Source organism: Galbibacter orientalis DSM 19592, assembly GCF_000260115.1.
In the GTDB taxonomy this organism is placed as follows: domain Bacteria; phylum Bacteroidota; class Bacteroidia; order Flavobacteriales; family Flavobacteriaceae; genus Galbibacter; species Galbibacter orientalis.
On sequence record NZ_JH651379.1, the window covers coordinates 918,214 to 1,033,556 of the forward strand.

The following is a 115,343-nucleotide window of genomic DNA, read 5'->3' on the forward strand; positions in this document are numbered from 1 at the left end:
ACCATTATTGCTCAGGATTCTAAAGGTTGTAACCCATTTGTTTATAAAAAGGAGATTGTTGCACCAAGTCCAGTTGCTGCTAAGGCCAATATTTTGGAGAAAGAGTTTTGTGCTGGAGACAAAACAGCAAGCTTTGAAATTAATATTGAAGGGGGTACGCCTCCTTATTATACCGCTTTAAATACGCAAGAAGACGATAAGTTTATAGAAAACAAAACAATGTTTGACGGTTTAGAGGGGGGAGAAACTTATGTTGTTTTTGTTAAAGACGCCAATGGATGTTCTACAAATGTTATTGTAACATTGGATAAATCGGTTGATCTTTCTCCAAGAGCAGAGATGAGTCAGAATTGTTTTGACAATAGTGCGGTTAATGAGGTTACAATTATGTTGGCTCAAGATAATTTAGAAGATGTTATTTACACTTTGGATGGAGGAGTAGATCAGTTTGAAAATAGATTCTCAAACCTTGCCCCAGGAAAACATACGGTTACTGTTTCTTACTTTGGATGTGAGAAAACTGTGGATTTCACAGTAGATCCAATAGTTCCTTTAAACCTTTCGGTAGGAGAAAGTAATATTAACGAGTTTACCATTTTACCTACTGGTGGAGCTGCTCCGTATGAGTATTTTATTGATGGGGTTTCTAATGGAAACGATTCCAAATATGTTATTAGAGAAAGTGGTGTTTATGAAGTTAAAGTTATAGATGCTAATGGGTGTGAAGTTGTTGCGCAGATTGAGATGGAATTTATAGATATAGATGTTCCAAATGTATTCACTCCAGATGGCGATAATAATAACGATACTTGGACTCCTAAAAACACGCTCTTATATCCTAAAATAGTTACCAAAATCTATGATCGCTACGGAAGGGTGGTTGCAGAACTTCGTGTTGGAGACGAATGGGATGGACGTTATAACGGTGCCTTATTACCAACAGGAGATTACTGGTATGTTATTAAGCTGAATGGTGCAGAGGACGATAGAGAGTTTGTTGGACATTTTACACTTTATAGATAAAGAAAAATTGATAAGACTCAAACAGAATTATTTTTTGTTTGAGTCTCATCATGATAAAAATTTTAAAATAAAATGAAAAAGTATCTTTTTATAATTGCAATAACGGTAGGCTTTTCTGTTAAAGCTCAGGAATTAACACTTCCTACATTTACACAATATTTAGCAGACAACGAATTTGTAATTTCCCCTACCTATGCCGGAATTGGAGATTATGTAAAAATACGAGGGAATGCCTTAACGCAATGGGTGGGTATTAATGATGCGCCAGATACCCAAACCCTTGTGGGAGATGTTCGTGTGGGCGATAAATCTGGGGTTGGTGCTTTGTTTTATAATGATAGAAATGGAAATACACAGCAAATGGGAGCGAGACTCTCTTTTGCTCACCACCTTACTTTAGACGAGTCTGAAGATCGTTTTTTGTCCTTTGGAATCTCCTATAATATTAATCAGTTTCGTTTAGATATTAATAATTTTGATGCGGATGGAGATGGTATTCCAGACAATACAGATCCTAGCATTACCGATAATCGTTCTACTACAAATCATAATTTTGATGTGGGAGTTTTATTAAGGAGTGGAGGTTTTTTTGCAAGTTTAAATGCTTCGAATATCTTAAATAAAGATTTAAATGTCTTTGCTATAAACGAACCTAATAGACTCAGAAATTATTATGTGTATTCTGGATATCGATTTAAAAAGAATATACGTTCTAATTTTGAATGGGAACCATCAGTGTTTTTTCAACTTTATGAAAGTGACGGAAGATCGAGTACCGATATCAACATGAAAGTTAGGTATTGGGACTTTGAGGATTATTATTGGGCAGGAATTAGCTACCGTTTCTTAAACGATCAATTTATGGATCCATTAAATGTTGGTCCTATGATTGGGATGAAAAAGGGAAGTTTTTACTTTGCTTATTCCTACCAAGTTATTCTCAACGAGATACAAGCGTACAGCACAGGAACCCACATGATTACCATTGGGGTAGATATTTTCCAAGGATTGGGTCCTTGCCGTTGTACAATGCGGTAGTTATGCTAGCAGGTAATAAAAGTGTTTAGTAAGGGTACTAAAACAGCTATTTCTTAGCTTTATTTAGTTCGGAGACTATACTTCTTACATTTTTAACAAGTAGTGGAAAGGCAGGTTCTGTCATTCCGTGTCCGTAACCATCCATTTCGTATAGGGTAGTATTTTTGTGTCCCGCAACTTTCATCATTCGCATTAAATAAGCATTTTCTTCATAGCGCCCTAGCATTTCCATTTCTCTATCGCCAGTAATTAATAATAATGGAGGAGCATCTGCTCGGACATGATATAAAGGAGCCAAACTATCAACTATAGGTTGTGTTCCTGGAATGCCACGTTCTTTTCTGATGGTAAAATGAGTAATTGCGTGTCCGCTAAATGGAATGAGTCCTGCAATAGCATTAGCATCTACATTAAATTTTGCCAAATACGATTTGTCTAAACCAATCATACTTGCTAAATAACCGCCTGCTGAATGTCCAGAAACAAATATGAGGGAAGGATTCCCTTTATAACCCTCAATATTTTTAAAAACCCATGCCACAGCAGCGGCTGCATCTTCAATGTATTTAGGCGATTTTACTTTTGGGTTTAAACGATAATTAACTCCAACAACCGCTATTCCTTTATTTTTTAGAGCTTCAGGTATTTCTTTAGCTCCACCTGTAAGTCCGCCACCATGAAACCAAACTACTGTTGGGTAGTTTTCTATGTTTGTAGGATAGTATAAATCTAGCACACAGCGTTCGTTAATATAGGCATCCGAAGCATTTGTAGCGGCATCATAGTATTGAATATCGCTTTTAGTGGTATAGGTTGTCTCTTGTGCTAAAAGAGAAGTAATATTCAGTAGTAAAAAAAGAGAAACAACTATTTTTTTCATTGTGGTTGATTTTTAATCCCTCATTGAGGGTTTTATTTCCCAGAGCCTGTCCTGAGTTTACCGAAGGGCTCTAAGTCTAAATGGATTAAATTATTTTCTTTTCAATACCTCGTAGCTTGCCTCGAGGTAGTTGATTTTGTATTTTAATCAATAATCTCGATGTAGAGCCCTTTGGAAAGCTTAGAATTAAGTCCATGAGGTATTGATTAGGGTTTTAAAACCTCTTCTATTTTATTAATAATATGCTGAGGTAATATAGTTCTCATAACCTCTTTATAATCTTCTGGGGCTTTATTTCCATAGATAGAGGTTGGAATAAGCGGGTACTTTTCTTTATCAGAAAGTAAGGCATATTCCTTAGGTTGTTTGTAAGGATAAAATCCAGCGTATGGGTGCGTAACGCCCCAAAGTGTAATTACTTTTACCCCATACATTGCTGCTAAGTGTCCGTTGCCACTATCCATAGAGAGCATTAAATCTAAGTGAGCAATGAGTTGTAATTCTTCTTCAAACGTAATTTTTTTGAAAGTAAAAACGGTATTTGGATAGGCTGTGCTTAACCTTTCTAATTCAGATTCATCTTTAGGCCCTCCAAATAGAATAATTTTAAAAATGTTGGTTTTTGAGAGGTACTCAATAACCTGTTCCATTAAGTCTATCGGATACATTTTTGTATCAAAAAAAGCAAAAGGGGCAATACCAACCCATTTTTTGGAGTCTCTTCCTAGTAAATCATAAATTTTGGAGGGTAAATCGGGGTTTTTAGGAACAATATCTTTTGAAAGGTCTACTTGGCAGCCTAAAGCTCTAAAAACAGCTGCATAACGCTCTATGGTAGTTTTAAGAGGTTTAAATTCTTTCCCCGCAACTAAATTCCTCTTTTCCGCTCTTCCTTTATCAATAGTTTTTGAAGAAACATTTTTCAGTTTAAAAAGAGATTTAATTACAGTGCTTCGAAGAGAGCCGTGTAAATCGGCAATTTCAGTATAATTATTTTCTTTTATTTCTGAATAAAATTTTAGTAAGCCTTTAAAACCTTTATGTTTTCCACGAATGTGAGCAGTTACCACATCCACACCTTTTACCGTTTCAAAAACAGGTTTTAAAAATGCCTTGGTAGCAACGGTAATTTTGATGTTTTTATTTTGCTGAAGCACACACCTAAGTACGGGCACAGCAATAGCGGCATCACCAATGTCCGAAAAACGGATTACTAATATATGTTTTGTAGGATTCATTTTACTCGATAATCGAGGTTTTTATGTTTCATAGCCTGCCCTGAGTTAACGAAGGACTTAGGTAAAATATTTTTCAGTTTTTCTAATCCCTCTGGTTTGCTTCCAGATAGTTTACTAGGATCTTATTTCCAATAATTGGCTACCCATTTTGCAGGGCGTACGTATCGATACCATTTCCCACGACCTCCTTTGATTGCTTTATGCGGATTTATTTCCCCATGAAAAATAATAATTTTTGCGCCTTCAGGGATTTCTGGAACTTTCCAAAATGCAAACGGAATCCTAGAAACACAATCATATTTATAACTTGGGCACCATTCGGTTGGCCAATAATTTAATAATCCTTTTTCATGAACTGCCCACGAAAGGTATTCTTGCTCATTTCGATGGTCTTTTCTTATAGTATCGAAATTTTCAACAAAATAATCGTAAACATAACCATGTTTGCCAATTTCAAACCGATAAACCGATGAGTTTCCTGTAATTCGCCATTGTTTGTTATAATCTTTAATAATCATAAAGGCGTTATCATCTTCAAAAAAACAATCGATATTATCTACAATAACTACATCTAAATCTAAAAATAAAGCGGTTCCTTGCAATCCATAAAGGTCTTCTTTTAGCGTAGTTAGCTTTTTCCACATCCGCTCAGGAAGGTTGGAGTTTATTTTAACTTCTGGAATGGGAAAACATTTAATATCTTCATCAATTCCAGTTTCATCATCTGTAAAACAAACCATGGTGAAAGGGAGCGTTAAATTGCGCTTTACCATACTGTGTAAACGGTTTACATAGGTAGCATCGTAAAGTGTACCCCACTTCATGCAAAAAATATGAATGTCTTTTTTATTACTCATCTTTAGTTTATTTCTTGTAAAGTACAGGGTTTAAGTTTTCGTCGTTGTACATTTTCATCTGTTTGTACACCTTCATATATTTTTTCCCTGTTTCTATATCATTTAAAAGCTGATCAATAGCCAATGAAAGGTCTTTTTTTTGTTCTAGGAGAATTGTTAGCTTTTCTTGACATTGTTTTTTATGATTTTCTGAAGCATCGGCACGCGTAACTTCTTCTTTCATATGATAAATTTTCAATGCCAAAATTGAAAGTCGGTCAATAGCCCAAGCAGGACTTTCCGAATTGATGGTAGCATCGGGTTGTACAGAAACGTCTTTATATTTCTGAAGAAAATAACTATCAATATATTCTACCGTATCGGTCCGATCTTGATTTGATGCATCTATTTTTCGTTTCAATACCAAGGCTTCTTTCTCATTAATATTTGGATCACGAATAATATCTTCGTAGTGCCACTGTACGGTATCAATCCAATTTTTGCGGTATAAAAGATGGGAAATATCATCTTTTGGATACGGATTTTCAAAGGGTTGATTTACCGTATCTTTTATATGATAGGTAAGAATACTCTCTTCAAAAATTTTAAAAGCAAGTTCGCTAAACATTCAATTTTTACTTTAAACCACAAATATACTTATTTAAAGACGGATGAATTTAGAGAATGTGTAAATTTGAGAGAAGAATTAAAAGAATTGTTTTGATGAAGGTCCATAATTTAAGTGAAACAAACTCTGTTGTTAATCATTTTTTAGCTGAAATAAGAAATGTTAACATTCAAAATGATAGGATGCGTTTTAGAAGAAACATTGAGCGTATTGGAGAAATTTTAGCTTATGAAATGAGTAAAAGTTTACATTTTTCTTCGGAAGAAATACAGACTCCATTGTCAGAAATTAAAGCAAACTTGATAGATGACAAGGTAGTTGTTTGTTCTATTTTGCGTGCAGGTGTTCCGTTGCACAACGGAATTTTAAATTATTTTGATTGGGTAGATTCTTCATTTATATCTGCATATCGTTATCATATTTCAGAAACAGAATTTGAAATTAATGTGGAGTACCTTGCTTCACAAAACTTAGATAATAAAGTGCTTATTCTGGCCGACCCAATGCTGGCAACTGGACAATCATTATTGGCAACTTTTGAAGCACTCATAAAGGTGGGTTTACCTAAAGAAGTGCACATAATTTCTGTTATTGCTGCACAGCCAGGAATAGATTTTTTAAAAGATAAACTTCCACAGGAAACTCAGCTTTGGATTGGCGCTATTGATGAGAAGTTAAATGATAAAGGTTATATTGTTCCAGGCCTTGGCGACGCTGGAGATTTAGCCTATGGCGAAAAGCTACAAAAATAAAATTATAAAAGGCAAGATTATAAAAGACCACAAAAAGATCTCTTTTATCCATAGTTTTTTAATATTCTCCACATTTTTTGCAATAATTATGGAGAGGGGAAAAATGGAAAATATAACTTCAGAAGTGTTTGCACTTTCCGAAATTATAGCCACTAAAATTGCTAAGATGAGCATGAGAAAAATTAAAATCCCAGGAACTCTAGTAACAAAAGACTTGCTTTGTTTCCTTAAAAAAAATGCTATAGTGCTCCAAATCCCCATTACACAAATAAATAGTAGCGGAATGATATAACGGATGTCTTCATATTTTTCTATGGTAAATTCTGGCGCAAAATAAACTAAGGAATAGAATTTTTCTAGATGATTTGTTAGGTAATAAAAAGTGAATGCCAACACAAGAACTACCGATAATGCTACAAATGGAATAAGTAAATTTCGATAATCATTTTTTTTATAAAGAAAAATTCCAGCAAAAACTAATAGAATAAATAGTAGCGACCAGCTGTAAAAAAAAGTGGCGACAAATACCCAAAGAGAGGCATCAAAAATTTTAATTTCTATATCTCTATTTGAACGAATACTAACCAATCTTCTAAAAGACATTAAAATAAACACATTGGATATAAGAAGATTTGTTTGGTTAAATATCTTTGGAAACAAACAGAATATCAGAACAAAGAAAAATAAAGTAAAAGAATTACTCTTTGTCAAAAAGTTTTTTCTGTTGATAAAATCAATTAAAAATAAAGAGGTTATTATGATGATAAGTGACTGAAACAGTTTGATTAAAACCTCTAACGTAAACGGCACTTCTAAATACAAAAAAAAGCCTCCAATAAGAAATAAGGAGATAAAAACACAAAGAATTATGTAGTTTATAGGATTAGTTCTTTCAAAAATGCTTGATATCATGTCAGGTTTTTGTATTTTTGCGCTGTAAATTTAATATATCTTTTACTGATGAGTGACTTTTTCTATGGTATTCAGGATTTATTTGAGAACGTTTTGTTCATTCCTTTAGATGCTTTACGCTTTTTAAACAGTTGGTGGTTGTCAAACATAATCAATTGTATTTTTATAACTATTGGTTTCATTGCTTTCTTTTATTGGATGAAACAAATGAAAATATATAGTGAAGAAGAAAAGGATACTTACAAGACTATTCAATAAGAATTAATAATACCTTATTTTTCGATATAAAAAAATCCTATCAAATTAAATTTGATAGGATTTTTTAGTGTTTATATGTTTGTAATTATTTTTTCTGTTGTTCAGCAGCATACTCTTTCAAGAATTTATTTAATTCTAATAAAGATAAGCCAAGTAAAACAAGTCCTAATAAAGTAATAGGAAGTAAAAACATATATCTTTTAAAGATGCTTTTAACCTCTACACCCCTTCTTGGGAAGTCTGAAATAACATTTACAATTTCAGATTTATTGGCTCTGTCTTCGTTTAATTGAACCAAGTCTTGTTTTATTAAATCAACTTGTTTAATTAAAGCAAGTTCTTTATTTTGTTCTGTATTTCCACCTTCACCTAAACTAATACTGGTTCCTTGCATAGGTTTATCAGCTTCTTTTTCCATAACTCTTTTATACAAGCCTTGTAAAGAGTCTATTTCAACAAGCTGTCTCTTTAAGATACTATCTTGCATGGTTAAGTTAAGTTCTCGAATATTCTTTTGAACCTTGAAATAATCATTTCTAGAGATAGATTGAATAATTGGCCCTTGAATTTTTTTAGCAACTCTACTATCCGTAGCTTTTACAATAACAGTATGGAAACGAGCATCAAAAGAATTAAAGTTTTCTAGATACTTCTCCATATCAATAGCTTTCTGCGTAGTGGTATCTAAGCTTCTTACAAATTCGTCAAATAATTTTACTTTTTGATTTTCATCAGAATAAGATTCTGCTTCAATCTCTTTAATACTAGCAGCCTCATGGACATCAATTTCAAAAGCCTCAGCCAATGCTACAGAGTCTTCAGCTTCTGCTAATTCATTATAAAAATTTATATTATTATAAAGCTGTTGTACACTTTGGAAGTTTGGTTCTAAAACCATAGTAGAAACGTAAACAGGCTCTTTTCTATAATCTAAATAGCCTCCAATTACTACTCCAATTACACCTGCAATTACAAATTTAATAATGTGTAGTTGGATAAAAAGCAAGAAGGCAATTATGATTCCAAAAATGCCTTTAATAATGTTTCCGATAAAATTGAAGAATTTGCGAAATCCATCTCCAATCATTTTGAAAAGTTGTCCTAAATCTATTTCCTCGGAATTGTTGTTCTGGTTAGGTTGAACATTCTCGCTCATGCTAGTTAGTTGTTTTTAAAAATTTGTTCTAAAATCTTTTTCGTTATTAAATATGTAGGCTTTACACCCGTAATTCCTAATCCACCAGATGCTAAGGTACTTCCCGTTTCTAAAGGATTATCTGAAGCGTAATAAGCGTAACGCACTTTCACATCTTCAGAAATGCTCTTTCTAATTTTAGAAGCAGATTGTATAGCTTTTTGATAATGTGCTCCTTCCATTTCTAAACCAATTACATTCCAAGTACTATCGTAAAAGAACTTTAAAATATCCTTATTCTGAAGCGAAGTTCCTAGAACACTAATCATAGTTCCTTCAAACACTTGTAAACCATTTCCTTCAAAATCTTTGGCACATAATTCGTTTTTAAAAGGATAATTATCTGCCGTTCCCTCAAAAATATGCGCGCTAGGAATCATTAAATCTCCTTTTCCTCCTTCTAAAATCCCAGCTTTCCCCATTATAGATACCGAATCTATATTTAAAAATTCTTTATCTTCTCCTTTAGCTTTATAGGGTTTTAAAAGCTCATCAATGGTTTCATAAGCTTGCTCTCCAAAAGCATAATCCATTACAAAAAGAACAGGCATCTGATCTTTTTCAATGTTGCTGTCAAAAGTAAAATTTATTTTGTCAAAATCAATCTTTGAGGTATCAAAAATTTGAACATCTATATTGGTGCCAGATGTATCGTCAATACTAATCATACCATTCTTTTCAGCAAAAGCTTTTACTTTCCCTCTTAGAAAAGAACTTTCTGGCTGACTCAACATCTCGTATACGTCATAATCGTTTTTCTGACTACTAAATTCTTTCTTTAAAACTGCCGAGGCGAATAAAGAATTCATCACACTGTGCATGTTGGCACTTATAATATGAATAGGGCGGTGTAGGATATTATTCTTTTTAAGAATTTTTTTTATGTTGTTGGCCCAAATTTCTCCGTGAATATGGTGACCTAAACGTTCTCTTAATACAGGACTGAAAGTGATGGTTCTTTTATTACCATCTATTAATTCTTCCAGAGCAATTTTTCCCATCCAATACACAATTTCTAAAAATCTTTCGGGGCTGTCTTTGATGGAGAATAATTTATGAGCTGCTAAGCATTCTTCAAAAGTTCTTCCTAAAATACTTGCTGCATGGCTAAGTGCTATTTCTCTTTCAGGCTGTGTAAGTTTATTTTTTAAAACTGCTTCTTCTAACTTCTGCCAATCTCTAATAGTTTGCCCAGATTCTTCTATAAAAACATTATCGGCAATTTTATGAGATTCAATAAATAGAAATGTAAGATGTGTTAAAATATCGTAGATGTCTGAGCGCCCTCTTGTAATCTCAATATTCATTTGGTCGTTGTCAATGCGGTAGCAATTTCTCCTCCTTTTCGGTGGAATAATTACCTTAAAACTAGAATTTTTGTATCCCTCTTCCGAAGTTAAATTTATATATCTGCATTGTTCTATCCCAATAGGAAGCCTATCAAGAATATAAACCAGCCCATTAAGTTCTACTTTTTCTTCTGCAACAGAACCGTAGATTTCTGGACGTAATTGTAATAAAGATTCTCGTAATGTTTCTCCAGACACTCCCATTGGTTTGTAAAAACCACGATTAAATAGGTGTCTCATAGCGATATACATTCGCTCTATTGCTCCTGAAGATTCTTGAGCTCTTGTTCTAGATTTTATTTTACTCATAAGATATTTTACTGAGCAAAAATACAAGTTCTTTTTGAAATTACTTATTTTTTGTGCAGATAAGCTTCATTTTATGAAGTATAATGCTTATGAAAGCGAAAATTAACTCTCTCAATTCCTTATAAAGAGTTTTTTGTTTAAAGTCTGCCTTTATTTTATTGAAAGCTTAACATCAATTAAATATGATTTTTTGAAGCAAGAAATTAAGTCATTAGAATGATAATTTTTTATCTTTTTATAAATTCTTCTAAAGCATCAGCAATTTTTCTGTCGTTGGCAAGACGTTGTATTTTATTTTGGCCCCCAAGTTTTCCTTTAGATTTCATAAAATTGGTAAAAGCGCCAGAATCAAGACTTGTAATTTTTAATTGCTGAAGTACTTTTCCTTGAATTAAATCAAAATAATAGCTGTTTTGCTGTTGTAGTGTTTCGTCTATTTTTTTTGCAAAACCCTCCATATCGGATGGTTTTTCTTCAAATTCAATAAACCATTCATGGTAAGGTAATTCGTTGTTTTCTGGATTAATCTGTGGTGCAACCGTAAACTCATTTATAGAAGCTCCAAATGCTTGAATAGCTTCTCGCATGGACTGTTCTACTTCTTTTGCAATAACATGTTCCCCAAAGGCAGATATAAAATGTTTTATTCTCCCAGAAACAATAACTCTGTATGGTTTTAATGAAGTAAATTGTATGGTATCTCCAACATTATAACTCCATAAACCAGCGTTTGTAGAAATTATCATAACATAATTTACATGGAGTTCAACCTCTTTAATGGTTAGTCTTTTTGCAGCTTCCGAATTAAAGTCGTCTGCTTTTATAAACTCGTAGAAAATCCCAGAATTTAGTAATAATAGCATTCCTTTTTCACGCTGAGAATCTTGATAAGCAAAAAAACCTTCACTAGCAGGGAAAAGTTCAATGCTGTCTACTTTTCTTCCTATTAAAGCTTCAAACTTTGCTCTATAAGGCTCAAAATTTACACCACCATAAATAAAGAGATTGAAGTTTTTAAATACATCTCCTACTTTTTTTGAGGTTTTCTGCTGAATTCTCTCAAAGTACATTTGCACCCACGAAGGAATTCCACTAATTACCGTCATATTTTCTGGGAGCGTCTCTTCTACAATAGCATCTACTTTGGTTTCCCAATCTTCAATTTTATTTGTTTCCCAGCTAGGGAGTCTATTTTTCTGAAGATACCCAGGTACGTAATGTGCTACAATTCCAGATAATCGACCGAGTTTAATTCCGTTTTTCTCGTCTAATACGGGACTTCCTTGTAAGAAAATCATTTTACCATCTACAAAATCAGCGTTTCCTGTTTCATAAATGTAATTTAGAATAGCATTTCTTGCTGCTTCAATATGATGCGGCATGGAATCTTTAGTAATAGGAATGTATTTAGCTCCAGAGGTGGTTCCAGATGTTTTTGCAAAATAAGCAGGCTTTTCTGGCCATAAAATGTTTTCCTCGCCTTTTACAACACGCTCAATATAGGGTTTTAATTCTTCGTAATCTCTAACAGGAACTCGCTTAGCAAAATCAGAAAAGGATTCAATTTTCTCAAAATTATGATCTTTACCAAATTGTGTGTTTTTTGCTCCTTCAATTAACGCTTTGAAAACTTTTTGTTGTGTTTCCACAGGAGAATTAATCCACTTTTGGTTTTTATAGTGTATATATTTGGCAAATATTTTGGCAGCAAATGCTTTTAGTGACATATAGTTTTATTCAAAATCGATATAATCGGTTGGGTTAACAGGGTACCCTTCGCTCCATAATTCAAAATGTAGATGAGGTCCAGTGGTAAGTTCTCCTGTATTTCCTATAATAGCAATAACTTCACCAGCTTTAACTTGATCGCCTTGACTTACACTTAAAGACGAATTGTGTTTATAAACCGAAATTAAACCAGAACCATGTTCTATTATACATACATAACCCGTTTCTGCGGTCCATTCTGCAAAAATTACCATTCCATCTGCAACCGATTTTATGGGGGTGTTTTTTGGAGCTAGAATATCTATTGCGTAATGTTTTTCTTTGGCATTGTATTGTTGAGATAGCGTCCCGTTTACTGGAGGAAATAGCACATAATCTGAAGTAGCAGAAGCCGATTCAAATAAATTGTATTTATCTTCATTAGCAACACGTTCTCTTAGGAGCGAATCTTGTTTGTTTGGTAATAGGCTTATTTGAGACGTATCTCTTCTAACTTCCTCTAATAAAGAGTCTTTATGAATTTCTTGAGTGTTAATCTCTCCTTTTAATACTTTTTGAATTTTATCGTAATATAATTCGTTTGCTCTAAGTTGTGCGGTTAAAGAATCTGCTTTATACGTAAGATCCATAGCCGTTCTTTTTAAGGAAGTAGAAGAATAACCTGGGATGTATTCTCGTAAAGGAGTAAAAGCAATTAAAATTGTTGTAAAAGCAATGATGAAAACAGAAAATAGTGTCCCCAATACAAAAACATTTAACCTGTTTAATTTAAATGAAAGCTTTTCTTCAAAAGTATCTTCATTTAAAATAACAAGTCTATACTTGTGGAGCAGTTTTTTTTTAATCTGCTTTCTTTTCTTTCTCTTTTTATTCATCATCACCAGCAAATATAAATATTAGGATGTTACAATGCTTTCTGTTTACAGATATTTGTTTTTTTTTAACGTGAAAAACCTCTTTACTATAAGTCGCAAAGTGGTAAAAGTGACGATTTTAAGAAAAAATATGATTTATTGTATACATTTCTTATTACATTTGTTTTCTAAAATTTATTAAAATGATATCATTAAACATTTTTCTAGGGATGATTGGCCCATGGCAAATAGCAATAGTAGTTATTTTAGTACTGTTATTGTTTGGAGGTAAGAAAATACCTGAATTAATGCGTGGACTAGGAAGCGGTATCAAAGAGTTTAAAGATGCCTCAAAAGAAGACGAAGAGCCTACAGTTGATCAGAAAAAAGAGAATATCTAATATTCTTTTTAAAATAAGATTAATCAAAAAGCCCATTTGTGTCAATACAAATGGGCTTTTTGATGTTATAAAGTTATCTTTTATTCTGATTTTATTGCAAGATCCTTTTTAGGACTTGTAAATTTTAGTGTTTTTAATACAGCTTCCAGTTCAAACATATAATCTCTTTTATTGGTTGAAGGAGCAAAAGTAAAACCTTCTAAAACTAATAAGCGATTATTAGGTTTGTCTGTAACAATGTAATTTATAAAAGGTCCTGCCATAGCAAAGTTCTTAACTTCCCACATTCCTTTGGTTTCAATTGCTTTTCTTCCAGCAATTTCAGCATCAAACACATAAGGGGCATACGCTTTTTCAGTAATCATATACATACCTTCTCTTCTCCCTGGAATATATTTCTCTCCTATAGAATCTCTCATTTTAATAATGGCGTCTACACGGGTAGAATCGTCTGGAATACTATTTAAAGGCATTTCATATACCAAAATATTCATGGTTCCTTTACGGATTTGACGTTCTATCCAAAAGAAATTTCCTTCTTGCTTTGCTATTTTATAAATGGAAGGCATGGTTAAAGAAACTCCTAATTCTTCTGAAAGCGCAGTTTCTCTGTTCAAGGAACGGGTAAATCGTTCCTGACTTTCAAGAATATCATTCTTTTTAAAAGCATTTATAATTTGGGGAGCAGTTTCTGCTATTTTCTGAATGATTTCATCCTCTGTTGGAGCTTTAATAATCCCTACTTTTTGTGGCTTTGCATATAAATCTGTTCTTAGTCCAGCTACTTCCGCAGTATCTTTTTTTACTACTAAAACATTACGACTATTTCTAGTTGCTCCTGAAAAAACTTCAAATGGTATTTGATGTATAGTGAATAGAGGTTCTACCACAGGGAGTCCTAAAACTTCATCTGCATAATATTTCCGAATAGAATCGCCAACGCGACCATTCCACATATCGTTATCAATTACTATTGACAATGTATTGATGGCGCCAACAGAATTTGGAAGAAATTTTTCTTTTTTATCTTCTTTACATGAAAGAATCAATAAAAAGACCATAATTCCCATTAAAATTTTTTTCATCATTTTAGGTTTTAGTGTAATTAAACTTAATGAACACAACTTAACTTTTTAGTTTAAACACAAAGAGTTAAGATGAGTTCAATGTAAATACATCCTAATCTAGTGGATTAACATTTACAAAGAACCAGTTTTGTTCCTGGTTTTAATTTACTCCCACTAATATCGTTCCATTCTTGAATATTTTTAATAGAAATTCCAGGAAATTTATTTGCAATGCTCCAAAGTGAATCGCCACTTCGAACAATATATTCCTTGGAAGCACTTGTTTTACTGGTTTTATTGCTAGTTGTAGCGATGGGTTTTTTAGGGTAAATAATTAGGCGTTGCCCAATACGAATATTGTTATTTCTTAATCCATTCCATCTTTTTAATTCGCTTACACGTACCCCATACTTTTCAGCAATTTTACCCAAAACGTCACCACTTTTTACACGATACCTAATTTGATCGCTTGTTTCTACCAATTCTGGAAGGGGTTTTTCTCGTAATTTAAGCTCTTTATCCACACGTGCATATATAGAATCTTCATTTGCTACAAATCTTCCAATAGCTTCTCTAGGGAGTCTTAAACTATAATTTTTATCATCTATAAGTGGAATAATATCGAGTTTATAGGATGGATTAAAGAATTGAACTTGCTCTCGGTCTATTTGTAGATACTCCGATATTTGATCAAATGTAATAAGTCTTTTTACTCTTATCGTATCTGTTTCAAAATAAGCAGCTCTCGTTTTATAATCTTCAAAACCATGTTCTTTAGCATATTCCATAATATACATAGTTGCTAAAAATGCTGGTACATATCCTGCAGTTTCTCTAGGTAGATACGTACGCAGATTCCAATAATTAGTAGAGCCCCCGCTTCTTCTAATTGCTTTATTTACATTTCCTGGACCTGAGTTATAGGCGGCCAATGCTAAATCCCAGTCGCCAAACATTTCATAAAGCTTACCCAAATATTTACAAGCGGCATCTGTAGAGCGCATGGGGTCGCTACGTTCGTCAACATAACTGCTTACTTCTAACCCATATGCCTTCCCTGTTGGGTACATAAATTGCCAAATTCCTGTTGCGCCAACCCTAGATTTTGCTTTCGGATTTAAAGCAGACTCAATAACTGCTAAATATTTCATTTCTAGCGGGATATCATGGTTGTCTAAAGACTGCTCAAATAGCGGAAAATAAAACTGACTCCTAGCCATTACTCTTGTTAGAAAACCTCGTTTATTCTTTAAAAACATTTTAATAACGCTTTCTAAAGACGGGTTGTACTCAACATTAAAAGGAGTTTTTTGGTTTAATTTAGCCAAACGAACTTTTAAGGTATCTGTAGGGAGGTCAATATAATCAACGGGTTCAAATTCTAAATTGGTAATATCTGTGTAGATAGTATCATACAAACCAGCATTTAGAAATTCATTCATCCAAATACTATCTATTTTTTTTGCCTCCGGATGGTCTGCATACCCATAGGGAATTATTTTTTCTTCAGCAATAACATATCGCTTTCCGTCTATTAGCACTGAATCTGTATCCTTAAGAATTTCTTGGTCAACAAGATTTAGGGAATCGCTAGAAATTTCTATTCCTTGTATATTCTTATGGAGATTACTTAAAGGTTGTTGGGCGAAGGCGGGGGAGCCAAAAGCGCTGAATAACAGTGCGGTAATAACTTGCTTCATCAATCAATATGGGTTTTCATTTAAACGAACAATTTGTAAAAATCGTATTTTTTTCATTTATAAACATATCAAATTTGTTAAAAAAATAAAGCCCTTCAATTTTGAAGAGCTTTAAGTATAATTTTTTAAAAGAAATACTAATCTAGTATCGCAGCAATACCAGGAAGTGTTTTTCCTTCTAAGCTTTCAAGCATTGCACCACCACCAGTAGAAACGTAGCTTACTTTATCTTCAAAACCAAATTGTTTAACAGCCGCAACAGAATCTCCACCTCCTACAAGAGAGAAAGCGCCATTTTTAGTAGCCTCTTCTATAGAACTTCCGATAGCGATAGTTCCTTTTGAGAAAGTTTCCATTTCAAAAACTCCAACAGGACCATTCCATAAAATGGTTTTAGATTGAAGGATTACTTTCTTAAAATTCTCTAATGTTTCTGGACCAGCATCTAAACCTTGCCACCCGTCTGGAATTTCATTTACTGGAGAGAATTTTGTTTCTGCATCGTTACTAAAATCATCAGCAGCAATTACATCTACAGGTAAATGTACTTGCACTCCTTTTGCTTCTGCTTCTTTTAATATATTAAGCGCTAGCTCTTGTTTGTCGTCTTCACAAATAGAATCGCCAATTTTTCCTCCTTGTGCTTTTACAAACGTATATGTCATTCCACCACCAATAATTAAGTGGTCTACTTTATCCAAAATATTTTCAATGATAGTAATTTTAGAGGATACTTTAGAGCCTCCAAGAATAGCTGTTACAGGCTTTTCTCCAGTTTCCATTACTTTGGTAATAGATTCTATTTCTTTAGCCATTAAATATCCAAAACATTTGTTTTCTCCAAAGTACTTGGCAACTACTGTTGTAGAAGCGTGGGCACGGTGTGCTGTACCAAAAGCATCGTTTACATAAATATCTCCAAGCTTAGAAAGTCCTTCTGCAAAAGTATCGTCTCCCTTTTCTTCTTCTTCATGAAAACGTAAGTTTTCTAGTAATAAAACTTCTCCTGGTTGTAAGGCAGCTACAGCTTCTTCTGCAACTCTACCTACACATTTGTCGATAAATTTGACTTGAACTCCAATGATTTCAGAAGCTTTATTAGCGAGATGTTTTAAAGACATATCATCTCTAACTTCTCCTTTTGGTCTTCCTAGGTGACTCATTAAAACTGCACTTCCTCCGTCTTCTAAAATCTTAATTATTGTTGGTTTTGCTGCTTCGATACGGTTTGTATCTGTAATATTAAACTCAGCATCCAAAGGCACATTAAAATCTACACGGATTAAAGCTTTTTTATTTTCAAAATTAAAGTCGTCTATCGTTTTCATCTTACTTAATGGGTTTATTAAAGCGCTAATTTAATTATTTATAGTTACCTAAGAAAACACAATAAGTTATATAAAGTTAAATCGATATTAAATTCGTTAGAATGTTGTTTCTTAAAAACCTTGAATTATTCTTTTAATGCTTCATTGAGGGGTTAATTCCCTTACATTTTATGTCGAAAAAGATTAAATTATTTTCTTTTGATTAGTTTGTGGTCTTTGTCTACCCAACTGCGTTTGGACGGTTGCCGAGGTAGTAGCTTAGCTTGTATAACAACTACCTTGAATTGAGTTTACTATGTATTAAAAAGAAAATTTAAAAAATATTTGGACAGGAATCGTGTAGCAAATCAGGAAAAGGTTTAGGAAATTCAAATCTCAATGATCTAGCAAACTAATTTATAGGATCACTTGTGGAAATAAAACAGAAAAGTTACTTTCACACCATAAAGAAAAAAGTATGCTTTTCAGCGAAGTTTTAGGGCAACCTCACATTAAAAAACATTTAACGCATAGTGCCGATAACAATAGAATTTCTCATGCACAATTGTTTGTTGGGCCAGAAGGAAGTGGTGTTTTGCCAATGGCTATTGCTTATGCACAATATGTTTTGTGTGGAAATTCTGACGCAGAAAATACTACAGGGAATGCTTCTTGTAATTTAAAATTTAATAATCTTACGCATCCCGATTTACATTTTGCTTTTCCTGTTGCAACCACCGATAAGGTGAAGAAAAACCCTGTTAGCAATCATTTTTTAACAGAATGGCGAACTTTTATAAAAGAACAGCCTTATGGAAACCTTTTCGATTGGTACCAAGTTTTAGAAGTTGAAAACAAACAAGGGCAAATAGGGGTAGATGAAGCTCAAGAAATTGTAAAATCATTATCGTTAAAAGCCTATGAAGGGGGTTATAAAGTAATGATTATTTGGATGGCTGATAAAATGAATACCGCTGCTTCCAACAAGTTACTCAAGCTTATTGAAGAACCGCCTAACAAAACTTTTTTTATTTTAATAGCGGAAGATGAAGAGCAGATTATACAAACTATTCGCTCCCGTTGTCAGATTTTAAACTTTCCTCCGCTGGCAGAAAATGTAATTACCGAAGCCTTGCAAGCTAAAGGAATTGATGCTAATACAGCGCTTAAAATTGCACACCAAGCCAATGGAAATTACAATAAGGCAATAGACTTAGTAAATCGAGATTCCGAGGATTTAGTGTTCGAAAAATGGTTTGTAAGTTGGGTACGTTCTGCATTTAAAGCCCGAGGAAACAAAGCTGTAATTCACGATTTGCTTTCTTGGAGTGAAGAAGTAGCTAAAACAGGGCGTGAAACCCAAAAGAAATTTCTTCTTTTTTGTATGGATGTTTTCCGTCAGGCAATGTTGATAAATTACCAAGCTAAAGAACTTGCTTTTATGGACTTTTCTGTGGAAAATTTTCAGTTAGAAAAGTTTGCTCCTTTTGTACATGGAAATAACATCCTTGAAATTACTCAAGAACTCGAAGATGCAATTTACCATATTGAACGTAATGGAAATTCTAAAATTATTTTAACCGATTTATCCATTAAATTAACCCGCTTATTACATGTTAAATAGGTTCTTATGAAGGTTTAACATGTTTTAAATCAGTTTTATAATATCAATTTTCAAGTGTTTTTATATTCCGCAGTCATGTCGACCAGCGGGAGACATCACATTCCCGAGAATACCCTTGATTTAAATAGCAGGATGCGATTTCTCCTTTCTGTCGAAATGACTAGATTAATTCATTTCTTTTAAATCCTGAAGTCATGTCGACCAGCGGGAGACATCTCATTCCCGAGAATACCTTTGAGTTAAAAAGTAGGGATATGATTTCTCCTTTCATTCGAAATGACTAGATTAATTCATTTCTTTTAAATCCTGAAGTCATGTCAACCAGCGGGAGACATCACATTCCCGAGAATACCCTTGATTTAAATAGCAGGATGCGATTTCTCCTTTCTGTCGAAATGACTAGATTAATTCATTTCTTTTAAATCCTGAAGTCATGTTAACCAGCGGGAGACATCACATTCCCAGAAATACCTTTGAATTAAAAAGTAGGGGTGTGATTTCTCCTTTCTGTCGAAATGACTAGATTAATTCATTTCTTTTAAATCCTGAAGTCATGTTAACCAGCGGGAGACATCACATTCCTAGAAATACCTTTTGATTTAAAAAGTAGGGGTGTGATTTCTCCTTTCCGTCGAAATAACTAGATTAATTCATTTCTTTTAAATCCTGAAGTCATGTCGACCAGCGGGAGACATCACATTCCCGAGAATACCTTTGATTTAAATAGCAGGATGCGATTTCTCCTTTCCGTCGAAATGACTAGATTAATTCATTTCTTTTATATCCTGAAGTCATGTCGACCAGCGGGAGACATCACATTCCCAGAAATACCTTTGATTTAAAAAGTAGGGGTGCGATTTCTCCTTTCTGTCGAAATGACTAGATTAATTCATTTCTTTTAAATCCTGAAGTCATGTCGACCAGCGGGAGACATCACATTCCCGAGAATACCTTTGATTTAAATAGCAGGATGCGATTTCTCCTTTCCGTCGAAATGACTAGATTAATTCATTTCTTTTATATCCTGAAGTCATGTCGACCAGCGGGAGACATCTCATTCCCGAGAATACCTTTGATTTAAATAACAGGATGCGATTTCTCCTTTCCGTCGAAATGACTAAACTACAGGTTTATAACTTTAACTTTAGAGTTTCTGAGTTAACTGTAAATAGGTTTTCTTAAAGTTTCCCGAAACAACTCATTCCAATTGGAGATCCATCTGGTATTTTAGGAGATTTTGGAATATTAAACTTCTCTGGATTCTTATAGAATTGAGTAATTCTATAGGCTATTTCAGCCTTATTTGCATCGTTGTTATTGGTGTACTTTTCTTTTATAGTTTTTAGTGTATGGTTGGCTATAGCGTTTACCTGTGGTAGTACATCTTCACTTTTAGCTAGTTTCATAATATGCCAAACAACTCTATAGTTTACAGTGTTTTGAACTTCATTTAAGTAACTATCTTTTTCCGTTTTATATACGGTTTCTTTCAGTAATTCATCTAAAACATCTTGTAATGAAAGCTGATTTTTATCTAATGCTTTTTGCTGAATTAATCGAGAAGCTTTTTCTTCATTCAGTAATAAATTAAGGGTCATTTCAGCTGCGGTTTCGGCTGCAGAAAGGGCGTCAAAACCAATATTGAATTTACCTTTTAAAGATTCTCTTGATGCGCTGTACCCAAAAGCTCTTGGTGGAAATAGATTTAATTTCTCTTGTGGAACGGCAATAACTGTTGCATCTACAGTTTTTAATACTGCATTGAGCGCTGCTTCTTGTTTGTTTTTACTTACCAAAGAAACTACTTCTTGATTGCTTCCTTTTACAGCATAAGAATAATTAAGTCCGCCAATTTGTTTTACAGCCGCTTCTGTTTGATAACGATGGAAAAGATAAATAGGTACAAAAACATCTTCTAGAACAGTATAAGGTTCATCACTTTTAATATTATCTACAGAAAACTGCTTTATAGCAACCTCTCTAACTTTGAGCATTTGTTCTAGCTCTTCGGTAGCGTCTGCTCCATTGTCCCAAAGGTGCGCATAAGGATGAGCACCACCATTTGGACGTGCATCTTGATCTGTTATATAGCGATACCCGTTTTGTGTAGCTTCTTCTAAAATTGTTTTTAAGGCTTTTTCTTCATCTACGCCTTCTTTAAAATCGGAGTACGAATAAGCAACTGTTATTTTATCCCATTCCCCAATTCCTACAGCATAAGCATTTGATAAATCGATTTGCTTATTTTTTAAAGTAACTTTTGGGTGAGGGTAATCCATTACCGAAGCGTTGTTATTGGTGCTTGCCGCAAAATTGTGAGCAAAACCTAAGGTGTGACCTATCTCATGAGCCGATAATTGACGGATTCTTGCTAGGGCCATTTCAAGCATGGGTTTATAATTTTCGTTGGTTTCGGCAAATGGTTGATTCATTAAAGCTTGTGCAATTAAAAAATCCTGACGGATGCGTAAACTACCTAAGCTAACATGACCTTTTAAAATTTCTCCCGTTCTAGGATCTACAATACTGCTTCCGTAGCTCCAACCTCTAGTGGCACGGTGGACCCATTGGATTACATTGTATCTAACGTCCATTGGATCGGCATCGTCGGGTAATATTTTTAGTTGAAAAGCATTTCTATATCCTATAGCTTCAAAAGCTTGATTCCACCATTTTCCACCTTCTAATAAGGCGGAGCGAACTGGTTCTGGAGTGCCGTTATCTAAATAATAAATAATAGGCTCTTTTGCTTCGCTAATTGTAGCATTGGGATCTTTTTTTTCTAGACGATGCCTCACAATATATTGTTTAAGGGTAGATTCTTGAACAGGTGTTGCATAATCGTAGTATGAGAATGGAAAAGAACCGCTTCTGGGGTCGAATGCTCTCTTTTTATATTGGTTGTCTGGTAATTCTATAAATGAATGATGTTCTGAAACCGTTACCAATGACGCATTAGGAGTAACAGAGCGAATGTAAGATCCTTTGGGTTCTCCTTTAAAGGTAAGCGTTACATCAAACTCCACATTTTTTGGAAATGCTTTGGTGCGTTCCAAGTTGAAAGCGCTTTTTGAAGTATCTAGTTTATAATCTCCTTGATTGCTACTTTTTAGTCTTTTGTCCACTCCATGCGTATCTTGCATTAAAAAATCGGTTGCATCGATAATGTAAGTGCCGCCTTTTTCATTTTCAATTTTAAAGCCAAATAATACAGATTTTGCAAAAGCTTGTTCAACCGATTTCTTTTCAAGTTCATTATCGGTAATGGCTCTGTATTTTGTGTTTGGTTGGATTAATAATAATTTGTTTCCTGCCTTTTTAAAATAGACTACTTGTTCGTTTCCTAATTGTCCTCTATCAAGACCAATATCGTTACTTCCAACACCATTGCTTAAAGAGTATACATATAGAAATTCTTTTTCTAAATTGGTTACCTCTAAGTAAATTTTATCATTGTCTTTATCGTAATAAAAATCAAAAAGTCCAGTATATTTTTCGTAGTCATTATCAGAATTATAGTTGTCTTGAGATTGAACTGTAATTACAGATAAAAAGACAAAAAGGAACAGGTAGTTTTTCATAGGATGATTAAGTTGAAAAGATAAATTTAAGTAAAAATGATTTCTTTTGGTACGATTTAAAGACAACAAAATTTTAATTCCATTATTCTAATTTTTTAAGCATACTTTTTCTTTTATTTAGAATCAAAAACAAAATAACTGCTAAGATTATGGAAATTGGAATTGTTGTAATTGGAGCTATGTTTCTTGCAGTATCATTAATAACTTTTGTCATTACTTTTTGTTGATCTTTGGTTACTTCATCTCTTTCAAAAAAACCATTTTCATTCAAGTCATATTTTTTTAATTCGCTTTCAAGATAATTTTCATATACATAAACAATCGTATTTATACATACATAAATAATAAATGCACTATAAAATATGTTGCTGATTGTCTTCGTGTTAAACATGTCTTAAACTTATTCTGCTTAAAAAGAATATCCTGTAAATTACGATTTTAATCGTAATCAAATACTTTTCAAGTAATTTAATTAGTATGAAAAAAAAGCTATTTCTTTCTCTTTTTAGTCTCTTATGCTTACATAAAATCGTTGCTCAAAATAATTTAGAAGAAGAGACTAAAGTGCAACAATTATGTCTTGTTTGGGGTTTTTTAAAATATCATCATCCAGAAATATCAAAAGGGAAAGTAGATGTTGACGAACTATTCTTGAAACTTTATAATCAACTGAATTTAGTTGATAAGCAGGAAGAAGTTAACACAATTTTTTTGAATATAATTAATTCCTACGGAGACATATCAAATAATACTAATAATAACTCCTCAGAAAGAGATCGTCTAAATTTTTTTGAAAACGAAGATTATAATTGGATTGAAAATTTAAACTTCAATAAAGAACTTACAAACAAACTTTTGCTTATAAAGAATAACTATTCGAATCCAAAAGGATATTATGCTTCACAATCCAAACTTAGTAAAATATTAAACTTTGATAATGAAAAGATAATTGAAGATTTTGATTTTAATAGTACACCTCATCGACTTTTATCCTTAGCTAGGTTTTGGAATATTATAAATTATTATAATGTAAATAAGTTTCTTTTTGATGATGACTGGAATAATGTTTTAAATAAATTTATTAAACCTTTTATGGACGCCAAATCCAAACTTGATTACGATATCCTAAAAGCTAAACTAGTTTCCAATATAGACGATTCTCATGCTTTTTATTTTCCTCAAGGTTTGTATGACAGTCTATTTAATTATAAACCTCCGTTTGGAACTAGAATTATTAACGACACTTTACTTATTTCAAATCTTTATAATAAAGATTTAAGTAGTAAAGATTCATTGAGAGGTGGTGATATTATTACGCATATTGACGGAAAGCCCATTAATGAATACATGGAAAATAAATTTGGATCATTTTTTTCAGCTTCAAATAAGGACAGTTGGAACAGGATACATCAATATTATGCTCTTTATAATAGTACCGATGAGGTGAATGTAACTTATTATTCTCCAATGGAAAATAAACATTTAAAAAAAACGATTCATCTCTATGAATCATATGATCTTGATAAACAAGTGAAAAGATCCTTAGACAAAGGCAATGAAATTAATACTAGCAAAGAAGTTGGCGAAACAAGTTTGTATATAAACCTTGAAGCAATCACCAATAAAGAGTTAAAAAAAATATCTAAAACTTTCGACAAATACAATGGGCTTATCTTTGATTTACGTAACTATCCAAAATCAATTGCGGGTTCAGATATAGCAAAATATATATATCCAGAAAGAAAAGAGTTTATTAAAGTACTGTTTCCTACTAATATTCCGTCGATAGGAGATTATAATGCAGATGCACCATTAAAATTAATTGCTGATCCATTTAAAGCTGGTAAAAAAAACAATAATTATTACAAAGGAAAAGTAATTTTACTGGTTATCAACTCAACCATTAGTAAAGCAGAATATATTGGTATGGCAATTCAAAGTGCTCCTAATAGCGTAACAATAGGAGAAACTACGGCTGGAGCAGTTATGAACATCATTACCATTCCGCTTCCTGACGGAGACAATGTAAATTTTACAGGCATGACTGCATATTATCCAAACGGAGAGGTGGTTCAACGAAAAGGGCTTAAAATAGATCATATTGTTCACCAATCTGCCCTTCATCCAGATCAAGATTTACAATTAGAGAAAGCGCTTGAAATTATTAATAAATCAAAATAAACAAAAACTTTAAAAGATGAATGCATTATTAAAATTACTCCTCCTTCTAATAATTACTTTAATTGCAACCTTTGTGCAAGCTCAAAATAATATACAATTACAACAAATGGCTAATGCGGATCAAGAAGAAAGAATGACAACCATTAGTGCTGAAGATTGGAAAGTTTTAATTGAACGAGATAGTCTTAGGAGAGTTAAAGTCTATGGGTTTTTAAAAGATAATAAGGTTAATACTGCCCAAGATTACTTTAATGCTGGTATTATCTTTCAGCACGGAAATGATACTATTGCATCTAAAATGGCTGTTACTTGTTTTGATAAAGCAATTAATATGGATCCTTCGCTTAATAGATGGTGGTATGCGGCTGCTGTAGATAGAGATTTAATGAGGAGGGGAGAACCTCAAATATATGGGACACAAAATATACAAATTAGGGATGAGAATGGAAACCTAATAATGACGCAATATCAAATTGACACTACAAAAATAACAGATAAAGAGCGCCAGTATTATTATGTGCCAACATTAGTTCAACAAAAAGAAAATCTTAAACGCCAGAACTTAAAACAAATAAGTTCTTTTTATAGCGAAACCAATTCTATAGATAAAACCGTATCATTGATTAAAACTGAGTTTAAAAAAGGAAATCATGCAACTTACAATGTTTCTGAAAATACGTTGAATATGTTTGGGTATAACTTAATGAACTCTGAAAAAACAGAAGAAGCGCTTAAAATCTTTAAAATTAATACAGAACTCTATCCTGAGGCTGCTAACACTTACGATAGTTTAGGAGAGTGCCTATTAAAACTCGGAAAAACCAATGAAGGAATTAAAGTTTATAAAAAAGCACTGGAATTAAATCCAGATAATGAAAATGCAAAAACAATTATAGAAACGCATTCTTAAGATTAGCTTTCTAGTTAACTATTAGCTGTTGAATTATCCCTTTTTTGATTCCTTTATGGCATGATCACAAGCTCTAGCTGTTAAAGCCATATAAGTTAGCGATGGATTTTGAGTAGCAGTTGAGGTCATACAAGCGCCATCTGTTACATATACGTTTTTACAAGCATGTAATTGGTTCCATTTATTTAATAAAGATGTTTTTGGATCGTTCCCCATACGTACACCTCCCATTTCGTGAATATCTAACCCTGGAGCTTTGTTAGGGATGTCGTGTGCTTTTATATTTGTAAAACCAGCAGCTTCAAACATCTCTGTAAACTGTTCTACATAATCGGCAATCATTTTTTCATCATTATCATCGTAATCTAAATTGATGCGTAACTGCGGAATTCCGTATTGGTCTGTTTTTTCCGTATCTAAACTAAGGGTACTTTCTTCTTTAGGGATAGTTTCTCCCATCATATGCGAGCCTACTCTCCAATTTCCATATTCAGGATTTACTAAACCTTGTTTTAAATCGGCTCCCAAGCCATCGGCATGTTGAATAATTTGTCTGTTAGCACCAAAACCTGCTGCATAACCCCTTAGGAAATCGGTTTCTTGCTTATGAATATTTCTAAATCTCGGAATATAACCACTTGTAGGGCGTCTTCCTTCGGTAGTAAGATCTAAATTTCCATCGTATTCGGCACTTATACTTACTCTATAATTATGGAAAGCGATGTATTTTCCTAAAAGTCCATTGTCGTTTCCTAGACCATTTGGAAAACGATTCGATTTAGAATTCAGTAAAATCATATTCGAATTAAAAGCACTGGCATTTACAAAGATGATAGGTGCAAAATATTCGGTTGTTTCTTTGGTATTGGCATCTATAACTAATACTCCCGTAGCTTTTTCTTGTTTATCATCATAAACTATGGAGTGAACCACGGCATTGTGTTGCATGGTTAAATTTCCAGTTTTTTGAGCCCAAGGAAGGGTGCTCGAATTGCTACTGAAATAACCCCCAAACGGACAACCACGGCGACATAAATCGCGCGTTTGACACATAGCTCTTCCTTGTTTCATAAAGATGTCCTTGTTTTCGGTAATATGAGCACAACGCCCATAAATTACATGGCGCTGGTTATTGTATTTTTCAGCAACTACTTTTTTAAAGTATTCTTCTGTGGGATTTAATCCCATCGATTTTAAAAATTCTCCATCTGGTAAAGTGTCTAAACCATCATATTCACCAGAAATTCCAACAAATTTTTCTACATAACTGTACCAAGGAGCAATATCTTTATAACGAATAGGCCAATCTACCGCAAAGCCATCACGAGCAGGTCCTTCAAAATCGAAATCGCTTAAACGCTGTGTTTGTCGAGCCCAAAGCAACGATTTTCCTCCTGTTTGATACCCTCTAATCCAATCAAAAGGCTTTTCTTGTATATAAGGTTGCTCTTTATCTTTTGTAAAAAAGTGCTGAGAATCTTCCTTGAAATTATAACATCTTGCAGCAATAGGATTTTCTTTTTGCGTATCAAAAGTGGTATTATTTGCATGTTTTAATTCCCATGGCATCATATTGGTGGTAGGGTAGTCTTTTATATGAGTTACATCTCTTCCACGTTCCAAAACCAATGTTTTTAATCCTTTTTCGGCAAATTCTTTAGCAGCCCAACCGCCACTCATTCCAGAGCCAATAACAATGGCATCATAAGTATTCTTTTTTGTACTGTCAATATTAAAATTAGGCATTGATATTTATTTTATCAGTTGGGTTAATCGTTTTAGTTTTATAAGAAAAAGCACCAGGAATTAATTTGTATGGCATCAAATTCGTCATGTAATATTCGCTGTTTTTATAGCCCCAAACAGCAGTTTGTTTAGTAGTGTGGAGAAAAGTAGAAACATCAGTATTAAAACTTTCACTCTGCATCATTGCTAGAAGTGTTGTTAGTTTTTCTTCTGAATTTAAGTCGGAAAAATCCTCGTCAAAATTTTCTTTTACGGTTGACTTGAAAAGTCTAAGTCCTGCCAAAAAAGTATCTTGTTTTTCTTTATCAGCACAATCGTCGAGCATTACCCAAACAAAATTTTGAATTTTTAGAGAAACACCACCTGGAGTTTCGGTTTCAGGAAGCATGGTATCAATAATTTCTTCTAAAAGAATTTCCTCTTCTTCCGTTATTTTAAGCTTATGAAGAACAATTGGAGTTCTTTCATCTAAAAAATTACAGGAAGGCATTAGCACTAAACCTGTAGTTATAAGTCCTAAGCTTTTAATAGCATTCCGTCTTTTCATTTATTTTGCTTTAGGTAGTTTATTTATGATGAATTAGCAGTAAATATAAATATTATGTCTTATATAACTAAATAGTGTGTATTTTTTTTAATAAAATGAAAAAAATAATGCTAAATTTTTGAAGCGGCAGGAGGGTGTTGGAAGCAATATTAGTAAAATAAAAAAATCCATCTGTATTAGATGGATTTTTTGTTGAGGCATCGAGCGGATTCGAACCGCTGTACAAGGTTTTGCAGACCTCTGCCTAGCCACTCGGCCACGATGCCTTTTTACGGATGGCAAATGTAGTAAAAATATTGTTCTTTAACCAAAAGTATTTTTAAAATTGAAAATACCTTTTTTTATTCTTTTTTGATATTAGCGTGTAAGTGTCATTTCAATAGTTACTTGCTCTACATTTCCGCCAATAGGAGGATTTATTTTTGAAACTTCAACGGTAGCTTCTTCTGCAATCTCAATTTCATTAAGAATTCTATCTAAAATACGCTTTCCCACATGCTCTAATAACTTTGAACGAATAGCCATTTCTTCTTTTACAATTCTATTTATCTGTACATAATCTACCGTATCCTTAAGATGGTCGCTGGCTGCAGATGGCTGCAAGTTTGCTTTTACGGCAACATCTACACGGTAATCGCTTCCTATTTTCCCTTCTTCAACCAAGCATCCGTGGTAGGCATATACTTGTATGTTGGTAACTTTTATAATTCCCACAATATTTGTTTTTATGCAAAAGTAAAAAAGTTGAAAGTAAAAAGTTATGCTGTTACAAAGAAAAAAACTACCAACTGAGCACTTTCCTTTATATTGAAAAATTTAAAGATTGAAGGATTGAAAAAGTCAGGAGTCCGAAGCCCGAAGTAAAAAGTTACGTTGTTACAAAGAAAAAAACTTCCTAAATCCTACTGAATACAAGATTCCCAACTCCCGACTCCCGACTTCGGTCTTCTGACTTTTTTTCATTTCCAAATCTTCAAATCCTCAAATTGAGGTATTTACATCTTTGCCCCTTTGCCACATTGAACCAAAAAGTTATAAAGTTATCGAGTTATGTTGTTACGATGTTACAATGAAAAAACTGCATACTGTAACTGTCAACTGAACACTCCCGTCTTCATTTCATTTCCTCATTTCCAAATTAGTAAATTTATAACTTTGTCCCTTTGCCACTTTGAGTTAAAAAGTTAATAAGTTATCGAGTTATATTGTTGTGATATTTCAGAAAAACTTTTTTTGCCTAAAGCCTAAAGCCTAAAGCCTAAAGCCTAAAGCCTAAAGCCTAAAGCCTAAAGCCTAAAGCCTAAAGCCTAAAGCCTAAAGCCTAAAGCCTAAAGCCTAAAGCCTAAAGCCTAAAGCCTATCCACCATCCCAGGACTTCTAGTTTCAGAACCTTCGGTTTTGGTTAAGGCATCTCCTAATTCATTTCGCTTTTTATTGGCTAACTCAATTATTGTTTTAACAATTTCAGGGTGTTTTTCAATTACATTATTTTGCTCTACGGAATCTATGGCAAGATTATAAAGTTCCATTTTTTTAAGGTCGATATGTTTGTATTCGCCTGGTAAACCATCTTTTCCCTGTGGTTGTCCTTCCATAGTTCTGTATTTATGTGGAAAATATAGTTTCCAATCTTTATAACGCACGGCATGCAATTCGTTTACTCTGTAATAATAGTAGAACGCTTCATGTGGAGTTGTAGTTGTTTTTTCTGTAAGAATATCCCACACGTTTTTTCCGTCTATTTTTTTCTTCGGAAGCGTGCTGTTTGTAAGCGCTGCAATTGTTGGAAAAATATCAATACCCATTACAGGCGTTGTTATGGTTTTGTTCTGCGGAAGTTTTCCAGGGAAACGCGCTATAAATGGAACCCGTTGTCCGCCTTCCCACGAGGTTCCTTTTCCTTCTCTAAAAGGTTTTGCCGAACCAGAATGATTTCCGTACGACAACCAAGGGCCATTATCAGAAGTAAAAATAACAAGCGTATTTTCGTCTATTCCTTCTGCTTTTAGTGTTTTTAGAATCTCCCCAACACTCCAGTCGATTTCCATTATAACATCTCCATACAAACCTCTTTCCGATTTTCCTTTAAATTTATCAGAAACAAAAAGTGGAACATGAGGTTGTGGATGCGCAACATATAAAAAGAAAGGGTTGTTTTTGTTTTTCTGAATAAAAGAAACAGCATGTTCTGTAATTTGCGTGGTTAGTAGGGATTGGTCGTTGAGTGTATCTATTACCTTTTCATTTTGATATAAAGGAAGCGGATCGAAATTAAAGATAGGTCCTTGTTGAGGATGATGCGGCCACATATCATTAGAATATGGAATACCAAAATACTCGTCAAACCCCTGTTTTGTAGGCATAAATTCTGGGGCATCTCCCAAATGCCATTTTCCAAAAATAGCAGTGTTATAGCCTTGTTCTTTAAGCATGTCTGCTATGGTAATTTCCTCAGGATTTAATCCAATTTTTGCATCCGGCATGAGTGCATTATGAATACCAATTCTATTGGGGTAACAACCTGTTAAATAACTAGCTCTAGAGGCTGAACATACGGGCTGCGTAGCAGAAAAATCGATTAACTTAATCCCTTCTTTAGCCATTTGGTCGAGATGGGGTGTTTTAATAGCTGGAGCACCAAAACAACCTACATCTTCAAACCCTTGATCGTCGGTAAGAATAAAAACAACATTAGGTTTTTTATGCTTTTCCACAGCAGAATTTTCAACAGATTCCGATTCTGTTTTCTTACATGAAACAAATACTGTAGCGACAGCTAATATGGAAAGGAAGCGGCTTGAGAGGGAAAGAAATTTCATAGTAAAATGGTTTTGGAATGGTATTTAAAACAAACATAGCTTAAAAACGCGAGGTTTAAAAGCTATGTTTACTTGTTGTATATAAAATATTCCGAAACAATTTACTCGGTAGTCGAGATTTGAATCTCTCATTGAGAGTTTTATTTTCCAAAGCCTGTGCTGAGTTTACCGAAGGGTTCTAAGTCGTAATGAATTAAATTTGTTTCCTTTGAATACCTTGTAGGCTTGCCTCGAGGTAGTTGATTGCCTTGAGGAGTTTACTTATACATCATCAAAATCAATCGAAATAGAATCAGAAGTTGGGTGTGCCTGGCAGGTTAATATTAATCCTTCTGCAATTTCTCCATCGGTTAGAATTTGGTTTTTTACCATTTCTACTTTTCCTTCGGTTAATCTAGCCACACAACTACTACAAACGCCACCTTGACAAGAGTATGGAGCGTCAAGATCTTCGGCTAAAACAGCATCTAAAACACGCTGCTTTCTATCCATTACAATTTCTGTCTCCTCGTCATCAATTAGTACTTTCACCTTTGTTTTTCCATCTCCAATAGAGTCTGGAACTTCAGAATGGTCGTCCGAAGTGGTGAAATGTTCTACATGAATTTTATTTTCTTCTATGCCATTTTCTTTTAATGTTTCCGAAGTACTTTCAATCATGGCTTCAGGGCCACAAATATAGAAAGCATCAAAAGGAGTCTCTTTGTGCTTATTTTTCAGAATATAATTAATGGTAGAACGTTCAATACGCCCAAATAAAGAACCTTCTTCTTCTGTCTGACTGTAAACAAATTGCGCGCTAAATCTATTTGGGAACTCCTTTAATAATTCCATTAAATCTTGATGGAACATCGTTTCTGAAAGCGATTTATTACCGTAAACGAGCATTAAATTTTTGTCGGTATTATGCAAAATATCTTTTGCGATACTCATAATAGGTGTAATCCCACTACCGGCTACAAAAGCAGCTACATTTTTTCCTTCGTAATCTGTAGCTTCAAAGGTAAAACGCCCTTCTGGCGGATGAACTTCTAATACATCCCCAACTTTAATGGTTTGTGCATATTTAGAAAAAGTTCCGTTAGGCATTTCTTTAATTCCAACAGAAATGTTTTTTTCGTCTTTTCCAGAGCATATGGAATAAGAACGACGCAACTCTTTCCCGTTGAATTCTTTCTTTATAGTGATGTATTGACCAGGAATAAATTTATAAAGGTTTATAAGGTCTTCTGGTATTTCAAAAGTTATTACTACAGCTTTTGATGTGATATTATTTATTGCTATTACTTTAAGCGAATGAAAATGAGTCATCAATAAAATTTTTGGCAAAAATAGGCATTGCATTCACTTTAAAAAATGTGATTAAGAAAAATTTATACATAATATTCTTATGTATAAAATTATTTACTATATATTTGAGGGAAGATTAATGTTAAAATGGGTAATTCAAAATTATATAAGGGCAGTTTAAATACTATTATTCTAAAATTGTTAGAAAAGAATGATAAAATGTATGGTTATGAAATTACGCAAAGAGTAAAAGAGCTAACTAAAGGGGAGTTGGAAATTACGGAAGGTGCGCTATATCCTGCATTGCATAAGTTGGAGTCGGAAGGATTGCTAGATGTTGAAGTAGTAAAAGTGGATAATAGAATGCGTAAATATTATAAGCTAACACAAAAGGGTACTACAGAAACTGCAAATAGATTGGCAGAGTTAGAAGCATTTATAAGAAATATGGAGCATTTGGTAAACCCTAAATGGAGTATTGATTAATAAGATTGTTGAAATGAAATTAACACAGGAACAAATACAGGAAATTGAGTATGCTTTAAACAAAAGAGGCATAGACTATATTGATTTAAAGTATGAGTTACTCGATCATATCGCTACTGATATTGAACAATTAATGACTGAAGATAAAACAATTTCTTTTGAAGAAGCTTTTAATCAAGCTTTTTATAAGTGGAAGGATGCTTTAAGAAATAGCTCAAGCTTATTATTAGGATTAGCGTATTCACGACCTAAAATTGTAGTTCAAGCATGTGTTAATATTTTAAAAAGGGGATCGTTTATGTTGACTCTTTATGGCGGAGCAATTACATTAGTACTTTACTTACTTATAAAGCTAGGTTTGTTACATTTTTCTGAATTTTTTTTTAATGTCGTAGGGATACTACAATTTATAATCGGTGGAGGATTACTACTACTTTTCTTTCATATAAAATCTTCATCTTATAAAACTAGTTACAGTTTTATTTATAATATAAATGTAGCCCCATTTTCGATTTACTATTTTATATTTAATTATAATATTACAATGATTGGATATCCATTTGAAGGAGGTTTTTTAAGTTTGATAAGTCTTTTTGTACAAGTGGAAATGCTACTTTATCCTTTGTTTGCATACAGGGTGTTTAAAAACCATTTTAAATTACGAGAAAGAAAAGTATTTGTATCATGAGTTTAACTTCTGAACAAATACAATTTATAGATAATTACCTTAAAAATGAAGGGATTGAATACCTTGATATAAGGGTTGAAATGATAGATCATGTTGCTTCTGGAGTGGAAATAGAAATGAAAGAACATGGAACATTATTTTACGAAGCCTTTAAAAAATATATGTTGCTTCATAAAAAAGGATTACTTAATAGTAACCGAAAGTTTTTAAGGAGTGTTGATATAAGGTTACTCAAGAATTTTTTTTCAAACGCATGGAGCCTTCAATGTATATTGGTTTTTATAATGGGCTATATAGGTATGAACTTTTTAATTTCTAATTTATATTCATTTAAAGCTATAAATATGATCTCGACAACTATTTCAATAGGGGGAGCTCTTTTATATTCCATATTAGTATTTAAAAGAAAGAAATGGTTTAACTTCTCTGCTATTCAGCGGCTTGGATTGTTCTTTGTGTTGATAAGTCAATTAGGGACAAGTTTTGGAAAATATTTATTTACATTGAATTCTTTGCAAGAACTTAGCGGGAATAAGTTTTACATGCTATCGGTTTCAAATGCATTATTATTTACAGCATATTATTTAATGCTTGTAACTGGGATTCAATATAAGAAGGCTTATAAAAAACAATTTATAGCACTTTAGACAATGAAAATCAGTTCTGAACAAATACAAAACCTCTATAAATTCACACAAAAACATTATGTGGAGTATTTTGATTTGCAAACAGAATTGGTGGATCATTTAGCCAATGGAATAGAAACTCAATGGCAGCATAACCCTCATATTTCTTTTGAAGATGCCTTGGAAAAAGAGTTTAAAAAGTTTGGTGTTTTTGGATTTATGGAGGTGGTTGAAGAGCGACAAAAAGCCTTAGGGAAGAAATATTTAGGAATTATTAAAAAAGAATTTTTGTCATATTTTTCATGGCCTGAGTTTATTAAGTTCGCTACACTTTGGTCAGTTTTGTTTGCAGGACTGTATTGGGTTGGAAACAAAGAAATGCTTGTTGTAAGTCTGCTTATTATAATTTTTGTTGTGATGTTGTATATGCTTTTTAAACTCAACCATACAATAAAACAGCGTAGAAGAAACAGTAACAAAAAATGGATGCTAGAGCAACATATTTTTAATTTAGGAGGCGTTGTAAGAGGGATGTTTATCCCACTTGAATTGGGAGCTCAACTTCGATTATTCGAGCTTTTTTCATGGTCTGTTTTAACAATAACTTTTGTGAGCTTAGCAATTACGATTTATGTGTTTTTACTGTATATTATGATATATAAAATTCCTAAAAAAGCACGTGTTTACTTAACTGAAACCTATCCGGAATACAATTATTCCTAATAATTGTAACAAAAACATGCTAAACAACACTTATTAATTAAATAACAACCACCTAGCTATATGATTAAACATTTTTTCGCTCTCCAATGGAAAGCCTTTTTTAGATCGGCTTCCTTTTCTTCTAATTTGGTAATGAAAATTTTTATGGGCTTTATGGCACTTTATATGATTGCTACTTTTTCAATCATGGGCGGAGCCTCTTATTATTTTATTGAAGAAGAATTCAATTTAAATGCCTTTGAAGTTATAAACAGGTTATTTATTTATTATTTGGTAATGGATTTGCTCTTTAGGTATATGCTGCAAAAAATGCCAGTGGTAAATATTAAACCGTTGTTGTATTTACCGTTTAAAAAGGGAAAAATAGTGCAATTCAGTTTATGGAAAACGGTATTTTCCTTCTTTAATCTCATTCACGCTTTCTTTTTTATTCCTTTTTCAGTAGTGTTAATTATAAAAGGATATCCGCCTTTACAAGTGTTGGCTTGGCTTATGGGGATTTATGCGTTATTGTATTGTAATAATTTTATAAATATATTTTTAAATGGTGTAAATACGTTTTTATTTGTTGTATTTGGAGCTATTATAATATTAGGAGGACTTCAATATTATGGAATATTTGACATAACTCTTTATACAGGGCCTATTTTTGAATTAATGTATGGGATTCCATATGTAGCGTTCATTCCTGTTTTGTTGTTGGTTGGTTTGTACTATATAGCTTTTAATTATTTTAAAAAGAATTTATATCTCGATGCTGGTTTAGCTAGCAAACATCAAGAGGCAAAAGAAGAAAACTTAGATTGGTTAAATCGTTTTGGGAGTATTTCTGTGTTTCTTAAAAACGATATCAAACTAATAAAAAGAAACAAGCGCTCCAAAACAGCAGTTTTTATGAGTTTTCTGTTTGTTTTTTACGGACTCTTATTTTTTACAAATGCTATAGAAGCTTATCAAGGAGCTCCTTGGCGAATATTTGCTTCTATATTTGTTACAGGTGGGTTTTTATTTAGTTTTGGGCAGTTTGTACCAAGCTGGGACAGTTCTTACTATCCGCTTATGATGAGTCAGAATATACGTTACCGAGATTATCTCGACTCCAAGTGGTGGCTTATGGTAATGGCAACTATTCTTACTACAATTGTAGCATCTTTCTATTTATATTTCGGTTGGGAAATTTATTTAGCTATTATAACGGGTGCTATTTACAATATTGGTGTAAATGCGCACATGGTTTTATGGGGTGGTGCGTACGTAAAAACGCCTATAGATTTAACAAGTAATAAAAAAGCCTTTGGAGATTCTCAAGCGTTTAATGCTAAAACTCTTTTACTTACCATACCAAAAATGATTCTTCCTGTATTGTTATATGCACTTGGGCATTATACGGTTGGACCATTTCTAGGATATTTACTAGTTGTTCTTGCCGGAATTTTAGGATTTGCCTTTAAAGAAAAGGTATTTAATAAAATTGAAAAAGTTTATAAAACAGAGAAGTACAAAACATTAGTTGCTTACAAACAAAAAAACTAAGATTATGATTACTATAGAAAACCTTTCAAAAACATATAACGGAAATACAGTTTTATCCATAGACGAACTTCAAATTCCTAGCGGACAAATATTTGGGTTGGTAGGAAATAATGGAGCTGGAAAAACTACACTTTTTAGCTTGCTACTAGATTTAATACAGCCAACTACCGGATTTGTATTGAATAATGAAATTAAAGTAAATGAGAGTGAAGATTGGAAGCCTTTAACCTCCGCTTTTATAGATGAAACTTTTTTAATTGGCTATTTAACTCCTGAAGAATATTTTTATTTTATTGGGGAGCTACGCGGACAGAATAAAGAGGATATTGATAAATTTTTAGTGGATTTTGAAGATTTTTTCCATGGGGAAATTCTAGGCGGGAAAAAATATCTGCGAGATTTATCCAAAGGAAATCAGAAGAAAGCAGGGATTGTAGCCGCTTTTATTGGAAGCCCAAAAGTGATTATTTTAGATGAGCCTTTTGCAAATCTCGATCCAACTACTCAAATAAGATTGAAGAAATTGATTACAAAATTTAAAGACGATGCCGATGTTACTGTTTTAGTTTCTAGTCACGATTTACTTCATGTAACAGAAGTTTGCGAGCGTATTGTAGTTTTGGACAAAGGAAAAACAGTGAAAGATATTCAGAAATCCGAAGCAACGCTAAAAGAACTCGAAAGTTTTTTTGCTGAAGAGATTTTGAATGAATCTACTTCAGTAGAAATAAATTAATGATAAGCGTTTTTAATGCAAAGGTTTATTATTGCAATTTTTTTGATGCTATTTTCTCACGCTCAATATGCTCAAAACATAGTGAGCGGAAAAGTTATTGATGCAGCCACAAAGGAGGCTATTCCTTATGTACACATTGGGATTGCAAATAAAAATTATGGAACTATCTCTACCGACGATGGAAACTTTCAGTTAAAACTTCCAGAAAATGTAGATTTAAAAAACATATCGATTTCATTTTCCTGTATTGGCTATAAGTTAGTGTCTGTAGCTGCTTCAGCAATTAAAAAAGAAAATACCGTTTTGCTTCATCGTGATATTTTAGCATTAGATGAGGTAGTGATAACTAAAAAGCAGCGAAAAATAAAATCGAAAAAAATAGGTGCGTATCGTAAGTCGATTTTTAATCTTGGGGAAGCTAATACCAATAATTATGGAGTAGGTAAGGAATATGGAATTGCTATTCCCTATCCTAAACATGACTATCGAGTTAAGAGCATTAATTTTCAGTTAAGTGAAAACACAATTGATAGTGTTTTATACCGTTTGAATATTTATAAAATTTCTTCAGATGGAATGCCAAAGAACTCCATTTTGAAAAAGCAACTGTTTGTAAAGAGTTACTTCGGGGAAAAACTTATCATGCTTGATGTTACTTCAGAGGCTATTCAGATTGAAGAAACTATAGTAATTACAATAGAGCCAGTGCGTTTATGGTATGAAGAAGATGATGATAATTTACTTTTCTACAAGCATGCTAAAGGATATTCTGAAGCAACATACCATAGAAAGTCTAGTTTATCTCCGTGGTTGAAGGATGAAATCCCTGTTCTATCCATATTTTTGGATGCAACTTATGAGAAATAAAAAATTCTTTTTAATTCATTTTTTATCATTGTTACCCGATAAAAGTCAATTCTAACAACTTTTTTATCTACTTCTAATTTTACAGTATTTTAATATGTAGTCTCTGTGCAGTTTTCTTGTAGACAAGCGGTCTTGTATTTTATTTGGATGGTAGATTGAAACTATAGAAAACGTAGCTGTTTACGTTTAATAGCTATCTTTATACGTAGGCAAACGTATGCGCATACGTTTGTTGCCCAAATTTATACGTTTCAAACGTATTTCTATACGTTACTTACGTATAGTTTTACGTACCAAGACGTATTCGTTTACGTCTGAGACCTAAAATTATACGTTGCCATACGTAAAAACATGAGTAAATTATCCCAATGGAAGCCTTTGGGCAAACTCAGGACAGGTTTTGGCGCATTCAAATCTCAAGTATCAAGTAAAACACCGCTAATTATAGGTTGACGTACCTATGCAATAAGAAGAAATAACTATAATTATTGTTGCCGATAAAAGTGAATTCTAACAACTATTTTTATCTACTTTTAATCCTTCTTAGAGGGTCTAATTCCCCAAAGCCTGTCCAGAGTTCGAAGGACTCTGCGTCGAAATGAGTTGAATTTGTTTTCTTTGAATATCTCACAGGCTTTCCCCGAGGAAATTAATTTTTTTAGTAGTTAAGATTTAGTCTCTATGTTGTTTTCTTGTAGACAAGCGATCTTGTATTTTTATTCGAATCTTAATGATTTTTTACAGTAATATTCCATAGAAAATGGCATGAACAAAAAAATAATGTATTTTTACCTCATATCAGCAATAAATAGGCTTTGAATAAATACCTAAAAATACTTACTTTTTTGCTTCTTTTGGTACTTGTCTCTGTGGCGTGTTCTACCAAAAAGGATGCTTTTTTGAATAAAAATTGGCATGCTTTAAACACAAAGTATAATGTGTTGTTTAATGGAAAAGAAGCACTTGCAGTAGGTCAACAGGAACTTATAGATAATTATGTAGATAATTATTGGGAGTTACTTCCTGTGGAGCGAATGGAAATTCGTGATGAAATAATTATCGATACAGCCCAACTCAATCCTAATTTTAGAAGAGCCGAAGAAAAAGCTACCAAGGCTGTACAAAAGCATGGAATGAATATAGGTGGACAAGAGCGAAATCCGCAAATCGATGAAGCGTATTTATTGCTTGGAAAAGCACGTTATTACGATCAACGTTTTGTTCCTGCTTTAGAAGCTTTTAATTACATCCTTCGGAAATATACAGCTAGCGATATTATCCACCAAGCGGCAATATGGAGAGAAAAAACCAATATCCGAATGGAAAATGAAGAGGTTGCTATTACAAACCTCAAAAAAGTATTGCAATTAGATATTACCGAACAAGAATATGCCGACGCTTCTGCAATGTTGGCGCAAGCATACATTAATCTAAAACAAAAAGATAGCGCTATTTACCGATTGAAATTGGCTTCTAATGTCACCAAAAATAACGAAGAGAAAGGACGCTACAATTACATTATTGGGCAACTTTATAACGAAAAGGGAGAGTTAGATAGTGCTAATATAGCTTTTGATAAGGTAATTGATTTAAAGAGGAAATCGCCACGCATTTATATGATGAATGCCTATGTGGAGAAAATTAAAAACCTTTATCTGCAAGGGGAAGAGGATTCTACCTTATTAGCAGCATTGGATAAAATTGAAAGAAACCGTGAAAATCGACCTTATTTAGGGAAATTATACCGATTGAATGCTGTTTATTATTTAAAAAATCAACAATTTGATTTAGCGCAGTTTTATTTAAATGAATCCATAAAAAATACTGAAAACGATCCGAATTTATTAGCATTGGACTACGAGGATTTGGCAACCATGTATTTTGATAATGCGTATTATAAAGAAGCAGGAGCTTATTACGATAGTACACTTACAAATTTAAATGAAAACTCTAAAAAGTTTAGAATTTTTACTCGCAAAAGAGAAAACTTAGAAAGTGTAATTAAGTATGAGGATATAGCACATAGAAATGATAGTATTCTTACTGTTCTGGCTATGCCAGAAGCAGAAAAAACAGCTTTTTATCAAAGACATATAGATTCTATAAAAGAGGTGGATGCAATGGAGCGAGAGCGAGCAAAAATTGCAGAGTTACAGAATAATAATTATGGAACTTTAGGAGGTTTAAAAGGTAATAAAAGTGATAAAGCATCCGATTTTTATTTCTATAATCCTACAAGTGTTCAATATGGGGTGCAGGAGTTCAGAAAAATATGGGGTAATAGAACCTTAGAAGATAATTGGAGGTTAGGAAATAAAACAACTACAATGCAAGGTGAAACCGCAGTTGCAGAGGTTGTTAATCCAGAAGATGTGCCGTATTATTCTTTAGATTTTTATTTTGATCAGCTTCCAACAACACCAAGAGAAATAGACAGTATTAAGCAAGAGTATAATTTTGCTAATTATCAATTAGGTTTAATTTATAAGGAGAAGTTTCAAGAGTATGAATTGGCAGCCAATAAATTAGAAAAACTCCTAGATAATAACCCAGAAGAGCGATTAATACTCCCAGCAAAGTATAATTTGTATAAAATATATGAACTCTTGGAGTCGCCATTGGCAGCAGAATATAAAGCAGATATTATAGCAAATCATTCCGATTCTCGATATGCTGAAATATTGAAAAATCCAGCAGCTGTATTAGCCGACGACGGTTCGAGTCCAAATGCTGTATATGCATCGCTTTACAAAGATTTTGAAAATCAGCAGTATGATAAAGTAATTACGGAAGCCGATGATAATATTTCAAAATATAATGGAGAAGAGGTGATGTTGAAGTTTGAAATGTTGAAAGCTTCCGCAAATGCAAGACTATATGGATATAATTCCTATAAAGAATCTTTAAGCAATATTGCTTTAAATTATCCTAATTCTGAAGAAGGAGCAGAGGCTCAAAATATTTTAGAAAAAACGCTTCCTTTGGTAGCAGACTCAACGTTTAATATGGATCCAATTTCTTCTAATCAATGGAAGGTTATTTATCCGTTTAAAAGAAATAATAAAGCAGGGGTTAAAGAATTGACCGATAAAATAGATGCTTCGTTAAAGGACTTAAAATATACGCACGTAAAATATTCAGAAGATATTTATAATCCAGGCACAATATTTTTAGTAGTTCATGGTTTTGATACAAAGTTGCATGCTGAGGGGTATGCAGAGCTATTAAAGATTAACAAAGATTATTTGGTTGATAATGAGAAATTTGTAATTTCGTCTGCAAATTATAAAAAAGTTCAAATCCATAAGAATCTGGATACTTATTTAGCTGAAAATAAAATTGATAACTTAAATAACCCAAATCTAAATAATTAATAAAATGTTTGCAGAATCCAAAAAAAACAGAGTAGAGCCTTTAGCAGGACAGACCAATAGAATTGTTGAAAACACAATAATTAAAGGAGATTTAATTTCTGAAGCAGATATCCGTATTGATGGAGAATTGGAAGGAAGCATTACTGCAAAAGGAAAAGTTGTTATTGGAAGGGCTGGAAAGGTAAGCGGTAAAATACAATGTATGAATGCCGATATCGAAGGAAAGTTTGACGGAGACCTTAAGGTAGAAAATGTATTGAGCTTAAAAGGAACTGCGGTAATAGAAGGAGATGTAGTAGTAGGGAAATTAGCGGTGGAGCCTGGAGCAACTTTTAATGCAGCATGTTCAATGAAAGGAGCTTCGTTAAAAACTGTAAACGATAATGGACAAAAACAACCAAAAGCAGACGAAAAATCAGCTTAGTTCTTGGGTAAAATTTACTAATATTGGCTTACAAATGGCCATTATTATTGCTGCGGGTACTTTTTTTGGCGTTTGGCTGGATAAGAAATTTCCTAACGAATATTCCGCATATACCATAGTATTTTCTTTATTGGCTGTTTTTGCTTCACTTTATAATGTATATCGTCAAGTAAAAGCACTAGATGAAAAAGAAAGTTCGTCTAAAAAGTGAGATTTTAGTAATGGATTTTTTAAAAAAAATCCAAACTCTAAATGTCATCCTGAACTTGTTGAAGGATGGACTTCGATAGGTTTTCTAACAATTGAAATGTTAAAAAGTAATGTTGTCTAGCGTAATCATATAATATATTTATTCATTTGAAACATAAATTAATCCCTTATATAAGCGTATTACTATCGCTTAGCATACTACTAGCTTTGGCTCAGTATCTCATACAAGCTTATGTTTTTCCCGATGTTGAGTTCTTTTATTCCCTTTGGAGTATTTATGTGTTTAATTTTGTAATGGCACTTATAGTTTATGTGGGTATTTTAGCTGCACATAATATATTGCCAGAAAAAACAGGATTTACATATCTTGCAATGAGTGGTTTGAAGATGCTTGCGGCAATAGTTTTTTTAGTTCCCCTCTTTCAAGCTTCGATGGAAAATCCTATTCCTACAGTATTCAGTTTTTTTATTCCCTATTTTGTCTATTTATTTTTAGAGGTATTTTTTGTTATAAAACTCTTGAAATGAGCCTTTTTTGATAAAAAATATTCTTTTTCGCTCGTAACGAAAAAAAAATAGTTGTTAACTTCTTAATGTGAATAAAAAATGTACCTTTGCACCAAATTTTTGAGGAGCATATATTTTATCAATAAGAGGTATGATGATAGCACAGAAATCTGTCGAGAGATTTTTTCTTTTAGTATTATTTGTAATTAGTTTAGGGCTGAATGCTCAAGAACACGAAGACGCTCATAGTGAGGAAGCTACAGAGGAAGCTTTTAATCCAACAGAGTTAATTAATCATCACGTATCGGATTCTCATGAATTCCATATAGCAGATTGGAACGGGCACGCAATTTCTATGCCACTTCCAGTTATTTTATGGACAGAGAATGGTTTGGTTACTTTTATGTCTTCAGAATTTCACCACGACGAAACAGGTGAGGTTATCGTAGAGAAAAATGGTCAGAAGTTTGCGCGTGTGCATGATGAAATTTACTACGCAGATGGAGGTTTGAATTTTGACGAAGCGCATCATGTTACTAACAGTCGCCCTCTTAATTTTTCGATTACTAAAAATGTATTCACTTTAATGATTACAGCATTATTAATGTTGTTAATCTTTATTCCAGTAGCAAATTCATATAAAAAGAATCAAAAAGCACCAAAAGGGATTGCTGGTTTTATGGAACCATTAATTGTTTTTGTTAGAGATGATATTGCGAGACCTAATATTGGAGAGAAAAAATACAAAAAGTACATGCCGTACTTATTAACAGTGTTTTTCTTAATCTGGATTGGAAACCTTTTTGGATTAATTCCTTTCTTTCCTTTTCAAGGAACACTTACTAATGATATTTTATTTACTGGAGTTTTAGCAACTTTTACGTTTTTACTTACAATATTTAGTGGAAACAAAGCATATTGGGGACATATTTTTGCTACGCCAGGTGTGCCAAAATGGTTGTTGCCAATTATGATTCCTGTAGAAGTTTTAGGAATGTTTACAAAACCTTTTGCGTTAATGATTCGTTTGTTTGCAAACATTACCGCAGGGCATATTATTATATTAAGTTTAATGTCGCTGATTTTTATTTTTGAATCAGCAGCTGTTTCACCAATATCTATCGGATTCTCATTGTTTATGTATGGATTGGAATTATTGGTAGCAGCATTACAAGCGTATGTGTTCACGTTACTATCTGCTTTATTTATTGGGCAAGCAGTAGAAGATCACCATTAATATTGAGTTTTATTTATTAACTATTATAAATTTTTAATTATGATTTTAGCTGGAATAGGAGCTGGATTAGCTGCCATCGGTGCAGGATTAGGTATCGGTAAAATTGGTGGATCTGCAATGGATGCAATTGCACGTCAGCCAGAAGCGGCTTCAAAAATTCAAACTGCTATGATTATTGCTGCAGCACTTATTGAGGGTGTAGCACTTTTCGCGGTGGTTGTTGCGTTAATCGCAAAATAATTTTTGAAAAAATTAAATAACGCTCTAACGGTTGGTTAGAGCGTTATTTACTCACTTTGTGAGTTTTATGCTCTAAATGTTTGATTTAGAAATGATAAAGTGTCATTTTTACAGTCGTTTTGAGGAGCAGTTAAATCATCTATCTCGTGGCAAGCCCAAGAGGTGTTGAAATAAAAAAACTAGAAAACGTTATTTAATATTTTTTATAATGAATATTACACATCCTGAAAGTCTAATTTTTTGGTCTATAATAGTTTTTATAATTCTATTTGTACTATTACGTAAATATGCTTGGAAACCTATTTTAGGAGCAGTTACTAGTAGAGAAGAGTCTATTAATAAGGCATTAGCTTCTGCTGAAGATGCGCGTAAAGAATTACAAAATCTTCAAGCAGATAACGAGAAGTTGCTTCAAGAAGCACGTGCAGAAAGAGATACTATGATTAAGGAAGCTCGTGAAATTAAAGATAAAATGATTTCAGAAGCAAAAGAAGAGGCACAAGCACAAGCAGATAAAGTAATTAAGCAAGCGCAGCAAACTATAGAAAGTGAGAAGCAAGCCGCTGTTGCAGAATTAAAGAATCAAGTAGCTTCTTTATCAGTAGAAATTGCAGAAAAAGTAGTAAAGTCAGAACTTTCATCTAAAGACAAGCAATTAAAGCTTGTGGATGATATGTTGAATGAAGTTACCTTAAACTAATTTGTAAGTAGGAACACCATGAAAGGTACCAGAGCAGGAGAAAGATACGCAAAGGCTGTTTTAGACTTAGCGCAAGAGCAAAAAGTTCTTGACGTAGTTAGTGCAGACATGAAAGATATCTTTAATACTATAAACGGCAGTGACGAGTTGAAAGACTTGCTTCAGAGTCCAGTTATTAAATTATCGGATAAGAGAGCGGTACTTAAAGAAATTTTTTCTGGAGTGCATGCAGTATCAACTGGTTTAATAGATATGCTTGTTGATAACAATCGTGTTGGACTCTTAAAAATAATTGCTGAAAAATATATTATTCTTCACGATAAATTAAGAGGAGAAGAGCTTGCAATAGTAACAACAGCAGTTCCTTTGTCTGAAGAATTAGAGAAAAAAGTATTGGCAAAAGTAAAAGAGCTTACTGGAAACAATGCAACCATTGAAAATAAAATTGACGAAAGCATTATAGGCGGATTTATATTACGTGTAGGAGATCTACAGTATAACGCAAGTATTGCCAATCAATTAAATAATCTCAAAAGAGATTTACATAACAACACATACGTTTCTTAAATAATAAAATAAAAGGTAGGATGTTTTAATTTTAAAGCATCTAAAATCTAAACACTAAATAAGATGGCTGAAGTTAAAGCGGCTGAGGTATCAGCAATATTAAAAAAGCAACTATCAGGATTTGAAGCGAAAGCTTCATTAGACGAAGTGGGAACTGTACTTCAAATAGGAGATGGTATTGCCCGAGTTTACGGATTGTCGAATGCACAATACGGAGAGTTAGTTCAATTTGAATCTGGCTTAGAAGGGATCGTACTTAACTTAGAAGAAGACAATGTTGGTGTTGTACTTTTAGGTCATTCCAAACAAATTAGAGAAGGGGACACTGTAAAACGTACACAGCGTATCGCATCTATTAAAGTAGGTGAAGAAATGGTAGGTCGTGTAGTTGATACATTAGGAAACCCTATTGATGGTAAAGGTCCAATTGGTGGAGATCTTTATGAGATGCCTTTAGAGCGTAAAGCTCCTGGAGTTATCTTCCGTCAACCAGTAACAGAACCATTACAAACAGGTATTAAATCTATCGATGCGATGATTCCTGTAGGTAGAGGGCAACGTGAGTTAGTTATTGGCGACCGTCAAACTGGTAAAACAACAGTTTGTATTGATACCATTATAAACCAGAAAGAATTTTACGATGCTGGAGAACCAGTATTTTGTATATATGTTGCTATCGGACAAAAAGCATCTACAGTAGCTGGAATTGCTAAGACTTTAGAAGATAAAGGTGCTTTAGCTTATACAGTAATTGTTGCTGCAAATGCATCAGATCCTGCTCCAATGCAGGTTTATGCTCCATTTGCCGGTGCTGCAATCGGAGAGTATTTTAGAGATACTGGTCGCCCTGCTTTGATTATTTATGATGATTTATCAAAACAAGCAGTTGCGTATCGTGAGGTATCTTTATTACTTCGTCGTCCACCAGGACGTGAAGCATATCCTGGAGACGTTTTCTTCTTACACTCTAGATTATTAGAGCGTGCTGCAAAGGTTATTGCTGATGACAATATTGCAAAAGAAATGAACGACCTTCCAGAATCATTAAAACCAATTGTAAAAGGTGGCGGTTCTTTAACAGCATTACCAATTATTGAAACACAAGCGGGAGACGTTTCGGCATATATCCCAACAAACGTAATTTCGATTACAGATGGTCAGATTTTCTTAGAATCAGATTTATTTAACTCAGGAGTTCGTCCAGCAATTAACGTAGGTATTTCTGTATCTCGTGTTGGAGGTAACGCACAGATTAAATCGATGAAGAAAGTTGCAGGTACATTAAAACTAGATCAGGCTCAGTTCCGCGAATTAGAAGCGTTTGCTAAGTTTGGTTCAGACCTAGATGCTGCAACAATGAATGTTATTAGTAAAGGTAAAAGAAACGTAGAGATTCTTAAGCAAGCACAAAACGATCCTTATACAGTTGAAGATCAGATTGCAATTATCTATGCAGGTTCTAAAAATCTTTTAAAAGACGTTCCTGTAGAGAAAGTTAAAGAGTTTGAAAGAGATTTTCTTGAGTTCTTAAATGCTAAGCATAGAGGTACATTGGATACATTGAAAGCAGGGAAACTTACCGACGAAGTAACCGATACACTTTCTGAAGTAGCAAAAGAAGTTTCAGCAAAATATAAAGGGTAAAAGCCCCACTCGGTCTCCTCTAAGGGGAGAAGATTAGGTTACATATTAATTTTTAAAATAGAACAAGTCCTCTCCCTTGGAGAGGATTTAGGAGAGGCTAAAATGGCAAATTTAAAAGAGATACGTAGTAGAATTACATCGGTTGGTTCAACCATGCAGATTACTAGTGCCATGAAAATGGTATCGGCTGCAAAGTTGAAAAAAGCGCAAGATGCTATCACAGCAATGCGTCCATATTCCGATAAACTTACCGAGCTTTTACAAAGCCTTAGTGCAACGCTAGATGGTGATGCAGGAAGTGTTTTTGCAGAACAAAGAGACGTAAAAAGTGTGCTTGTTGTTGCAATAACTTCCAATAGAGGTTTGTGTGGAGCCTTTAATACCAATGTTATAAAAGCTTCTAATAAACTTGCAGAGAGTACTTATGCAGGCAAAAAAGTAAGTTTTGTAACTATAGGTAAGAAAGGAAACGATATTCTTAAAAAGAACCATTACGTTACTCATAATAATAATGAAGTGTACGACGATCTTACTTTTGATAATGTCTCTGATATTGCTGAAAGATTAATGACACTTTATAAAGAAGGAGCGTATGATAAGATTGTTTTAGTTTACAATCATTTCAAAAATGCAGCTACACAGATTGTTAAGACAGAAGATTTCTTGCCAATAAAACCTATTGAAAGCGAAGAAGTAAGTTCTTCAGCCGATTATATTTTTGAGCCTTCAAAAGAGGAAATTATTGAGACATTAATTCCGAAGTCATTAAAAACACAATTGTATAAAGCTATTCGCGATTCTTTTGCTTCTGAGCACGGAGCACGTATGACGGCAATGCACAAAGCAACCGACAACGCAGCCGATTTAAAAGCAGAATTAACGCTTACATATAATAAAGCACGTCAAGCAGCCATCACCAACGAAATTTTAGAAATTGTTGGTGGAGCGGAAGCGTTGAACAATTAGGCGTAGCGATAGCGGAGTCAAATTTTCAAACTTGCCGAGGCGTTGAACAATTAGGCGTAGCGATAGCGGAGTCAAATTTTCAAAAAGATTGTAAGCGTTGAACAATTAGGCGTAGCGATAGCAAAGCCAAATTTTCAAACTTGCCGAGGCGTTGAACAATTAGCGACCAACGGGAGCAAATAGAACCCAATCGGAAGCGTTGAACAATTAGGCGTAGCGATAGCGGAGTCAAATTTTCAAAAAGATTGTAAGCATTGAACAATTAGCGAGCGCTTTAAATACAGAAAATATATCTTAAGAGGCTCTCTAAAAAGTAATTTGTAGTTGTCAAAGGAGCTTGTCGTTTTTAAAACTGAGCTTGTCGAAGTTTAAACAACTAACACTCAAAATAATCCTTCAACAAGTTCAGGATGACATTTAGAGTTTGGATACTTTTTAGAGAGCCTCTTTTTGTTTATAAAAATGATTTTCTTTGGTTAATCTTGTGTTTTTGATTGTTTTTCCTCGTTTTTAACCCAAATTCTGTTAAACCTTTGTGAACTTCTGAAGTTTATTCCTTGTTTATTTTTGAGTTCTCTATAATTATTTAATCTTGCCGCTTAGTATAATAAAAAAGAAATCACATGTTAACAGTAAAAAGATTAAAAATAGCACTCATATTCGTAGCCATTTTAGGAAGTGTAAATATGTTTGCGCAAGCACAACCTTCTGTAACTCCAGCAAAAGCAGAGAATGTTTCTGATGCAGAACTTCAACAATTTGCAGATGCTTACATGGCAATGCAAAAGGAGAATCAGCAAGCACAACAAGTAATGGCAAAAACTATAGAAGAGGAAGGTTTAGAGTTAGATCGTTTTAATGAAATACATAAGGCATCTATGGATCCTAATACGGAAATAGAAGCTTCAGAAGAAGAAATAGCAATGCATAAGGCAGCTATTGCTAAATTAGAAAAATTACAGCCTGAGTTTGAGGCTAAAATGAAAACTATTATAGAAGATAGCGGCTTGTCTTTAGACCGTTATCAAGCTTTAGGAGCAGCTATACAGGCGGATCAAGCTTTACAGCAAAAGCTTCAGGGAATTATGATGAAAAACGTTCAGGGATAACCTGCATCAAAATACAACTTTAAGCAACCCCAAAGATTTTAAGCTCTTTGGGGTTTTTTTATACCCAATTTAGATTTTTATCAATCTGGCATCAATTTTGAAATCGTATATTTATATCGAACTGATTTAAAAAGTTCTTAAATAAAATTAATTAGTATGATGCGGTTATTAAATATAATCTTAGGAACAGTTATTATTATGGGGTTTTCGCAATGTGGAAGTTCACAAAAGCTAGTAGATAATCCTCCTTTTGTTTTAGGGGAAGTAAAAAGTGAGCCTTGGACTGCAGGAGCTAATAAAGAAGCTAATGGAGTTAACGTATATCTTCCAGTAGAAAATGAGAATGGGGCTGAATTAGATAGCTTATATTACCAAAACAAGGTTGTAAAGTTGGAAAGAATTAAAAAAGACAATTATTTAGTCTACATAGCACGCTATTCTTTTAATAAACAGCCTCAGGATATAATTATGCATGCCGACCCAAAAAAGGAGTTCGGAAATAAGCCGCCTCAAGTAAAAGCAATTATGCCTTTTGAATTGGAAGAAGGGGAAGCTATTGTGAGTTATACCGTTAATGGAAAAGTAAACTATTATAAAATTTCTGAGATTGAGCAGTCAACTTCCATACATTATAGAGAAGTTCCGCCATTAAAAAACTAATCCCTTGTTTTGTTGAGTCTTTATAAATCGATACTTTTAGCACTTTAATATAATTCGTTATTGGGAGCTTTAAAAAAATTATTTAAGCATACTTTTATTTACGGTCTAGCTACGGTTTTACCAAGGTTGTTGAGCTTTATTCTAACACCTATTTATACCGATAAACTTGCAACGGAAGATTATGGAATCTATGCTTCGTTATACGTTTATTTAATATTAGGAAATGTATTGCTTTCCTATGGAATGGAGACAGCCTTTTTTAGGTTTATGAATAAAAGTGAACGAAAGTCTGAAGTGCAATCTACTGCGCTTACGTCTATTTTTATTTCTTCTGGTCTATTTCTTATTATTTCATACCTATTAAAAGATACTATTGCATCCTTTTTAGAGTTCAAGCCTGAATTTATTTTATACGGTATTCTCATTCTCTTTTTTGATGCGCTTTGCGTTATTCCTTTTGCTTGGCTTAGAAACCAAGAAATGCCATTAAAATATTCATTTATAAAAATAGCAACCGTAGTAATTAACTTAGGCTTAAATTTATTTTTCTTTTTAGGCTTACCATGGTTAATTTCTAGAAATGAAGCCTCTAATTTAAACTTCTTTGTCTTTGAAAATAAGGTTCATTATATTTTTATTTCTAATCTAATAGCTAGTTTTTTTGGGTTGATATTTATCCTTCCTCTATATTTTAGAATTAGGTTACGACTCGATTTTTACCTTTGGAAACGAATGTTTCGCTATGCACTTCCTGTGCTTATATCCGGAATTGCATTTTCTGTAAATGAAGGGTTTGATAGATTAATGTTAAAATATATACTTCCTGAAAATATTGCTGAAGAAACTGTTGGGATTTATGCAGCATGTTATAAACTGGGTGCGTTTATGACCTTGTTTGTAACTGCTTTTAAATTGGGAGTTGAGCCATTTTTTTTCAGTAATGCCAATAAAAAGAATGCTAAGGAAATCTATGCAGATACCACGCTGTATTTTACAATATTTGGTTCGTTTATCTTTTTGTTTGTAGTTGTATATGCTGATATTTTTAAACGATTATTAATTCATAATGAAGCTTATTGGGAAGCACTTTGGGTAGTACCTTTTATTTTGCTGGCAAACTTATGCCTAGGAATTTATCATAACCTTTCCGTTTGGTATAAAATTACCGACCGGACTATTTTTGGAGCGTATATTTCTGTATTTGGAGCATTTATAACACTTATTATTAATTTTATATTAATTCCTGTTATAACTTACAAAGGCTCTGCTATTGCTACTTTGATAGCCTACGGAAGCATGATGCTTTTATCTTATTATTTCGGACAAAAAAACCATCCAATTCCTTATAATCTAAAGAAAATTGGAAGCTACCTAGGAGTGTCCATTCTTTTTGTATTTCTATCTTTTTATGTATTCGATAGAAATCTAATTATAGGAACACTCTTACTTTTAGTATTTTTGACCTTGATATATAGATTGGAGAATAAAGAACTTAAGAAAATGATGAAATCAATTTCGATTAAAAAGACTAAATAATGACAGTAAAAATTGTAAATAAATCAACACATCAATTACCAAATTACGAAACTATAACCTCTGCGGGGATGGATATTCGTGCAAATATAGATGCTCCAATAGTGTTAAAACCCTTAGAACGTACCATAGTTAAAACGGGTTTGTTTATTGAGCTTCCAATAGGTTCCGAAGCGCAAGTACGCCCAAGAAGTGGCTTGGCTGCAAAAAAAGGAATTACCGTATTAAATGCTCCTGGAACTATAGATGCAGACTATAGAGGAGAAATTGGCGTTATCCTAATAAATCTTTCTAATGAGGATTTTACAGTAGAAAATGGAGAGCGTATTGCACAATTAGTTATTGCAAAACACGAACATATTAGTTGGGAAGAAGTAGAAATTCTTTCAGAAACAAAACGTGGCGAAGGCGGTTTTGGAAGTACTGGGGTGAAATAATTTTTGACTTCCTAGATTAGTAAAGTTTAATTTAAAATAAATACCCCGAGTTGTCGGGCATAACATATGAAAATAATTGTTCCAATGGCTGGACGAGGATCCAGACTTAGACCACATACATTAACAATTCCAAAACCATTAATTCCAATTGCTGGAAAACCTATTGTTCAGCGTTTGGTAGAAGATATTGCAAAAGTACTGGATCAGGAAATTGAAGAAATTGCTTTTATTATTAAAGACGATTTTGGAGCTGAGATAGAAGCTAAATTAAACGAAATTGCAGCAAGTTTAAATGCTAAAGGAACTATTTATTATCAAGATAAGCCTTTAGGAACTGGTCATGCTATTATGTGTGCCCAAGAATCGCTTTCCGGCCCTTGTGTAATTGCCTATGCTGATACACTTTTTAAAGCCGATTTCAATTTAGATAAAACGGCAGATAGTGTTATTTGGGTAAAACAAGTAGATAGACCAGAAGCATTTGGTGTAGTTGAGTTGAATGAAGAAAAGAATATTTCTGGATTGGTAGAGAAACCCCAAGAGTTTGTGTCGGATTTGGCTGTTATCGGAATTTATTATTTTAAACATGGGGAAGCACTTAAGGCTGAATTACAAAAAGTGTTGGATGCTAATATTATTCACGGTGGAGAATACCAAATTAACGACGGTATCAAAGCTATGATGGCGCAAGGAAAGAAGTTTGTTCCAGGAAAAGTGGATGAATGGATGGACTGCGGAAATAAAAATGTTACTGTGGAAACCAACGGAAGAATGCTTCAGTTTTTGCAAGCAGATAAAGAAGATTTGGTATCTTCTTCAGTAAAAAATGAAAATTCTACCATTATTGAGCCATGCTATATTGGAGAAAATGTAGTACTTAAAAATGCAACTGTTGGGCCAAATGTTTCATTAGGTAATGATACTGTTGTAGAAAATTCAACAATAAAAAATAGCTTAATTCAGACGCAGGCTGTAATTAAAAACGCTAATTTAGAGAATGCTATGATTGGAAATTTTGCAAAATTTGATGGAAAGTTTACCGATGTAAGTATTGGAGATTATTCGGTATTAGAGTAAGTTGAAAGTTAGAAAGTTAAAAAGTTCAAAGTTGTACTTGATAGTCCAGATTTAAATGCTTTAAGGCTTGCGCTAAGGTAGTTTACTTTCTTAACTCGTAGAATTATGATAAGAAAAGGGTGTATTAAAACAATAATGCTAGTGGTTTTTACAACCACCATGTTTGTTAACGCCCAAGAAACGAATGCAGATATTTCTCATCAGGCAAATGAGGATGCTTTCCAAGAGTTTTTTTACGAATCTCTTAAGCAAAAGGGAATTGAAAATTACGACAAAGCAATTACCGCATTGTTGGAATGTAAATTGCTGGAGCCAGAAAATGAGGTTATAGATTATGAGTTGGGCTTAAATTATATGTATCAACATAAATATGTAGAAGCACAACCGTACTTTGAAAAGGCAATTTCAAAAGATGCTGCAAATAAATGGTATTTGGACGCATTGTTGGATTGTTATAAAAACCAGCAAAATATTGAAAAAGCAATTGAAGTTGCATCAACATTGGCAGAACAGAATTCTAACTATAAAATAGTTTTGGTTGATTTATATATTGAAAACAAAGATTACGAAAAAGCAATGGGGCTTTTAGATCAAATGGAAGCTCAAGGAATAAGTAGATCTGAGGTTGTTCAACGAAAATCTAAAGTTGTAATGTTGAATAATATAAATGCTTTAGCAGATAATTATACAGCAGCAGAATCGAAATCTGTTTCTATAAATAACCCAATTGAAGATTATAAAAAGCAAATATTAAAACAAAAGCAGCGTACCGACTATAATGAAATGCTTATTGTGAGTAGTGAAGCTTTAGATAATTATCCAACCCAACCAGAATTCTATTATTTAAAAGGGGTAGCTCTAAATAAGCTTCAGAAATTTGAAATGGCAAAAAATGTTTTAGAAGAAGGCTTAGGGTATTTGCTTGACAATAAACAGCTTGAAAACAATATTTATAATGAATTGGTGTTTGCTTATAATGGATTAAATAATGTAGAGAAAGCCAAAGAATATCAGCAAAAAATAAATTCCAATAATTAATAAGTAAAAGATTTAAATGAATATAATAAGAAAGACTTCTGTAACTATTTTTGCAACAATCTTACTTTTTACTACTTCTTGTGGTTCTAAAAATGTACTTGGAATTGGAGAGTTGAAAAGCAACCTTTCAGCAAAAAACATTATTGGGAATCATTATAAAAATGAATTGGATTTTGAAACGCTTACAGGAAGAATTAAAATTGATTATTCCGATGGGGAGAATTCTCAAGGGACTACTGTAAGTATTAGAATGAAGAAAGATGAGGCTATTTGGATGAGCGCTACACTTTCTGTGGTTAAAGTTTTAATTACGCCAACACGAGTTTCATTTTATAATAAACTTGACAATACTTATTTTGATGGTGATTTTTCTTACTTAAATAAGCTTTTGGGAACCGAATTAAATTTTGAGATGGTACAAAACTTATTATTGGGACAAGCAGTTTTCGACTTAAATAAAGAGCCTTATTATGCCTCTTCGGTTGCAAATAAATATCAGTTAAAGCCAGAAAAGCAATCAGAATTATTTAAAACCCTATTTTTGTTGGAGCCTACGTATTTTAAAATGTCATTACAGCAAATATCACAACCATCAAAAAATCGTTTATTGAGCATAGATTATAAAAATTACCAAACGGTAGATGGTAAAATTTTACCAAATGAGATTGAAATAAATGCGGTAGATAAGGAGCATAAAAATAGAATTGAAATTGAATACAATAGTGTTGAATTTAACCGAGATGTTTCTTTTCCTTACAGTATTCCAAGCGGATTTAAACAAGTAGAAATTAAATAATATGAGTCAGCGGAATTTTTTATTTTCAGCCGTTTTAATTGCTTTTATGTCGTTTGGCTCCCTCTATTCTCAAAGTGATGAGCAAAAGGAATTAGAAGCACGTAAATCGCGTTTACAAGAAGAGATTCAACAATTCAATACCTTGCTTTCTCAAAAACGTCAAGAAAAAACAAGTGTTTTGGAAGATGTGGAAGATTTAGATCATAAAATAAAAATCCGTAAAGAGCTTATAAAAGTCACCAATCAGCAAGCAAGTCTTATTAGTCGCCAGATAAATAATAACATTAATAAAATCTCTAAACTTCGAGACGATTTAAAAGAATTAAAAAGCGATTATGCTGAAATGATTCGCAAATCTTATAAAAACAAATCGCAGCAAAGTAGATTGATGTTTTTATTGTCTTCTGAAGATTTTTTTCAGGCTTATAAACGACTTCAGTATATGAAACAGTATACGAATTACCGAAAGGAACAAGCCGATGAAATTCAGTCTAAAACTAAAGAACTACAAGATTTAAATAATGGTTTGGTGGTGCAGCGCGAAGAAAAAGAAACTTTAATTGCTGAAAATAAAAAAGAGCAAACCACTTTAGAAAGAGAATTAAATTCGCAAAAAGGACTTATTGCAAGTATTAAGGAGAAAGAAAGTGAGTATGCTTCTCAAATCCGCAAAAAACAAAGTCAAGCCGATGAAATTGATAGGCAAATAGATAATTTAATTAGAGAGGCAATTGCCAAAGCTAATGCTGCAAATAAGGAAACTACTAAGGAAACCAGAGAAAGCGCTACAAAATCTTCCAATTTTGCTTTAACTGCCGAAGCCAAATTGGTGGATACAGATTTTAAGGCCAATAAAGGAAAACTGCCTTGGCCGGTTGAAAAGGGGGTTTTAAAAATGCGTTATGGAAAACAACCGCATCCTATTGTAAAATCTGTTACTATACAAAGTAATGGGGTTAGAATTGCAACGGAAGCAGGTTCTAAAGCACGTGCAATTTACCGAGGAAAAGTATTAGCAGTACAAGCAATAAAAGGAGGAAATAAGGCGGTTTTAATTCAGCATGGTAATTATATTTCTGTATATAACAATCTTGGAAAGGTATATGTAAAAGAAGGAGATAATGTAGTTACCAAACAAGAAATAGGAGAAGTTTTTACTAGCCCAAGTAATAATGAAACAGTATTGAAATTTATGATTTATGATAACAATCACACCGATAATCCAGCAAATTGGATTTATAGAATGTAGAACGTGTGATTTAGTTTTAATGTGTAAACAATATAAAAAATGCTTTGATGAATTTTATCAAAGCATTTTTTAGTATAAGAAGTTATTCTGTAAACAGTGCTTTAAGCTCTGTTGCTTCATTAGGTTTCATTTTTCCTGCAAGCACTAAACTCAATTGTTTTCTTCTTAGAGCAGCTTCAAAACGTTCTTTTTCTAGTTTTGATTCTGGAGAAATAGGAGGAACGGTAACTGGCTTTCCTGTATCGTCTACCGCTACAAAAGTATAAATAGCTTCATTTGCTTTGCTTTTATGTCCGTTTTCTCGGTCTTCAATCCAAACATCAATATATATTTCCATAGAGCTATTAAAAGCTCTTGATACAGATGCTTCTACAGTTACAACACTTCCAAGTGGAATAGCGCGATTAAAAGCTACGTGGTTTACAGAGGCAGTAACAGTAACCCTACGCGAATGCCTTCTTGCAGAAATACTTGCCGCTCTGTCCATTCTAGCTAATAATTCACCACCAAATAAATTATTTAACGGGTTTGTTTCACTAGGTAAAACAAGGTCGGTCATTACGGTTCTAGATTCACTAGGTGTTTTTGCTTGCATTGTTTAAATTTTATGCAAAGATATCAGCAAATACCACAATATGAAAATTGTTTTAATAAAGTTCTTCTGTACTTATTATGGATAAAATACCTTGTCTAAAAAGTTTATAATTTTATGGATAGGCTCAATGGCATCCTTTTCAAAAGAATTTCCTAAAAACTCATTACTTCCAGAATCTAAATAAGCGTGATTTCTACCTTCGTAAACCCAATATTCTACTGATTGTCCGTTTTCTTCCAATTTAGCTACATATGCTTTAATAGATTCAGGGGTGGTAGTTTGATCTTTAGAGCCTACATGGCAAAATTGAGGAGGAAGCTTTCGGTCGTTTTTCTTGGGTATGGTGTATATTGGAGAGCAAATTTTGTAATAATTAGGATTGTCTTTTACGTTAATATCTTTTCCAAAAATTCCTCTTGCCTCAGCCTCGCCCATTTGCCAAAAGAAATTACTGCTACTTTCAAAGCCATTAACACCGTCTCCCAATGCGGCAGCGTATATATCTACTGCTGGGTAACTTAATACAGCTGCTTGAACAGCTAAGGCATCGGAAGTTTTAAGCTCTTCAAGAGTTTTATTTGGAGGTAAATAAGAAGGTGTAAAACTTAATCTTCCTGCCTCAAATCCTGTTTCAGAAATATTATCTTTTGCATTTACAACCATTGCTGCCAAATGTCCGCCAGCACTATCGCCAGTTACCGCAATTGCATTTGGATTCCCTTTGTATTTGGAAATATTCTCCTTAGTCCAAAGTACAGCGCCCAGAGCATCTTCAATAATTTCATTCATGTTGGTGGTATTATTATTTGCGGTAAGTAAACGGTAATTAACATTACAAACCACATATTCGCTATGAGAAGCAATGTATTGAGACATTTCATCCATAATAGATTTGTTGTTAATAAGCCATCCACCGCCATGGTAGATAATTAGCACAGGATATGTAGGCTTTTCTATATTAGGGGTGTAAATATCCATTGTTAAATCATATCCTTTTGGACTAGCCCATAGGATATCTTTTTCAACTGAAAAGGAATGTTTTTTGGTTCCTTGTGCGGATAGTGTGACGGTTAATAATAGTACTATTAAGTTGAATAGTTGTTTCATTTTTATTTGTTTTTGATGTTAGTAGTTGTATAAAAATACATTAATACTTTAAAGTACACATAAGAATTTTTTCTGATGATATGATTTATGTCATTAATATTTTTTAGGAGTTGTAATAATTTTACCACATAAATTTATAAATATTCAAACAATGAGAAAATTATTTTTAAGTATGGTATTTGGGGTGCTTGCATCTGGTATTGTATGTGCGCAAGAGAGTGAAGAGAAGTTGTATCATAACGATTTTCATAAATGGCAAGTAAGATTGCGTGGGATATTAGTAACTCCTGATGAAAGTGCAAATATTGGTTTAATTGGAGGTGATGCAGCTATAAGTAAGTCTTTTATGCCAGAGTTAGATTTTACATATTACTTTACTAAAAATATTGCAGCTGAATTAATTTTAGGAACAACCAATCATGATGTCAAAGCAATTAATACAGCTGTAGGCAATTTAGATTTAGGAGATGTGTGGTTACTTCCACCAACTTTAACACTTCAATACCATTGGAATGTAGAAGAAAATGTACGTCCATATGTAGGAGCCGGTTTTAATTATACTATTTTTTATAATGCAGCTAATGGTCCAATAGCCGATAATGTTGATTATGAAAATAGCTTTTCTCCAGCAATGCAGTTTGGTATTGATTTTGACATAAGCAAGCGTTGGTTTATTAATATTGATGCCAAGTACTTGTTTTTAAGTACCGATGTAGAAGTAGATGCAACTTCGGCTTTGGGAGCTGTAGTAAACGCAGAGGTAGATATTAACCCATTTATTGCGGGAATTGGTATTGGGTTTAAATTATAGTTTGAGTTAGTAGTTTGGTTATGTAAAAGAAAAGGGCTTTGAAATATTTCAAAACCCTTTTTTTATTTTTATAATTTTTTAGTCTTCTATATTTTCATCTACTAAAAGCCAAGCTTCTTTGGACTCTTCACTTTTTACTTTTCGTAAAAAATCTAAAGCTTCAGGAACTTCAGCAAAACTAGCGTATGTAACTTGGTGTAAGCCATATTTATTTTCCCCAATCCGTTCAGCCTCATATCCTCTTTCTTTAAGCTGATCTACCTTTTTATCCGCATTTTCTTCAACTCTAAAAGCACCTGCTATAATATGATATTTAAGAGGTTGTTTCTCTACTTTCAAAGTAATTGAAGGGATCTCCAAAGGAGTTGTATCAAAAAATGTAGCTTTTTGAATATCGTTTTCAATTTGCTTTTGTGCTTCTTGTTGCGCTACTTGAATTTGATTTTCTTTCTGAATATCAACAAGTTTATAACCGATAGTTCCAGCGGATAAGGCAAGTAAAAATACAGCAGCATATTTTAAGTAAGAACGATTTTTCCTACGTTCAGGAGTAAATGCTATTGGAGCTTTTTCTTCTAATGTTTCTACTTCTTTCTTCAATTCCTCTCTTGTGATGGAAGGAGATACGAAAGAAGATAGTCCAAATGAAGAAGTTAAATAGTTTAAATGGTATGAAGGTTGGAAAAGAATTTTTTCATCTTCACTCCACCAAAGATCTCCAATATTTTTAAGGGCTATTTTTTCTTTTGAAATTAAAGATTTTCTCCAGCTTAGAACGGTAGCTTCAATCTTAGTTGATGCTTCTTCATAACTAATATTTTGCGCTTCTGCAATGTACTTTGTTAGAAGTCCGTCATTAGATTTTAATTGCTCGTTAAAGGCAATAGATTTTGATGGCGGATAGAAAGCATTTGTATTATGATGCACTTTTGCAGGTTGATACTGCGTAATAAATGAACCAAACCCAGGTACAGTTACGCATTCATATCGGTATAATAAATCGCTTATGTAATTTTCTATTCGCATAAAGCAAAGATGTAAAAAAATCGAATTGATTTGAAAATACTTTTTCAGTTTTTATCAACAGTAGAATTTTTTCTATACTTTTATTACTGAAAATCATATGTTTAAATGACGGATAAAGAGCTTCTTTTTTTATTAACAATTCACAGAGCGTCCAAAATAGGGGATATAACTGCCAAAAAGCTCATAAAACATTGTGGTAGCGCTGAAGAAGTTTTTAAAGAAAAGCGAAATAACCTTCTTAAAATTGATGGTATTGGATTGCATATTTTGAGTATGCTTAACAATAAAAACAATTTAATTGATGCTGAGAAGGAGCTTCAATTTATACGAGACCATAATTATGATGTGGTTTCTTATGAAGAAGAAGAGTACCCTAGAAACCTAAAACATTGTATAGATGGTCCTATTCTTATTTTTAGTAGGGGAAATATTAATTTGAGAAAGCAGCATCAGAAAATTATAAGTGTGGTGGGAACTCGTCAAATAACATCGTATGGAATTGCTGCTTGTGAAAAATTTATTGAGGAAATAACGCCATTCGATCCAATCATTCTTAGTGGTTTTGCTTATGGTGTAGATATCTGTGCCCATAATGCTGCTATTAAAAATGAATTACAAACTATTGGTTGTTTAGCGCATGGATTAAATCAGGTATATCCCAAATCTCATGCTAAATACGTGGATTCCATAATGCAAAATGGAGGTTTTATAACAGATTTCTGGAGTGATGAGGGGCCGGAGCGAAATAATTTTTTAAAAAGGAATCGTATCATCGCTGGAATGGCAGATGTTACTGTTGTGGTAGAATCTGCTAGTAAGGGTGGGAGTTTGGTAACTGCAGATATTGCACTTTCTTATAATCGAGAAGTTTTTACTTTTCCTGGTCGCAGCACCGATAAATATAGTGAAGGGTGTAATAACTTACTTAAAAGTCAGCAAGCGCATATGTTAACCTCAGCAGCCGATTTAGTGTACATATTAGGATGGGATTTTAATGAGGACTCTAAAGCCTCGGTTCAGAAACAATTGTTTGTAGAGTTGGATAGTAATGAACAAACAATTTATGATTATTTGCAGAAAAAAGAAAAGCAATTACTAGATGTAATTGCTTTGGATTGTATGATGCCAGTTCATAAACTAGCGGCTATTCTTTTATCAATGGAAATGAAAGGCGTTGTGCGTCCATTACCCGGCAAACTTTTTGAGGTAATTTAATCCCTCAAAAAGTTTTAATACCCTATTTTGCTTCGTACTCTTCCAAGGACATCATTAGCAACTTTTCTTGCCTTTTCAGCACCTACAGCCAATACGTCATCAATTTCATTAAGATTCTCCATATAATAGTTGAAGCGTTCTCTTTCTGTGGAGAATTTATCAAGAATTAATTCGAATAATGCTTGTTTTGCATGTCCATAACCAAAACCGCCTTTTTCATATTTTTGACGCATATCTACTATTTGTTCTGGCGTTGCAAGCAATTTATAAATTCCGAAAACCTTACATGTATCTGGGTCTTTTGGAGCTTCCAATGGAGTACTGTCTGTTTCAATACTCATTACTTGTTTGCGTAATTGCTTTTCAGGGAGAAAAATATTGATAAAATTATTTCTCGATTTACTCATTTTCTGCCCATCAGTTCCTGGAATATACATGGTTTCTTCTTGTACTTTTCCTTCAGGAATAACAAAGGTTTCTCCAATTTGAGTATGCATTCTTGAGGCTACATCCCGAGTAATCTCAATATGTTGCATCTGGTCTTTTCCAACAGGAACAATCTCAGCATCATACAACAAAATATCGGCAGCCATTAGCATTGGATAGCTAAATAATCCAGCATTCACATCATCCAAACGGTCTGCTTTGTCCTTAAAAGAATGTGCTAATGTTAAACGTTGGTATGGGAAATAGCAGCTTAAATACCAAGTTAGTTCAGTAGTTTGAGGAACATCACTTTGTCTGTAAAAAACAACCCTATTTATATCTAATCCACATGCAAGCCAAGCCGCAGCAACATTGTATGTATTGTTTCTTAATGTTTCTCCATCCTTAATTTGCGTCAATGAATGCATATCTGCAATAAAAAGGAAAGAATCGTTTTCTGGTTTCTCAGACATTTTTATCGCTGGGATAATAGCACCCAACAAATTTCCTAGATGTGGAGTTCCTGTACTCTGTATTCCTGTAAGTATTCTTGCCATTTTTCTATTTTAAACAGTCGCACAAAGGTATGATGTTTTACAAAAAGTATAAACCAGTTTGTTGCAAATGTTTATTTTTGATTCCGTAAAAATCCTCATTAGAGGGTATTTTATATCCAAAGTAGTTGCCTGTACAAAAGCTTGTGGATAAAGCGTAAGTTTATTAGGTAGCAATTTCTTTCATAATTATATAATATATTTGACTTAAACGTATTCGTGTGAAAATAATAATAATTCGTTTTTTACAGCTTTTATATAGAGTTTGGTTTTATTTATTAATGTCAATACCGATTGTTATTTTATTTCCAATCCTATTGATACTTACTGTTAGCGAGAAATTATATCCTTTGTTTTTTTGGATTGCAAGAAATATTTGGGCAAATTTTGTACTGTATGGTATGTTTTTGTTTCCTTCTATTAAACGCCACCAAGAAATAGAAAAGGGAGAAAGTTATATGCTTATAGGAAATCATACCTCCATGCTTGATATTTTAATGATGCTAAAAGTGTCTAAAAATCCATTTGTATTTGTAGGGAAAAAGGAGCTAGCTAAAATTCCAATTTTCGGATTTTTTTATAAAGGTGTATGTATTTTGGTGGACAGAAGCTCCGCTAAAAGCAGGACAGCTGTGTATAAAAGTGCACAACGCCGATTAAAACAAGGGTTGAGTATATGTATTTTTCCAGAGGGTGGGGTTCCAGACGATTTGAATATTGTTTTAGATGAATTTAAGGAAGGAGCATTTAGATTGGCTATTGAACATCAAATTCCAATTGTTCCTGTTGTGTTTTTAGATAATAAAAAACGCTTTTCATATGAGTTCTTTAGCGGCTCTCCTGGAAGAACACGCGCTATAGTTATGGAATTTTTGAATACTCATGGTTTAAAATCTTCAGATGCTACTCAGATTAAGTTACATGCTAGGCAGGCTATTTATGATCATTTATCTTAAATACAAAAATCCCCTTCCAAGTGGAAAGGGATTTTCTTTAGGTAAAATGCAATTAAGCAAATAACCTAACCAACTATTTTTAATTTTTTAAGCAGGGTTTTATTTCCCCTGAGCCTTTACTGAGTTTACCGAAGGGCTCTAAAATGGATTAAATTATTTTCCTTTGAATACCTTGTAGGTTTACCTCGAGGTAGTTTATTCTCAAAGCATGCGTCAATTCAATCAAAAAGGCGCTGCTTAGAAAAGGTCAAATGTTATGTTTAACTTTTTAAAATTTAAAACTCAGTCCTGTATACACCCCTAAGATATATGGCGAAAAACCACCATCTTCTCTTGAAAATGTATTTAGTTGATATTTAAACATAGGCTCTAAATTGAAAAGTAGTTTGTTTGATAATTGATAGTCCAAACCAACTCCAATGTTGGTACTAAAACTTAGGCCGTTTAAATTATTAGCTTCTCCAACCTCTGTAGTTAAAGAGCTAGATTGTATAGAAACTTCATTGCTGGTTAAAAACAAAGAACTCATCCCACCAATGATATTAATTCCAAATCGTTTATCTACCAATCGGTATTTTAATTCCATTGGAACTTCAATATATCCAAACTCTTGCTTCATGCTACCTTCAGAAACATTTTCAGTCTTAGCTTCAAACTGACTATTGGAGTTCGGGCTAAAGGAAGGAGACTTATCGCTACTAGATACATTTAATGAGGTTTCGCTACTTTTAAAATCTATAGTGGAAAGCGATTGTGAGGCTCCAAAAACAGCTGGACCAAAATTAACATCATTGGTGCTATAACCCATGTTTACATTGTTAATACCAGAACGCACGCTTAAACGTTTACTTACATTATAAGCTACATTAATTCCGTAGCTCATATTTATAACTCCTTCTTTAGCATTGGAAGAAAATTCGCTGTTTATAGGAGATCCTTTACTTAAAGAATTATAGTAAACAGGAGCAACATTTGGATTAACTGTCCATCTTGAATTTTTAGGCTCCTTAACAGCTACCAATTCTTTCTCTTTTTCCATTTCTGCAACAACATCTAGTAAAGACTTTTTCTCGTTATTATCTTTCTTTTCAGAAGGGCTTTCATCTTCCGTATTGTTTTCTGCTATCGACTGTTTTTCTATAATGTTTTTGTTGACAGTATTTTGTTCACTCTCACTCTTACTCTCTGGAGTTGTATTGGCAACCAAATTATTTTTAACCAAATTGGCTTCTTCGTCAGGTTTTTTAGGGTTTCTTATAGCAGTATTTCCATCTGAAGAATTTTGGACTGCAATTCCAGAATTTGTATTTGTTATTGCAGTTTTAGGATTGTTACCTTCACTATTGGTCAACTTCTCTTCACTAGTTTTGTTAGCGCTATTTGCTACGGCATCATTGGTTTTTATAATAGAATTTTCGTCAAGAGTATTTTTTCCGTTTTCTTTGTTAGTTTCTTGTTCTGTGTTTGTAATAATATTTGAATTAGGAAGAGTGTTTTCAGAAGAATTAAAAAATAAATCTCCAAATAAAATCAATAATGCAATAGCTGCTGCTGCACCTCCAAGTTTCCACCAAATAGGAATTACTTTTCTGTCTTGCTTTGCTTTTTTGTCCAAAGAAGCATCGATGCGCTCCCACATATTTTCTGGTGGAGCAGTATCGAAGTCTTTAAACTTCTCTTGGAATAAGCGTTCTATATTTTTTTTGTCGTTCATTTTAACTTCAATACCAATAGGTATTTTATTTTGTTATTGTAAAGAAAGTGTTTTATATTGAATTTATTTTTTTAATCCGTCTTACTTTATTCACTAGCACTTTACGTTAAATGTGTTATATTTTTTTTGTTTGAATACCTCGTGGGCTTCCCCTGAGGTAGTTTTTATCTTCTTCAAGCCTATTTCTTAAAGCCATTTTAGCACGTGCTAAATTAGATTTTGATGTCCCTTCACTTATACCAAGTATTTCGGCTATTTCTTTGTGAGAATATCCATCTAGTACATATAAATTAAAAGAGAGTCGGTATCTATCTGGTAATTCTTGAATAAGTTTCAGTAAATAATCCAATGAAACATTATCGGTAGTTACTTCTACAGAGACTTCATCTTCTAAATTGTTCGGAAGCGCATCAAAAGCGCCTTGTTTTCTATATTTTTGGAGCACGGTATTTACAGTAACTCGTTTAAGCCAGCCTTCAAAAGAACCTTTAAAATTATAGGTGTCAATTTTGTTAAAAATAACCATAAAGCTATCGTGCAGATTGTCTTCTGCCTCCACTTGATTGCGCGAGTATTTGAGGCACACACTAAATAATTTTCTACTGAAAAGTTTATAGAGTTCTTCTTGTGCCTTTCTATCTTGCTGTTTACATTGCTTTATGAGTTTATCTAGACTCACTCGTAGCTAAGTAGTTTTAATCCCTCATGGAGGGTGTAATTTGCCGATGCTCTTTGCATTGAAATTAATTAATATTTTTTTGTTTGCTACCTCGTATACTTACATCGAGGTAGTAGTTTCTTCGCCTACTTCTCTTACAGGGACCTCATAAGTAAGATATTGTTTTTCGCCATTATCATCCTCTCCAATATAAAATTTAAAGGTATAGGTGTTTCTATATCTTACTTCAAAATCAAAACTATCAGTCCCTTCTGTGTCTGTTAAGGTTTCACAATCGGTTCTATCTAGTACTGTTGCTACTGCAAAGATAGTACGTTCAGTTTCACCAGTATGATTAAACTCAAAACCATTGTAGATATGGCAATCTGTAGGTCTTAAATAAGTAAAGTCAATTGGGTATACTTTTCCATACTCGAAATATTCTGGAAAATTAGCGCTTGTAATTTCCATGGTTTCGTAGTAAAAATTTGTTGCATCATCATCCGATAAGTCACAAGAACTAAAGCTTAGCAAAGTAAAAGTGCAAAGCATTAAAACAAAAAACTTTTTCATTTTTTTATACTAATTTTCTTAGTAGATGCATTTAGGATGAAAGGGTTGCGTTTTTCTATAAAAAAATCCCGAGAAGATAAATTCTCGGGATTTCCTACCTCATAGAGGGTTTGATTCCTCAAAGCCTATTCTGACTTTACAGAAGGGCTCTGTATCGAAATGAGGTAAACTTATTTTTATTACATACTTTGAGAACTTATCTCGAAGCAATTTTTAAAGGTGTTTTACAACAGTATTAGTTATCCATTGCTTTAATACCTTCTTTTATTTTTCCTTCTAACTCATCTAAAAGTTCAGGGTTATCTTGTAAAATTGTTTTTACAGCGTCACGTCCTTGTCCTAGTTTGGTATCGCCATAACTAAACCATGAACCACTCTTTTTAATAATTTCGAACTCAACTCCTAAATCTAGAATTTCCCCAACTCGAGAAATCCCTTCTCCATACATAATATCAAATTCTGTAGCTTTAAAAGGAGGAGCTACTTTGTTTTTCACCACTTTTACTCTGGTTTTATTACCAGAAGCCCCGCCATCACTATCTTTTATTTGTGTAGAACGACGAATATCTAACCGAACTGAAGCATAAAACTTTAAGGCATTTCCACCAGTTGTTGTTTCTGGGTTTCCGAACATCACTCCAATTTTCTCACGAAGCTGGTTGATAAAAATAACCGTACATTTTGTTTTGCTGATACTTGCTGTAAGTTTACGTAGAGCCTGCGACATTAAACGAGCATGAAGTCCCATTTTGGAATCTCCCATTTCTCCTTCAATTTCACTTTTTGGCGTTAATGCAGCTACAGAATCCACAATTACAATGTCAATAGCTCCTGAACGAATTAAGTTATCGGCAATTTCCAGAGCTTGCTCTCCATGGTCTGGTTGAGAAATAATTAAATTATCAATATCAACCCCCAATTTTTGTGCATAAAAACGGTCAAAAGCATGCTCCGCATCTATAAAGGCAGCAATTCCACCAGATTTTTGAGCCTCAGCAATAGCATGTAACGTAAGTGTTGTTTTACCAGAAGATTCTGGTCCGTATATTTCTATAACTCTACCTCTTGGATACCCGCCAACACCTAACGCAATATCCAGTCCGATAGACCCTGTTGGAATAGCATCAACATCTTCCACAACACTATCTCCCATTTTCATCACCGCTCCCTTACCGTAGGTTTTATCCAACTTGTCTAAAGTGAGCTTTAGTGCTTTTAACTTTGCATCTTTTTCCGAACTCATTTCTTTGTATTCTTTTGTTTCGTGCTAAAATACTATTTCTTTTTTCAGCATACAATTTGCCACGCAACCTTTTTATTTTTTTCGTATCTAATAAAAAATGGAAGGCTGAGTAGCCCTAAAATTAATGGGGTTTACCCATTAGTTATTGTTTTGAAGGATAAAATTTTGAATATAGAATATAATTATCAACACAAAGGAAAGATACGTCTTTTATTTTAACATTATTTGATTTTTTATGGAATATCGCAATGTCTACATATGGAAATCGAATAATCCTGCCATAGCAATTCCTTGCAATGGTAAGATGGATGGTGGCTAGCTTCGTTGTTATTGCAATGATGAATATTTTAAATATTTAATAACAACGAATTAGCTAATTAAAGAGTTTCAGTAATTATTGAAGCTCTTTTTTTTGGTATTAAAACGAGAAATTCGAGAGAGAATTGGATAAGTCAGAAGTCGGAAGTTCGAAGCCCGAAGTAAAAAGTTACGCTGTTATGTAGTTACGATGTTACAAAGAAAAAAAACTGCTTATTGAACGCTTTTTTATTTAAAGATTGAAAAAGAGAGAAGTCTGGAGTTGAAAGGAAACAAGAGTAAAGAGAAGAGAATATAGATTTTTCTTGACTCTTGATTCCTGACTCTTGATTGAAAAAGAAAGAAGTTGGAAGTTCGAAGCCCGAAGTAAAAAGTTACGCTGTTATGTAGTTACGCTGTTACAAAGAAAAAACTGCTTACTGAACATTGAACACTGCATTCTGTCTCCCGACTTCAGACTTCGGTCTTCTGACTTTTTTTCATTTCCTCATTTCCAAATTTATAACTTTGTCCCTCTGCCACTTTGAACCTTTGCCACTTTGAGTTGAAAGTAAAAAAGTTAGGCTGTTATGTAGTTACGATGTTACAAAGAAAAAAAACTGCTTATTGAACATTGAACACTGCATTCTGTCTCCCGACTTCAGACTTCGGTCTTCTGACTTTTTTCATTTCCACATCTTCAAATCCTCAAATTGACACATTTACAACTTTGCCACTTTGAGTTATAAAGTTATGGAGTTATGTTGTTACGATGTTTCAGGAAAGTTTTTTTTCTGTCTTCTGTCTCCTGAACCCAGATTTCCTCCTAAAATTAAAAATCCTTACTTTTGCAAAAATATTAATGAAACAAATTCTTTAACTTAAAAAATTGGTATAGCATGCAACTGTACAATAAATTAAGCGCAGAAGAAAGAGCGGCACTTATTGAAGAAGCCGGAAAAGAGCGCCTTACAATTTCTTTCTATAAATACGCTAAAATTGGAAATCCACAAATCCTTAGAAATCATTTGTTCTTAGCTTGGGACGAATTGGAGGTGTTAGGAAGAATTTATGTGGCAAAAGAAGGGATTAACGCACAATTATCGGTTCCTGCAGAATTATTTAACGACTTTAAAAAACATTTAGATTCGATTTCTTTTTTAGAAAACGTACGTCTTAATATAGCTATTGAGCATGATGACTTTGCTTTTTTAAAGCTAAAAGTTAAAGTGCGTGATAAAATTGTAGCAGATGGGTTGAATGACGATGCTTTTGATGTTACCAACAAAGGAATTCATGTAGATGCGGCTACTTTTAACGAGCTTATAGAAGATCCAAATACTGTTTTGGTGGATATGCGTAATCATTACGAAAGTGAAATAGGTCATTTTAAAAACGCCATTACACCAGATGTAGATACTTTTAGAGATTCTTTGCCAATTATAGAAGAAGATTTAAAAGAGCATAAAGAAGATAAAAACCTTGTAATGTATTGTACAGGAGGGATTAGATGTGAGAAAGCTAGTGCTTATTACAAACATAAAGGGTTTAAAAATGTTTTTCAGTTGGAAGGCGGAATTATTAATTACGTACGTCAAATAGAAGCCAGTAAGCTTGAAAATAAATTTATTGGGAAGAACTTTGTTTTTGATGAACGCCGTTCAGAAAGAATTAGTGAAGATATTATAGCACATTGTCATCAATGTGGAAAAGCTTGTGATACACATGTAAATTGTGCGAACGAAGCGTGCCATTTATTGTTTATTCAATGTGAAGAATGTGCAGCAAAGATGAATAATTGTTGCTCAACAGATTGTATGGATATTGTAGCTTTACCTTATGAAGAGCAAAAAGCGCTTAGAAAAGGAAAAGCAGTAAGCAATTTAATTTTTAAGAAAGGAAGATCGGAAGTGCTAAAGTTTAAAGAATAGCATAAGATTTTTCTTATATTTAGTTTTCTATTTCTGCTGAATTTTAAATTTTAAGATTGTAGAAATTTTAAACAGACTAAAAATAGTATCTTTACGTATTGAACTGGTTAAAAACTAGTTTATAAGTGAAGTATTTATGAACCTTAACCGAAGTACTTTTAAGGAAGTTTCTTCGGTTCAATATATAAAATTATGGGATGTAGCAGTTGTTCAACCGGTAAGGATGGGCAACCACGTGGGTGTAAGAATAACGGTACTTGCGGAACAGATGGTTGTAATAAACTTACCGTTTTTGATTGGCTTTCTAATATGTCGCTACCCAATGGCCATGAGCCTTTTGATTGTGTCGAAGTTAGATTCAAAAATAGTAGAAAAGAGTTTTTCAGAAATAAAGAAAATTTAACCCTTTCCATCGGAGATGTGGTGGCTACAGAGTCTTCTCCAGGGCACGATGTTGGTGTTGTAACGCTTGTTGGAGAGTTGGTTAAAGTACAAATGAAAAAGAAAAAAGTAGATTTTAAAGATGAAAATCTACCAAAAATCTATAGAAAAGCCTCACAAAAAGATATTGATATTTGGCAAGCGGCAAGAGACCGTGAAGCAGCAGTTCAAAAGAAATCTCGAGAATTAGCGATTAGTCTTCAACTACAAATGAAAATCTCGGATGTAGAATTTCAAGGAGATGGTTCTAAAGCTACTTTTTATTATACTGCCGAAGAACGCGTAGATTTCCGTCAGCTTATAAAAGATATGGCACGCGCTTTTAGTACTCGTATTGAAATGCGTCAAATAGGATACCGACAAGAAGCTGCCAGACTTGGTGGAATTGGTTCTTGTGGGAGAGAGTTGTGCTGTTCTACTTGGTTAACAGATTTTAGATCGGTAAATACAGCTTCGGCTCGCTACCAACAGCTTTCTTTAAATCCGCAAAAGTTAGCAGGACAATGTGGAAAACTTAAATGTTGTTTAAATTATGAGCTCGATGCTTATTTAGACGCTTTAAACGATTTCCCTAGTCAGGAGCAACGACTTAAAACTGAAAAAGGAGAAGCTGTTTGTCAGAAAATAGACATTTTTAAGCAACTTATGTGGTTTTGTTACGAAGGGCAATGGGCAAATTGGTTTGTATTAACTACAGATCAGGTAAGAGAAATCATCAGTCTTAATAAAAAGAAACAACCTGTTGCTGGACTTGAAGAATATGCACTTGATTTAACTGCAGATACTAAAACAGAGTTTGAGAACGTTGTAGGACAAGATAGTTTAACACGTTTTGATAAGCCTAAAGCATCTAAAGGGCGTAGCAAAAATAAAAAAAGACGTACTAACAACAATAGAAGGAAAAGGTCTAATAATGCATAAGCGACTTGTTTTTTTAAGTCTTATGGCTTTAATGTTTGTAGCTTGTAGTTCCGATGCGAATGTTTTTGGAGAATATAAGCCTATTAAAAATGGATGGGATAAGAATGAAAAAGTCTCTTTTGAGTTTCAACCTAAAGATACATTAAATGCTTATAATCTTTTTATCAATCTAAGAAACGACGATAGTTATAAGTTTAGTAATTTATACCTAATAGTTAATTTAGATTTTCCAGGAGGAAAAACTGTTTCCGATACTTTGGAATATGAGATGGCAAAACCTAGTGGGGAGTGGCTTGGTAAAGGATTTTCCTCTTTAAAGGAAAGTAAGCTTTATTACAAAGAAAATGTTGTTTTCCCTACTATGGGAACTTATAATATTGCAATTGAACATGCAATGCGAAAAAATGGAACTGTAGAAGGAATAACATCCTTAAAGGGAATTACAGACGTAGGTATAAGTATAGAAAAATCAGCTGAAAAATAAAATGGCAAAGAAAGTATCAAACAAAAAAGCTAAAAGTAAAAATCAAGGTTTTAGAAAATATATCTTATGGTTTTGGCGACTCTTCGCAGCAGGAATTCTCTTTGTAGTACTTATATTTTTACTAGCCTCTTGGGGAGTTTTTGGGAAATTACCTTCATTTGAAATATTAGAGAACCCACAAACAAACTTAGCTTCAGAAATTATATCTTCAGACGGAAAAACCTTAGGAAAATATTATTTAAATGATAATAGAACGCCTGTTGATTTTGAAGAATTGCCTAAACATTTAGTAAATGCTTTAATTGCTACTGAAGATGAACGTTATTACGATCATTCGGGGATTGATGCTTGGGGAACACTTCGTGCTGCTGTGTTTTTAGGAACTCGAGGTGGAGCAAGTACAATTTCTCAGCAGTTAGCAAAACAGTTGTTTACCGAGCAGGTTTCTTCAAATATTGTTGAACGGATTATTCAGAAAATTAAAGAATGGATTATTGCTATTCAACTAGAAAAACAATATACCAAAGAAGAAATTATTGCCATGTATTTCAATATTTACGATTTTGGTAATAATGCTGATGGTATTCGTTCTGCAGCACGTATTTATTTTGGAGAAGAACCTTCAAACTTAAATGTAGAGCAATCTGCAATGCTGGTTGGAATGTTTAAAAATTCATCGCTTTACAACCCTAGAAGAAATCCTGTTGGGGTAGAGAATAGACGAAATGTAGTGTTGAATCAGATGTTTAAAAATGAATTTTTAAATGAACAAGAACGCGATTCTCTTGCTGCAATTCCTTTAGAAATAGATTACCATCCAGAATCTCACCGAGAAGGGATAGCTACGTACTTTAGAGAGTATTTAAGAGATTGGTTGAAGCAGTGGACTGCCGATGAAGATAATTACCGACCTGATGGCGAGAAATACAATATCTATCTTGATGGGTTAAAAATATTTACAACCATAGATTCTAGAATGCAAGCCAATGCAGAAGAGGCGGTAAGTGAGCATATGAAACGTTTGCAAGCGGAATTTTTTGTGCAAAATACAGACAAGCGTAATCCAACAGCGCCATTTTTAGATGTAACTCCTGAGGAAACCCAACGAATTTATAACCGTTCGATGCGTCAGTCAGAGCGTTGGAGACGTATGAGAGATGTTCTTAAAAAACCTGAAAAAGAAATCATAGCTTCCTTCAAGAAAAAAATTCCAATGGAAGTTTTTACTTGGCAGGGAGAAAAAGATACGGTAATGTCTCCTTTAGATTCTATAAGGTATTATAAATATTTCTTGCGTACTGGAATGATGTCGATGGAGCCACAATCTGGTCATGTTAAAGCATGGGTTGGAGGAATTAACTACAAACACTTTCAATACGATCAAGTAAAACAAGGTCGCCGTCAAGCGGGTTCTACTTTTAAGCCTTTTGTATATGCAACTGCTATAGACCAATTGCATTTATCGCCTTGTGATGAGTTTCCAGATATTTATACCTGCATCGAAGCTAATAAATACGGGAATATTTTACCATGGTGTCCTAAAAATTCCGATGGTAAGTATTCTGGAGATATGTACACCTTAAAGTATGCTTTGGCAAATTCTGTCAATACAATTACTGCTAGGTTAATGGATAAAGTAGGACCACAACCAGTGGTTAATCTTATTAAACGTATGGGGGTTGAAGCGGAAATTTTACCAGTGCCTTCTATTGCTTTAGGAACTCCAGATATTTCGGTTTATGAAATGGTAGGTGCCTTTGGAACTTTTGCAAATCAAGGGGTGTATGTTAAGCCAGTTATGATTACTCGTATTGAAGATAAAAATGGAACAGTTTTATATGAATCGGTTCCAGAAACTAGAGATGTACTAAGTAAAGATGTTGCTTATACTACCGTAAAATTAATGGAAGGAGTAACAGAATCGGGTTCTGGAGCAAGGTTAAGAGGAACTTGGCGTAAAGATATACAAGTTTATAAAGAGATTATTACGGGGTATCCATACGATTTAAAAAATCCTATTGCTGGAAAAACTGGAACAACTCAAAATAATTCCGATGGTTGGTTTATGGGAATGGTGCCAAACTTAGTAACTGGAGTATGGGTAGGTGGAGAAGATAGATCAACGCATTTTAAAAGTATAACCTACGGGCAAGGAGCAAGTATGGCATTGCCTATTTGGGGACTTTACATGAAAAAATGTTATGCGGATGAAGATTTAGGAATTTCTACTGCTGCATTTGAGAGACCAGAAGATTTAAGTATCCGTGTGGATTGTGATGAACCAGCAGAGGCAGATCAAGATTCTATTAAAGTAGATTATAATGAGGGGGTAAATATCGATTTTTAATCCCCTCTAGGAATAGCTTTATAACACAAATTCTAATGAAGGCATTATTAATAGTAGATGTTCAAAACGACTTTTGTACTGGCGGAGTTTTGGCTGCAAAAGGCGGGGAAGAAGTAGCTCCAATTATTAATAAAATAGCTCCAAATTTTGATTTGGTAATTGCTTCTAAAGATTGGCATCCTATTAAAACAAAACATTTTGATAAGTGGCCGCCACATTGTGTGCAAGAAACGCATGGAGCAGAATTTCATTCCGATTTAAACACAGCAAATATTGATTTAGTTGCTTTAAAAGGAACGGGTACTATAGACGATGGCTATTCTGCTTTTGAAGCTACTAATATTAATCTTATCTCTTTTTTAAAACAAAATAAAATTACCGAGCTCTATGTAAGCGGTATTGCAACCGATTATTGTGTGTTGTCTTCTGCATTGGATTCGGTTAAAGAAGGATTTAAAACCTTTGTTGTAACAGATGCTATACGCGGGGTTAATGTTAATCCAAACGATTCGGAAATAGCGCTACAGCAAATGAAAGAAGCTGGATGTATTTTAATTGCTTCTGAAGAGATTTAGGGGTATTAGTTTATATGATTTTTTTCTAGAAGCATATTTTAATCCCTTATAGAGGGTCTAATTCTCCAATTCCTGCCCTGAGTTTAACTAAGGAATGGCTTTGCGTCGAAATAAGTTAAATTTGTTTCCTTAGAATACCTTGCGGGCTTGCCCCGAGGTAGTTAATTACTTTCAATTTTTCGATACAAGAATTGGTCAATTCAATATTATTCACACATTATTAAAATATAATTTCTATTTTCTTGAAATATTCGTAATTTTCATCTAAAATATTACGAAATGATTAATAAGAAAGAAACATCTGTAGATGAAGCGCTTCAAGGAGTAAAAGACAACATGACTTTTTTGCTTGGAGGGTTTGGACTTTGTGGAATTCCTGAAAATAGCATTAATAAATTGGTAGCGTTGAATGTAAAAAATTTAACGTGTGTTTCTAATAATGCTGGGGTCGATGATTTTGGTCTCGGACTGTTACTTCAAAAAAGACAAATTAAGAAGATGATTTCTTCCTATGTTGGAGAAAATGATGAGTTTGAACGTCAAATGTTGAGTGGGGAGTTGGAAGTAGAGCTTATTCCGCAGGGAACTTTGGCAGAAAGATGTCGTGCTGCCCAAGCTGGAATTCCTGCTTTTTATACTCCAGCAGGTTATGGTACCGAAGTAGGAGAGGGGAAAGAAAGCAGAGTTTTTAATGGGAAACCCCATATTTTGGAACATGCTTTTGAAGCTGATTTTTCTTTTGTTAAAGCGTGGAAAGGAGATGAAGCTGGAAATTTAATCTTTAAAGGAACCGCTCGCAATTTCAATCCTGTTATGTGTGGTGCTGCAAAAATTACCGTTGCTGAGGTTGAAGAGCTTTTGCCAGCAGGAAGTCTGAATCCTAATGAAATACATATCCCCGGAATTTTTGTACAACGTATTTTTAAAGGTGAAAAATATGAAAAACGGATTGAACAATTAACTGTTAGGAAGAAAGAATAAATTTTATAATTTGAAAATTTGAAAATGAGAAATGACAAAGAAAATTTTATAGTTAATCACTCATTCAAGTTTTCACTTGCTATTATTCAATTTTCTGAAGAACTAAGAGGATTGTATAAATATGAAATGGCATCCCAAATTTTTAGATCTGGTACATCTATAGGAGCAAATATTGCTGAAGCACAAAATGCAGAAGGTAAAGCCGATTTTATACATAAGTTTAAAATAGCAGCTAAAGAAGCTGATGAGGTGAAATATTGGTTGAAATTATGTTTAGCGTCTCCTTATTATCCATGTCCAGATGGAATATTATTAGACGATTTGAAATCGATAATATTAGTAATAAGTAAAATTATAGCTACGAGTAAAAACAAGTAATTTTCAAATTACCTCATTTACTAATTAACAAATTAATTATGAGTTTAAATAAAGAACAAATAGCGCAGCGTATTGCCAAGGAAGTTAAAGACGGGTATTATGTAAATTTAGGAATCGGAATCCCTACTTTAGTTGCTAATTATGTACGGGATGATATTTCGGTAGAATTTCAAAGTGAGAATGGCGTTTTAGGAATGGGACCATTTCCTTTTGAAGGAGAAGAAGATGCTGATATTATTAATGCAGGAAAGCAAACCATTACTACGTTAAAAGGAGCTTCTTTTTTTGATTCTTCTTTAAGCTTTGGGATGATTCGTGGGCAACATGTAGATTTAACTATTCTTGGAGCAATGGAAGTGGCGGAGAATGGCGACATTGCCAACTGGAAAATTCCTGGAAAAATGGTAAAAGGAATGGGAGGAGCAATGGATTTGGTAGCTTCCGCAGAAAATATAATTGTTGCTATGATGCATACCAATCGTGCTGGAGAGTCTAAGTTATTAAAAGAATGTTCGCTTCCGTTAACGGGGGTTAAATGTGTAAAAAAGATAGTAACTAATCTTGCTGTTTTGGAGGTAACTAAAGATGGATTTCTATTGTTAGAACGAGCTCCTGGGGTTTCTGTTGATGAAATTAAAAATGCTACAGCTGGGAGGCTTATTGTTAATGAAAACACGCCAGAAATGGTTTTGTAAATCAATTATTAGGGTTTAACTCCTTGTAGTCTGTCTTATGTTTGCTTAAACTCTCTGTATATAAATGAGTTAAATTTATTTTGTTTGAATGCCTACTGTCTGGGCTTACCAAGATAGTGTTAAGAACAGTTTTTTTAAAAGTGCATTTCATCGAATTTTTATATCTCTATATCCGATAATTCATTATTTATTTTAGATTTGCCACCGTCAAAAAGGGATTATTGTGCTAAAACATATAAAATTTTATTTTGACAACAAGATTTGAGAGATTCACAACAAAAATGTGTTTTTCCCAAGGAAGTGTTATAGTTTCATGTTCCTAAAGTCATAAAAATATTACTAACCTACTTAATTATTAGAATAATGACAGACCATGCTTTAACCTATGAAGACAACCAACAAAGTCAATCATTCTTTAATGTTTTAAGTGCAAATGTTAAAGGAACGATTACATTAATGAAAAGTTTAATGTTAATAGCCAAAAAACTTTTAATGTTCTAAATGCCCCAAAAAAGAACATTTCCCCCACTAGTTTTTGCTAATTAAAAAAGAGGTAACAGTTTTGTTGCCTCTTTTTATATACAATTACCTGTTAAATTGTTAATTTGATAATATTTTAATCTTCAAGAAGTCAAATTTTTAATTTTTTAATAAAAAAAATGTATTATTGTTTTTAAAATGATAATATATGAGTCAGCTTACTAAAGAAAGGTATTGGAAAGAGAATTTAAAATACCTTTTCATCTTACTTTCTATATGGTTTTTAGTCTCCTTCGGATTTGGAATTATTTTAGTAGACGAGTTGAATAAAATCAAGCTTGGTGGTTTTAAATTAGGCTTTTGGTTTGCTCAGCAAGGATCTATTTATGTTTTTATTATTCTGATTTTAATATATGTCGTTTTAATGAATCGATTGGATAAAAAATACAACCTAAACGAATAAACTACCTATGTCAGTTCAATTACTAACCTATCTACTTGTTGGAATTACCTTTGCGTTATATATTGGAATAGCTATTTGGAGTCGTGCAGGATCTACCAAAGACTTTTATGTTGCTGGAGGAGGGGTTTCTCCTTTAGCAAATGGAATGGCAACAGCCGCCGATTGGATGTCGGCTGCCTCTTTTATTTCCATGGCTGGAATTATTTCTTTTGCTGGTTATGATGGATCTGTTTTTTTAATGGGGTGGACAGGAGGTTATGTTTTATTGGCATTATTATTAGCTCCTTACCTCAGAAAATTTGGAAAATTCACTGTGCCAGATTTCATTGGCGACAGGTATTATTCTAAAACAGCACGTTTAGTAGCTGTGGTATGTGCTCTTTTTGTTTCTTTTACCTATGTAGCTGGTCAGATGCGGGGAGTGGGAGTGGTTTTTTCTAGGTTTTTGGAAGTAGATGTCAATACTGGGGTTTATATTGGAATGGCAATTGTTTTGTTTTATGCCGTCCTCGGTGGAATGAAAGGTATTACTTACACCCAAGTAGCTCAATATTGTATTTTAATATTTGCTTTTATGGTTCCTGCAATTTTCATTTCTATTCAAATGACGGGAAATCCAATCCCACAATTAGGTTTAGGGGGGCAACTTGCAGATGGAACGTATTTATTAGACAAATTGGATGGACTTCAAGCAGAATTGGGATTTCATGAATATACTTCAGGGTCAAAATCCAAAATTGATGTGTTTTTTATTACCGCTGCCTTAATGATGGGAACTGCGGGATTGCCACATGTAATAGTTCGCTTTTTTACAGTTCCAAAAGTAAAAGATGCTCGTAAATCAGGGCTTTATGCCCTTCTTTTTATAGGAATATTGTATACTACAGCGCCTGCAATTGCAGTTTTTGCTCGTACTAATTTAATTCAAACAGTGAGTAACCAACCTTATGGGAGTATGCCCGAATGGTTTTCTAAATGGGAAGCTACTGGTCTATTAACTTTTACTGATAAAAATAATGATGGCACCATACAATATGTTGCAGATACAACTATTAATGAGCTTGAAATAGATAGAGATATTATGGTGCTCGCCAATCCAGAAATTGCAGACCTACCAAATTGGGTAATAGCATTATTAGCTGCTGGAGGTTTAGCAGCTGCATTATCTACTGCAGCCGGATTGTTATTGGTAATATCCTCTTCTGTATCGCACGATTTACTTAAAAAGATGGTCATGCCCGATATTAATGAGAAACAAGAATTGTGGGCTGCTAGAGGCGCTGCATTAGTAGCCGTTTGTGTTGCAGGATATTTCGGGATTCATCCACCAGGCTATGTGGCTTCTGTTGTTGCTTTAGCTTTTGGTTTAGCGGCAGCTTCATTTTTTCCAGCTATTGTATTGGGTATTTTTTCTAAAAGAATGAACAAAGAAGGAGCAATAGCAGGAATGGTTGTAGGACTTGCTATTACCTTGTATTATATTGCTCGCTTCAGATTACATTGGATTGGAACGATTAATACTTCTGAAGAAAAAGATTGGTGGTTTGGAATTTCACCTGAAGGATTTGGTTCTATCGGAATGATTTTAAATTTTGTTACAGCAATTATAGTATCTAGATTTACCAAAGCTCCGCCTAAGGAGATAGTTGATATTGTTGAAGATATTCGTATTCCTAGTGGAGCTGGAGAAGCGGTCTCACATTAGTCGCTCAGCATAAGAGGTGTTTTTTATTTTTATGCTTTTGTTTAGTTGTGCTATCTTGCTTTAAAGTTTTTACCGAGTGAAAAGTAAGCGTATTACTACTAAAACTAAAAAACCATGGCCAACAAAAGATGCTATGGAACAGATCTATACATTAAATCTTTGGGGAGGTAATAATGCTGATTATTATTCTGGGGAGGGCTCTCATCGTCCAGAAATAGTAAAACCTTATATTGAAACTATTCAAAATTTCTTAAAGTCTTTTGATTTTCCCCCTGTGGTATGCGATTTAGGGTGTGGCGATTTTAATGTAGGGAAATATTTAGTAAAGTACACTAAAAGGTATATTGGAGTAGATATAGTTGAAGGACTTATTAAACGGAATCAAGAAGTTTTTACTCAAGATAATTTAACTTTTGAATGTTTGGATATTGCAACCGATAGTTTGCCTACTGCCGATATTGTTTTAATTAGGCAAGTGCTTCAGCATTTATCAAATAAAGAGGTTCAAAGTATAATAAGTAAATTATCAGCTTATAAATATGTTATTCTAACAGAGCATCTACCTAACGGTAGTTTTGAGCCCAATAAAGATATTATTTCTGGACAGGGAATTCGACTAAAAAAGCAGAGTGGTTTGAACTTATTGATACCTCCCTTCAATTTAAAAATAAAAAAAGAGAAACAATTACTATCAACTTCCTTAAAAGAAGGCAAAGAGGTTATTGTTACTACTTTATATGAAATGAGTTAAATATGTTTTCTTTGAATTTCCACCGAAGTAGTTGATTTTTACTTCCTAACTTTTTTTGCAAGCCGTAGTTGCTTGCTTTTAAATAATGTTTTTATTTTCGAAATGTTTTATTTCGTTCAGCTCCAATTCTTTCGATTCTTTTTCTTCCTCAATATCAAAATCGTCTTGAATTCCAAGCCAGAATTTTGCAGAATTTCCAAAATATTTGCTCAATCGTAAAGCTGTGTCCGCAGTAATTCTGCGATTTCCTTTAATGATTTCCGAAATTCGGGTTTGCGGAATTTTCAAGTCCTTGGAAAGGCGGTATGCGGTGATTTCCAATGGTTCAAGAAATTCGTAATTCAAGATTTCTCCAGGATGTACATTTGCTAACTTTCCCATTTTTATATTTTTTAATGATAATCAATTATTGCAACTTCGCTTGCATTTCCTTTTTCCCATACGAATACAATTCGCCACTGTTTGTTAATCCGAATGCTATAAAATTCGTTTAATTTACCAGTTAGTTTTTCAAGTCGGTTTGACGGGGGAATTCGTAAATCTGTAATATCCTGCGAGTTATTCAACATTCTCAATTTTCGACGTCCGAGACTTTGAATTTCAATCGGCATTTTTTTGACTCGCATTCCGTTCCAAATTTGTTCGGTTTCTTTAGAGCCAAAGGATATAATCATAGTTTTGTGTTACGTTACTAACGTTAAAAGTAAGTATTAAATTTGATTTCTCCAAATGCTGCCTAACTCCTTAAAAAAGTTAATTACTAAACTTTTTTAAGTTTCCCAATTATAAGAAGTCCAGCTCCAATTCCTGTACTTGCTCCAATCCAAAAACCTTCTATATTCATAAAAAAATAAGTTGCAAGACTTAGAAGAAGAATGATTAATCCTACTATTTGTACTTTAATCATTTCAATTTATTTTTTTGAAGTAAAAATGTTTGAAACTAAAAAAGAGGTTTTTTGAAAAAGTAATATGTAGTTGTCGAACTGAGCTTGTCGAACTGAGCTTGTCGAAGTTTCACAACTAACCCCAAAAGAATCCCTCGACAAGCTCAGGATAACATTTAGGGTTTATATACTTTTTTAAAAAGCCTCTTTTATATTAATGTATTTAATGCTTTATGTGCTTAATCTGAGGAATCTACTTTTTCATATTTGCTGAAAGATATTCTCTGTTCATTCGAGCTATGTTCTCAAGAGAAATTCCTTTTGGACATTCAATCTCACAAGCTCCAGTATTAGAACAGTTTCCAAAACCTTCCTCATCCATCTGTCTAACCATATTTAATACACGGTCGGTAGCTTCTATTTGCCCTTGTGGTAACAAAGCAAACTGAGATACTTTTGCTGATGTGAAAAGCATAGCACTTGCATTTTTACAAGCTGCCACACAAGCTCCACAACCAATACAGGTAGCTGCATTAAAAGAATCGTCAGCGTCGTCTTTATTAACTGGAATTGCATTTGCATCGATAGTATTTCCTGAAGTATTTACAGAAATAAAACCACCCGCTTGCTGAATTCTATCAAATGAAGAACGGTCTACAATTAAATCTTTAATTACAGGAAAAGCAGTTGCTCTAAATGGTTCTATAGTAATAGTGTCTCCATCTTTAAACATACGCATATGAAGCTGACATGTAGTAACGCCTCTATCTGGCCCGTGTGGCTCTCCATTTATTTGAAGTGAACATGCACCACAAATCCCTTCTCTACAGTCGTGATCAAATTCTACAGGCTCTTCTCCTTTAGAAATTAATTCTTCATTTAAAACATCTAGCATTTCTAAGAAAGACATATCAGGTTCTACACCAGATATTGGGTAGTCTACCATCTTTCCTTTTGTGTTGGCATCTTTTTGACGCCATATTTTTAATGTAAGATTCATATTATTATATGTTGAAAGTTAATGGTTAATAGTTAATTGGACTTTGCGTTACTTAAATAGTTAATGTAACCATTCAATATTTTAATACAATCAATTACCATCAACCTTGTATCTTCATAAGTTTTATTGTCAATATAATTTTCATCAAGCGCCGTAATTATTTGATCTAATATTCCATATAATGAGCCTCTTGATATCCTGCAAAATTGGGCATTTTCCTTAAAATGAAATCTGCCATAACCCTCTGCTATGTTATGAGTAACCGATCTAGAAGCCCTTCTCATTTGAGACATAAGTTCAAATTTTTCAAACTTGGGAAAGGTTTTTATAACAGAAGCTATTTTTCTTCTTAACTCTGTTCCTTTAACCCAACTGTTCAAATCTTCGAAAGTCTTAATATCACTCATTTTTCATAGAACAAAAATAAAAACGGTTAACAAATAGCAATTAACTATTTATACGAGCGTGTTTTAAGCTCAATGTTTTTATATTCTAATTCTTCTTTGTGTAATACGGCATCGCTAGGAGCTCCTTTGTATTCCCAAGCGGCAACGTATTTAAAGTTCTCATCGTCTCTTTTTGCTTCTCCCTCTTCAGTTTGGTACTCCTCTCTAAAGTGTCCTCCACAAGATTCGTTTCGATGTAAAGCATCTTTAGCAAACAATTCTCCTAATTCTAAGAAATCTGCTACTCTTAACGCTTTTTCTAATTCGCTATTTTTAGAGTCTGCAGAACCAGGAATTAATACATTTTTATGGAAATCTGCACGTAATTCCGCTATTTCTTTAATAGCCGACTCTAGGTCTTTGGCATTACGAGCCATTCCACATTTATTCCACATAATTTTCCCTAATTTTTTGTGGTAATGGTCTACAGAATGCTTCCCTTTATTGTTAACAAGTTTTGCTATCTGATCTTTTACATTTTTTTCAGCTTCATCAAATTCTGGAGAATCTGTTGGGATTTTTCCAGTTCTAATATCATCAGCTAAATAGTTTCCAATAGTGTAAGGTAGCACAAAATAACCATCGGCTAAACCTTGCATTAAGGCAGAAGCTCCAAGTCTATTTGCTCCGTGGTCAGAGAAGTTAGCTTCTCCAGCAGCATAACACCCAGGAATGGTTGTCATTAAATTGTAGTCAACCCAAATACCTCCCATAGTATAATGTACCGCAGGGTAAATCATCATTGGAGTTTTATATGGGTTCTCATCAACAATTTTCTGATACATTTGGAAGAGGTTTCCGTATTTGTTTTCTACTACTTTCTCTCCTAATTCTCTTATTTCCTTTTCTGAAGGATTATGATTTCCATGGATAATAGCTTGTTCTTTTCCGTAACGCTCTATTGCAGATGCGAAATCTAGAAATACCGCTTCTCCAGTTTTGTTTACTCCAAAACCAGCATCACAACGTTCTTTTGCAGCTCTAGATGCAACGTCTCGTGGTACTAAGTTACCAAACGATGGATATCTTCTTTCTAAGTAATAATCTCTATCTTCTTCTGCTAATTCTGTAGGCTTTAATTTTCCTTGACGAATAGCTTCTGCATCTTCTTTTTTCTTCGGAACCCAAATTCTTCCATCGTTACGAAGCGACTCAGACATCAATGTTAATTTTGACTGATGGTCTCCCGAAACAGGAATACATGTTGGGTGAATTTGTGTGTAACAAGGATTGGCAAAATAGGCTCCTTTTTTATGGATTTTCCATGAAGCTGTTACGTTACTTCCCATAGCATTTGTAGATAGGAAAAATACATTTCCATAGCCTCCAGAAGCAATTACTACCGCATGAGCCGAGTGGCGTTCTATTTCTCCAGTAACTAAGTTTCTCGCAATAATTCCACGAGCTTTTCCGTCTACAATTACTACGTCTAACATTTCGTGGCGATTAAAAGATTGGATCTTTCCACGGTTAATTTGACGATTCATAGCTGCATAAGCTCCCAATAAAAGCTGTTGCCCTGTTTGTCCTTTTGCGTAAAAAGTTCTAGAAACTAAAACCCCTCCAAAAGAACGATTGTCTAACATTCCACCATATTCACGAGCAAAAGGAACTCCTTGCGCCACACACTGGTCGATTATGTTAGCCGAAACTTCTGCTAAACGATATACGTTTGCTTCACGAGAACGGTAATCTCCTCCTTTAACAGTGTCATAAAATAACCTGTAAGTAGAATCTCCATCTCCTTGATAGTTTTTTGCTGCGTTAATACCTCCTTGTGCTGCAATTGAGTGTGCACGACGAGGAGAATCTTGATAGCAAAAAGTTTTTACATTGTATCCAAGTTCTGCTAATGTTGCTGCTGCAGAACCTCCTGCTAAACCTGTTCCAACAACAATAACATCAATGTTACGCTTGTTAGCAGGGTTAACTAAGTTAATTTCATTTTTATAATTGACCCACTTATTGGCTAAATCGCCTTGTGGTATTTTAGAATCTAATGTTGCCATAATACTTAAATCTATTGATTAAAATGATGGAAAAGTGCGATGAAAATAAACCCTAATGGAATGCAAATCGCAAAGAACTTTCCAAAAGTTTTAAGTGCTGGAGTGAACTTGTTGTTGAATCCAACCGACTGGAATGCGGATTGAAAACCATGAAGCAAGTGTAATGCTAATAAAACAAAAGCAATTACATATGCACCAACACGAATTGGATTATGGAATTTTTCTACTAACTCACCATAATATCTTGTTGGGTCTTCTGGAGCAAACTCGATATATTTATGATTTATCTCTGGAAACCAGAAATCAATAAAGTGAAGCACTATAAAAGCTAAGATTACCAAACCACTATAAATCATGTTTCTAGAAACCCATGTAGTATTTGCACTTGCATTAAAGCTTTTGTAGCTAATGCTTCTAGCTTTTTTATTTTTTACTTCCAAAATAAAACCCATCACAAAATGAAATACAACCGCAAATATTAATATAGGTTGCATTAAAAATTGAACTAAAAAATTAGTCCCCATAAAATGGGAGAGTTCATTAAAAGTACTTTCGCTTATTACAGAGGTAAAATTGATTATAAAATGCTGTAAAAGGAAGATTAATAAGAATATAGCTGAAAGTGCCATGGCTACTTTTCTAGCTATTGTTGAATTTAACATTCCGCTCATTAGAAATTATTTATTTAATACGTACAAAAGTACAGTACGAATAAGTTATTAACAAACTTTCGTTTCTGTTTTAATCGCAATTTAGAATGAATTTAAAGTAATTGTTGTAAAAATAATCCTTTTCTGACTACAACGTTATATTTACGTATAATTACTTAGTTTTTTATTAAAAAAATTAATGATAAGTTTCTAATTAAAGGAGGGATTGTAGAATAGGAACAAAATGAATGTGGCTTTCTAAAAAGTAATTTGTAGTTGTTAAGCTGATATTTATAGTTTAGATACTTTTTTATTAATGTCCGAGAAAAAATACAAGACGGTTTCGCTATAAGAAAAAAGAACAAAGACTAAATATTAACTGTCATAAAATAAGTAGTTTAAAGAAGTAGCCTTACTGAAATCCTTTTTTTAGGTAGTGTCCAATAAATTTCGTTAACTTTTATCGAACAATAGTAATACTTTTTAGAAAGCCATCATCATAATGTTGTAATGTAAGTCTATTTATATGAATAATTTACAGTAGCATTGCTTATTTCATCACTGTTTACAATAACAGTTTTAGCAAGTATCGGGTATTTATCTTCATCATATGTGTATTTTACTTGTGATGTAAACGAAACAGTACCGGTACTAGCATCTTTAAAAATCATTGAAGTAGGGTTGTTGTATGGAATTAATGCTTTTGCTTTAGTTAGAGCTTGGTTTGTAGGTACTAAAGAGAAATTAAGATCGACTCTATCTAATACTTCTAGAATTCCACCTGCTTCAAGTGTGTAAAAGAAAAAGTTCGGGTTGGAATCATAAGTTATTTCACCATCATAAAATATAGACTCTCCATTATCTTCGCCGTCATAAACTCTAATTTTAGTAGGATTTCCATTTTTATCATATTCTGTAACTTGTCCTATTTCAAACGCATTATAAGGGGCTTGATAAAACTCGCTTATTGAAATGTTATCATCAGTATCATTACCAGTAATTGTCTCTAACTTTCCAGAAGTTGAATATTTAAATACCACAGATCCATCTTCATCACTAACAGTATTTAGTTTTCCATCAGCATCATAACTAAAGGTTGTATTTATACCTTCATCAAGATTGCTATCGTCAATTACCTTAATACTAGTAAGGTATTTCTTTTTAACATCGTTACCGTTAGTTTCTTTAAACTCTTCTTCACTGTCTTTACTGCATGATGTAGCTAGAGTAATACATGCTAAGAACAGAAGGGTGTTAATTGTTTTCATAATTATTCTTTGTAAAGTTATATTTATTTTCTTCAAATATAACAAATAATCTATATGGTTGTATTAAAACTTTATACCTAGTTTAACACCAAAAGCATCTATTCTTATTATTTTTGGCAAAATTCAAAATAAACAGAGATGAAGTACGATTTAATAGACAGCAATCTTTTTATAAAAAACCGTCAAAAATTTATGGCTCAGATGAAGCCTAAAAGTATAGCGGTTTTTAATTCTAATGATATATATCCAATTGGTTCCGATAGTACAATGCCTTTTCAACAAGCTAGAGATTTGTTTTATTTAAGTGGTGTAGATCAGGAAGAAAGTATTTTGGTTTTATTTCCTGATGCGCATGAAGCTAAGCACAGAGAAATTTTATTTGTTAGGGAAACCAATGATCATATTGCGGTTTGGGAAGGAGAAAAACTTACTAAAGAAAAAGCTTTGGAAGTTTCTGGAATTAAAACAACGTATTGGTTGAAAGATTTCGGGAAAGTTTTTTATGATATTATGACGGAAGCAGCTACTGTATATTTTAATACAAATGAGCATTATCGTCAATCTGTGGAAACAGAAACTCGTGAAGATCGTTTTATTGATTGGTGTAAAAATAAATTCCCAGCTCATAAATGGGAAAAGAGTAATCAAATATTGCAAGAGTTAAGAGGAACTAAAGAGCCTCAGGAAATAGAATTAATGCAACAGGCTTGTAATATTACTGAGAAAGCATTTAAAAGGGTATTGAAGTTTACTAAACCGGGAGTTTGGGAATACGAAATAGAAGCGGAGTTTATTCATGAATTTACTCGTAATAGATCTCGCGGTTTTGCATATACTCCTATTATAGCTTCTGGAAATAACGCAAACGTACTTCATTATATTGAAAATAAAATGCAATGTAAAGAAGGAGAGCTGTTGTTAATCGATGCTGGTGCAGAATACGCCAATTACGCTAGTGATATGACGCGTACCATTCCTGTAAGCGGTAGATTTTCTGAGCGCCAAAAACAAGTCTATAACGCTGTTTTAAAGGTAAAAAAAGAAGCTACTTCAATGTTAGTTCCAGGAACTATGTGGAAAGAGTATCATGAAGAGGTTGGGAAATTAATGACGAGCGAGCTTCTTGGTTTAGGATTATTAGACAAAGCAGCTATTCAGAATGAAGATCCTGAATGGCCAGCGTACAAAAAGTATTTTATGCATGGAACTAGTCATCATATTGGATTAGATACGCATGATTATGGGCCACTTAAAAAACCGATGCAAGCTAATATGGTTTTCACTGTAGAGCCAGGAATTTATTTGCCAGACGAAGGTTTTGGAATTCGTTTAGAAGACGATGTTGTTATTCAGGAGTCTGGAGAGCCTTTTAATTTAATGAGAAATATTCCATTGGAGGTTGAAGAGATTGAAGATTGGATGAATAAATAAAAGTAGTTTTTAACATAGAACTCGTTTAAACGAGTTCATACTATAAAATTGTTACTTTGAGCGTAATCCAAATGTTTGTAGATTACGCTCAATCTAACAGATTTTTTTATAATAGTATTTGTAAATGAGACTCAACTTTAAAGGAACGGATATTTTTTATGAAGATGCGGGAAAAGGCTCTGCTGTAGTACTACTTCATGGATTTTTGGAAAACGTTACAATTTGGAATTCTTTAAAAGAAGAGCTTTTAAGTCGCTATCGGGTTATAACTATAGATTTATTAGGTCATGGAAAAACAGGCTGTTTGGGATATGTGCATACCATGGAAATGATGGCAGAAACTGTAAAAGCTGTTTTAGATGAGTTAATGGTTAGGCGTGTTTCTTTAATTGGACATTCTATGGGAGGCTATGTAGCTTTAGCTTTTGCAGAAGCACATCCAGACGATGTAAAAGCTTTGGTGCTAGTAAATTCTACAACAAGTGCCGATTCTGAAGTTAAGAAAAAGAACAGGGATAGAGCTATAGATATGGTAAAGCACAACCATAAAAGCTTTGTTCGGATGGGAATTGCTAATCTTTTTCGACCTAAAAACCGTAAAATTTTTGCTGAAGAAATAAAAGCTCTAAAAAAGGAAGCCCTAAAAACTCCAGTTCAAGGTATTGTGGCTGCTTTAGAAGGGATGAAAATTAGAAACGATAGAGAAATATTACTACACTTTACGCCCTTTCAAAAAATGATGATTATAGGGAGGAAAGATCCTGTGTTAAACTATGAAGCTTTGATAGAACAAGTAGAAGAAGCGGAGGTGAAAGTAGTAGAATTTCCCGATGGACATATGAGTTTTATTGAAAACAAATCGCAATTCATCGATAATATCAAGAAATTTTTGAAAAAAGTTTGATAATTAACAGAATTTGTATAAGTTAACACTGCCCAAAATACATAACCTATATGAAATCCTCTAAAACTACAGTCAAAAAAGCACTCTGTTCCGTGTTCGGACATCGCTATGTGGTGTCGAAAAAAATCACTTCCCACATAGTTGAATATCAGTGCAAAACATGTAAGTGTGAACTTACAACAACCGAAACAGGTCATTTAGATATTTTAACTCCCGAGTGGAGGGAAATAAATGAAACGCTAGCGTATTTATATAAGAAAAGGCGCGAAGTTCATTCAGTAGTCTAAGGTTTACTTCGGTTCTTATTCTTTTTCGTTTTCCTCAAAAGAATTCCAGCCTCTAGCTTGGAGTGGTATTTTTGTATTGGCACGTGTTATTAAATGCATGCCCTCACTCTCTTGCGTCATATGTCCGATTATAGACAAATGCGGATTGGCTTTTATTTTTGGAAAATCTTCTTGAGCTACGGTAAATAATAGTTCGTAATCTTCACCACCACTTAAAGCTACAGTTGTACTGCTCAGGTTAAATTCTTCAGAAGTAGATATTACTTGTGGATCTAGTGGAATTTTATCTTCATATAAATTACAACCTACTTTAGATTGCTTGCATAGATGGATAATTTCTGATGATAATCCGTCGCTAATATCTATCATAGCGGTTGGTTTTACCTCAAGTTTTTTCAATAACTCAGGAATATCTTTTCGAGCTTCTGGTTTAAGTTGGCGTTCAATAATGTAGGAATACATGTCTAAATCAGGTTGATTTTGAGGATTCACCTTAAAAACTTCCTTCTCACGTTCTAGAATTTGAAGTCCGAGGTATGCGCCTCCTAAATCTCCAGAAACCACTAGCAAATCGTTAGATTTTGCCGTATTTCGGTAAACAATATCTTCTTGGTTAGCTTCGCCTAATGCTGTAACGGTAATTAAAAGTCCTTTGTTAGAAGATGTTGTGTCGCCACCAATTAAATCCACTTCGTATAAATCGCATGCGTGTTTAATGCCAGCATATAATTCTTCTAAAGCTTCTAGTGGAAAGCGATTAGAAACAGCAATAGAAACTGTAATTTGTGTTGCTTTGGCGTTCATAGCATACACATCGGAAAGATTTACCATTACCGATTTATAGCCTAAATGTTTAAGCGGCATATAACTAAGGTCGAAATGTACATTTTCAACCAGTAAATCGGTTGTTACAATGGCTTTTTTATCTTTAAAATCGATTACAGCGGCATCATCACCAATCCCTTTTATGGTAGATGAATGTTTTATTTCAAAATTTTTGGTTAGATGTTCTATCAAACCAAACTCTCCTAATTGAGAAATTGATGTGCGTTGTGGATTTTTATCTTCTATCATGCTGCAAAGATAGTTAAAGTTGAAAGTTATGAAGTTTGTAAAGTGGAAAAGTTGAAAGTTTGTAAAGTAAAAAAGTTATGCTGTTATGGAGTTACGCTGTTACAAAGGAAAAAACTGCTTACTGAACACTTTTTTATTGAAAGATTGAAGGATTGAAGGATTGAAAAAGTCGGGAGTCCGAAGTCTGAAGCCGAAGTAAAAGTTATGCTGTTATGTTGTTACGATGTTACAAAGGAAAAAGTTAAGAAGTTATCGAGTTATGTTGTTACGATGTTTTAGGAAAGTTTTTTACCTTCTGCATCCTGTCTCCCGACTTCGGACTTCCGTCTTCATTTCATTTCCACTTTACAAATTTATAACTTTGTCCCTCTGCATCTTTGAACCTTTGCCACTTTGAACCTTTGAAGGATTGAAAAAGTCGGGAGTTGGAAGACAGAATGCAGTGTTCAGTATGCGTACATTTTCAATCAAGAGTCAAGAATGTAAAAAAAATGTATTCTTATTCTTTTGAAAATCTTGTAAACTACAAACCATAAACAATAAACCAAAAACCTACTGCTTATTGAAAGATTGAAGCATTTCATTACTTTGCCTCTTTGCCTCTTTGCCTCTTTGTCTCTTTGTCCCTTTGAGTTAAAAAGTTAAGAAGTTATCGAGTTACGATGTTTCAGGAAAGTTTTTTTACCTTCTGCATCCTGTCTTCTGAACACTGCCTACTGCCTACTGCAAATTCAGCTTTCAAAACGGGCTTTAAGAAAAGTTTGTAAGGAATTACAGAAAATCATAACAAATCTCTATGATTGGATATAATATAATAATGCGAATAAGTATGGTAAATCGTGCCGAATATCTTATTTTTGTAAACTATTTTGAAAGAACAGTTTTATTATGATAAAAGTTTCTGAAACAGCGAAAAAGAAAATATCAGAGTTAATGTCGGACGATGGTTTCGATGTGGCTCAGGATTATGTGCGCGTAGGAGTGAAGAGTGGTGGTTGTAGCGGATTATCATACGACTTAAAATTTGATAAAAGTAAAGCCGAAGAAGATAAAATGTTTGAAGACAATGATGTAAAAATCATTGTAGACAAAAAAAGCTTTTTATACTTAATCGGAACCGTTTTGGAATATTCTGGCGGTTTAAACGGAAAAGGTTTTGTTTTTAACAATCCAAATGCACAAAGAACCTGCGGTTGTGGGGAGAGTTTTTCGTTGTAGAATAAGTTAATGAGTGAAAGTAAAAAAATAGGAAATATAACTTTTGAAGATTTAGAAGTTTATAAACTAACTCTTGCATTTACCATTAAAATCTTTGACTTGCTAAACGAAAAACAATTTGAGAGGGAGTTTTCTTTCAAAGATCAATTAAAAAGAGCTACACTTTCAATTTCCAATAATATTGCAGAAGGATTTGAAAGAGAAACAGACAAAGAATATATACGTTTTCTATATTTCTCCAAAGGATCTGCGGGCGAAGTGAGAAATATTTTAAACATATTAAAAGAAACGAATTATATAAATGAAGATAAATGGTTACTATAAAGGGTGAAGTTACCATAATATCAAAACAGCTTTCAAATTACATTAGGTATATTAAAAAGCGAAGTGATGTTGTTTAACTCTTTAACTTTTATCTTACTTACTATAGAATATGGCATATACCGAAGAAGAATTAAAAAAAGAGCTCGAAACGAAAGAATATGAGTACGGGTTTTATACCGATATAGAATCGGATACATTGCCTGTTGGGTTAAACGAAGATATCGTTAGAGCAATTTCGTTAAAAAAGAATGAGCCAGCATGGATGACAGAGTGGCGTTTAGAAGCTTATAGAGCTTGGACACAAATGGAAGAACCTGCATGGGCAAATGTGACTTATGAAAAACCAGATTTTCAAGCTATTTCCTATTATTCGGCACCTATGAAAAAGCCGAAATATGAAAGCTTGGATGAAGTGGATCCAGAGTTACTAGATACTTTTAAAAAATTAGGAATTTCTGTAGACGAGCAGAAAAAACTAGCTGGAGTTGCAGTAGATATTGTAATGGATTCTGTTTCTGTAGCTACAACGTTTAAAAAGACGCTAGCTGAAAAAGGAATTATATTTTGTTCCATTTCTGAAGCAATTCAAGAGCATCCAGAATTAGTTAAGAAATATATCGGAACAGTAGTTCCAGAGAGAGATAATTTCTATGCTGCATTAAACTCAGCAGTATTTTCTGATGGTTCATTTTGTTACATTCCAAAAGGTGTTCGTTGCCCAATGGAATTGTCAACTTACTTCCGTATCAATCAAGCGGGAACTGGTCAGTTTGAAAGAACCTTAGTAATTGCAGATGAAGGAAGTTATGTAAGTTACTTAGAAGGATGTACAGCACCAACAAGAGATGAAAACCAATTGCATGCTGCGGTTGTAGAATTAATAGCATTGGATGATGCTGAAATAAAATATTCTACAGTACAAAACTGGTACCCAGGAAATAAAGAAGGTAAAGGAGGAGTTTTCAACTTTGTTACCAAAAGAGGCTTGTGTGAGAAAAATGCAAAAATTAGCTGGACACAAGTAGAAACTGGATCTGCAGTAACATGGAAATACCCTTCTTGTATTTTAAAAGGAGATAATTCTGTTGGAGAGTTTTATTCTATTGCTGTAACTAATAATTATCAGCAGGCAGATACAGGTACGAAAATGATTCATCTTGGAAAAAACACAAAAAGTACCATTATTTCAAAAGGTATTTCTGCTGGGAAATCTCAAAATAGCTACCGTGGTTTAGTACAGGTAAATAGTAGAGCGGATAATGCTCGTAATTTCTCTCAGTGTGATTCCCTATTAATGGGGAACGAGTGTGGCGCACACACATTTCCGTACATAGAAACTAAAAATAAAACAGCTCAGATAGAGCACGAAGCCACTACAAGTAAAATTGGAGAAGACCAAATATTTTACTGTAACCAACGTGGTATAGATACCGAAAAGGCAATTGCACTTATTGTAAATGGTTTCAGTAAAGAGGTATTAAATAAGCTTCCTATGGAGTTTGCCGTAGAAGCACAAAAATTATTGGAAATTTCATTAGAAGGTTCCGTAGGATAAACAGTAGTTAAAGGTTGGTAGTTTATAGTTGTTCGTAGTTCTTTTTGAGACGCTGTAACAACACAACATCATAACAATATAACAAAAGACAAATGTTAAAGATTGAAAATTTACACGCTAGTATAGACGATAAAGAAATTTTGAGAGGGATCAACCTTGAAGTTAAACCAGGAGAAGTACATGCTATAATGGGGCCAAATGGTTCTGGTAAAAGTACATTATCGTCGGTGATTGCAGGGAATGAAGATTTTGAAGTAACCGATGGGAAAATTAGTTTTTTAGAAGAAGATATTGCTGAATTAGCACCAGAAGAAAGAGCCCATAAAGGCATTTTCTTATCATTTCAATATCCTGTTGAAATTCCAGGAGTTTCCGTTACTAACTTTATGAAAACGGCTATCAATGAAAGTCGCAGAGCACAAGGACTAGAAGATATGCCAGCAAATGAGATGCTGAAGAAAATTCGTGAGAAATCGGAATTATTAGAAATCGACCGTAAGTTTCTTTCTCGTTCTTTAAATCAAGGGTTTTCTGGAGGAGAGAAAAAGCGTAACGAAATTTTCCAAATGGCAATGCTAGAGCCTAAATTGGCTATTTTAGATGAAACCGATTCTGGATTAGATATCGATGCGTTGCGTATTGTTTCTGATGGGGTAAACAGATTAAAATCTAAAGACAATGCGGTAGTGGTAATTACACATTACCAACGTTTGTTAGAGTATATTGTTCCAGATTATGTGCACGTATTATTAAACGGAAGAATTGTAAAATCTGGTGGCAAAGAATTGGCCTTAGAATTAGAAGAAAAAGGTTACGATTGGATTAAGCAGGAAGTGGCGGTTTAAAGCCATTTGTGCTTTTTATTCTCAAAAGAGCTCTCACCCTGAGCCCTGTCGAAGGGTATTTTAGATGACTCTTGTATTAATGAAAGTGCTTCGACAAGCTCAGCATGACAAGAAAAATTAAATTATAGAACTGAGGTTTTTTTAGAGAATTTAGTGTTAATCTAACTCTCAAAACCCAGAAACCAGAATATAGAATGGAATTAAAAGATAAATTAATATCATCGTTTATGGCTTTTGAAAATCGTGTGGATGTAGAACATCCAGTACACGATATTCGTACCGAAGCTATAAAGTTTTTCGAAGAAAAAGGATTTCCAACAAAGAAGGATGAAGCGTGGAAGTATACTTCACTTAAAACATTATTGAAAAACGATTATAGTGTTTTCCCAAAGGAAGAATCTGCCTTAGAATTTAAAGATGTAAAAAAATATTTTATACACGATATTGATAGCTATAAAATAGTTTTTATTGATGGTATCTACAGTTCTCACTTGTCACAAACATCACACGAAGGATTAGATGTATGTTTAATGAGTTCTGCTCTTTCGAAACCTAAATATCAATTGATTATTGAAAACTATTTCAATAAAATTGCTAAAACCGATGATAGTCTTACCTCTTTAAACACTGCTTTCTCTCGTGAAGGAGCTTTTATTAATATTCCGAAGGGAAAAGTGGTAGATAAGCCTATTCAAATCATTCATTTAGCAACAGGGAAAGAGTCTTCTATAATGTTGCAGCCAAGAAGTCTGGTGGTAGTAGGAGAAAATGCGCACGTTCAAATTATTGAGCGTCATCAAAGCCTTACCGATAACCCAGTACTTACAAATGCGGTTACAGAAATATTTACTCACAAACGAGGAATCGTAGATTACTATAAAATTCAGAATGACAATCCGAATGCATCGTTGATAGATAATACATACATTTCTCAGCAACAAAATAGTCATGCATCCGTTCATACATTCTCTTTTGGAGGGAAAATTACACGTAATAATCTTCAATTTGTTCATAAAGGAGAGCATATCAATTCTACTTTAAAGGGGATTACAATTACAGAAGATAAGCAACATGTAGACCATAGTACTTTGGTGCATCATGCTACTCCAAATTGTGAGAGTCACCAAGACTATAAAGGAATTTATTCCGATAGTAGTACAGGAGTTTTTAACGGGCGTATTATTGTTGAAAAGGAGGCTCAAAAAACTAATGGCTTTCAGCAAAGTAATAATATTTTAATTGACGATAAAGCAACAATCAATGCTAAACCTCAGTTAGAAATTTTTGCTGATGATGTAAAATGTTCACATGGTTGTACTATCGGACAATTAGATGAAGAAGCGTTGTTTTACCTTCAGTCAAGAGGGATTCCAAAAAAGGAAGCGCGTGCATTATTAATGTATGCTTTTGCTAATAATGTTTTAGAAAGCGTTAAAATACCAGAAGTTAAAACACGTATTAATAAATTAATAGCAATGAAATTGGGTGTTAAAGTCGGCTTCGATTTATAACAAGCAATTAACTATGTACAGGCCCGAATATTCTTTATGAGTATTCGGGTTTTTTGTTTTATGAAATCTATTTGTTGGCTATTTACTCTTCAAAAATTTTCTTAAACCTTTCTGGTAAACCATCTTTTAAATAAAGTTTTTCTTTTGTAAAAGGATGAATAAATTTCAAAGAATATGCATGGAGGTACAAGCCTTTTCCGTTAAGAATTAAACCTTCTTTACCATATTCTTTATCTCCTAAAATTGGATTTCCAATACTTGCCAAATGGATCCTTAATTGATGCCTTCTTCCTGTTTTAGGACTTAATTTTACTAAATTGAGACTTCCAAATCGCTCTGACGGCACAGAATTGAGAACTTTATATTTCGATTTAGATTTTTTGCTATCTACACTAGAAATAACCTTCCCTTTAGTTTCCATTTTTCCTATGGTAATTGCATAATAGGTTTTATGGATTTCTTTGTCTTCAAAAAGTTTATTTAATATTCTAATGCTGCTATTTGTTTTTCCAACAAGTAAGATTCCTGTTGTAGGATAATCTAATCGGTGAACTGGCTGAGGAATAGAGGCGTCTGTAAGCGTACTCTTTTTTAGGTTTTGAGGTAAAGCATTTGCAATGGTTTTAAAGCTATTTCCGCTTACTAATATCCCTGCAGGTTTATGAATTACGGCAAGATATTCGTCCTCAAATAATACTTCTAAAGGAAATATAAGCTGCTTTTTAGGAGTTTTTGTTTCTTGAAAAGCGAGTTCAATGGTCTCTCCTCCCTTTATAAAAGTAGCTGTAGTTGCTACTGTTTTATCAACGGTAATAAGTTGTTTCTTTAGTGCCTTTTTTAAAGCAGATTTGGTTGGGATATTATTAAAAATACCAACACCATACTCTTGGAGTCGGGTAGGAGCCAATAGTTTAGGGACAATATGAGTTTCTATATTTTTTATTTAAGTAGTTATTATTTGTTTTTTCAAAGTTAATGATTACTTCCTCAGCTTCTATTAACTTATTTGTGGCATTCTAATAATACATCCTTGTGGAAAGTAACTTTTTTAGTCCTTAAGTTTATTATGTATCTTTTAAAAAGTATATTTAACCTTTTATTTTTAATCACCTAAGTAAATGAAAAAATTAATCGCCACCCTCATCCTAGTTATTATTTCTTATTGGACAGCTATTAGTCAAGAAAATGTTAGACAAGTAATAACATTAAAAAACGATTGGAAATTTATTAATAAAGATCTTCCAAATGCGCAAGATCCATCATTGTCTGTTAAAAATTGGGAGAGTGTAAGTGTACCTCACGACTGGGCAATTAAAGGACCTTTTGATAAAGAAGTAGATAAACAGGTGGTTGCCATTAAGCAAGACGGAGAGAAAATTCCAACAGAAAAAACAGGAAGAACAGGAGCTTTACCACATATAGGCGTGGGTTGGTATAGAAAGAATCTTGATGTTTCTGAGGTTAAATCTGATAGTAAAGTAATTTTACTTTTTGAAGGAGCCATGAGCGATGCTCAAGTTTTTATTAATGGTAAAAAAGTTGGAGGTTGGCCTTATGGATATAATTACTTCTATTTTGATATATCGTCATTTTTATCTTCTGATCAAGAAAATATCTTGGCAGTTCGATTGGAAAACTTACCGCAATCATCTCGTTGGTATCCAGGAGCAGGTTTATACCGAAAGGTACAGCTTATTGTAAAAGATAAAATAAGTTTTAATCAATGGGGGCAATACATAACTACTCCTTATGTGACTCCTGAATTAGCAAAAGTTAAAATTAGTTCTAAAGTTTCTTCAGAAAATACAAAGGTAGAAGCTGTAATTAAAGACGAAAATGGAGTTGTTGTAGCTAAGAAAACTATAGCCCAAGCCTATGGAAATGAGTTTGAATTAGAAATCCCTATTGAGAATCCTAAAATATGGGATATAGATACACCGCATCTGTATACTGCTAAAATGAATTTATACCAAGATGATGAACTAAAAGATAGTGAAGAAGTAAAATTTGGAATCCGAAGTATTGAATATAATGCTGATAAAGGCGGATTTTTATTGAACGGAGAAGTGACCAAATTTAAAGGGGTGTGTTTACACCATGATCTTGGGCCTTTGGGAGCAGCTGTAAATAAAGCCGCTTTAAGAAGACAACTTACTATTTTAAAGGATATGGGGTGTAATGCTATTAGATCGGCTCATAATATGCCATCTATTGAACAATTAGAACTTTGTGATGAAATGGGTTTTTTGTTTTTAGCTGAAAGTTTTGATGAATGGGAAAAACCAAAGGTTAAAAATGGCTACAATCGACTTTTTAAAGAATGGGCAGAAAAAGATATCGTTAATTTAGTGCATGCCACAAGAAATCATCCGAGTATTGTAATGTGGAGTTCTGGCAATGAGGTTCCAGACCAATTTGGCTCTGATGGAGTAAAATTAGCTAAATGGCTTCAAGATATTTTTCATAGAGAAGACCCAACGCGACCAGTTACGGTAGGAATGGATAGAGTAAAGGAAGTTATGGAAAGTGGTTTTGGCGCAATTATAGATATTCCAGGACTAAATTATAGAACTCATCTTTATAAAGAGGCTTATGAAAAGTTTCCGCAGCGACTTTTATTAGGTTCGGAAACAGCTTCTACAATAAGTTCTAGAGGGATATATAAATTTCCAGTTGTTAAAACCATAGGAAAAGAATATGAAGACGGACAGACGTCTTCTTATGATCTCGGAATTACAAGTTGGTCTAATGTGCCAGAAGACGATTTTATTTTACAAGATGATAATCCGTGGGTTATTGGGCAGTTTGTTTGGACAGGTTTTGATTATTTAGGAGAACCAACGCCTTATAATACGTATTGGCCATCTAGAAGTTCTTACTTCGGAATGATAGATTTAGCAGGAATTCCGAAGGATAGATATTATTTATATAGAAGTATCTGGAATACGGAAGAAGAGACTTTACATATATTACCGCATTGGAATTGGGAAGGTAGAGAAGGGCAAGAAACACCAGTTTTTGTTTATACCAATTATGCTAGTGCCGAATTGTTTGTAAATGGAAAAAGTCAAGGGGTGCAAAAGAAAACAAAGAATGGTACAAAATTAGAGCGTTATAGATTGATGTGGATGGATGTAAAATATGAGCCTGGGGAACTAAAAGTAGTAGCCTTTGATGATAATGGAAATCCAGTTGCTGAAAATAAAATAGTTACGGCTGGAGCGCCACATCATTTAAAACTTGAAGCAGATAGAACTACTCTTAAAGCAAATGGTGAAGATTTAAGTTATATAACTGTTTCTGTAGTTGATAAAGATGGAAATATTTGTCCTACCGCTACCAACGAACTTTCTTGTAAGGTTAAAGGAGCTGGTGAGTTTAAAGTTATTTGTAATGGAGATGCTACTTCGCTTGATGTTTTTCATGAACCTGTAATGAAAACATTTTCAGGAAAGTTAGTTGTTACAGTACAGGCATCAAATAAGCCAGGAGATATAGTATTAGAGGTAAAAGGAAGGAAATTGCAAACTGCAAAAATGACTCTTACTACCGAATAAAAAGCTTCTTTACTTCTTTTAGATCCCTCATTAGGGGCTTTATTCCCCAGAACCTGTTGTTCTGAGTATATCGAAGTGTTCTATGTCTAAATGGATTAAATTATTTTCCTTTGAATACCTCGTAGGCTTGCCTCGAGGTAGTTAATTTAAGGTTTTCATTTATCTGATAGAAATAAGCAAGTTGCCATTTTTGAGATCGTTCTGCTTGCTTGTTTTGTGGATTATCCCAAGGAGGGTATACTCGAAAAGCTCTTTTGCCTTCTTTATTTTCAGTAGAAATAATTCCTTTTTGAATTAAAACAGACTTTGGAAAAACAAATTGGCCTAGTTTGTTTGCTGTTTTTACAGTTACCACATAAAAATTAAAAGGATCATTTATACAATATGGAGCTATTGGTCCTTTTTCTGTGCGTTTCCAAAAAGTAACAAATTGTCCTGCTTTTTTAGGAGTAACTTTTGCCTCTCTGTAAATAATAGCAAATTCGTTTAGTCTAAAAGTACATGCAAAATATTCTTTACTTTCTATTTCTGTTTTGAAATTAGAAATCTCGAGTTTACATTCAGCATAAACGTTCGTAATGATATTACTTAAAGTAGGATTCATTTTATGAGCTAATGTTATTGTGTTACTCGCTTTTTTGCTCATTTGCCTTTTGAATAATAGCTTTTAACCGTTCTTTATTCTGAACTTTCTGTTTCTTTTGTTTGTTGATTTTCTGATTCATCAACTTGGTATGTTTGGCTTTATTGACGGTGTTTTTTGCTTTTCCTTTTTTTGCCATTTTTCTCTAATTTATTACCTCAGATGGGTAAAAAAATATAAATTACTCAACAATCAAAATTTAAATGCTTTAAAACTTGTGCTGAAATATTTCTAGAATTTCCTTTTGACGCCTCGTGAGCTTGCTTCATTCTGTTAATAGAGTCACATTTTTGCAACCACAGCTTCAGCACAGCGTTCTCCGTCCATAGCGGCAGAAATTATACCTCCAGCATAACCTCCACCTTCACCACAAGGAAATAAACCTTCAATTTGCGGATGTTCTAAATCTTCATTTCTTGGAATATTTACTGGAGACGAGGTTCTAGATTCAACCCCTACAATATTAGCTTCATTAGTATAATATCCATGCATTTTTTCTCCGAATGCTGCAAACCCTTTTCGTAATCTACTGCCTATCAATTTAGGTAAAAGAGAATGTAAAGGAGCCGATTTTAACCCGGGCTGATAGGAAGTTTCATTTAAAGAAGGAGAAATTTTACCTTCAACAAAATCAGCTAAACGTTGAGCAGGAGCAACTTGACTCCTTCCACCTGCATTAAAAGCTAATTTTTCTAAGTCTTTTTGAAATTCTAATCCTTTTAAAGGACCAAATGGATCATATTTAGGGAGGTCTTTATCAATGTTTATTTCGACTACAATTCCAGAGTTAGCAAATTTATTATTTCGTTTGCTAGGAGACATCCCATTTACTACAACTTCCCCATTGCTAGTTGCTGCAGGAACAATAAATCCGCCAGGGCACATACAGAAAGAATAAACCCCACGCTCGTTTACTTGTTGTACCAAACTATAAGCTGCAGCAGGTAATAATTCGTCTCTACTGTTTGAGCAATGATATTGAATAGAATCAATTATTTCCTGTGGGTGCTCCACACGAACCCCCATTGCAAAAGATTTTGCTTTTAAAGCAATATTTTTTTGATGCAATAAATTATAGATATCTCTAGATGAATGTCCTGTTGCTAAAATTACTGCATTTATAGAAAGTTCTTTTCCATTTTGCAATTGTACCGCTGTTAGCTTATTGTTTTTAATGATAAAATCTACTACGCGACTTTCAAAATGAACTTCTCCGCCATACTTTATAATATTCTCCCTGATGTTCTGAATAATTTTAGGGAGCTTATTTGTTCCAATATGAGGATGCGCATCTATTAATATTTGTTCCGTAGCACCATGGAAAACTAAATTTTCAAAAATTCGTCTAACATCACCACGTTTTAAACTTCTGGTATATAACTTTCCATCGGAATAGGTGCCAGCACCGCCTTCTCCAAAACAATAGTTAGAATCTTCATTTACAAAGTGGTCTTGATTAATAGCTTTTAAATCGCGTCTTCGCTCTTGCACATTTTTGCCACGTTCTAGAACAATAGGTTTATATCCTAGTTCTATACAGCGTAATGCGGCATACATTCCTGCAGGACCGAAACCAATAATGTGTACTTCTTTGGCTTTGGAAACATCTTTATAGTCAAAAAAATAAGCTGGTTTTTCAGAGACTTTTTCATTGATGTAAATAGCTACTTTGTAATTAAAAATAATTTCCTTTTTACGAGCATCAATAGATTTACGTAAAATTTTTATAGCTGAAATTTCATCTTTAGCAACTCCTAATTGCTCGGATGCTTTTTGAAGTAAAGTAATACCTTGCTTTTCTTCGGTTAAACTTACACGGAGTTGAATCTCTTTTATCATTCGGTAAAATTACGCAAATGAAATTAGTTATTTTTATTTGATTTAATACTTTATATTTGTAACCATTGTATAAGGTTTTGTAATATGGTTATGAAAGAATATTTGTCGCTAGCTGAGACAGCAGAATTAATAGGGAAGAGTAAGGAAACTTTGAGAAGATGGGATAATGAAGGGATATTAAATGCGGTTAGAGAGCCAGTATCAAATTATAGAGTATATAGAAGAAAAGATATTGAGAAACTTTTAGGGAAACTCTTTGATGAGGTGGTGGAAGAAGAAGTGTCAAATTATGTTGAACCTGAAAAGGATTACAATGTTTTAGAATTATTTGCAGGGGCTGGAGGGCTTGCTGTAGGAATGGAGAAAGCAGGGTTAAAGTGTGTGGCTTTAAATGAAATTGATAAATGGGCTTGTCAAACTTTAAGAAAAAACAGACCTAATTGGAATGTCTTAGAAGGAGACATTAAGAATTTTGATTTCTCTGAATATAAAAATTCTGTTGATGTTGTTACGGGTGGTTTTCCTTGTCAAGCGTTTAGTTATGCGGGAAAAAAACTAGGTTTAAATGATGCTAGAGGAACATTATTTTATGAGTTTGCTAGAGTTGTTAAGGAGGTAAATCCACTAATATGTATTGGAGAGAATGTTCGAGGTTTATTAAGTCATGAAAAAGGAAAAACACTTGAAGGAATGATTTCTATTCTTGATGAAATAGGTTATAAAGTTGTTCCCGTTCAAGTATTAAAAGCAATTCATTATAAAGTACCTCAAAAAAGAGAACGGTTAATTTTAGTTGGAATTAGAAAAGATATTGATACTGTATATAAATATCCAGAGCCGTATAATAAAATTTATAACCTCTCAGATGCTCTTAAAAAAGGAGATTTATTTGATACTAATGTTCCTAAATCTGAAGGCTCTAAATATCCTAAACATAAAAAAGAAGTTTTAGATTTAGTTCCGCCAAAAGGTTATTGGAGAGATTTGCCAATTAATATTCAGAAAGAATATATGGGTAAAAGTTTTTATTTGGGAGGAGGAAAAACAGGTATGGCTAGAAGAATAGGTTGGGATGAACCTAGCTTAACTTTAACCTGTAGTCCTGCTCAAAAGCAAACAGAGCGATGCCATCCAGATGAAACACGACCTTTTACAGTAAGAGAATATGCTCGGATTCAAACTTTTCCAGATGAGTGGCAATTTATGGGTTCTATTTCTCAACAGTATAAGCAAATTGGAAATGCTGTTCCTTGTAATTTAGGAAAAGAAATAGGGTATTCAATTATAAATTTTTTAAATGAATATTATTTAAAGTCAAATAAATCTGAAGCTTCAATTTCTTTAGCCAAAGCTTTATAGCCTTGTTCAAAGAAATATTCTGTAATGACTTCTAAAAGCTTGCTTTCTTCCATTTTTAAATATAACAATTAATTTATGCTGATTCTTATTGTTTTATAAATCAGCACTTTGTGGGTTAGGTAATTTACTCAATCCCTTTAGAAATTCCACCTAGAAACCAATCAAAGTCGAACGCATCTCCAGAGGCTAATCCCATCCTAACAACTACTAAATCTTTAGAAGGAACTATGTAAACTCGTTGCCCTTGAAAACCATCTGCGTAATAAGTATCCATTGGAGCGGAGGGCATTTTTTCTGGAGTATTTAGCCAAAAATGTCCTCCATACAAATCGTCAGAATTTGGTGCAGGAGTGGATACGTATTCAACCCAATTCTTATCAAAGAGTTGATCTCCATCCCAATTTCCATTATGTAAATAAAGTAAGCCAAACTTTCCCCAATCGCGGGTTGTTGCCCATGCGTAGGAAGACCCTACAAAAGTTCCACTAGCATCTGTTTCTATAACCATACTTTTCATACCGATTCTATCGATAAGTTTTTGATAGGGAAAATTGAGATATTCGGGATACGATTTGAATTCTTTCCGAAGTAAACCAGATAATAAGTTAGTTGTTCCAGAAGAATAATTCCATTGTTTATTTGGGGTAGCCTCAGCCTCTTTTTCTGCTTGTACTTTTGCCATATCATCGGTTAAAAAAAGCATTTTAGTTACATCAGAAATGGTGGCGTAGTCTTCCTCCCAAGCTAGGCCACTATTCATATGTAGTAAATTGTTATACGTAATATTTTTACGTTTGTCATGTTGCCATGCTTCAACTTTTGCGGGCTCATTTATATTCAGTTTTCCTTCATATTGAAGTATTCCATAAAGAGTAGCCATTACACTTTTAGTCATAGACCAACCTAGCAGTTTAGAATCTTTATTTAGAGAATCGGCATATTTTTCAGCAATAATTTGGTCTTTATATATAACCAAAACTGAGCGAGTTTTCTGAATTTCATTGTTATCAAAAGAAGCATTTACAATTTGATTGATTTGCTCATAATCTACATTTGGAAAAAAACTATCTTTTTGTTGTAAATCGCCATAAGGATACGGGCTATTATTAGCTTTAATATTTCGAACAGGAGATTCTGCATTTTTAATTTTATCTATATCGGCATCCACAGGTAGAAGCACACATCCTAATCCTTTTCTGTAAAGAGCTGTACGAGATTTTAATCCGTAAACACTTGCAATAGCAGTATTGTTTTCTGTATTAATTTTATTTTTAGCTAGGTTAACAGGTGCAAAATTATTGTCGTTATTTCTTGTGAATTGTGGATTTCTTCCACCGTTAAAAACACAAGAACACATGTTTTTTGCTGAAAACCCGCTAATGATGTTTAGTTTGGGGTAGTTATAATAAACAGTCGTAATAAATATTAGGCAAATAAGAACAATGGTAAAGAGCGCAAAGCGTTTAAAATTTTTCACAGGTATATTATTGTGGTTATTGAGAATAAAGATACAGAGAAAATTAGTGACAATAATGCCAAAAAGTTAAAACTGATAATGAGTTAAGAGGTAGATTCTAACTATTAATTTTCAGTCTACAACTTTAATAGGCTTTACCTTTATACTTTACAAACTGTTGCCTACTTTTGTAGCAAAGAATAGTTATGATTGAGATACATAAAATCCGAGAAGATTTCCCGATTCTAAAAAGAAAGGTAAACGGATATCCTTTGGTTTATTTAGACAATGCGGCTACCTCGCAAACACCACAACCGGTAATAGATTGTATTGTAGATTACTATTCTAATTACAATGCCAATATACATCGTGGGGTACATACATTATCTCAAGAGGCAACAGATTTGTATGAGCAGGCTAGAATGAAAATTCAAGAACATTTTAATGCCAAAAAAGCGCATGAAATTATCTTTACCTCTGGAACTACCCATAGTATAAATTTAGTAGCCAACGGCTTTTCAACGTTGTTAAATGAAGGAGACGAACTGATAGTTTCTGCTTTAGAGCATCATTCAAACATTGTGCCTTGGCAAATGCTTTGTGAGCGTACGGGAGCAATTCTTAAGGTAATTCCAATGAATGAAGAAGGAGAATTGAACTTGGAAGCGTATGCTAAATTACTTTCAGAAAAAACAAAACTCGTTTTTTGTAATCATATTTCGAACGCACTTGGAGTTATAAATCCTATTGAAGAGATTATTGCCAAAGCGCATGAGGTTGGAGCAGCAGTTTTGATAGATGGAGCACAAGCTTGCCCACATATAAAACCAGATGTACAGGCATTGGATGTAGATTTTTATGTGGCTTCTGCTCATAAAATGTGTGGACCAACAGGGGTTGGAATGCTTTATGGAAAAGAAGAGTGGTTAACCAAATTACCGCCATACCAAGGTGGAGGAGAAATGATTGCGGAGGTTACTTTTGAAAAAACTACCTATGCCGATTTACCTCATAAGTTTGAAGCTGGAACTCCTAACATTTGTGGGGGAATTGCTTTTGGTGCTGCTATTGATTATATGAATAGTATTGGGTTTGACAATATCCTGGCTTATGAAAATGAATTATTGGCTTATGGAACCGATAAGTTGAGTCAGATTTTAGGCTTAAAAATATATGGTAACTCTGATAAAAAAGCTTCGGTTATTTCTTTTAATATTGAAGGAATTCATCCGTATGATATTGGAACCATTGTGGATAAGTTGGGGATTGCAGTTAGAACCGGACATCATTGTGCGCAACCAATTATGGATTTCTTTAAAATTCCAGGAACTGTACGTGCTAGTTTTGCATTTTATAATACTAAAGAAGAAGTTGATGCTTTGGTAGAAGCAGTGAAAAAGGCTAAAATGATGTTGTCTTAGAATTACTAATAATAGAAGAAGGGATAAATACTTTTTATTTCGTTTTTGTGTCAAGACAAAATGAAAGAAGTTTTAAGTATTAGAAAAGCATGTAGTTAAGTCTATTTTGTGTTTAGATTTATATCGAACTCACGTTAGTATATATCTTTTCGCCCCTATCCTAATAACAGAGCCCTCTATCAACATTCATTATACAACCATATAGAAAAACAGTTGAATAGCCGATTTTCTTGTTGTATTTTTGTTGAAAATTAAGTTTATGACAATTCAAGAAATTCAAAATGATATTGTTGATGAATTTTCTATGTTCGACGATTGGATGCAACGTTACGAATACATGATAGAACTTGGAAAATCGTTACCACTTATTGACGATACTTATAAAACCGACGATAATATTATTAAAGGTTGCCAAAGTAAAGTGTGGGTTCATGCCGAGCTTGTAGACGATAAATTAGTGTTTACGGCAGACAGCGATGCTATTATTACTAAAGGAATTATTGCTATTTTAGTAAGAGCTTTCTCTAATCAACGACCAAAAGATATTATGGAAGCTAATACCGATTTTATAGATGAAATTGGTCTGAAAGAGCATTTATCGCCTACAAGAGCTAATGGTTTAGTAAGTATGATAAAGCAGTTAAAAATGTATGCAATTGCATACCAAACACAATTAAATTAAAAGATTATGAGCGATACTATAGATACAACTGCATTAGGGGAAAAAATAGTTACTGTTTTAAAAACTATTTACGACCCTGAAATTCCTGTTGATATATATGAACTTGGATTAATTTACGATGTTTTTGTAAATGAAGATTCTGAAGTTAAAATTTTAATGACTTTAACAACGCCTAATTGTCCTGTAGCAGAAACGCTTCCGGTTGAAGTAGAAGAAAAAATTAAAACAATTGACGATGTGAAGGATGCTGAGGTAGAAATAACCTTTGATCCACCTTGGAGTCAAGATTTGATGAGCGAAGAAGCCAAATTAGAATTAGGATTGCTTTAAGGAAACTTCAAAAGAGCTAAGAAGGTAGCTTTTAAAGCTAAAATTTTGAGTAATGCAGGAAGAAATAATAAATAGAGTAGCACAAAGTAAACTGGAAACTTTTAATCTTGAAGATTATTATCCAGCTGGACAGCGTGTACTTTTTGATATAAAAGATTGGCTATTAGAAGGTTTTATCCTGAAGGAAAAAGACTTTAGAGAATTAGCTAAAAATCATAATTGGGAGCAATATCAAGGCAGTTATGTGGCATTAACATGTTCTACAGATGCTATTGTTCCAGGGTGGGCTTATATGTTGCTTACAACATATTTATCGCCTTACGCCAATAAAATCCTTGTGGGTTCGTTAGAACAATTAGAAACTGTTATTTATCAAGATATTATTCAGAATTTAGAACTTTCAGAATACAAAGATAAACCAGTTATTATAAAAGGATGTTCAAAAAAACCAGTACCACAAAATGCTTATATAATGATTACGGAGAAGCTTTTGCCAATTGCAAAAAGTATAATGTATGGCGAGGCTTGCTCTTCTGTTCCATTATTTAAGAGAAAATAAATCATATTTCACCCTAAACTATCTACAATAAGTATTAATTTTGCACGAATTTTAAAAACTAGTTAACTTAAAATTAAAATCAATGAGAAAACTATTAGTAATAGGGGCGCTAATATTTGGAATGTCTTTTACGTATGCTCAGGATGCTGATGCAGAAGAAACTCCAAAACAAGGGTGGACTAAAGGAGGAACTTTCACTTTTTTAATCAATCAATCTGCTTTTAGTAATTGGGTTGCTGGAGGACAGAATAATATTTCTGGAACAGCGGGTATTAATTACGACTTTAATTATTTAAGAGGGGAATGGTCTTGGGATAATAAAGTAATAGCTTCTTATGGTCTTACAAATAACGATGACCAAGGAACACGTAAAACAGACGACCGTTTTGAGTACAACTCATTAGTGGGGAAAGAAGCTTTTGGAAATTGGAATTATTCTTTTTTCTTAAACTTTAGAACTCAATTTACAGACGGTTATGATTACGATAATGACGCTGATGGAGATTTTCGAACTTCAGGATTATTTAAACCAGCTTACTTAACTTTTGTTCCTGGTTTAGAATGGAAGAAAAACGAAAACCTTAAGTTTAATTTAGCACCAGCTACTTCTAAAATGACCTTTATTAGTGATGATCTTTATATTTATGATGATGATATTGATGATTTCGTTGCACATTCTGGTCCATCAAATATTAATGCTTTACAAGCATACGGAATTGATCCAGGAGATACTTTTCGTTACGAGTTAGGTTTTTATGCTTCAGGGTATTACAAGTTTACAGCTATGGAAAATGTAACTATTGAAAATACACTTAATATGTATTCTAATTATTTAGAAGATCCACAAAATGTAGATTTTGATTATACATTAAACGCCATATTAAAAATCAATGAATATCTTTCTACAAATTTTACACTTCAATTAGTGTATGATGATAATGCTGTAACAGCATTACAGTTAAGAGAAGTATTTGGTTTAGGAGTAAACTTCGGATTCTAAGAAATATTTAAACAAGTTTATAAAAAAATACCTCGACTATTTTGTCGAGGTATTTTTTTGCCTAAAGCCTAAAGCCTAAAGCCTAAAGCCTAAAGCCTAAAGCCTAAAGCCTAAAGCCTAAAGCCCTTCCTCATATTCAGGATACAAAAAGCTGTTATACGGAAAACGTGTTACGTGTATTTCCCTAACAGAGTCGTATACCTTCTTTCTAAATTCTTCTAGATTTTCTTTGTTTAAAGCTGAAATAAAGAGCACATCCTTACTATCTAATCTGCTCATCCAAGTTTGTTCCCATTCTTTTAAAGTGAAGTGTTTTGTAGTTTTCTCGGTAACTAAATCATCTTCATCAATGGTTTCATGCTCGTAATTGTCAATTTTATTGAAAACCATGATTGTTGGTTTGTCAGCACTTTTTATTTCATCTAAAATCTGATTAACAGAGGCTATATGTTCTTCAAAATTAGGATGAGAAATGTCTACTACATGTAGTAATAAATCAGCTTCACGAACTTCGTCTAGCGTACTTTTAAAAGATTCCACCAATTGTGTTGGTAGTTTTCTAATAAATCCTACCGTATCACTCAATAAAAACGGAAGGTTCCCAATAACAACCTTTCTAACAGTGGTATCTAGGGTTGCAAAAAGTTTATTCTCTGCAAAAACATCACTCTTACTAATAACATTCATCAAAGTAGATTTTCCAACATTGGTGTAACCAATTAAAGCTACACGGACTAAAGCCCCACGATTACCGCGTTGCGTTTCCATTTGTTTATCTATCTTTTCGAGTTTCTTTTTTAGTAAGGCAATCCTATCTCTTACAATACGTCTATCCGTTTCAATTTCTGTTTCTCCAGGTCCACGCATTCCAATCCCCCCTCGTTGTCGTTCTAAGTGGGTCCATAAACCTGTAAGTCGTGGTAATAAATATTGGTATTGAGCTAATTCTACCTGAGTTCTTGCATAACTAGTTTGTGCACGTTGTGCAAAAATATCTAGTATTAAACTAGTTCGATCTAAAATCTTAGCTTTTAAGATTTTCTCAATATTTTTTTGTTGTGCAGGCGTTAATTCGTCATCAAAAATTACAGTTCCTATATCATTCTCGGATACATATTCTCTAATTTGTTCCATTTTCCCAGTTCCAATAAAGGTCTTTGGATTTGGAATGTCTACTTTTTGGGTGAATCTAGTAGCTACTTCCCCACCGGCAGTATATGCCAAGAACTCTAATTCATCTAAATATTCTCTAGACTTTTCTTCATCCTGCTCTTGGTTAATAATACCAATGAGCACCACTTTCTCATAATCTATTGTTTTCTTTTCCAGCATAAATAATAGTGTAAAGTACAAAGGTACACAATTGATTTTTTTATTTTTACACCATGAGCGATAACAATTTATATACGGTAGCATTTTATAATTTAGAAAACCTGTTTGATACCATTAACGACCCCAATATTTTAGATCAAGACTATACTGAAGATGGAAGGTTGCAGTGGGATGATGACCGATATGAAAACAAAATTTATAAATTAAGTAAAGCAATTGCTCATATTGGTGCTAAAACGTTAAGCGCTCCTCCTACATTGTTAGGTGTTGCTGAAGTTGAAAATAAAAAGGTCCTCAACGATTTGATTGCTACTGAGGCTTTAGCTGATGCCAATTATAACTATATTCATTATAATTCTCCAGATGAACGTGGCATCGATACTGCACTTTTGTATCAAGCAGCTACTTTTGAGGTTGTTCGGAGTAAGGCTATTCCTCTTTTAGTGTATAATGAAGAAGGAATCCGAGATTATACTAGAGATATTTTACATGTTTTTGGAAAGTTATATGGCGAAGAAATTCATGTTTTTGTAAATCATTGGCCTTCTCGGAGACAAGGAGCTGGAGAGACAGATTATAAGAGAATTGCGGCTGCAAAAACATTGCATACCGTTATTGACCAGATTAGAGTTCAAGAAGAGAATCCGAAGTTTATTATTATGGGAGATTTTAACGATGATCCTCACTCTCCTAGTGTAAAAGAACATTTGGTAACGTCCAATTTCTATAACCCAATGGAAAAGTTGCTTATTCCAGATGAAAGAGGAAGTCTTACGCATAATTTTAGTTGGAATGTTTTTGATCAAATCATTATTTCAACCAATTTCTTTGATGCATATCGCAGTAAACTTACTTTTTTGAATGCTGATATTTTAGATGAACATTTTTTAACTGAATGGGAGGAGAAATACAAAGGTTTTCCCTTTAGAACATATGTTGGCACAAAATATCTTGGCGGTTATAGTGATCATTTTCCTGTTTTTATTCAGCTAAAAAAATCTTAGGAATCTGTTTTCTTACTTGTATGCTGTTTTTGGATGATTTTTAGGCTCTAAAATATCAAAATACCTATTAAAGGTAAAAATAATCGATGAAATACACTTTAGCATACAGAAAAATACTACACATAAATTATTTATAATCTTACATTTTTTGCTATTTCATGTAATTCATCGAAAACTACAATGCATTTCATCGAATAAATCGTGCAGTTTATCGATAAGGTTTGGTTTAACTCCTACTTTAGTTATGCCAAATCACAAGAACTATGAAATCAATCCTACAAAAGACAGTTTTGTCTATCGCAATTACAGGAATTTTTCTTTTTAATGTCTCAGAAGTTGAAGCGCAACAGAAGTTTCAAAAAGCTACACATGTTCAAGATTTTCAAAGTAAGAATCTAAAATCGATTTCAGCTAAATTTAGAAGTAAAGCTTTATTGAATAAAGAAAAAGCACATAGTTTAGCACGTTCTAAAGGTTGGGAAGTGTCTAAAAAGCTTCCAAATGGTGGCTATATGGAATTAGAAAAAGTTGGTCCAGATGGGGCGCCTATTTATTTTACAACATTTAATGATAATGTGGTACACGCATCTAGATCAAATTCACTTTATAGAACTGGAGATTTGCATTTAGATGTAGATGGAATTGGCATGCATGTAGGAGTTTGGGATAGTGGAAATGCTTTAATGTCTCATCAAGAGTTTACAGGGAGAGTTAAGTCTGGAGATGATTCAAAAAGAACAAGTGGACACGCAACGCATGTTTTAGGAACAATTATGGCAGCAGGGGTTGATAAAAAAGCAAAAGGTGTTGCTTTCAATGCAGAGGGAGTTACTTTTGATTGGACTAATGACGAGGCGGAAGTGGCAGAAGCAGCGGCAAACGGATTATTACTTTCAAATCATTCTTATGGAATTAGTGGAAAAACAATTCCAGATTGGTATTTCGGAGCATATATTTACCAAGCGCAAGAATGGGACGAGATTATGTACAATGCTCCTTATTATTTAATGGTTACAGCTGCTGGAAATACACAGCAATATCAATATAATGAAACTCCAAATGTAGGAACTCCAGCAGATGCAAACGATCTTTTACTTGGGTATGCAGTGTCTAAGAATGGATTGACAGTAGCCGCGGCAGATAATGTGGTTTTAGATGAAAATGAAAACCTTATTAGTGCAGATATTGCTTCTTTTAGTAATTTCGGTCCTACAGATGATGGTAGAATTAAACCAGATATTACAGGCGAAGGGGTAGATGTATATTCGGCTTATAGTGATACAGAAACTAGCTATGTTAGTCAATCTGGAACCTCAATGGCGGCTCCTGGTGTTACGGGATCTTTATTGTTACTTCAGCAATATTACAGAGAAACACACGGAACTTTTATGAGAGCGGCAACGCTTAAAGGATTAACATTGCATACCGCAGATGAGGCAGGTGCTTTTCCAGGGCCAGATTATAAATTTGGATGGGGAATTATAAATGCTAGAAAGGCTGCAGAAACAATTTCAAAAGCGGGATTCGAATCGGAAATTATTGAAGAGACTTTAAATGAAGGACAAACATATAGTTTTACTGTTGATGCGGAAGAAGGACAAACATTAATGGCTTCAATTTCTTGGACAGACCTTGCAAATGCATCAAAAAATGAAGGGAAGTTAAACGATCCAACATCAGTTTTAGTAAACAACCTTGATATAATTATTACTAAAGAAGGAGAAGAGACTGCTTATTATCCTTGGAAACTTTCTGTTAGTAAAGGAAATAGTGCTGCGGAAAAAGGAATTAATAATGTGGATCCGTTTGAAAAAGTTGAAATTCCTAATGCTTCAGGTACCTATAAAATTACGGTTACTCACAAAGGGCAATTAGCAACTTCTTCACAGGATTTTTCAATAGTTCTTACAGGAGTTAAAAAAAGCGCTTGTACATTGGACACTCCAAAAGAATTGTCTTCATCAGAAATTAAAGAAACAGAGGCAACACTAGAATGGGAAGTTGTGGCAGATGCAATTTATGAAGTTGCTTATAGAGTGCAAGGAAGTAATAAAAATACAAGTGGTTCTTGGAATACAGTTCTAGCTACTAAAAACAATAATAAATTAAGCTCATTATCGCAAAATACCATTTATGAGTGGAAAGTGAGAACTTTATGTTCTGAGTTAGCAGAATCTGAATATAGCGAGGTAAAAGTATTTAAAACTAAATTTATAGATACAGAAGCTCCAAATAGTGTTAAACATATTTCGGTTTCTGGTTTGTCTCAAACTCAATTAGAGTTAAGTTGGGAACAGGCAACAGATAATGTTGCAACGGTTGCTTATGAAGTTTTTATGGACGGAATTAAAATAGATGAGCTTGCTGAAAATAAATTAACAGTAACCGGATTACAGGCAAATACAGTGTATACTTTTACAATTGTAGCTAAAGACGAAGCTAAAAATACTTCTGAAATAAGCGATGCATATTCAGTAAGAACATTATCTAAAGAAAGTCTAACTGATATAATTGCTTTCAATGATTTTGAAAATGGAATAGGAGAGTGGAGTGCATCAGGAATTTGGGGAGCAAGTAAAGGAAAATATACTTTGGATAACTCTATAGCTGCAAGTAGTAGAGAAACAGGTTTGGCTTCAATCTTAACGCCAAAAATGAATATATTACCATATGAAAAAATAGCGTTAGACTTCTATGTTTTAGCAACAGCTATTAAAAATAATGATAAAATATCTGTATCTGTAAATAATGGTAATGGTTGGGATTTATTAGAGACCTATGTTATAAATGATGAAGTAGCGAATGGATATTTCTATCAAGCTACATTAACTCTTACAAACAAAGAGCTTAAATTTTCTGAAAACACTCAATTTAAAATAGAAACACAAATTTATAATGAAACTACTAGCATTTACATTGATAATGTTACTGTTAGAGGTTTTGCAAATAGTGCAAGTAAAGAAAGCTCTTTAGATAGATTGGCAGCAATGGATGTTAGTGAACTTCTAAAGACTCAAGATGATATAAAGAGAATAAGTGTATATCCAAATCCAACAGTAAATAATATTACTATTAACGGACTTTCTGCTACTAACGATGCTTACCAAATTTATAATTCTGCAGGAAATATTGTAGCTGCAGGTAATGGTTACAATAAAAGTATTGATGTATCTCGTTTTCCATCTGGACTTTATGTAGTTGCAGTTCAAGAAAATGGAAAAATGACTGGAGCCAAGTTTTTAAAGAATTAGAACAGTGCCCAGTAGGCAGTCTGTAGTTGAGAGTTTAAGATTTATAGTTGATAATTGAAAAATCTTTCTCTTGATTCAAAGATTGAAAGTTTTTCGAATTGACTTCTCTATTTTATAGTCAAAAAACATCATAACAACGTAACTTCATAACTATTTAACTTTTTACTTTCAACCTTAAACTCTCAACTAAAAATCAGACATGTTTAATTTCTGAATCGTCTAAAATATCCTGTCCTCTTAAGCGAAGAAAAATTTGAGCTACGGCAATGACATCTTTTTCGCAATAAGTTACAATCTTATCAATATCTTTTTCAACGTAAAACACATGGCAAACCATACTTCCATCAATATCGTCTTTTGGCGATGGGATGTTTAAAATATTAGTAAGTAGCTTAAGAGAAGTATAATGCTTATAATCGCCAAACTTCCAGAGTTCCATGGTGTCTAAATGAGGGATTTCCCAAGGTTTTTTTCCAAATAAATTAAGTTTTGTAGGTAATCTTATTCCATGAATAATCATTCTTCTTGCAATAAAAGGGAAGTCAAATTCCTTAGCATTATGTCCGCAAAGTAATTTATAAGGTTCGTTATAATGAGTCTCTAAAAGGTTTTTAAATTCGTTCAAAAGATCTTTTTCTTCTCCGTGAATTGAGGTAACTCTAAAGCTTCTTGTATTACCTTTAAAGGTAAAATATCCTACAGAGATACAAACAATCATTCCAAATTCCGCCCAAATACCAGCACGATCATAAAATTCTTCTGGTGAAAAATCTTCCTTTCGCTGATATTGTGTTTTATGTGCCCAGAGTTCTTTTTTTGTAGGGTCTAAAGCATCAAAATTATCATGCTCTGGAACTGTTTCAATATCGAGGAATAAAATATTTTCTAGACTAATTTTAGTTAGCATCGTTTATTATTTTATAGGATTCATCAATATATTCATAAATGTCTTTACTGAAAGAATTTATTTGTTCTGATGAGGTCTGGTCTCCTAAGCGAACTATAATTAAGTTATCCTCTGGTTGAACAATTACATACTGACCTAAATGACCTCGGAGCATAAAAAAGTCTCTTCCATTGTAATTATTTAGTAACCATAAACCATAGCCATACATTTGTCCGTCTTTAAATCTAGGTTTTGTAGCTTTTTTAACAAAAATTGAATCCAAAAGCTGTACACCGTTCCATTTACCATTGTCTTTATAGAGCTTGCCAAAGCGAGCAAAATCTCTTGCAGTGGCAGCAATACAGCAATAAGCCTTTGCGAGTCCGGATTCTTTACTATCTAATTGCCAAAGTCCCATTTCTGTGGCGCCCATGGGTTGCCAAAAACTAGCGGATAAATAATTTGCTAAACTTTGTTTAGTGCTTTTCTGGATAATCATTGCCAGTAATTGTGTATTACCACTTAGGTATTTATAAGATTCTCCTGGGGTGTCAACTACTTTTAATCCGAGAATTATTTTTGTTAGGTCATCATCAAAGTAGGCACGGGTAGTGATGGAAAATGGACTGTAATAAGCCTCATCCCAATTGAGACCACTGCCCATTGAAGCTAGATCTCCAACAGTCATTTTTCTACCAATTGGAGTATCAAATTCTTTATAAAAATCTGCTACAGGTTGATCTAAACTCTTTATATACCCCTCTTGAATTGCCTTTTGTAATAGGGTTACAACTAGGGTTTTTGCCATTGAAAATGAGTTTGTACGACTCATCTCGTTGTATTCATTATAATATTTTTCTCTAAAAATAGAATCGTTTTTTATAATGAGAAAAGCAGCTGTTCCATATTTTTGATTGAGTTTGTCAAGATTTTCAGATACTATATTTTGATAGAATGGGGCTTTTGGCCATGGTTGAGGATTAACTCCTTTCTGAATAATTTCATTGTCGAAATACTTAAAATCATCTATAAAAGCAGTGGAATGCCCTGTTAAATAGGTTACACGAACGGCTTTTATCAAGTAATCATATCCGAAGATATATAGAGCAATCCATGTTATTCCTATAATAAATAGGAAGGCTCTGAAAATTTTACGTATCATTTTCATAGAGAGTTTGATGAAATTAAACTAAATATAGGAATTAATCTGTTTAAAAAAGCTTTTGTTGAGGAGATGGACTTTCGTGTTCTAAAAGCCATTTTTTGCGCCATAAGCCACCTGCATAGCCTGTAAGAGAGCCATCGGTGCCAATAACACGGTGGCAGGGAACAACAATCCAAAGTGGATTTTTACCATTGGCAGAGGCAACAGCTCTAATAGCTTTTACATCGCCTAATGTTTTTGATAGTTCTAAGTAAGAAGTTGTTTTTCCGAAGGGAATATTTAGTAATTCTTTCCAAACACGTTTTTGGAAATCTGTTCCTTGCGGGTTTATTTTGAAATTAAACTGTACTAGATTTCCTGTAAAATATGCCTGCAGTTGTTGGGTTGCTTCTTTTAAATCATCAGGAATGTTTGTAGAAATAGTAGTTTCTTCATCTAAAACAGTAATAGAAGTAATTCCATTTTTATCTCCAACAATTTTTGTACTTCCAAGGGGAGTTTTAATTACTACTTGTTCCATCATT

General features: G+C 33.5%; 109 protein-coding genes and 1 tRNA gene (2 of these 110 only partly in view). 63 read left to right on the forward strand and 47 right to left on the reverse strand.

Annotation, left to right across the window (positions count from 1 at the left end; translation table 11 throughout):
- A protein-coding gene (locus tag JOOMADRAFT_RS04130; RefSeq protein ID WP_008611513.1) for a T9SS type B sorting domain-containing protein crosses the window boundary here: on the forward strand, window positions 1–1,023 show its end. It extends 12,810 nt beyond the left edge of the window; the window shows 1,023 of its 13,833 coding nt (coding positions 12,811–13,833); its start codon lies off the left edge, out of view; the stop codon is at window positions 1,021–1,023.
- Between the two features lie 72 nt (window positions 1,024–1,095).
- Complete coding sequence (locus JOOMADRAFT_RS04135) at window positions 1,096–2,061, forward strand: PorP/SprF family type IX secretion system membrane protein (protein WP_008611514.1); 966 nt, start codon at window positions 1,096–1,098, stop codon at window positions 2,059–2,061.
- A 46-nt stretch (window positions 2,062–2,107) separates the two neighbouring features.
- On the opposite strand, the gene JOOMADRAFT_RS04140 is transcribed toward JOOMADRAFT_RS04135, so the two are convergent.
- From JOOMADRAFT_RS04140 to JOOMADRAFT_RS04155, 4 genes are all read right to left on the reverse strand, one after another.
- Window positions 2,108–2,941 (reverse strand): alpha/beta hydrolase, encoded by an 834-nt coding sequence (locus tag JOOMADRAFT_RS04140; RefSeq protein ID WP_008611515.1) that lies wholly within the window; start codon window positions 2,939–2,941, stop codon window positions 2,108–2,110.
- Between the two features lie 206 nt (window positions 2,942–3,147).
- Window positions 3,148–4,179 carry a glycosyltransferase family 9 protein gene (locus JOOMADRAFT_RS04145; protein WP_008611516.1) on the reverse strand — a complete coding sequence of 344 codons (1,032 nt, stop codon included), beginning with the start codon at window positions 4,177–4,179 and terminating at the stop codon, window positions 3,148–3,150.
- A gap of 122 nt (window positions 4,180–4,301) precedes the next feature.
- Entirely contained in the window at window positions 4,302–5,036 is a 735-nt protein-coding gene (locus JOOMADRAFT_RS04150; protein ID WP_008611517.1) for a hypothetical protein, read from the reverse strand.
- A 7-nt stretch (window positions 5,037–5,043) separates the two neighbouring features.
- Window positions 5,044–5,643, reverse strand: a complete 600-nt coding sequence (locus tag JOOMADRAFT_RS04155; protein ID WP_008611518.1) for a DUF4254 domain-containing protein — start codon at window positions 5,641–5,643, stop codon at window positions 5,044–5,046.
- A 95-nt stretch (window positions 5,644–5,738) separates the two neighbouring features.
- On the opposite strand from JOOMADRAFT_RS04155, the gene upp reads away from it, so the two are divergent.
- Complete coding sequence (gene upp / locus JOOMADRAFT_RS04160) at window positions 5,739–6,395, forward strand: uracil phosphoribosyltransferase (protein WP_008611519.1); 657 nt, start codon at window positions 5,739–5,741, stop codon at window positions 6,393–6,395.
- Here the strand turns inward: upp and JOOMADRAFT_RS04165 are convergent.
- Window positions 6,384–7,307 (reverse strand): DUF6427 family protein, encoded by a 924-nt coding sequence (locus JOOMADRAFT_RS04165; protein ID WP_008611520.1) that lies wholly within the window; start codon window positions 7,305–7,307, stop codon window positions 6,384–6,386. The two genes, upp and JOOMADRAFT_RS04165, sit on opposite strands and share 12 nt — an antisense overlap.
- A gap of 48 nt (window positions 7,308–7,355) precedes the next feature.
- On the opposite strand from JOOMADRAFT_RS04165, the gene JOOMADRAFT_RS04170 reads away from it, so the two are divergent.
- Entirely contained in the window at window positions 7,356–7,565 is a 210-nt protein-coding gene (locus JOOMADRAFT_RS04170) for a DUF6341 family protein (protein ID WP_008611521.1), read from the forward strand.
- An 85-nt stretch (window positions 7,566–7,650) separates the two neighbouring features.
- Here the strand turns inward: JOOMADRAFT_RS04170 and JOOMADRAFT_RS04175 are convergent, their stop codons facing one another.
- From JOOMADRAFT_RS04175 to JOOMADRAFT_RS04190, 4 genes are all read right to left on the reverse strand, one after another.
- Entirely contained in the window at window positions 7,651–8,721 is a 1,071-nt protein-coding gene (locus JOOMADRAFT_RS04175; protein WP_008611522.1) for a hypothetical protein, read from the reverse strand.
- Window positions 8,722–8,726: 5 nt separating this feature from the next.
- Entirely contained in the window at window positions 8,727–10,418 is a 1,692-nt protein-coding gene (locus JOOMADRAFT_RS04180) for a DUF6909 family protein (protein WP_008611523.1), read from the reverse strand.
- A 227-nt stretch (window positions 10,419–10,645) separates the two neighbouring features.
- Window positions 10,646–12,145, reverse strand: a complete 1,500-nt coding sequence (locus tag JOOMADRAFT_RS04185) for a GH3 auxin-responsive promoter family protein (RefSeq protein WP_008611524.1) — start codon at window positions 12,143–12,145, stop codon at window positions 10,646–10,648.
- A gap of 6 nt (window positions 12,146–12,151) precedes the next feature.
- A complete protein-coding gene (locus JOOMADRAFT_RS04190; RefSeq protein WP_040879527.1) occupies window positions 12,152–13,021 on the reverse strand; it encodes a M23 family metallopeptidase in 870 nt (289 codons plus the stop codon).
- Window positions 13,022–13,203: 182 nt separating this feature from the next.
- Here JOOMADRAFT_RS04190 and tatA point away from each other — a divergent pair, with 182 nt between their 5' ends.
- On the forward strand, window positions 13,204–13,401 hold the full coding sequence (tatA, locus tag JOOMADRAFT_RS04195) for a twin-arginine translocase TatA/TatE family subunit (RefSeq protein ID WP_008611526.1): 198 nt from the start codon (window positions 13,204–13,206) through the stop codon (window positions 13,399–13,401).
- A gap of 80 nt (window positions 13,402–13,481) precedes the next feature.
- Here the strand turns inward: tatA and JOOMADRAFT_RS04200 are convergent, their stop codons facing one another.
- From JOOMADRAFT_RS04200 to JOOMADRAFT_RS04210, 3 genes are all read right to left on the reverse strand, one after another.
- Complete coding sequence (locus tag JOOMADRAFT_RS04200; protein ID WP_008611527.1) at window positions 13,482–14,489, reverse strand: DUF4837 family protein; 1,008 nt, start codon at window positions 14,487–14,489, stop codon at window positions 13,482–13,484.
- Between the two features lie 104 nt (window positions 14,490–14,593).
- Window positions 14,594–16,168, reverse strand: a complete 1,575-nt coding sequence (locus JOOMADRAFT_RS04205; RefSeq protein ID WP_008611528.1) for a LysM peptidoglycan-binding domain-containing protein — start codon at window positions 16,166–16,168, stop codon at window positions 14,594–14,596.
- Between the two features lie 137 nt (window positions 16,169–16,305).
- Window positions 16,306–17,496 (reverse strand): phosphoglycerate kinase, encoded by a 1,191-nt coding sequence (locus tag JOOMADRAFT_RS04210; RefSeq protein WP_008611529.1) that lies wholly within the window; start codon window positions 17,494–17,496, stop codon window positions 16,306–16,308.
- A gap of 457 nt (window positions 17,497–17,953) precedes the next feature.
- Here JOOMADRAFT_RS04210 and JOOMADRAFT_RS04215 point away from each other — a divergent pair, with 457 nt between their 5' ends.
- Window positions 17,954–19,099 carry a DNA polymerase III subunit gene (locus JOOMADRAFT_RS04215; protein WP_008611530.1) on the forward strand — a complete coding sequence of 382 codons (1,146 nt, stop codon included), beginning with the start codon at window positions 17,954–17,956 and terminating at the stop codon, window positions 19,097–19,099.
- A 1,178-nt stretch (window positions 19,100–20,277) separates the two neighbouring features.
- Here the strand turns inward: JOOMADRAFT_RS04215 and JOOMADRAFT_RS04220 are convergent.
- Together JOOMADRAFT_RS04220 and JOOMADRAFT_RS04225 are read right to left on the reverse strand one after the other, a co-directional pair.
- On the reverse strand, window positions 20,278–22,680 hold the full coding sequence (locus JOOMADRAFT_RS04220) for a zinc-dependent metalloprotease (RefSeq protein WP_040879531.1): 2,403 nt from the start codon (window positions 22,678–22,680) through the stop codon (window positions 20,278–20,280).
- An 82-nt stretch (window positions 22,681–22,762) separates the two neighbouring features.
- Entirely contained in the window at window positions 22,763–23,071 is a 309-nt protein-coding gene (locus tag JOOMADRAFT_RS04225) for a hypothetical protein (RefSeq protein WP_008611532.1), read from the reverse strand.
- Window positions 23,072–23,157: 86 nt separating this feature from the next.
- Between JOOMADRAFT_RS04225 and JOOMADRAFT_RS04230 the strand changes: the two genes are divergently transcribed.
- Window positions 23,158–24,861 carry a S41 family peptidase gene (locus JOOMADRAFT_RS04230; RefSeq protein ID WP_008611533.1) on the forward strand — a complete coding sequence of 568 codons (1,704 nt, stop codon included), beginning with the start codon at window positions 23,158–23,160 and terminating at the stop codon, window positions 24,859–24,861.
- Between the two features lie 16 nt (window positions 24,862–24,877).
- Complete coding sequence (locus JOOMADRAFT_RS04235; RefSeq protein ID WP_008611534.1) at window positions 24,878–25,771, forward strand: tetratricopeptide repeat protein; 894 nt, start codon at window positions 24,878–24,880, stop codon at window positions 25,769–25,771.
- A gap of 33 nt (window positions 25,772–25,804) precedes the next feature.
- Here JOOMADRAFT_RS04235 and JOOMADRAFT_RS04240 read toward each other — a convergent pair whose 3' ends face one another.
- The 6 genes from JOOMADRAFT_RS04240 to JOOMADRAFT_RS04265 all read right to left on the reverse strand — a co-directional run bounded on the left by JOOMADRAFT_RS04240 (window position 25,805) and on the right by JOOMADRAFT_RS04265 (window position 32,194).
- Window positions 25,805–27,517, reverse strand: coding sequence for a GMC oxidoreductase (locus JOOMADRAFT_RS04240; RefSeq protein ID WP_008611535.1), 1,713 nt, complete (start codon window positions 27,515–27,517; stop codon window positions 25,805–25,807).
- A complete protein-coding gene (locus tag JOOMADRAFT_RS04245) occupies window positions 27,510–28,064 on the reverse strand; it encodes a gluconate 2-dehydrogenase subunit 3 family protein (RefSeq protein WP_008611536.1) in 555 nt (184 codons plus the stop codon). The genes JOOMADRAFT_RS04240 and JOOMADRAFT_RS04245 overlap by 8 nt, the downstream gene beginning before the upstream one ends.
- Before the next feature lie 195 nt (window positions 28,065–28,259).
- Window positions 28,260–28,330, reverse strand: a tRNA-Cys gene (locus tag JOOMADRAFT_RS04250).
- Between the two features lie 91 nt (window positions 28,331–28,421).
- Entirely contained in the window at window positions 28,422–28,778 is a 357-nt protein-coding gene (folB, locus tag JOOMADRAFT_RS04255) for a dihydroneopterin aldolase (protein WP_008611537.1), read from the reverse strand.
- 635 nt (window positions 28,779–29,413) lie between these two features.
- The gene (locus JOOMADRAFT_RS04260) at window positions 29,414–30,883 is read right to left on the reverse strand and encodes a sulfatase family protein (protein ID WP_008611538.1); all 1,470 of its coding nucleotides are present in this window, start codon (window positions 30,881–30,883) and stop codon (window positions 29,414–29,416) included.
- Between the two features lie 261 nt (window positions 30,884–31,144).
- A complete protein-coding gene (locus JOOMADRAFT_RS04265) occupies window positions 31,145–32,194 on the reverse strand; it encodes a ferredoxin--NADP reductase (protein WP_008611539.1) in 1,050 nt (349 codons plus the stop codon).
- 126 nt (window positions 32,195–32,320) lie between these two features.
- Between JOOMADRAFT_RS04265 and JOOMADRAFT_RS04270 the strand changes: the two genes are divergently transcribed.
- The 25 genes from JOOMADRAFT_RS04270 to JOOMADRAFT_RS04390 all read left to right on the forward strand — a co-directional run bounded on the left by JOOMADRAFT_RS04270 (window position 32,321) and on the right by JOOMADRAFT_RS04390 (window position 55,600).
- Complete coding sequence (locus JOOMADRAFT_RS04270; RefSeq protein WP_008611540.1) at window positions 32,321–32,659, forward strand: PadR family transcriptional regulator; 339 nt, start codon at window positions 32,321–32,323, stop codon at window positions 32,657–32,659.
- Window positions 32,660–32,672: 13 nt separating this feature from the next.
- Window positions 32,673–33,347, forward strand: a complete 675-nt coding sequence (locus tag JOOMADRAFT_RS19645) for a hypothetical protein (RefSeq protein WP_008611541.1) — start codon at window positions 32,673–32,675, stop codon at window positions 33,345–33,347.
- Window positions 33,344–33,994 (forward strand): hypothetical protein, encoded by a 651-nt coding sequence (locus JOOMADRAFT_RS04280; protein WP_008611542.1) that lies wholly within the window; start codon window positions 33,344–33,346, stop codon window positions 33,992–33,994. The genes JOOMADRAFT_RS19645 and JOOMADRAFT_RS04280 overlap by 4 nt, the downstream gene beginning before the upstream one ends.
- A gap of 3 nt (window positions 33,995–33,997) precedes the next feature.
- Entirely contained in the window at window positions 33,998–34,696 is a 699-nt protein-coding gene (locus JOOMADRAFT_RS04285; protein WP_008611543.1) for a hypothetical protein, read from the forward strand.
- A 60-nt stretch (window positions 34,697–34,756) separates the two neighbouring features.
- Window positions 34,757–36,229 carry a DUF5687 family protein gene (locus JOOMADRAFT_RS04290; RefSeq protein WP_008611544.1) on the forward strand — a complete coding sequence of 491 codons (1,473 nt, stop codon included), beginning with the start codon at window positions 34,757–34,759 and terminating at the stop codon, window positions 36,227–36,229.
- A gap of 4 nt (window positions 36,230–36,233) precedes the next feature.
- On the forward strand, window positions 36,234–36,965 hold the full coding sequence (locus tag JOOMADRAFT_RS04295) for an ABC transporter ATP-binding protein (protein WP_008611545.1): 732 nt from the start codon (window positions 36,234–36,236) through the stop codon (window positions 36,963–36,965).
- A 15-nt stretch (window positions 36,966–36,980) separates the two neighbouring features.
- Window positions 36,981–37,832, forward strand: coding sequence for a carboxypeptidase-like regulatory domain-containing protein (locus tag JOOMADRAFT_RS04300; protein WP_008611546.1), 852 nt, complete (start codon window positions 36,981–36,983; stop codon window positions 37,830–37,832).
- An 815-nt stretch (window positions 37,833–38,647) separates the two neighbouring features.
- Window positions 38,648–41,206, forward strand: coding sequence for a type IX secretion system periplasmic lipoprotein PorW/SprE (porW, locus tag JOOMADRAFT_RS04305; RefSeq protein ID WP_008611549.1), 2,559 nt, complete (start codon window positions 38,648–38,650; stop codon window positions 41,204–41,206).
- A 4-nt stretch (window positions 41,207–41,210) separates the two neighbouring features.
- The gene (locus JOOMADRAFT_RS04310) at window positions 41,211–41,630 is read left to right on the forward strand and encodes a bactofilin family protein (protein WP_008611550.1); all 420 of its coding nucleotides are present in this window, start codon (window positions 41,211–41,213) and stop codon (window positions 41,628–41,630) included.
- Window positions 41,590–41,841: an AtpZ/AtpI family protein gene (locus tag JOOMADRAFT_RS04315; protein ID WP_008611551.1), complete on the forward strand. Its 252-nt coding sequence runs from the start codon at window positions 41,590–41,592 to the stop codon at window positions 41,839–41,841. The genes JOOMADRAFT_RS04310 and JOOMADRAFT_RS04315 overlap by 41 nt, the downstream gene beginning before the upstream one ends.
- A 146-nt stretch (window positions 41,842–41,987) precedes the next feature.
- Window positions 41,988–42,368, forward strand: coding sequence for a hypothetical protein (locus JOOMADRAFT_RS20120; protein ID WP_040879535.1), 381 nt, complete (start codon window positions 41,988–41,990; stop codon window positions 42,366–42,368).
- Between the two features lie 133 nt (window positions 42,369–42,501).
- The gene (gene atpB, locus JOOMADRAFT_RS04325; RefSeq protein ID WP_008611554.1) at window positions 42,502–43,584 is read left to right on the forward strand and encodes a F0F1 ATP synthase subunit A; all 1,083 of its coding nucleotides are present in this window, start codon (window positions 42,502–42,504) and stop codon (window positions 43,582–43,584) included.
- 39 nt (window positions 43,585–43,623) lie between these two features.
- Complete coding sequence (gene atpE, locus JOOMADRAFT_RS04330; protein ID WP_008611555.1) at window positions 43,624–43,824, forward strand: ATP synthase F0 subunit C; 201 nt, start codon at window positions 43,624–43,626, stop codon at window positions 43,822–43,824.
- Window positions 43,825–44,032: 208 nt separating this feature from the next.
- Window positions 44,033–44,524 (forward strand): F0F1 ATP synthase subunit B, encoded by a 492-nt coding sequence (locus JOOMADRAFT_RS04335; protein WP_008611557.1) that lies wholly within the window; start codon window positions 44,033–44,035, stop codon window positions 44,522–44,524.
- 18 nt (window positions 44,525–44,542) lie between these two features.
- Entirely contained in the window at window positions 44,543–45,091 is a 549-nt protein-coding gene (gene atpH / locus JOOMADRAFT_RS04340) for an ATP synthase F1 subunit delta (protein WP_008611560.1), read from the forward strand.
- A 63-nt stretch (window positions 45,092–45,154) separates the two neighbouring features.
- Window positions 45,155–46,735, forward strand: a complete 1,581-nt coding sequence (gene atpA, locus JOOMADRAFT_RS04345; protein WP_008611561.1) for a F0F1 ATP synthase subunit alpha — start codon at window positions 45,155–45,157, stop codon at window positions 46,733–46,735.
- Between the two features lie 102 nt (window positions 46,736–46,837).
- The gene (gene atpG, locus JOOMADRAFT_RS04350) at window positions 46,838–47,701 is read left to right on the forward strand and encodes an ATP synthase F1 subunit gamma (RefSeq protein ID WP_008611562.1); all 864 of its coding nucleotides are present in this window, start codon (window positions 46,838–46,840) and stop codon (window positions 47,699–47,701) included.
- Between the two features lie 623 nt (window positions 47,702–48,324).
- Window positions 48,325–48,810 carry a DUF4168 domain-containing protein gene (locus JOOMADRAFT_RS04355; protein WP_008611563.1) on the forward strand — a complete coding sequence of 162 codons (486 nt, stop codon included), beginning with the start codon at window positions 48,325–48,327 and terminating at the stop codon, window positions 48,808–48,810.
- A gap of 156 nt (window positions 48,811–48,966) precedes the next feature.
- Window positions 48,967–49,470, forward strand: a complete 504-nt coding sequence (locus JOOMADRAFT_RS04360; RefSeq protein ID WP_008611564.1) for a hypothetical protein — start codon at window positions 48,967–48,969, stop codon at window positions 49,468–49,470.
- A gap of 60 nt (window positions 49,471–49,530) precedes the next feature.
- A complete protein-coding gene (locus tag JOOMADRAFT_RS04365; protein ID WP_008611565.1) occupies window positions 49,531–51,006 on the forward strand; it encodes a lipopolysaccharide biosynthesis protein in 1,476 nt (491 codons plus the stop codon).
- On the forward strand, window positions 51,006–51,440 hold the full coding sequence (dut, locus tag JOOMADRAFT_RS04370; protein ID WP_008611566.1) for a dUTP diphosphatase: 435 nt from the start codon (window positions 51,006–51,008) through the stop codon (window positions 51,438–51,440). Before JOOMADRAFT_RS04365 ends, dut begins: the two co-directional genes overlap by 1 nt.
- 66 nt (window positions 51,441–51,506) lie before the next feature.
- On the forward strand, window positions 51,507–52,517 hold the full coding sequence (locus JOOMADRAFT_RS04375; protein WP_008611567.1) for a sugar phosphate nucleotidyltransferase: 1,011 nt from the start codon (window positions 51,507–51,509) through the stop codon (window positions 52,515–52,517).
- A 105-nt stretch (window positions 52,518–52,622) separates the two neighbouring features.
- Entirely contained in the window at window positions 52,623–53,555 is a 933-nt protein-coding gene (locus JOOMADRAFT_RS04380; RefSeq protein ID WP_040879539.1) for a tetratricopeptide repeat protein, read from the forward strand.
- Between the two features lie 16 nt (window positions 53,556–53,571).
- Complete coding sequence (locus JOOMADRAFT_RS04385) at window positions 53,572–54,351, forward strand: DUF4292 domain-containing protein (RefSeq protein ID WP_008611569.1); 780 nt, start codon at window positions 53,572–53,574, stop codon at window positions 54,349–54,351.
- Between the two features lies 1 nt (window position 54,352).
- Complete coding sequence (locus tag JOOMADRAFT_RS04390; protein WP_008611570.1) at window positions 54,353–55,600, forward strand: murein hydrolase activator EnvC family protein; 1,248 nt, start codon at window positions 54,353–54,355, stop codon at window positions 55,598–55,600.
- Between the two features lie 82 nt (window positions 55,601–55,682).
- On the opposite strand, the gene JOOMADRAFT_RS04395 is transcribed toward JOOMADRAFT_RS04390, so the two are convergent.
- Both JOOMADRAFT_RS04395 and JOOMADRAFT_RS04400 read right to left on the reverse strand, forming a co-directional pair.
- A complete protein-coding gene (locus JOOMADRAFT_RS04395) occupies window positions 55,683–56,195 on the reverse strand; it encodes an acyl-CoA thioesterase (protein WP_008611571.1) in 513 nt (170 codons plus the stop codon).
- Window positions 56,196–56,270: 75 nt separating this feature from the next.
- Complete coding sequence (locus JOOMADRAFT_RS04400) at window positions 56,271–57,302, reverse strand: alpha/beta hydrolase (RefSeq protein WP_008611573.1); 1,032 nt, start codon at window positions 57,300–57,302, stop codon at window positions 56,271–56,273.
- A gap of 151 nt (window positions 57,303–57,453) precedes the next feature.
- Here JOOMADRAFT_RS04400 and JOOMADRAFT_RS04405 point away from each other — a divergent pair, with 151 nt between their 5' ends.
- Window positions 57,454–58,113 carry an OmpW/AlkL family protein gene (locus JOOMADRAFT_RS04405; protein ID WP_008611575.1) on the forward strand — a complete coding sequence of 220 codons (660 nt, stop codon included), beginning with the start codon at window positions 57,454–57,456 and terminating at the stop codon, window positions 58,111–58,113.
- Window positions 58,114–58,191: 78 nt separating this feature from the next.
- Here JOOMADRAFT_RS04405 and JOOMADRAFT_RS04410 read toward each other — a convergent pair whose 3' ends face one another.
- Window positions 58,192–59,139, reverse strand: a complete 948-nt coding sequence (locus tag JOOMADRAFT_RS04410; protein ID WP_008611576.1) for an HU domain-containing protein — start codon at window positions 59,137–59,139, stop codon at window positions 58,192–58,194.
- A gap of 105 nt (window positions 59,140–59,244) precedes the next feature.
- Here JOOMADRAFT_RS04410 and dprA point away from each other — a divergent pair, with 105 nt between their 5' ends.
- The gene (gene dprA / locus JOOMADRAFT_RS04415; protein WP_008611579.1) at window positions 59,245–60,354 is read left to right on the forward strand and encodes a DNA-processing protein DprA; all 1,110 of its coding nucleotides are present in this window, start codon (window positions 59,245–59,247) and stop codon (window positions 60,352–60,354) included.
- A gap of 14 nt (window positions 60,355–60,368) precedes the next feature.
- On the opposite strand, the gene trpS is transcribed toward dprA, so the two are convergent.
- Complete coding sequence (gene trpS, locus JOOMADRAFT_RS04420; protein WP_008611580.1) at window positions 60,369–61,337, reverse strand: tryptophan--tRNA ligase; 969 nt, start codon at window positions 61,335–61,337, stop codon at window positions 60,369–60,371.
- 218 nt (window positions 61,338–61,555) lie between these two features.
- Between trpS and JOOMADRAFT_RS04425 the strand changes: the two genes are divergently transcribed.
- Window positions 61,556–62,290, forward strand: a complete 735-nt coding sequence (locus JOOMADRAFT_RS04425) for a lysophospholipid acyltransferase family protein (protein WP_008611581.1) — start codon at window positions 61,556–61,558, stop codon at window positions 62,288–62,290.
- A gap of 268 nt (window positions 62,291–62,558) precedes the next feature.
- Here the strand turns inward: JOOMADRAFT_RS04425 and JOOMADRAFT_RS04430 are convergent, their stop codons facing one another.
- The 4 genes from JOOMADRAFT_RS04430 to recA all read right to left on the reverse strand — a co-directional run bounded on the left by JOOMADRAFT_RS04430 (window position 62,559) and on the right by recA (window position 66,478).
- Complete coding sequence (locus JOOMADRAFT_RS04430) at window positions 62,559–64,004, reverse strand: outer membrane beta-barrel protein (RefSeq protein WP_008611582.1); 1,446 nt, start codon at window positions 64,002–64,004, stop codon at window positions 62,559–62,561.
- A gap of 115 nt (window positions 64,005–64,119) precedes the next feature.
- On the reverse strand, window positions 64,120–64,683 hold the full coding sequence (locus JOOMADRAFT_RS04435; RefSeq protein ID WP_008611584.1) for an RNA polymerase sigma factor: 564 nt from the start codon (window positions 64,681–64,683) through the stop codon (window positions 64,120–64,122).
- 99 nt (window positions 64,684–64,782) lie between these two features.
- Window positions 64,783–65,235, reverse strand: a complete 453-nt coding sequence (locus JOOMADRAFT_RS04440; RefSeq protein ID WP_008611585.1) for a hypothetical protein — start codon at window positions 65,233–65,235, stop codon at window positions 64,783–64,785.
- A gap of 235 nt (window positions 65,236–65,470) precedes the next feature.
- Window positions 65,471–66,478, reverse strand: a complete 1,008-nt coding sequence (gene recA, locus JOOMADRAFT_RS04445; RefSeq protein ID WP_008611586.1) for a recombinase RecA — start codon at window positions 66,476–66,478, stop codon at window positions 65,471–65,473.
- A 1,196-nt stretch (window positions 66,479–67,674) separates the two neighbouring features.
- On the opposite strand from recA, the gene trhO reads away from it, so the two are divergent.
- The 11 genes from trhO (at window position 67,675) to JOOMADRAFT_RS04500 (ending at window position 78,927) form a co-directional block, all read left to right on the forward strand.
- The gene (gene trhO, locus JOOMADRAFT_RS04450; protein ID WP_008611587.1) at window positions 67,675–68,706 is read left to right on the forward strand and encodes an oxygen-dependent tRNA uridine(34) hydroxylase TrhO; all 1,032 of its coding nucleotides are present in this window, start codon (window positions 67,675–67,677) and stop codon (window positions 68,704–68,706) included.
- Window positions 68,707–68,898: 192 nt separating this feature from the next.
- Window positions 68,899–70,068: a PSP1 domain-containing protein gene (locus tag JOOMADRAFT_RS04455; protein WP_008611588.1), complete on the forward strand. Its 1,170-nt coding sequence runs from the start codon at window positions 68,899–68,901 to the stop codon at window positions 70,066–70,068.
- Window positions 70,061–70,552 (forward strand): gliding motility lipoprotein GldH, encoded by a 492-nt coding sequence (locus JOOMADRAFT_RS04460; RefSeq protein WP_008611589.1) that lies wholly within the window; start codon window positions 70,061–70,063, stop codon window positions 70,550–70,552. Before JOOMADRAFT_RS04455 ends, JOOMADRAFT_RS04460 begins: the two co-directional genes overlap by 8 nt.
- Before the next feature lies 1 nt (window position 70,553).
- On the forward strand, window positions 70,554–72,899 hold the full coding sequence (locus JOOMADRAFT_RS04465) for a penicillin-binding protein 1A (protein ID WP_008611590.1): 2,346 nt from the start codon (window positions 70,554–70,556) through the stop codon (window positions 72,897–72,899).
- Between the two features lie 35 nt (window positions 72,900–72,934).
- Complete coding sequence (locus JOOMADRAFT_RS04470) at window positions 72,935–73,474, forward strand: isochorismatase family protein (RefSeq protein WP_008611591.1); 540 nt, start codon at window positions 72,935–72,937, stop codon at window positions 73,472–73,474.
- 279 nt (window positions 73,475–73,753) lie between these two features.
- Window positions 73,754–74,455 carry a CoA transferase subunit A gene (locus JOOMADRAFT_RS04475; RefSeq protein ID WP_008611592.1) on the forward strand — a complete coding sequence of 234 codons (702 nt, stop codon included), beginning with the start codon at window positions 73,754–73,756 and terminating at the stop codon, window positions 74,453–74,455.
- 24 nt (window positions 74,456–74,479) lie between these two features.
- Window positions 74,480–74,833, forward strand: coding sequence for a four helix bundle protein (locus JOOMADRAFT_RS04480; protein ID WP_008611594.1), 354 nt, complete (start codon window positions 74,480–74,482; stop codon window positions 74,831–74,833).
- Window positions 74,834–74,871: 38 nt separating this feature from the next.
- The gene (locus JOOMADRAFT_RS04485) at window positions 74,872–75,528 is read left to right on the forward strand and encodes a CoA transferase subunit B (protein WP_008611595.1); all 657 of its coding nucleotides are present in this window, start codon (window positions 74,872–74,874) and stop codon (window positions 75,526–75,528) included.
- 688 nt (window positions 75,529–76,216) lie between these two features.
- Complete coding sequence (locus JOOMADRAFT_RS04490; protein ID WP_008611599.1) at window positions 76,217–76,471, forward strand: DUF4212 domain-containing protein; 255 nt, start codon at window positions 76,217–76,219, stop codon at window positions 76,469–76,471.
- Window positions 76,472–76,478: 7 nt separating this feature from the next.
- Window positions 76,479–78,176: a sodium:solute symporter family protein gene (locus tag JOOMADRAFT_RS04495; RefSeq protein WP_008611600.1), complete on the forward strand. Its 1,698-nt coding sequence runs from the start codon at window positions 76,479–76,481 to the stop codon at window positions 78,174–78,176.
- A gap of 76 nt (window positions 78,177–78,252) precedes the next feature.
- Window positions 78,253–78,927 (forward strand): class I SAM-dependent methyltransferase, encoded by a 675-nt coding sequence (locus tag JOOMADRAFT_RS04500; protein WP_008611606.1) that lies wholly within the window; start codon window positions 78,253–78,255, stop codon window positions 78,925–78,927.
- Window positions 78,928–79,005: 78 nt separating this feature from the next.
- Here JOOMADRAFT_RS04500 and JOOMADRAFT_RS04505 read toward each other — a convergent pair whose 3' ends face one another.
- The 8 genes from JOOMADRAFT_RS04505 to JOOMADRAFT_RS04535 form a co-directional block, all read right to left on the reverse strand.
- Window positions 79,006–79,308 (reverse strand): HigA family addiction module antitoxin, encoded by a 303-nt coding sequence (locus tag JOOMADRAFT_RS04505; RefSeq protein ID WP_008611607.1) that lies wholly within the window; start codon window positions 79,306–79,308, stop codon window positions 79,006–79,008.
- An 11-nt stretch (window positions 79,309–79,319) separates the two neighbouring features.
- On the reverse strand, window positions 79,320–79,601 hold the full coding sequence (locus JOOMADRAFT_RS04510) for a type II toxin-antitoxin system RelE/ParE family toxin (RefSeq protein ID WP_008611609.1): 282 nt from the start codon (window positions 79,599–79,601) through the stop codon (window positions 79,320–79,322).
- An 86-nt stretch (window positions 79,602–79,687) separates the two neighbouring features.
- The gene (locus tag JOOMADRAFT_RS20125) at window positions 79,688–79,834 is read right to left on the reverse strand and encodes a hypothetical protein (protein WP_008611610.1); all 147 of its coding nucleotides are present in this window, start codon (window positions 79,832–79,834) and stop codon (window positions 79,688–79,690) included.
- A 232-nt stretch (window positions 79,835–80,066) separates the two neighbouring features.
- Entirely contained in the window at window positions 80,067–80,813 is a 747-nt protein-coding gene (locus tag JOOMADRAFT_RS04515; RefSeq protein ID WP_008611612.1) for a succinate dehydrogenase/fumarate reductase iron-sulfur subunit, read from the reverse strand.
- Between the two features lie 32 nt (window positions 80,814–80,845).
- Complete coding sequence (locus JOOMADRAFT_RS04520) at window positions 80,846–81,220, reverse strand: four helix bundle protein (RefSeq protein ID WP_008611613.1); 375 nt, start codon at window positions 81,218–81,220, stop codon at window positions 80,846–80,848.
- A gap of 44 nt (window positions 81,221–81,264) precedes the next feature.
- The gene (locus JOOMADRAFT_RS04525) at window positions 81,265–83,268 is read right to left on the reverse strand and encodes a fumarate reductase/succinate dehydrogenase flavoprotein subunit (protein ID WP_008611614.1); all 2,004 of its coding nucleotides are present in this window, start codon (window positions 83,266–83,268) and stop codon (window positions 81,265–81,267) included.
- Between the two features lie 11 nt (window positions 83,269–83,279).
- Window positions 83,280–83,939, reverse strand: coding sequence for a succinate dehydrogenase cytochrome b subunit (locus JOOMADRAFT_RS04530; protein ID WP_008611615.1), 660 nt, complete (start codon window positions 83,937–83,939; stop codon window positions 83,280–83,282).
- 497 nt (window positions 83,940–84,436) lie between these two features.
- Window positions 84,437–85,186, reverse strand: coding sequence for a hypothetical protein (locus tag JOOMADRAFT_RS04535; protein WP_008611616.1), 750 nt, complete (start codon window positions 85,184–85,186; stop codon window positions 84,437–84,439).
- A 138-nt stretch (window positions 85,187–85,324) separates the two neighbouring features.
- On the opposite strand from JOOMADRAFT_RS04535, the gene JOOMADRAFT_RS04540 reads away from it, so the two are divergent.
- Both JOOMADRAFT_RS04540 and JOOMADRAFT_RS04545 read left to right on the forward strand, forming a co-directional pair.
- The gene (locus JOOMADRAFT_RS04540; RefSeq protein ID WP_008611617.1) at window positions 85,325–86,617 is read left to right on the forward strand and encodes an aminopeptidase P family protein; all 1,293 of its coding nucleotides are present in this window, start codon (window positions 85,325–85,327) and stop codon (window positions 86,615–86,617) included.
- Between the two features lie 124 nt (window positions 86,618–86,741).
- Window positions 86,742–87,521 carry an alpha/beta fold hydrolase gene (locus JOOMADRAFT_RS04545; RefSeq protein WP_008611618.1) on the forward strand — a complete coding sequence of 260 codons (780 nt, stop codon included), beginning with the start codon at window positions 86,742–86,744 and terminating at the stop codon, window positions 87,519–87,521.
- A 302-nt stretch (window positions 87,522–87,823) separates the two neighbouring features.
- Here the strand turns inward: JOOMADRAFT_RS04545 and thiL are convergent, their stop codons facing one another.
- The gene (gene thiL / locus JOOMADRAFT_RS04550; RefSeq protein WP_008611620.1) at window positions 87,824–88,882 is read right to left on the reverse strand and encodes a thiamine-phosphate kinase; all 1,059 of its coding nucleotides are present in this window, start codon (window positions 88,880–88,882) and stop codon (window positions 87,824–87,826) included.
- Between the two features lie 888 nt (window positions 88,883–89,770).
- On the opposite strand from thiL, the gene JOOMADRAFT_RS04555 reads away from it, so the two are divergent.
- From JOOMADRAFT_RS04555 to sufD, 5 genes are all read left to right on the forward strand, one after another.
- Window positions 89,771–90,100 carry a HesB/IscA family protein gene (locus JOOMADRAFT_RS04555; protein ID WP_008611622.1) on the forward strand — a complete coding sequence of 110 codons (330 nt, stop codon included), beginning with the start codon at window positions 89,771–89,773 and terminating at the stop codon, window positions 90,098–90,100.
- 9 nt (window positions 90,101–90,109) lie between these two features.
- Complete coding sequence (locus JOOMADRAFT_RS04560) at window positions 90,110–90,424, forward strand: four helix bundle protein (protein WP_008611623.1); 315 nt, start codon at window positions 90,110–90,112, stop codon at window positions 90,422–90,424.
- A 109-nt stretch (window positions 90,425–90,533) separates the two neighbouring features.
- Entirely contained in the window at window positions 90,534–91,979 is a 1,446-nt protein-coding gene (sufB, locus tag JOOMADRAFT_RS04565; RefSeq protein WP_008611624.1) for a Fe-S cluster assembly protein SufB, read from the forward strand.
- A 92-nt stretch (window positions 91,980–92,071) separates the two neighbouring features.
- Window positions 92,072–92,824 (forward strand): Fe-S cluster assembly ATPase SufC, encoded by a 753-nt coding sequence (gene sufC / locus JOOMADRAFT_RS04570; protein ID WP_008611626.1) that lies wholly within the window; start codon window positions 92,072–92,074, stop codon window positions 92,822–92,824.
- Between the two features lie 194 nt (window positions 92,825–93,018).
- On the forward strand, window positions 93,019–94,335 hold the full coding sequence (gene sufD, locus JOOMADRAFT_RS04575) for a Fe-S cluster assembly protein SufD (protein ID WP_008611627.1): 1,317 nt from the start codon (window positions 93,019–93,021) through the stop codon (window positions 94,333–94,335).
- A gap of 82 nt (window positions 94,336–94,417) precedes the next feature.
- Here the strand turns inward: sufD and JOOMADRAFT_RS04580 are convergent, their stop codons facing one another.
- Window positions 94,418–95,242 carry an RluA family pseudouridine synthase gene (locus tag JOOMADRAFT_RS04580; RefSeq protein ID WP_008611628.1) on the reverse strand — a complete coding sequence of 275 codons (825 nt, stop codon included), beginning with the start codon at window positions 95,240–95,242 and terminating at the stop codon, window positions 94,418–94,420.
- 211 nt (window positions 95,243–95,453) lie between these two features.
- Here JOOMADRAFT_RS04580 and JOOMADRAFT_RS04585 point away from each other — a divergent pair, with 211 nt between their 5' ends.
- A complete protein-coding gene (locus JOOMADRAFT_RS04585; RefSeq protein WP_008611629.1) occupies window positions 95,454–97,892 on the forward strand; it encodes a DUF4982 domain-containing protein in 2,439 nt (812 codons plus the stop codon).
- A gap of 100 nt (window positions 97,893–97,992) precedes the next feature.
- Here JOOMADRAFT_RS04585 and JOOMADRAFT_RS04590 read toward each other — a convergent pair whose 3' ends face one another.
- The 3 genes from JOOMADRAFT_RS04590 to JOOMADRAFT_RS04595 form a co-directional block, all read right to left on the reverse strand.
- On the reverse strand, window positions 97,993–98,538 hold the full coding sequence (locus JOOMADRAFT_RS04590) for a MepB family protein (protein ID WP_008611630.1): 546 nt from the start codon (window positions 98,536–98,538) through the stop codon (window positions 97,993–97,995).
- Window positions 98,519–98,674 carry a hypothetical protein gene (locus tag JOOMADRAFT_RS20275; RefSeq protein WP_008611631.1) on the reverse strand — a complete coding sequence of 52 codons (156 nt, stop codon included), beginning with the start codon at window positions 98,672–98,674 and terminating at the stop codon, window positions 98,519–98,521. The genes JOOMADRAFT_RS04590 and JOOMADRAFT_RS20275 overlap by 20 nt, the downstream gene beginning before the upstream one ends.
- A 143-nt stretch (window positions 98,675–98,817) precedes the next feature.
- Window positions 98,818–100,374, reverse strand: coding sequence for an NAD(P)/FAD-dependent oxidoreductase (locus JOOMADRAFT_RS04595; protein ID WP_008611632.1), 1,557 nt, complete (start codon window positions 100,372–100,374; stop codon window positions 98,818–98,820).
- An 84-nt stretch (window positions 100,375–100,458) separates the two neighbouring features.
- On the opposite strand from JOOMADRAFT_RS04595, the gene dcm reads away from it, so the two are divergent.
- On the forward strand, window positions 100,459–101,733 hold the full coding sequence (gene dcm / locus JOOMADRAFT_RS04600; RefSeq protein ID WP_008611633.1) for a DNA (cytosine-5-)-methyltransferase: 1,275 nt from the start codon (window positions 100,459–100,461) through the stop codon (window positions 101,731–101,733).
- A gap of 124 nt (window positions 101,734–101,857) precedes the next feature.
- Here the strand turns inward: dcm and JOOMADRAFT_RS04605 are convergent, their stop codons facing one another.
- Window positions 101,858–103,210, reverse strand: coding sequence for a serine hydrolase domain-containing protein (locus tag JOOMADRAFT_RS04605; protein WP_008611636.1), 1,353 nt, complete (start codon window positions 103,208–103,210; stop codon window positions 101,858–101,860).
- Window positions 103,211–103,395: 185 nt separating this feature from the next.
- Between JOOMADRAFT_RS04605 and JOOMADRAFT_RS04610 the strand changes: the two genes are divergently transcribed.
- The 5 genes from JOOMADRAFT_RS04610 to JOOMADRAFT_RS04630 all read left to right on the forward strand — a co-directional run bounded on the left by JOOMADRAFT_RS04610 (window position 103,396) and on the right by JOOMADRAFT_RS04630 (window position 107,181).
- Window positions 103,396–104,610 (forward strand): aminotransferase class V-fold PLP-dependent enzyme, encoded by a 1,215-nt coding sequence (locus tag JOOMADRAFT_RS04610; protein ID WP_008611637.1) that lies wholly within the window; start codon window positions 103,396–103,398, stop codon window positions 104,608–104,610.
- 259 nt (window positions 104,611–104,869) lie between these two features.
- Window positions 104,870–105,292 carry a SufE family protein gene (locus JOOMADRAFT_RS04615; protein ID WP_008611638.1) on the forward strand — a complete coding sequence of 141 codons (423 nt, stop codon included), beginning with the start codon at window positions 104,870–104,872 and terminating at the stop codon, window positions 105,290–105,292.
- Between the two features lie 6 nt (window positions 105,293–105,298).
- The gene (locus JOOMADRAFT_RS04620; RefSeq protein WP_008611639.1) at window positions 105,299–105,622 is read left to right on the forward strand and encodes an SUF system Fe-S cluster assembly protein; all 324 of its coding nucleotides are present in this window, start codon (window positions 105,299–105,301) and stop codon (window positions 105,620–105,622) included.
- Window positions 105,623–105,674: 52 nt separating this feature from the next.
- Window positions 105,675–106,181 carry a DUF2480 family protein gene (locus JOOMADRAFT_RS04625; protein WP_008611640.1) on the forward strand — a complete coding sequence of 169 codons (507 nt, stop codon included), beginning with the start codon at window positions 105,675–105,677 and terminating at the stop codon, window positions 106,179–106,181.
- An 82-nt stretch (window positions 106,182–106,263) separates the two neighbouring features.
- Complete coding sequence (locus tag JOOMADRAFT_RS04630; protein WP_008611641.1) at window positions 106,264–107,181, forward strand: DUF3078 domain-containing protein; 918 nt, start codon at window positions 106,264–106,266, stop codon at window positions 107,179–107,181.
- A 117-nt stretch (window positions 107,182–107,298) separates the two neighbouring features.
- On the opposite strand, the gene hflX is transcribed toward JOOMADRAFT_RS04630, so the two are convergent.
- Window positions 107,299–108,513: a GTPase HflX gene (hflX, locus tag JOOMADRAFT_RS04635; RefSeq protein ID WP_008611642.1), complete on the reverse strand. Its 1,215-nt coding sequence runs from the start codon at window positions 108,511–108,513 to the stop codon at window positions 107,299–107,301.
- Between the two features lie 53 nt (window positions 108,514–108,566).
- On the opposite strand from hflX, the gene JOOMADRAFT_RS04640 reads away from it, so the two are divergent.
- Both JOOMADRAFT_RS04640 and JOOMADRAFT_RS04645 read left to right on the forward strand, forming a co-directional pair.
- Window positions 108,567–109,517: an endonuclease/exonuclease/phosphatase family protein gene (locus JOOMADRAFT_RS04640; protein ID WP_008611643.1), complete on the forward strand. Its 951-nt coding sequence runs from the start codon at window positions 108,567–108,569 to the stop codon at window positions 109,515–109,517.
- Window positions 109,518–109,780: 263 nt separating this feature from the next.
- On the forward strand, window positions 109,781–112,768 hold the full coding sequence (locus tag JOOMADRAFT_RS04645) for a S8 family serine peptidase (protein ID WP_157136652.1): 2,988 nt from the start codon (window positions 109,781–109,783) through the stop codon (window positions 112,766–112,768).
- Between the two features lie 193 nt (window positions 112,769–112,961).
- Here JOOMADRAFT_RS04645 and JOOMADRAFT_RS04650 read toward each other — a convergent pair whose 3' ends face one another.
- The 4 genes in view from JOOMADRAFT_RS04650 to JOOMADRAFT_RS04665 are tightly spaced (at most 43 nt apart) and all read right to left on the reverse strand, a layout consistent with a single transcriptional unit that may run on beyond the window.
- Window positions 112,962–113,675, reverse strand: coding sequence for a 3'-5' exonuclease (locus tag JOOMADRAFT_RS04650; protein ID WP_008611646.1), 714 nt, complete (start codon window positions 113,673–113,675; stop codon window positions 112,962–112,964).
- A complete protein-coding gene (locus tag JOOMADRAFT_RS04655) occupies window positions 113,665–114,822 on the reverse strand; it encodes a serine hydrolase domain-containing protein (RefSeq protein ID WP_157136653.1) in 1,158 nt (385 codons plus the stop codon). Before JOOMADRAFT_RS04655 ends, JOOMADRAFT_RS04650 begins: the two co-directional genes overlap by 11 nt.
- 43 nt (window positions 114,823–114,865) lie before the next feature.
- Window positions 114,866–115,339 carry a methylated-DNA--[protein]-cysteine S-methyltransferase gene (locus JOOMADRAFT_RS04660; RefSeq protein ID WP_040879543.1) on the reverse strand — a complete coding sequence of 158 codons (474 nt, stop codon included), beginning with the start codon at window positions 115,337–115,339 and terminating at the stop codon, window positions 114,866–114,868.
- On the reverse strand, window positions 115,320–115,343 hold the 3' end of the coding sequence (locus tag JOOMADRAFT_RS04665; RefSeq protein WP_008611651.1) for a CNNM domain-containing protein. 1,083 nt of this gene lie beyond the right edge of the window; 24 of the gene's 1,107 nt are visible here — the last part of the coding sequence; its start codon lies off the right edge, out of view; its stop codon occupies window positions 115,320–115,322. Before JOOMADRAFT_RS04665 ends, JOOMADRAFT_RS04660 begins: the two co-directional genes overlap by 20 nt.

Excerpts from the sequence above, each read along its gene's own strand:
- JOOMADRAFT_RS04135 (WP_008611514.1), top strand. The coding sequence starts at position 1,096 with ATGAAAAAGTATCTTTTTATAATTGCAATAACGGTAGGCTTTTCTGTT.
- JOOMADRAFT_RS04140 (WP_008611515.1), bottom strand. The coding sequence starts at position 2,941 with ATGAAAAAAATAGTTGTTTCTCTTTTTTTACTACTGAATATTACTTCT.
- JOOMADRAFT_RS04145 (WP_008611516.1), bottom strand. The coding sequence starts at position 4,179 with ATGAATCCTACAAAACATATATTAGTAATCCGTTTTTCGGACATTGGT.
- JOOMADRAFT_RS04150 (WP_008611517.1), bottom strand. The coding sequence starts at position 5,036 with ATGAGTAATAAAAAAGACATTCATATTTTTTGCATGAAGTGGGGTACA.
- JOOMADRAFT_RS04155 (WP_008611518.1), bottom strand. The coding sequence starts at position 5,643 with ATGTTTAGCGAACTTGCTTTTAAAATTTTTGAAGAGAGTATTCTTACC.
- upp (WP_008611519.1), top strand. The coding sequence starts at position 5,739 with ATGAAGGTCCATAATTTAAGTGAAACAAACTCTGTTGTTAATCATTTT.
- JOOMADRAFT_RS04165 (WP_008611520.1), bottom strand. The coding sequence starts at position 7,307 with ATGATATCAAGCATTTTTGAAAGAACTAATCCTATAAACTACATAATT.
- JOOMADRAFT_RS04170 (WP_008611521.1), top strand. The coding sequence starts at position 7,356 with ATGAGTGACTTTTTCTATGGTATTCAGGATTTATTTGAGAACGTTTTG.
- JOOMADRAFT_RS04175 (WP_008611522.1), bottom strand. The coding sequence starts at position 8,721 with ATGAGCGAGAATGTTCAACCTAACCAGAACAACAATTCCGAGGAAATA.
- JOOMADRAFT_RS04180 (WP_008611523.1), bottom strand. The coding sequence starts at position 10,418 with ATGAGTAAAATAAAATCTAGAACAAGAGCTCAAGAATCTTCAGGAGCA.
- JOOMADRAFT_RS04185 (WP_008611524.1), bottom strand. The coding sequence starts at position 12,145 with ATGTCACTAAAAGCATTTGCTGCCAAAATATTTGCCAAATATATACAC.
- JOOMADRAFT_RS04190 (WP_040879527.1), bottom strand. The coding sequence starts at position 13,021 with ATGAATAAAAAGAGAAAGAAAAGAAAGCAGATTAAAAAAAAACTGCTC.
- tatA (WP_008611526.1), top strand. The coding sequence starts at position 13,204 with ATGATATCATTAAACATTTTTCTAGGGATGATTGGCCCATGGCAAATA.
- JOOMADRAFT_RS04200 (WP_008611527.1), bottom strand. The coding sequence starts at position 14,489 with ATGATGAAAAAAATTTTAATGGGAATTATGGTCTTTTTATTGATTCTT.
- JOOMADRAFT_RS04205 (WP_008611528.1), bottom strand. The coding sequence starts at position 16,168 with ATGAAGCAAGTTATTACCGCACTGTTATTCAGCGCTTTTGGCTCCCCC.
- JOOMADRAFT_RS04210 (WP_008611529.1), bottom strand. The coding sequence starts at position 17,496 with ATGAAAACGATAGACGACTTTAATTTTGAAAATAAAAAAGCTTTAATC.
- JOOMADRAFT_RS04215 (WP_008611530.1), top strand. The coding sequence starts at position 17,954 with ATGCTTTTCAGCGAAGTTTTAGGGCAACCTCACATTAAAAAACATTTA.
- JOOMADRAFT_RS04220 (WP_040879531.1), bottom strand. The coding sequence starts at position 22,680 with ATGAAAAACTACCTGTTCCTTTTTGTCTTTTTATCTGTAATTACAGTT.
- JOOMADRAFT_RS04225 (WP_008611532.1), bottom strand. The coding sequence starts at position 23,071 with ATGTTTAACACGAAGACAATCAGCAACATATTTTATAGTGCATTTATT.
- JOOMADRAFT_RS04230 (WP_008611533.1), top strand. The coding sequence starts at position 23,158 with ATGAAAAAAAAGCTATTTCTTTCTCTTTTTAGTCTCTTATGCTTACAT.
- JOOMADRAFT_RS04235 (WP_008611534.1), top strand. The coding sequence starts at position 24,878 with ATGAATGCATTATTAAAATTACTCCTCCTTCTAATAATTACTTTAATT.
- JOOMADRAFT_RS04240 (WP_008611535.1), bottom strand. The coding sequence starts at position 27,517 with ATGCCTAATTTTAATATTGACAGTACAAAAAAGAATACTTATGATGCC.
- JOOMADRAFT_RS04245 (WP_008611536.1), bottom strand. The coding sequence starts at position 28,064 with ATGAAAAGACGGAATGCTATTAAAAGCTTAGGACTTATAACTACAGGT.
- JOOMADRAFT_RS04260 (WP_008611538.1), bottom strand. The coding sequence starts at position 30,883 with ATGAAATTTCTTTCCCTCTCAAGCCGCTTCCTTTCCATATTAGCTGTC.
- JOOMADRAFT_RS04265 (WP_008611539.1), bottom strand. The coding sequence starts at position 32,194 with ATGACTCATTTTCATTCGCTTAAAGTAATAGCAATAAATAATATCACA.
- JOOMADRAFT_RS04270 (WP_008611540.1), top strand. The coding sequence starts at position 32,321 with ATGGGTAATTCAAAATTATATAAGGGCAGTTTAAATACTATTATTCTA.
- JOOMADRAFT_RS19645 (WP_008611541.1), top strand. The coding sequence starts at position 32,673 with ATGAAATTAACACAGGAACAAATACAGGAAATTGAGTATGCTTTAAAC.
- JOOMADRAFT_RS04280 (WP_008611542.1), top strand. The coding sequence starts at position 33,344 with ATGAGTTTAACTTCTGAACAAATACAATTTATAGATAATTACCTTAAA.
- JOOMADRAFT_RS04285 (WP_008611543.1), top strand. The coding sequence starts at position 33,998 with ATGAAAATCAGTTCTGAACAAATACAAAACCTCTATAAATTCACACAA.
- JOOMADRAFT_RS04290 (WP_008611544.1), top strand. The coding sequence starts at position 34,757 with ATGATTAAACATTTTTTCGCTCTCCAATGGAAAGCCTTTTTTAGATCG.
- JOOMADRAFT_RS04295 (WP_008611545.1), top strand. The coding sequence starts at position 36,234 with ATGATTACTATAGAAAACCTTTCAAAAACATATAACGGAAATACAGTT.
- JOOMADRAFT_RS04300 (WP_008611546.1), top strand. The coding sequence starts at position 36,981 with ATGCAAAGGTTTATTATTGCAATTTTTTTGATGCTATTTTCTCACGCT.
- JOOMADRAFT_RS04310 (WP_008611550.1), top strand. The coding sequence starts at position 41,211 with ATGTTTGCAGAATCCAAAAAAAACAGAGTAGAGCCTTTAGCAGGACAG.
- JOOMADRAFT_RS04315 (WP_008611551.1), top strand. The coding sequence starts at position 41,590 with ATGGACAAAAACAACCAAAAGCAGACGAAAAATCAGCTTAGTTCTTGG.
- atpB (WP_008611554.1), top strand. The coding sequence starts at position 42,502 with ATGATAGCACAGAAATCTGTCGAGAGATTTTTTCTTTTAGTATTATTT.
- atpE (WP_008611555.1), top strand. The coding sequence starts at position 43,624 with ATGATTTTAGCTGGAATAGGAGCTGGATTAGCTGCCATCGGTGCAGGA.
- JOOMADRAFT_RS04335 (WP_008611557.1), top strand. The coding sequence starts at position 44,033 with ATGAATATTACACATCCTGAAAGTCTAATTTTTTGGTCTATAATAGTT.
- atpH (WP_008611560.1), top strand. The coding sequence starts at position 44,543 with ATGAAAGGTACCAGAGCAGGAGAAAGATACGCAAAGGCTGTTTTAGAC.
- atpA (WP_008611561.1), top strand. The coding sequence starts at position 45,155 with ATGGCTGAAGTTAAAGCGGCTGAGGTATCAGCAATATTAAAAAAGCAA.
- atpG (WP_008611562.1), top strand. The coding sequence starts at position 46,838 with ATGGCAAATTTAAAAGAGATACGTAGTAGAATTACATCGGTTGGTTCA.
- JOOMADRAFT_RS04355 (WP_008611563.1), top strand. The coding sequence starts at position 48,325 with ATGTTAACAGTAAAAAGATTAAAAATAGCACTCATATTCGTAGCCATT.
- JOOMADRAFT_RS04360 (WP_008611564.1), top strand. The coding sequence starts at position 48,967 with ATGATGCGGTTATTAAATATAATCTTAGGAACAGTTATTATTATGGGG.
- dut (WP_008611566.1), top strand. The coding sequence starts at position 51,006 with ATGACAGTAAAAATTGTAAATAAATCAACACATCAATTACCAAATTAC.
- JOOMADRAFT_RS04375 (WP_008611567.1), top strand. The coding sequence starts at position 51,507 with ATGAAAATAATTGTTCCAATGGCTGGACGAGGATCCAGACTTAGACCA.
- JOOMADRAFT_RS04380 (WP_040879539.1), top strand. The coding sequence starts at position 52,623 with ATGATAAGAAAAGGGTGTATTAAAACAATAATGCTAGTGGTTTTTACA.
- JOOMADRAFT_RS04385 (WP_008611569.1), top strand. The coding sequence starts at position 53,572 with ATGAATATAATAAGAAAGACTTCTGTAACTATTTTTGCAACAATCTTA.
- JOOMADRAFT_RS04390 (WP_008611570.1), top strand. The coding sequence starts at position 54,353 with ATGAGTCAGCGGAATTTTTTATTTTCAGCCGTTTTAATTGCTTTTATG.
- JOOMADRAFT_RS04395 (WP_008611571.1), bottom strand. The coding sequence starts at position 56,195 with ATGCAAGCAAAAACACCTAGTGAATCTAGAACCGTAATGACCGACCTT.
- JOOMADRAFT_RS04400 (WP_008611573.1), bottom strand. The coding sequence starts at position 57,302 with ATGAAACAACTATTCAACTTAATAGTACTATTATTAACCGTCACACTA.
- JOOMADRAFT_RS04405 (WP_008611575.1), top strand. The coding sequence starts at position 57,454 with ATGAGAAAATTATTTTTAAGTATGGTATTTGGGGTGCTTGCATCTGGT.
- JOOMADRAFT_RS04410 (WP_008611576.1), bottom strand. The coding sequence starts at position 59,139 with ATGCGAATAGAAAATTACATAAGCGATTTATTATACCGATATGAATGC.
- dprA (WP_008611579.1), top strand. The coding sequence starts at position 59,245 with ATGACGGATAAAGAGCTTCTTTTTTTATTAACAATTCACAGAGCGTCC.
- trpS (WP_008611580.1), bottom strand. The coding sequence starts at position 61,337 with ATGGCAAGAATACTTACAGGAATACAGAGTACAGGAACTCCACATCTA.
- JOOMADRAFT_RS04430 (WP_008611582.1), bottom strand. The coding sequence starts at position 64,004 with ATGAACGACAAAAAAAATATAGAACGCTTATTCCAAGAGAAGTTTAAA.
- JOOMADRAFT_RS04440 (WP_008611585.1), bottom strand. The coding sequence starts at position 65,235 with ATGAAAAAGTTTTTTGTTTTAATGCTTTGCACTTTTACTTTGCTAAGC.
- recA (WP_008611586.1), bottom strand. The coding sequence starts at position 66,478 with ATGAGTTCGGAAAAAGATGCAAAGTTAAAAGCACTAAAGCTCACTTTA.
- trhO (WP_008611587.1), top strand. The coding sequence starts at position 67,675 with ATGCAACTGTACAATAAATTAAGCGCAGAAGAAAGAGCGGCACTTATT.
- JOOMADRAFT_RS04455 (WP_008611588.1), top strand. The coding sequence starts at position 68,899 with ATGGGATGTAGCAGTTGTTCAACCGGTAAGGATGGGCAACCACGTGGG.
- JOOMADRAFT_RS04460 (WP_008611589.1), top strand. The coding sequence starts at position 70,061 with ATGCATAAGCGACTTGTTTTTTTAAGTCTTATGGCTTTAATGTTTGTA.
- JOOMADRAFT_RS04465 (WP_008611590.1), top strand. The coding sequence starts at position 70,554 with ATGGCAAAGAAAGTATCAAACAAAAAAGCTAAAAGTAAAAATCAAGGT.
- JOOMADRAFT_RS04470 (WP_008611591.1), top strand. The coding sequence starts at position 72,935 with ATGAAGGCATTATTAATAGTAGATGTTCAAAACGACTTTTGTACTGGC.
- JOOMADRAFT_RS04475 (WP_008611592.1), top strand. The coding sequence starts at position 73,754 with ATGATTAATAAGAAAGAAACATCTGTAGATGAAGCGCTTCAAGGAGTA.
- JOOMADRAFT_RS04480 (WP_008611594.1), top strand. The coding sequence starts at position 74,480 with ATGAGAAATGACAAAGAAAATTTTATAGTTAATCACTCATTCAAGTTT.
- JOOMADRAFT_RS04485 (WP_008611595.1), top strand. The coding sequence starts at position 74,872 with ATGAGTTTAAATAAAGAACAAATAGCGCAGCGTATTGCCAAGGAAGTT.
- JOOMADRAFT_RS04490 (WP_008611599.1), top strand. The coding sequence starts at position 76,217 with ATGAGTCAGCTTACTAAAGAAAGGTATTGGAAAGAGAATTTAAAATAC.
- JOOMADRAFT_RS04495 (WP_008611600.1), top strand. The coding sequence starts at position 76,479 with ATGTCAGTTCAATTACTAACCTATCTACTTGTTGGAATTACCTTTGCG.
- JOOMADRAFT_RS04505 (WP_008611607.1), bottom strand. The coding sequence starts at position 79,308 with ATGGGAAAGTTAGCAAATGTACATCCTGGAGAAATCTTGAATTACGAA.
- JOOMADRAFT_RS04510 (WP_008611609.1), bottom strand. The coding sequence starts at position 79,601 with ATGATTATATCCTTTGGCTCTAAAGAAACCGAACAAATTTGGAACGGA.
- JOOMADRAFT_RS20125 (WP_008611610.1), bottom strand. The coding sequence starts at position 79,834 with ATGATTAAAGTACAAATAGTAGGATTAATCATTCTTCTTCTAAGTCTT.
- JOOMADRAFT_RS04515 (WP_008611612.1), bottom strand. The coding sequence starts at position 80,813 with ATGAATCTTACATTAAAAATATGGCGTCAAAAAGATGCCAACACAAAA.
- JOOMADRAFT_RS04520 (WP_008611613.1), bottom strand. The coding sequence starts at position 81,220 with ATGAGTGATATTAAGACTTTCGAAGATTTGAACAGTTGGGTTAAAGGA.
- JOOMADRAFT_RS04525 (WP_008611614.1), bottom strand. The coding sequence starts at position 83,268 with ATGGCAACATTAGATTCTAAAATACCACAAGGCGATTTAGCCAATAAG.
- JOOMADRAFT_RS04530 (WP_008611615.1), bottom strand. The coding sequence starts at position 83,939 with ATGAGCGGAATGTTAAATTCAACAATAGCTAGAAAAGTAGCCATGGCA.
- JOOMADRAFT_RS04535 (WP_008611616.1), bottom strand. The coding sequence starts at position 85,186 with ATGAAAACAATTAACACCCTTCTGTTCTTAGCATGTATTACTCTAGCT.
- JOOMADRAFT_RS04540 (WP_008611617.1), top strand. The coding sequence starts at position 85,325 with ATGAAGTACGATTTAATAGACAGCAATCTTTTTATAAAAAACCGTCAA.
- JOOMADRAFT_RS04545 (WP_008611618.1), top strand. The coding sequence starts at position 86,742 with ATGAGACTCAACTTTAAAGGAACGGATATTTTTTATGAAGATGCGGGA.
- thiL (WP_008611620.1), bottom strand. The coding sequence starts at position 88,882 with ATGATAGAAGATAAAAATCCACAACGCACATCAATTTCTCAATTAGGA.
- JOOMADRAFT_RS04555 (WP_008611622.1), top strand. The coding sequence starts at position 89,771 with ATGATAAAAGTTTCTGAAACAGCGAAAAAGAAAATATCAGAGTTAATG.
- JOOMADRAFT_RS04560 (WP_008611623.1), top strand. The coding sequence starts at position 90,110 with ATGAGTGAAAGTAAAAAAATAGGAAATATAACTTTTGAAGATTTAGAA.
- sufB (WP_008611624.1), top strand. The coding sequence starts at position 90,534 with ATGGCATATACCGAAGAAGAATTAAAAAAAGAGCTCGAAACGAAAGAA.
- sufC (WP_008611626.1), top strand. The coding sequence starts at position 92,072 with ATGTTAAAGATTGAAAATTTACACGCTAGTATAGACGATAAAGAAATT.
- sufD (WP_008611627.1), top strand. The coding sequence starts at position 93,019 with ATGGAATTAAAAGATAAATTAATATCATCGTTTATGGCTTTTGAAAAT.
- JOOMADRAFT_RS04585 (WP_008611629.1), top strand. The coding sequence starts at position 95,454 with ATGAAAAAATTAATCGCCACCCTCATCCTAGTTATTATTTCTTATTGG.
- JOOMADRAFT_RS04590 (WP_008611630.1), bottom strand. The coding sequence starts at position 98,538 with ATGAGCAAAAAAGCGAGTAACACAATAACATTAGCTCATAAAATGAAT.
- JOOMADRAFT_RS20275 (WP_008611631.1), bottom strand. The coding sequence starts at position 98,674 with ATGGCAAAAAAAGGAAAAGCAAAAAACACCGTCAATAAAGCCAAACAT.
- JOOMADRAFT_RS04595 (WP_008611632.1), bottom strand. The coding sequence starts at position 100,374 with ATGATAAAAGAGATTCAACTCCGTGTAAGTTTAACCGAAGAAAAGCAA.
- dcm (WP_008611633.1), top strand. The coding sequence starts at position 100,459 with ATGGTTATGAAAGAATATTTGTCGCTAGCTGAGACAGCAGAATTAATA.
- JOOMADRAFT_RS04610 (WP_008611637.1), top strand. The coding sequence starts at position 103,396 with ATGATTGAGATACATAAAATCCGAGAAGATTTCCCGATTCTAAAAAGA.
- JOOMADRAFT_RS04615 (WP_008611638.1), top strand. The coding sequence starts at position 104,870 with ATGACAATTCAAGAAATTCAAAATGATATTGTTGATGAATTTTCTATG.
- JOOMADRAFT_RS04620 (WP_008611639.1), top strand. The coding sequence starts at position 105,299 with ATGAGCGATACTATAGATACAACTGCATTAGGGGAAAAAATAGTTACT.
- JOOMADRAFT_RS04625 (WP_008611640.1), top strand. The coding sequence starts at position 105,675 with ATGCAGGAAGAAATAATAAATAGAGTAGCACAAAGTAAACTGGAAACT.
- JOOMADRAFT_RS04630 (WP_008611641.1), top strand. The coding sequence starts at position 106,264 with ATGAGAAAACTATTAGTAATAGGGGCGCTAATATTTGGAATGTCTTTT.
- hflX (WP_008611642.1), bottom strand. The coding sequence starts at position 108,513 with ATGCTGGAAAAGAAAACAATAGATTATGAGAAAGTGGTGCTCATTGGT.
- JOOMADRAFT_RS04640 (WP_008611643.1), top strand. The coding sequence starts at position 108,567 with ATGAGCGATAACAATTTATATACGGTAGCATTTTATAATTTAGAAAAC.
- JOOMADRAFT_RS04645 (WP_157136652.1), top strand. The coding sequence starts at position 109,781 with ATGAAATCAATCCTACAAAAGACAGTTTTGTCTATCGCAATTACAGGA.
- JOOMADRAFT_RS04650 (WP_008611646.1), bottom strand. The coding sequence starts at position 113,675 with ATGCTAACTAAAATTAGTCTAGAAAATATTTTATTCCTCGATATTGAA.
- JOOMADRAFT_RS04655 (WP_157136653.1), bottom strand. The coding sequence starts at position 114,822 with ATGAAAATGATACGTAAAATTTTCAGAGCCTTCCTATTTATTATAGGA.
- JOOMADRAFT_RS04660 (WP_040879543.1), bottom strand. The coding sequence starts at position 115,339 with ATGGAACAAGTAGTAATTAAAACTCCCCTTGGAAGTACAAAAATTGTT.